This is a genomic window from Inhella proteolytica, from assembly GCF_016093275.1.
GTDB lineage: Bacteria > Pseudomonadota > Gammaproteobacteria > Burkholderiales > Burkholderiaceae_C > Inhella > Inhella proteolytica.
On record NZ_JAEDAK010000007.1, the window covers coordinates 1 to 108,883 of the forward strand.

General features: G+C 69.4%; 110 protein-coding genes, 2 tRNA genes and 1 pseudogene. 63 read left to right on the forward strand and 50 right to left on the reverse strand.

All coding sequences use genetic code 11. From position 1 onward, the window contains the following. Positions 1-189 precede the first annotated feature (189 nt). The 5 genes from I7X39_RS11245 to I7X39_RS11265 all read right to left on the reverse strand — a co-directional run bounded on the left by I7X39_RS11245 (position 190) and on the right by I7X39_RS11265 (position 5,646). A complete protein-coding gene (locus tag I7X39_RS11245) occupies positions 190-3,363 on the reverse strand; it encodes a ligand-binding sensor domain-containing diguanylate cyclase (RefSeq protein ID WP_198111255.1) in 3,174 nt (1,057 codons plus the stop codon). Positions 3,364-3,449: 86 nt separating this feature from the next. Next, positions 3,450-4,019, reverse strand: coding sequence for a hypothetical protein (locus I7X39_RS11250; RefSeq protein WP_198111256.1), 570 nt, complete (start codon positions 4,017-4,019; stop codon positions 3,450-3,452). A 60-nt stretch (positions 4,020-4,079) separates the two neighbouring features. Next, entirely contained in the window at positions 4,080-4,460 is a 381-nt protein-coding gene (locus tag I7X39_RS11255; RefSeq protein ID WP_198111257.1) for an NIPSNAP family protein, read from the reverse strand. Then, on the reverse strand, positions 4,457-4,966 hold the full coding sequence (locus I7X39_RS11260; RefSeq protein ID WP_198111258.1) for a DUF1579 domain-containing protein: 510 nt from the start codon (positions 4,964-4,966) through the stop codon (positions 4,457-4,459). Before I7X39_RS11260 ends, I7X39_RS11255 begins: the two co-directional genes overlap by 4 nt. A gap of 38 nt (positions 4,967-5,004) precedes the next feature. Next, on the reverse strand, positions 5,005-5,646 hold the full coding sequence (locus I7X39_RS11265) for an FMN-binding negative transcriptional regulator (protein ID WP_198111259.1): 642 nt from the start codon (positions 5,644-5,646) through the stop codon (positions 5,005-5,007). 105 nt (positions 5,647-5,751) lie between these two features. Between I7X39_RS11265 and I7X39_RS11270 the strand changes: the two genes are divergently transcribed. Continuing rightward, a complete protein-coding gene (locus I7X39_RS11270; RefSeq protein WP_198111260.1) occupies positions 5,752-6,672 on the forward strand; it encodes a LysR family transcriptional regulator in 921 nt (306 codons plus the stop codon). Here the strand turns inward: I7X39_RS11270 and I7X39_RS11275 are convergent. After that, complete coding sequence (locus I7X39_RS11275; protein ID WP_198111261.1) at positions 6,660-7,592, reverse strand: LysR family transcriptional regulator; 933 nt, start codon at positions 7,590-7,592, stop codon at positions 6,660-6,662. The genes I7X39_RS11270 and I7X39_RS11275 overlap by 13 nt on opposite strands. A 119-nt stretch (positions 7,593-7,711) precedes the next feature. On the opposite strand from I7X39_RS11275, the gene I7X39_RS11280 reads away from it, so the two are divergent. The 3 genes from I7X39_RS11280 (at position 7,712) to I7X39_RS11290 (ending at position 10,829) form a co-directional block, all read left to right on the forward strand. Continuing rightward, positions 7,712-8,338 carry an FMN-dependent NADH-azoreductase gene (locus tag I7X39_RS11280; RefSeq protein ID WP_198111262.1) on the forward strand — a complete coding sequence of 209 codons (627 nt, stop codon included), beginning with the start codon at positions 7,712-7,714 and terminating at the stop codon, positions 8,336-8,338. Positions 8,339-8,348: 10 nt separating this feature from the next. Further along, the gene (locus I7X39_RS11285; RefSeq protein WP_198111263.1) at positions 8,349-9,209 is read left to right on the forward strand and encodes a pirin family protein; all 861 of its coding nucleotides are present in this window, start codon (positions 8,349-8,351) and stop codon (positions 9,207-9,209) included. A gap of 114 nt (positions 9,210-9,323) precedes the next feature. Further along, entirely contained in the window at positions 9,324-10,829 is a 1,506-nt protein-coding gene (locus tag I7X39_RS11290) for a hypothetical protein (protein ID WP_198111264.1), read from the forward strand. A 7-nt stretch (positions 10,830-10,836) separates the two neighbouring features. Here I7X39_RS11290 and I7X39_RS11295 read toward each other — a convergent pair whose 3' ends face one another. The 3 genes from I7X39_RS11295 to I7X39_RS11305 form a co-directional block, all read right to left on the reverse strand. Next, positions 10,837-11,556, reverse strand: a complete 720-nt coding sequence (locus tag I7X39_RS11295; RefSeq protein ID WP_198111265.1) for a transporter substrate-binding domain-containing protein — start codon at positions 11,554-11,556, stop codon at positions 10,837-10,839. A gap of 77 nt (positions 11,557-11,633) precedes the next feature. Beyond that, positions 11,634-11,721: transfer RNA gene (locus I7X39_RS11300), tRNA-Ser, on the reverse strand. Between the two features lie 34 nt (positions 11,722-11,755). Then, positions 11,756-12,574 carry a symmetrical bis(5'-nucleosyl)-tetraphosphatase gene (locus I7X39_RS11305; RefSeq protein WP_198111266.1) on the reverse strand — a complete coding sequence of 273 codons (819 nt, stop codon included), beginning with the start codon at positions 12,572-12,574 and terminating at the stop codon, positions 11,756-11,758. Positions 12,575-12,692: 118 nt separating this feature from the next. On the opposite strand from I7X39_RS11305, the gene I7X39_RS11310 reads away from it, so the two are divergent. The 3 genes from I7X39_RS11310 (at position 12,693) to I7X39_RS11320 (ending at position 15,637) form a co-directional block, all read left to right on the forward strand. Beyond that, positions 12,693-13,979, forward strand: a complete 1,287-nt coding sequence (locus I7X39_RS11310; protein WP_198111267.1) for a hemolysin family protein — start codon at positions 12,693-12,695, stop codon at positions 13,977-13,979. Positions 13,980-14,034: 55 nt separating this feature from the next. Next, entirely contained in the window at positions 14,035-14,775 is a 741-nt protein-coding gene (locus tag I7X39_RS11315) for a SapC family protein (protein WP_198111268.1), read from the forward strand. A gap of 187 nt (positions 14,776-14,962) precedes the next feature. Further along, positions 14,963-15,637, forward strand: coding sequence for an N-acyl amino acid synthase FeeM domain-containing protein (locus I7X39_RS11320; RefSeq protein ID WP_198111269.1), 675 nt, complete (start codon positions 14,963-14,965; stop codon positions 15,635-15,637). Here I7X39_RS11320 and I7X39_RS11325 read toward each other — a convergent pair. Next, positions 15,583-16,371, reverse strand: a complete 789-nt coding sequence (locus tag I7X39_RS11325; RefSeq protein WP_198111270.1) for an IclR family transcriptional regulator — start codon at positions 16,369-16,371, stop codon at positions 15,583-15,585. The two genes, I7X39_RS11320 and I7X39_RS11325, sit on opposite strands and share 55 nt — an antisense overlap. A 77-nt stretch (positions 16,372-16,448) precedes the next feature. On the opposite strand from I7X39_RS11325, the gene hmgA reads away from it, so the two are divergent. Both hmgA and fahA read left to right on the forward strand, forming a co-directional pair. Further along, positions 16,449-17,747: a homogentisate 1,2-dioxygenase gene (gene hmgA / locus I7X39_RS11330; protein ID WP_198111271.1), complete on the forward strand. Its 1,299-nt coding sequence runs from the start codon at positions 16,449-16,451 to the stop codon at positions 17,745-17,747. Between the two features lie 123 nt (positions 17,748-17,870). Continuing rightward, positions 17,871-19,190 carry a fumarylacetoacetase gene (gene fahA, locus I7X39_RS11335; protein WP_198111272.1) on the forward strand — a complete coding sequence of 440 codons (1,320 nt, stop codon included), beginning with the start codon at positions 17,871-17,873 and terminating at the stop codon, positions 19,188-19,190. On the opposite strand, the gene I7X39_RS11340 is transcribed toward fahA, so the two are convergent. Further along, the gene (locus tag I7X39_RS11340) at positions 19,165-19,518 is read right to left on the reverse strand and encodes a VanZ family protein (RefSeq protein ID WP_198111273.1); all 354 of its coding nucleotides are present in this window, start codon (positions 19,516-19,518) and stop codon (positions 19,165-19,167) included. The genes fahA and I7X39_RS11340 overlap by 26 nt on opposite strands. Before the next feature lie 123 nt (positions 19,519-19,641). On the opposite strand from I7X39_RS11340, the gene I7X39_RS11345 reads away from it, so the two are divergent. Together I7X39_RS11345 and I7X39_RS11350 are read left to right on the forward strand one after the other, a co-directional pair. Beyond that, on the forward strand, positions 19,642-20,808 hold the full coding sequence (locus tag I7X39_RS11345; RefSeq protein ID WP_198111274.1) for an SGNH/GDSL hydrolase family protein: 1,167 nt from the start codon (positions 19,642-19,644) through the stop codon (positions 20,806-20,808). A gap of 23 nt (positions 20,809-20,831) precedes the next feature. Beyond that, positions 20,832-22,061 (forward strand): porin, encoded by a 1,230-nt coding sequence (locus I7X39_RS11350; RefSeq protein WP_198111275.1) that lies wholly within the window; start codon positions 20,832-20,834, stop codon positions 22,059-22,061. Positions 22,062-22,105: 44 nt separating this feature from the next. On the opposite strand, the gene I7X39_RS11355 is transcribed toward I7X39_RS11350, so the two are convergent. Continuing rightward, positions 22,106-22,732, reverse strand: coding sequence for a LysE/ArgO family amino acid transporter (locus I7X39_RS11355; RefSeq protein WP_232351901.1), 627 nt, complete (start codon positions 22,730-22,732; stop codon positions 22,106-22,108). 74 nt (positions 22,733-22,806) lie between these two features. Here I7X39_RS11355 and I7X39_RS11360 point away from each other — a divergent pair, with 74 nt between their 5' ends. Beyond that, complete coding sequence (locus tag I7X39_RS11360; RefSeq protein WP_198111277.1) at positions 22,807-23,694, forward strand: LysR family transcriptional regulator ArgP; 888 nt, start codon at positions 22,807-22,809, stop codon at positions 23,692-23,694. On the opposite strand, the gene I7X39_RS11365 is transcribed toward I7X39_RS11360, so the two are convergent. Then, complete coding sequence (locus I7X39_RS11365) at positions 23,667-24,341, reverse strand: PEP-CTERM sorting domain-containing protein (protein WP_198111278.1); 675 nt, start codon at positions 24,339-24,341, stop codon at positions 23,667-23,669. The two genes, I7X39_RS11360 and I7X39_RS11365, sit on opposite strands and share 28 nt — an antisense overlap. A 49-nt stretch (positions 24,342-24,390) precedes the next feature. Continuing rightward, positions 24,391-26,826, reverse strand: a complete 2,436-nt coding sequence (locus tag I7X39_RS11370) for a collagenase (protein ID WP_198111279.1) — start codon at positions 26,824-26,826, stop codon at positions 24,391-24,393. A gap of 226 nt (positions 26,827-27,052) precedes the next feature. Here I7X39_RS11370 and ubiM point away from each other — a divergent pair, with 226 nt between their 5' ends. Further along, on the forward strand, positions 27,053-28,237 hold the full coding sequence (gene ubiM / locus I7X39_RS11375; protein ID WP_198111280.1) for a 5-demethoxyubiquinol-8 5-hydroxylase UbiM: 1,185 nt from the start codon (positions 27,053-27,055) through the stop codon (positions 28,235-28,237). Between the two features lie 8 nt (positions 28,238-28,245). Here the strand turns inward: ubiM and I7X39_RS11380 are convergent, their stop codons facing one another. After that, on the reverse strand, positions 28,246-30,123 hold the full coding sequence (locus I7X39_RS11380; RefSeq protein ID WP_198111281.1) for a potassium transporter Kup: 1,878 nt from the start codon (positions 30,121-30,123) through the stop codon (positions 28,246-28,248). A gap of 233 nt (positions 30,124-30,356) precedes the next feature. Here I7X39_RS11380 and I7X39_RS11385 point away from each other — a divergent pair, with 233 nt between their 5' ends. Then, positions 30,357-31,022 carry a hypothetical protein gene (locus I7X39_RS11385; protein WP_198111282.1) on the forward strand — a complete coding sequence of 222 codons (666 nt, stop codon included), beginning with the start codon at positions 30,357-30,359 and terminating at the stop codon, positions 31,020-31,022. A gap of 249 nt (positions 31,023-31,271) precedes the next feature. On the opposite strand, the gene I7X39_RS11390 is transcribed toward I7X39_RS11385, so the two are convergent. Beyond that, positions 31,272-32,180, reverse strand: a complete 909-nt coding sequence (locus I7X39_RS11390) for a peptidylprolyl isomerase (RefSeq protein ID WP_198111283.1) — start codon at positions 32,178-32,180, stop codon at positions 31,272-31,274. 127 nt (positions 32,181-32,307) lie between these two features. Between I7X39_RS11390 and I7X39_RS11395 the strand changes: the two genes are divergently transcribed. Then, positions 32,308-33,456 (forward strand): hypothetical protein, encoded by a 1,149-nt coding sequence (locus tag I7X39_RS11395; protein WP_198111284.1) that lies wholly within the window; start codon positions 32,308-32,310, stop codon positions 33,454-33,456. Here I7X39_RS11395 and I7X39_RS11400 read toward each other — a convergent pair. Together I7X39_RS11400 and I7X39_RS11405 are read right to left on the reverse strand one after the other, a co-directional pair. After that, a complete protein-coding gene (locus I7X39_RS11400) occupies positions 33,429-34,127 on the reverse strand; it encodes a winged helix-turn-helix domain-containing protein (protein WP_198111285.1) in 699 nt (232 codons plus the stop codon). The genes I7X39_RS11395 and I7X39_RS11400 overlap by 28 nt on opposite strands. Further along, positions 34,124-35,575 carry an ATP-binding protein gene (locus tag I7X39_RS11405; RefSeq protein ID WP_198111286.1) on the reverse strand — a complete coding sequence of 484 codons (1,452 nt, stop codon included), beginning with the start codon at positions 35,573-35,575 and terminating at the stop codon, positions 34,124-34,126. Before I7X39_RS11405 ends, I7X39_RS11400 begins: the two co-directional genes overlap by 4 nt. Positions 35,576-35,669: 94 nt before the next feature. Here I7X39_RS11405 and I7X39_RS11410 point away from each other — a divergent pair, with 94 nt between their 5' ends. Further along, positions 35,670-36,728: a proline racemase family protein gene (locus I7X39_RS11410; RefSeq protein ID WP_198111287.1), complete on the forward strand. Its 1,059-nt coding sequence runs from the start codon at positions 35,670-35,672 to the stop codon at positions 36,726-36,728. Then, positions 36,728-37,657: an ornithine cyclodeaminase family protein gene (locus I7X39_RS11415; protein ID WP_198111288.1), complete on the forward strand. Its 930-nt coding sequence runs from the start codon at positions 36,728-36,730 to the stop codon at positions 37,655-37,657. The genes I7X39_RS11410 and I7X39_RS11415 overlap by 1 nt, the downstream gene beginning before the upstream one ends. Here the strand turns inward: I7X39_RS11415 and I7X39_RS11420 are convergent. From I7X39_RS11420 to I7X39_RS11445, 6 genes are read right to left on the reverse strand one after another with little or no spacing between them, the layout of a single operon-like run. Further along, positions 37,632-38,459, reverse strand: coding sequence for an alpha/beta hydrolase (locus I7X39_RS11420; protein ID WP_198111289.1), 828 nt, complete (start codon positions 38,457-38,459; stop codon positions 37,632-37,634). The two genes, I7X39_RS11415 and I7X39_RS11420, sit on opposite strands and share 26 nt — an antisense overlap. Continuing rightward, on the reverse strand, positions 38,456-39,310 hold the full coding sequence (locus I7X39_RS11425; RefSeq protein ID WP_198111290.1) for a cupin domain-containing protein: 855 nt from the start codon (positions 39,308-39,310) through the stop codon (positions 38,456-38,458). The genes I7X39_RS11420 and I7X39_RS11425 overlap by 4 nt, the downstream gene beginning before the upstream one ends. After that, positions 39,307-40,008 carry a sigma-70 family RNA polymerase sigma factor gene (locus I7X39_RS11430; protein ID WP_198111291.1) on the reverse strand — a complete coding sequence of 234 codons (702 nt, stop codon included), beginning with the start codon at positions 40,006-40,008 and terminating at the stop codon, positions 39,307-39,309. The genes I7X39_RS11425 and I7X39_RS11430 overlap by 4 nt, the downstream gene beginning before the upstream one ends. Positions 40,009-40,026: 18 nt before the next feature. Further along, on the reverse strand, positions 40,027-40,437 hold the full coding sequence (locus I7X39_RS11435; protein ID WP_198111292.1) for a group I truncated hemoglobin: 411 nt from the start codon (positions 40,435-40,437) through the stop codon (positions 40,027-40,029). Between the two features lie 5 nt (positions 40,438-40,442). After that, positions 40,443-41,345 (reverse strand): DUF3034 family protein, encoded by a 903-nt coding sequence (locus I7X39_RS11440; protein ID WP_198111293.1) that lies wholly within the window; start codon positions 41,343-41,345, stop codon positions 40,443-40,445. A 59-nt stretch (positions 41,346-41,404) separates the two neighbouring features. After that, the gene (locus I7X39_RS11445) at positions 41,405-42,124 is read right to left on the reverse strand and encodes a Crp/Fnr family transcriptional regulator (RefSeq protein WP_198111294.1); all 720 of its coding nucleotides are present in this window, start codon (positions 42,122-42,124) and stop codon (positions 41,405-41,407) included. Positions 42,125-42,298: 174 nt separating this feature from the next. Here I7X39_RS11445 and I7X39_RS11450 point away from each other — a divergent pair, with 174 nt between their 5' ends. From I7X39_RS11450 to I7X39_RS11490, 9 genes are all read left to right on the forward strand, one after another. Then, positions 42,299-44,245 (forward strand): AMP-dependent synthetase/ligase, encoded by a 1,947-nt coding sequence (locus I7X39_RS11450; protein ID WP_198111295.1) that lies wholly within the window; start codon positions 42,299-42,301, stop codon positions 44,243-44,245. Continuing rightward, entirely contained in the window at positions 44,242-45,018 is a 777-nt protein-coding gene (locus I7X39_RS11455) for an ABC transporter ATP-binding protein (RefSeq protein ID WP_198111296.1), read from the forward strand. The genes I7X39_RS11450 and I7X39_RS11455 overlap by 4 nt, the downstream gene beginning before the upstream one ends. A gap of 79 nt (positions 45,019-45,097) precedes the next feature. Beyond that, a complete protein-coding gene (locus I7X39_RS11460; RefSeq protein ID WP_198111297.1) occupies positions 45,098-46,027 on the forward strand; it encodes a branched-chain amino acid ABC transporter permease in 930 nt (309 codons plus the stop codon). 2 nt (positions 46,028-46,029) lie between these two features. Then, positions 46,030-47,106, forward strand: a complete 1,077-nt coding sequence (locus I7X39_RS11465) for a branched-chain amino acid ABC transporter permease (protein ID WP_198111298.1) — start codon at positions 46,030-46,032, stop codon at positions 47,104-47,106. 10 nt (positions 47,107-47,116) lie between these two features. Beyond that, on the forward strand, positions 47,117-48,427 hold the full coding sequence (locus I7X39_RS11470) for an ABC transporter substrate-binding protein (protein ID WP_198111299.1): 1,311 nt from the start codon (positions 47,117-47,119) through the stop codon (positions 48,425-48,427). Between the two features lie 648 nt (positions 48,428-49,075). Beyond that, the gene (locus tag I7X39_RS11475) at positions 49,076-49,882 is read left to right on the forward strand and encodes an ABC transporter ATP-binding protein (RefSeq protein WP_198111300.1); all 807 of its coding nucleotides are present in this window, start codon (positions 49,076-49,078) and stop codon (positions 49,880-49,882) included. A gap of 204 nt (positions 49,883-50,086) precedes the next feature. Then, entirely contained in the window at positions 50,087-50,386 is a 300-nt protein-coding gene (locus I7X39_RS11480) for a hypothetical protein (protein WP_198111301.1), read from the forward strand. Further along, positions 50,376-51,602: a phenylacetate--CoA ligase family protein gene (locus I7X39_RS11485; RefSeq protein WP_198111302.1), complete on the forward strand. Its 1,227-nt coding sequence runs from the start codon at positions 50,376-50,378 to the stop codon at positions 51,600-51,602. The genes I7X39_RS11480 and I7X39_RS11485 overlap by 11 nt, the downstream gene beginning before the upstream one ends. Positions 51,603-51,657: 55 nt before the next feature. Continuing rightward, positions 51,658-52,476, forward strand: a complete 819-nt coding sequence (locus tag I7X39_RS11490) for a substrate-binding periplasmic protein (protein WP_198111303.1) — start codon at positions 51,658-51,660, stop codon at positions 52,474-52,476. Positions 52,477-52,483: 7 nt separating this feature from the next. Here I7X39_RS11490 and dtd read toward each other — a convergent pair whose 3' ends face one another. Continuing rightward, positions 52,484-52,921, reverse strand: coding sequence for a D-aminoacyl-tRNA deacylase (gene dtd, locus I7X39_RS11495; RefSeq protein WP_198111304.1), 438 nt, complete (start codon positions 52,919-52,921; stop codon positions 52,484-52,486). Continuing rightward, positions 52,918-53,808, reverse strand: a complete 891-nt coding sequence (locus I7X39_RS11500; RefSeq protein WP_198111305.1) for a cation diffusion facilitator family transporter — start codon at positions 53,806-53,808, stop codon at positions 52,918-52,920. Before I7X39_RS11500 ends, dtd begins: the two co-directional genes overlap by 4 nt. Before the next feature lie 67 nt (positions 53,809-53,875). On the opposite strand from I7X39_RS11500, the gene I7X39_RS11505 reads away from it, so the two are divergent. The 12 genes and pseudogenes from I7X39_RS11505 (at position 53,876) to tatC (ending at position 60,588) form a co-directional block, all read left to right on the forward strand. Beyond that, positions 53,876-54,694 carry a transporter substrate-binding domain-containing protein gene (locus tag I7X39_RS11505; RefSeq protein ID WP_198111306.1) on the forward strand — a complete coding sequence of 273 codons (819 nt, stop codon included), beginning with the start codon at positions 53,876-53,878 and terminating at the stop codon, positions 54,692-54,694. A 39-nt stretch (positions 54,695-54,733) separates the two neighbouring features. Then, positions 54,734-55,642 (forward strand): acetylglutamate kinase, encoded by a 909-nt coding sequence (gene argB / locus I7X39_RS11510; RefSeq protein WP_198111307.1) that lies wholly within the window; start codon positions 54,734-54,736, stop codon positions 55,640-55,642. Between the two features lie 7 nt (positions 55,643-55,649). Further along, positions 55,650-56,255 carry a nucleoid occlusion factor SlmA gene (gene slmA / locus I7X39_RS11515; protein WP_310739911.1) on the forward strand — a complete coding sequence of 202 codons (606 nt, stop codon included), beginning with the start codon at positions 55,650-55,652 and terminating at the stop codon, positions 56,253-56,255. A gap of 1 nt (position 56,256) precedes the next feature. Next, a complete protein-coding gene (locus tag I7X39_RS11520; RefSeq protein WP_198111308.1) occupies positions 56,257-57,120 on the forward strand; it encodes an ATP-binding protein in 864 nt (287 codons plus the stop codon). Then, a pseudogene (locus tag I7X39_RS23245) lies at positions 57,113-57,427 on the forward strand (NUDIX domain-containing protein); the annotation flags it as partial. The gene I7X39_RS11520 and the pseudogene I7X39_RS23245, both read left to right, overlap by 8 nt. Positions 57,428-57,520: 93 nt before the next feature. Next, entirely contained in the window at positions 57,521-57,937 is a 417-nt protein-coding gene (hisI, locus tag I7X39_RS11525; protein WP_310739915.1) for a phosphoribosyl-AMP cyclohydrolase, read from the forward strand. Continuing rightward, the gene (locus tag I7X39_RS11530; RefSeq protein ID WP_198111309.1) at positions 57,934-58,260 is read left to right on the forward strand and encodes a phosphoribosyl-ATP diphosphatase; all 327 of its coding nucleotides are present in this window, start codon (positions 57,934-57,936) and stop codon (positions 58,258-58,260) included. Before hisI ends, I7X39_RS11530 begins: the two co-directional genes overlap by 4 nt. A 3-nt stretch (positions 58,261-58,263) precedes the next feature. Next, complete coding sequence (locus tag I7X39_RS11535) at positions 58,264-58,626, forward strand: DUF4870 family protein (RefSeq protein WP_198111310.1); 363 nt, start codon at positions 58,264-58,266, stop codon at positions 58,624-58,626. A gap of 10 nt (positions 58,627-58,636) precedes the next feature. Next, positions 58,637-58,984: a histidine triad nucleotide-binding protein gene (locus I7X39_RS11540; protein ID WP_198111311.1), complete on the forward strand. Its 348-nt coding sequence runs from the start codon at positions 58,637-58,639 to the stop codon at positions 58,982-58,984. A 108-nt stretch (positions 58,985-59,092) separates the two neighbouring features. Next, a complete protein-coding gene (gene tatA, locus I7X39_RS11545) occupies positions 59,093-59,329 on the forward strand; it encodes a Sec-independent protein translocase subunit TatA (RefSeq protein ID WP_198111312.1) in 237 nt (78 codons plus the stop codon). Between the two features lie 33 nt (positions 59,330-59,362). Continuing rightward, positions 59,363-59,800 carry a Sec-independent protein translocase protein TatB gene (tatB, locus tag I7X39_RS11550; RefSeq protein WP_198111313.1) on the forward strand — a complete coding sequence of 146 codons (438 nt, stop codon included), beginning with the start codon at positions 59,363-59,365 and terminating at the stop codon, positions 59,798-59,800. Then, positions 59,797-60,588: a twin-arginine translocase subunit TatC gene (tatC, locus tag I7X39_RS11555; RefSeq protein ID WP_198111314.1), complete on the forward strand. Its 792-nt coding sequence runs from the start codon at positions 59,797-59,799 to the stop codon at positions 60,586-60,588. The genes tatB and tatC overlap by 4 nt, the downstream gene beginning before the upstream one ends. On the opposite strand, the gene I7X39_RS11560 is transcribed toward tatC, so the two are convergent. Beyond that, positions 60,567-61,625 carry a S1C family serine protease gene (locus I7X39_RS11560; RefSeq protein WP_198111464.1) on the reverse strand — a complete coding sequence of 353 codons (1,059 nt, stop codon included), beginning with the start codon at positions 61,623-61,625 and terminating at the stop codon, positions 60,567-60,569. The two genes, tatC and I7X39_RS11560, sit on opposite strands and share 22 nt — an antisense overlap. 14 nt (positions 61,626-61,639) lie before the next feature. On the opposite strand from I7X39_RS11560, the gene I7X39_RS11565 reads away from it, so the two are divergent. Beyond that, positions 61,640-62,389 carry a Nif3-like dinuclear metal center hexameric protein gene (locus tag I7X39_RS11565; protein ID WP_198111315.1) on the forward strand — a complete coding sequence of 250 codons (750 nt, stop codon included), beginning with the start codon at positions 61,640-61,642 and terminating at the stop codon, positions 62,387-62,389. Continuing rightward, a complete protein-coding gene (gene pdxA, locus I7X39_RS11570; RefSeq protein ID WP_198111316.1) occupies positions 62,386-63,408 on the forward strand; it encodes a 4-hydroxythreonine-4-phosphate dehydrogenase PdxA in 1,023 nt (340 codons plus the stop codon). Before I7X39_RS11565 ends, pdxA begins: the two co-directional genes overlap by 4 nt. Here pdxA and I7X39_RS11575 read toward each other — a convergent pair. Both I7X39_RS11575 and mscL read right to left on the reverse strand, forming a co-directional pair. Next, positions 63,360-65,609: a DUF1631 family protein gene (locus I7X39_RS11575; RefSeq protein WP_198111317.1), complete on the reverse strand. Its 2,250-nt coding sequence runs from the start codon at positions 65,607-65,609 to the stop codon at positions 63,360-63,362. The two genes, pdxA and I7X39_RS11575, sit on opposite strands and share 49 nt — an antisense overlap. A gap of 69 nt (positions 65,610-65,678) precedes the next feature. Beyond that, positions 65,679-66,098, reverse strand: a complete 420-nt coding sequence (gene mscL, locus I7X39_RS11580) for a large conductance mechanosensitive channel protein MscL (protein WP_198111318.1) — start codon at positions 66,096-66,098, stop codon at positions 65,679-65,681. Positions 66,099-66,338: 240 nt separating this feature from the next. On the opposite strand from mscL, the gene petA reads away from it, so the two are divergent. The 6 genes from petA to I7X39_RS11610 all read left to right on the forward strand — a co-directional run bounded on the left by petA (position 66,339) and on the right by I7X39_RS11610 (position 70,486). Next, complete coding sequence (gene petA, locus I7X39_RS11585; RefSeq protein WP_198111319.1) at positions 66,339-66,929, forward strand: ubiquinol-cytochrome c reductase iron-sulfur subunit; 591 nt, start codon at positions 66,339-66,341, stop codon at positions 66,927-66,929. Between the two features lie 9 nt (positions 66,930-66,938). Further along, positions 66,939-68,399 carry a cytochrome b gene (locus I7X39_RS11590; RefSeq protein WP_198111320.1) on the forward strand — a complete coding sequence of 487 codons (1,461 nt, stop codon included), beginning with the start codon at positions 66,939-66,941 and terminating at the stop codon, positions 68,397-68,399. A gap of 20 nt (positions 68,400-68,419) precedes the next feature. After that, the gene (locus I7X39_RS11595; protein WP_198111321.1) at positions 68,420-69,178 is read left to right on the forward strand and encodes a cytochrome c1; all 759 of its coding nucleotides are present in this window, start codon (positions 68,420-68,422) and stop codon (positions 69,176-69,178) included. A gap of 96 nt (positions 69,179-69,274) precedes the next feature. Next, positions 69,275-69,892 carry a glutathione S-transferase N-terminal domain-containing protein gene (locus I7X39_RS11600; protein ID WP_127684191.1) on the forward strand — a complete coding sequence of 206 codons (618 nt, stop codon included), beginning with the start codon at positions 69,275-69,277 and terminating at the stop codon, positions 69,890-69,892. A gap of 10 nt (positions 69,893-69,902) precedes the next feature. Then, positions 69,903-70,382, forward strand: coding sequence for a ClpXP protease specificity-enhancing factor (locus tag I7X39_RS11605; RefSeq protein WP_198111322.1), 480 nt, complete (start codon positions 69,903-69,905; stop codon positions 70,380-70,382). 28 nt (positions 70,383-70,410) lie between these two features. Next, positions 70,411-70,486 (forward strand) — tRNA-Thr (locus I7X39_RS11610). Between the two features lie 2 nt (positions 70,487-70,488). Here I7X39_RS11610 and I7X39_RS11615 read toward each other — a convergent pair. After that, positions 70,489-70,809: a hypothetical protein gene (locus I7X39_RS11615; protein WP_198111323.1), complete on the reverse strand. Its 321-nt coding sequence runs from the start codon at positions 70,807-70,809 to the stop codon at positions 70,489-70,491. 138 nt (positions 70,810-70,947) lie between these two features. Between I7X39_RS11615 and secA the strand changes: the two genes are divergently transcribed. Both secA and argJ read left to right on the forward strand, forming a co-directional pair. Then, positions 70,948-73,686 (forward strand): preprotein translocase subunit SecA, encoded by a 2,739-nt coding sequence (gene secA / locus I7X39_RS11620; protein ID WP_198111324.1) that lies wholly within the window; start codon positions 70,948-70,950, stop codon positions 73,684-73,686. A gap of 166 nt (positions 73,687-73,852) precedes the next feature. Then, a complete protein-coding gene (gene argJ / locus I7X39_RS11625) occupies positions 73,853-75,079 on the forward strand; it encodes a bifunctional glutamate N-acetyltransferase/amino-acid acetyltransferase ArgJ (RefSeq protein WP_198111325.1) in 1,227 nt (408 codons plus the stop codon). On the opposite strand, the gene I7X39_RS11630 is transcribed toward argJ, so the two are convergent. Next, positions 75,076-76,329, reverse strand: coding sequence for a hypothetical protein (locus I7X39_RS11630; RefSeq protein WP_198111326.1), 1,254 nt, complete (start codon positions 76,327-76,329; stop codon positions 75,076-75,078). The genes argJ and I7X39_RS11630 overlap by 4 nt on opposite strands. A 52-nt stretch (positions 76,330-76,381) precedes the next feature. Here I7X39_RS11630 and I7X39_RS11635 point away from each other — a divergent pair, with 52 nt between their 5' ends. Further along, the gene (locus I7X39_RS11635) at positions 76,382-77,584 is read left to right on the forward strand and encodes a class I SAM-dependent methyltransferase (RefSeq protein WP_198111327.1); all 1,203 of its coding nucleotides are present in this window, start codon (positions 76,382-76,384) and stop codon (positions 77,582-77,584) included. 275 nt (positions 77,585-77,859) lie between these two features. Here I7X39_RS11635 and I7X39_RS11640 read toward each other — a convergent pair whose 3' ends face one another. The 4 genes from I7X39_RS11640 to I7X39_RS11655 all read right to left on the reverse strand — a co-directional run bounded on the left by I7X39_RS11640 (position 77,860) and on the right by I7X39_RS11655 (position 82,312). Beyond that, positions 77,860-78,303: a hypothetical protein gene (locus I7X39_RS11640; RefSeq protein ID WP_198111328.1), complete on the reverse strand. Its 444-nt coding sequence runs from the start codon at positions 78,301-78,303 to the stop codon at positions 77,860-77,862. Continuing rightward, positions 78,296-79,381, reverse strand: coding sequence for a hypothetical protein (locus I7X39_RS11645; protein WP_198111329.1), 1,086 nt, complete (start codon positions 79,379-79,381; stop codon positions 78,296-78,298). Before I7X39_RS11645 ends, I7X39_RS11640 begins: the two co-directional genes overlap by 8 nt. Positions 79,382-79,556: 175 nt before the next feature. After that, positions 79,557-81,920, reverse strand: a complete 2,364-nt coding sequence (locus I7X39_RS11650) for a TonB-dependent receptor (protein WP_198111330.1) — start codon at positions 81,918-81,920, stop codon at positions 79,557-79,559. Positions 81,921-81,973: 53 nt separating this feature from the next. Beyond that, positions 81,974-82,312 (reverse strand): hypothetical protein, encoded by a 339-nt coding sequence (locus tag I7X39_RS11655; RefSeq protein WP_198111331.1) that lies wholly within the window; start codon positions 82,310-82,312, stop codon positions 81,974-81,976. A 197-nt stretch (positions 82,313-82,509) separates the two neighbouring features. Between I7X39_RS11655 and coxB the strand changes: the two genes are divergently transcribed. From coxB to I7X39_RS11680, 6 genes are read left to right on the forward strand one after another with little or no spacing between them, the layout of a single operon-like run. Then, on the forward strand, positions 82,510-83,694 hold the full coding sequence (coxB, locus tag I7X39_RS11660; RefSeq protein WP_198111332.1) for a cytochrome c oxidase subunit II: 1,185 nt from the start codon (positions 82,510-82,512) through the stop codon (positions 83,692-83,694). 17 nt (positions 83,695-83,711) lie between these two features. After that, complete coding sequence (gene ctaD, locus I7X39_RS11665) at positions 83,712-85,337, forward strand: cytochrome c oxidase subunit I (RefSeq protein ID WP_198111333.1); 1,626 nt, start codon at positions 83,712-83,714, stop codon at positions 85,335-85,337. Then, positions 85,337-85,441, forward strand: a complete 105-nt coding sequence (locus tag I7X39_RS23250) for a cytochrome oxidase small assembly protein (protein WP_232351902.1) — start codon at positions 85,337-85,339, stop codon at positions 85,439-85,441. Before ctaD ends, I7X39_RS23250 begins: the two co-directional genes overlap by 1 nt. Positions 85,442-85,446: 5 nt before the next feature. Continuing rightward, positions 85,447-86,001: a cytochrome c oxidase assembly protein gene (locus I7X39_RS11670; RefSeq protein ID WP_198111334.1), complete on the forward strand. Its 555-nt coding sequence runs from the start codon at positions 85,447-85,449 to the stop codon at positions 85,999-86,001. 3 nt (positions 86,002-86,004) lie between these two features. Continuing rightward, positions 86,005-86,241, forward strand: a complete 237-nt coding sequence (locus I7X39_RS11675; protein ID WP_198111335.1) for a DUF2970 domain-containing protein — start codon at positions 86,005-86,007, stop codon at positions 86,239-86,241. A 47-nt stretch (positions 86,242-86,288) separates the two neighbouring features. Beyond that, positions 86,289-87,167: a cytochrome c oxidase subunit 3 gene (locus I7X39_RS11680; protein ID WP_198111336.1), complete on the forward strand. Its 879-nt coding sequence runs from the start codon at positions 86,289-86,291 to the stop codon at positions 87,165-87,167. A gap of 63 nt (positions 87,168-87,230) precedes the next feature. Here I7X39_RS11680 and I7X39_RS11685 read toward each other — a convergent pair whose 3' ends face one another. Next, positions 87,231-87,446: a DUF2909 domain-containing protein gene (locus tag I7X39_RS11685; RefSeq protein ID WP_198111337.1), complete on the reverse strand. Its 216-nt coding sequence runs from the start codon at positions 87,444-87,446 to the stop codon at positions 87,231-87,233. Between the two features lie 16 nt (positions 87,447-87,462). Between I7X39_RS11685 and I7X39_RS11690 the strand changes: the two genes are divergently transcribed. Genes I7X39_RS11690 through I7X39_RS11710 form a run of 5 tightly spaced genes read left to right on the forward strand, consistent with a single transcriptional unit; the run spans position 87,463 to position 91,440 of the window. Next, positions 87,463-88,170 carry an SURF1 family protein gene (locus tag I7X39_RS11690; protein ID WP_198111338.1) on the forward strand — a complete coding sequence of 236 codons (708 nt, stop codon included), beginning with the start codon at positions 87,463-87,465 and terminating at the stop codon, positions 88,168-88,170. Then, the gene (locus I7X39_RS11695) at positions 88,127-88,825 is read left to right on the forward strand and encodes a redox-active disulfide-containing membrane protein (protein ID WP_198111339.1); all 699 of its coding nucleotides are present in this window, start codon (positions 88,127-88,129) and stop codon (positions 88,823-88,825) included. Before I7X39_RS11690 ends, I7X39_RS11695 begins: the two co-directional genes overlap by 44 nt. Continuing rightward, positions 88,822-89,943 (forward strand): COX15/CtaA family protein, encoded by a 1,122-nt coding sequence (locus I7X39_RS11700; protein ID WP_198111340.1) that lies wholly within the window; start codon positions 88,822-88,824, stop codon positions 89,941-89,943. The genes I7X39_RS11695 and I7X39_RS11700 overlap by 4 nt, the downstream gene beginning before the upstream one ends. Next, positions 89,940-90,854, forward strand: coding sequence for a heme o synthase (cyoE, locus tag I7X39_RS11705; protein ID WP_198111341.1), 915 nt, complete (start codon positions 89,940-89,942; stop codon positions 90,852-90,854). The genes I7X39_RS11700 and cyoE overlap by 4 nt, the downstream gene beginning before the upstream one ends. Continuing rightward, complete coding sequence (locus I7X39_RS11710; protein ID WP_198111342.1) at positions 90,832-91,440, forward strand: SCO family protein; 609 nt, start codon at positions 90,832-90,834, stop codon at positions 91,438-91,440. Before cyoE ends, I7X39_RS11710 begins: the two co-directional genes overlap by 23 nt. Positions 91,441-91,489: 49 nt before the next feature. Here the strand turns inward: I7X39_RS11710 and rpoH are convergent, their stop codons facing one another. Both rpoH and I7X39_RS11720 read right to left on the reverse strand, forming a co-directional pair. Then, positions 91,490-92,410, reverse strand: coding sequence for an RNA polymerase sigma factor RpoH (rpoH, locus tag I7X39_RS11715; protein WP_198111343.1), 921 nt, complete (start codon positions 92,408-92,410; stop codon positions 91,490-91,492). A gap of 109 nt (positions 92,411-92,519) precedes the next feature. After that, the gene (locus I7X39_RS11720) at positions 92,520-93,014 is read right to left on the reverse strand and encodes a chemotaxis protein CheW (RefSeq protein WP_198111344.1); all 495 of its coding nucleotides are present in this window, start codon (positions 93,012-93,014) and stop codon (positions 92,520-92,522) included. A gap of 536 nt (positions 93,015-93,550) precedes the next feature. Here I7X39_RS11720 and I7X39_RS11725 point away from each other — a divergent pair. The 3 genes from I7X39_RS11725 to I7X39_RS11735 all read left to right on the forward strand — a co-directional run bounded on the left by I7X39_RS11725 (position 93,551) and on the right by I7X39_RS11735 (position 98,602). Further along, the gene (locus tag I7X39_RS11725) at positions 93,551-96,418 is read left to right on the forward strand and encodes a ribonucleoside-diphosphate reductase subunit alpha (protein WP_198111345.1); all 2,868 of its coding nucleotides are present in this window, start codon (positions 93,551-93,553) and stop codon (positions 96,416-96,418) included. Between the two features lie 271 nt (positions 96,419-96,689). Then, positions 96,690-97,850 carry a ribonucleotide-diphosphate reductase subunit beta gene (locus tag I7X39_RS11730; protein ID WP_198111346.1) on the forward strand — a complete coding sequence of 387 codons (1,161 nt, stop codon included), beginning with the start codon at positions 96,690-96,692 and terminating at the stop codon, positions 97,848-97,850. A 203-nt stretch (positions 97,851-98,053) separates the two neighbouring features. Beyond that, positions 98,054-98,602, forward strand: coding sequence for a histone (locus I7X39_RS11735; RefSeq protein WP_198111465.1), 549 nt, complete (start codon positions 98,054-98,056; stop codon positions 98,600-98,602). Between the two features lie 56 nt (positions 98,603-98,658). On the opposite strand, the gene I7X39_RS11740 is transcribed toward I7X39_RS11735, so the two are convergent. The 12 genes from I7X39_RS11740 to I7X39_RS11795 form a co-directional block, all read right to left on the reverse strand. Further along, a complete protein-coding gene (locus tag I7X39_RS11740) occupies positions 98,659-99,690 on the reverse strand; it encodes a DUF3426 domain-containing protein (RefSeq protein WP_198111347.1) in 1,032 nt (343 codons plus the stop codon). Then, positions 99,687-100,580, reverse strand: coding sequence for a 50S ribosomal protein L11 methyltransferase (gene prmA / locus I7X39_RS11745; RefSeq protein WP_198111348.1), 894 nt, complete (start codon positions 100,578-100,580; stop codon positions 99,687-99,689). Before prmA ends, I7X39_RS11740 begins: the two co-directional genes overlap by 4 nt. After that, on the reverse strand, positions 100,577-101,926 hold the full coding sequence (gene accC, locus I7X39_RS11750; RefSeq protein ID WP_198111349.1) for an acetyl-CoA carboxylase biotin carboxylase subunit: 1,350 nt from the start codon (positions 101,924-101,926) through the stop codon (positions 100,577-100,579). Before accC ends, prmA begins: the two co-directional genes overlap by 4 nt. 12 nt (positions 101,927-101,938) lie before the next feature. Next, positions 101,939-102,409, reverse strand: coding sequence for an acetyl-CoA carboxylase biotin carboxyl carrier protein (gene accB, locus I7X39_RS11755; RefSeq protein ID WP_198111350.1), 471 nt, complete (start codon positions 102,407-102,409; stop codon positions 101,939-101,941). Positions 102,410-102,438: 29 nt separating this feature from the next. Then, positions 102,439-102,879, reverse strand: a complete 441-nt coding sequence (gene aroQ / locus I7X39_RS11760) for a type II 3-dehydroquinate dehydratase (protein ID WP_198111351.1) — start codon at positions 102,877-102,879, stop codon at positions 102,439-102,441. Positions 102,880-102,974: 95 nt separating this feature from the next. Beyond that, on the reverse strand, positions 102,975-103,466 hold the full coding sequence (locus tag I7X39_RS11765; RefSeq protein ID WP_198111352.1) for a TlpA family protein disulfide reductase: 492 nt from the start codon (positions 103,464-103,466) through the stop codon (positions 102,975-102,977). Next, entirely contained in the window at positions 103,463-104,062 is a 600-nt protein-coding gene (locus I7X39_RS11770; protein WP_198111353.1) for a hypothetical protein, read from the reverse strand. Before I7X39_RS11770 ends, I7X39_RS11765 begins: the two co-directional genes overlap by 4 nt. Next, positions 104,059-104,370 (reverse strand): nuclear transport factor 2 family protein, encoded by a 312-nt coding sequence (locus I7X39_RS11775; RefSeq protein ID WP_198111354.1) that lies wholly within the window; start codon positions 104,368-104,370, stop codon positions 104,059-104,061. The genes I7X39_RS11770 and I7X39_RS11775 overlap by 4 nt, the downstream gene beginning before the upstream one ends. Beyond that, positions 104,367-105,095: a monofunctional biosynthetic peptidoglycan transglycosylase gene (mtgA, locus tag I7X39_RS11780; RefSeq protein WP_232351903.1), complete on the reverse strand. Its 729-nt coding sequence runs from the start codon at positions 105,093-105,095 to the stop codon at positions 104,367-104,369. The genes I7X39_RS11775 and mtgA overlap by 4 nt, the downstream gene beginning before the upstream one ends. After that, complete coding sequence (gene aroE, locus I7X39_RS11785; protein ID WP_198111355.1) at positions 105,089-105,928, reverse strand: shikimate dehydrogenase; 840 nt, start codon at positions 105,926-105,928, stop codon at positions 105,089-105,091. The genes mtgA and aroE overlap by 7 nt, the downstream gene beginning before the upstream one ends. After that, entirely contained in the window at positions 105,925-106,803 is an 879-nt protein-coding gene (locus I7X39_RS11790; RefSeq protein WP_198111356.1) for an energy transducer TonB family protein, read from the reverse strand. The genes aroE and I7X39_RS11790 overlap by 4 nt, the downstream gene beginning before the upstream one ends. Further along, positions 106,800-108,821: a ribonuclease catalytic domain-containing protein gene (locus I7X39_RS11795; protein WP_198111357.1), complete on the reverse strand. Its 2,022-nt coding sequence runs from the start codon at positions 108,819-108,821 to the stop codon at positions 106,800-106,802. Before I7X39_RS11795 ends, I7X39_RS11790 begins: the two co-directional genes overlap by 4 nt. Positions 108,822-108,883: the final 62 nt, after the last annotated feature.

Here is a 108,883-nt window from a genome sequence, read left to right on the forward strand (position 1 = left end):
CCATCGAGATGGGCGCGGATGCGGTGGACATCGGCAAGACCATCCACCCGCACCCCACGCTGGGCGAGAGCATCGGCATGGCGGCCGAGGTGGCGCACGGCAGTTGCACGGACGTACCGCCGGCGCGGCGCTGAGCTCCTGCTAGCAGCCAGCAAGAGCCCGTCCGCAAGGACGGGCTTTTGTTTTTCCTCAGCCGGCCGTCGCGCTCTCTGCCGGCGGGCTGCCCCGTACCACCCGCGCCTCGCACTCCAACTCCCCGCTGAGCGACTGCGCGATGGCAAACGGCGTGCCGCGCCCCTGCACCACGCCGACCCAGCGGTTGCGGCCCTCGCGCTTGGCGGCGTAGAGGGCGGCGTCGGCCACCGCGAGCACGGCGGACCAGGGGGCTTCGCGCGGGGCGCTCGGGTCCAGCGGGTAGCAGGCGAAGCCGATCGAGCAGGTCACGTTCAGCGGCTCGCCGTTGGGGATGACAAAGGGCTCATCGGCCATCACGTGGCAGGCCTGCTCGGCCAGGTCGGCCAGGCTTTCGCGCGAGGTGCCGCGCACCACTACCAGAAATTCCTCACCGCCCCAGCGCACGAGGTAGTCGGAAGTGCTGAACACCTTCATCAGGCGCGGGCGAATCTGCGCCAGCACGGCGTCGCCGGCGGCGTGGCCGCGTTCGTCGTTGATGCGCTTGAAGTGGTCGATGTCCAGCATCAGGAAGGACAGATCGGCCGCCGCCGGCGGGGTGCGGCCCTGCAGCAGGGCCTGTTCGGCGATGCGGCGCGCCAGGCGCTGGTCGTCGTCCAGGCGCTGCAGTACGAAGCGGCGGTTGTGCAGGCCGGTGAGCGCATCGGTCAGGGCGGATTGCTCCAGCGCCTTGGAGCGCGCCTCCAGCGCGTGGGTGGCGATCGCCACCTGCTCCTGCAATTCCTTCTGGCGCAGGCGCAGCCGGCGCGTGCGCCACTGCGCCACGCCCCAGCCCAGGCCCAGCAGGCTCAGCACGATGAAGCCACGGCCCCACCAGGCCTGCCACCAGGCCGGCTTCACCTGCACTTCCACGCGCAGCAGCTTGGGGCTCCATTCACCGTGGCGGTTGCTGCCCTGCACCTCCAGGATGTAGCGGCCGGGCGCCAGGCCGCCATAGCTGGCCTGACGCTGGCGCGAACGGGATTCGACCCAGTCCGCATCCACGCCCTGCAGGCGGTGGCGGTAGCGGTTGCGCGCAGGGTCGCTCAGGTCCATGGCGGCGAACTCCAGGCTGAAGCTGCGCTCCTCAGGGCTGAGCTCCAGGCGGGGCTGCAGGCGCGCCAGCGGCACCTCGCGCGAGCCGATGCGCAGGCTGGTGGCCACCACCGGCGGCGCGAAACGCGTGAACTGGAAGGCCAGCGGTTGCACCACCAAGATGCCGCGGCTGCCGCCGAACAGCATGCGCCCGTCGGCCGCCTGGGTGTAGGCACGGAACCAGGCCGAGCCGATGTCGACCCCGTCGGCCACGCCCAGTTGGCGCGCCTGCTGCTGCATGGGGTCGTAGATGCCGCGGTGGGTCCACAGCATGCCGCGGGCGTCCTGCAGCAGGTTGGCGCCGAAGGCCTCGCTGCCCATGCCGGGTTGTTCGCCCAGGTAGCGCAGCGTGGCGGTGCGGCCGTCCCAGGCGCGCAGACGGTGCAGGCCGGCGGTGGTGTCCACCCACAGCTCACCGGAGCGGCCGATCAGCAGGCCCACCACGTTCTGGCTGGCCAGCCCGGCGCCGGCGGCGTAGTCGATCGGCCCGAGCCCCTTGCCGCCCACCGCGATGGGGAAGAGCCCCGCCTCGGCGCCCACCCAGAGCTTGCCGTCAGGCGCCTGCACGATGGCATTGACGCCGCCGAGCAGGGGGCGGCCGTCATGGTGCGTCACGCGTTCAAAGCGCCCGCCAGTGGCGGCGCGACGGAACAGACCGTCCTGCGTGCCAGCCCAGACGTTGCCCTCGCGGTCCACCATCAGGCGGCGCAGCCGGCCGCGGCCAAGCTCGTGCGCGTGAGCCTGCACCCGGGTGTGGGTGAATTCGAAAACCTTGGATTCCACGCCCACCCAGATGCGGCCGTCGCCTCCCTGCGCCAGCGCAGTGACGCGGCCGGGCGCCAGGCCCTGCTGGCCGCCGGCGATGCCGCCCACGGTGCGCAGCGCCGCGTCCAGGATGGCAATGCCGCGGTCGTTCGTGCCGGCCCAGAAGCTGCCATCGCGCAAGGCCAGTAGGCTGCGTACATCGGGTTCGGCCAGGGGGCTGGCGGGCTCCTCGTCGGCGCGGCGCACCCACAGCGCCTGATCGAGGTTGTTGACGCGTTGCAGCCCGGTGCCGTAGCCGGCCACCCAGAGCAGGCCGGCCGGGTCGTTCAGGATGGCGCGGATGTCGGCACCCGCCAGGCCCCAGGGCTTGCTGGCGCGTGGGCGCAGGGCGCGCAGCAGGCGGCCGCTGGCCAGCTCGCGCAGCTCGACGCCCGCCGCCCGGCCCACCCAGACCTCCTGCGCTCGTACGGCGGTGAGCGTCTGCACCGCGCCGAGATTGCCGGGGCGCTCATCCAGCTGGCGGCTGCGGCCCTGCGCCAGATCCACACGCCAAAGTTCCCCCTCCTGGGTGCCCAGCCACAGGCTGCCGTCTGCCAGGGGGGCGATGGCATGCACCACCTGGCCGGGCAGGCGCAGCTCGGTGCCATCGTGCAGGGTCAGCGGACTCAGGCGCGTGGCGCCGGGCGCCAGGCGCACCAGGCCGTTCCAGGTGCCGACCCAGACCGTGCCGTCGGTGCCGATGGCCAGCTTCTGCACGCGCGGATCGGGCAGGCCTTCGGCCGCGCCGTAGCGGCGGAACTGCGTGCTGCCGGGCTCCAGCACCTGCAGGCCGCCGCCGTTGCTGCCCACCCAGATGCGGCCCTGTGCGTCTTCGGCCAGGGTGCGCACCACGCCCCCCAGGCTGCCGGGGTCCTTGGGGTCATGGCGGAACACCTGCCATTGCTCGGTGCGCGGGTCGTAGCCGCCGAGCAGACGGCCGTCGGTGCCCACCCAGATGCGGCCGTCGCGTGCGGCCATGAGGGTGCGCACGAAGGTGGTGCCCGTGCCGCTGCGGCCCAGGCCGGCCATGGAGACGGGCACGAAGAGGTGGCCGTCAAAGCGCAGCAGGCCCACGCTGGTGCCCACCCAGACCATGCCGCTCGGGTCCAGCGCCATGGCGGAGACCACGCCGTCCGGGATCGCACCGGCGTCGCTCAGGCTCTCGAAATGGGGTTCGGCCAGGGGCTCCGGCAGGGCGGACGGCAGGCCTGGAGAAGCAGGTGCGGCGGATGGCGTGGCGGTGGCCAGGCCCAGGCCGAGAACCAGACACAAACCCCAGGCGAGTCGACGCAACGGATGCTCCTTCAAACCCGCCATTGTCCGTGGCCCGCCCCGCTGGGCCGCCACTGCCCAGCCCCGGGCTTGCCCGGGGCGCCGCCTCAGCGCGCCAGGAAGCTGGCGCAATCCGCCACGCCGAAGCGGTCGACCTGCAGGCGCAGTTGCTGGCCCAGCGCCAGCCGCTGCCAATCGGCCACCGACAGGCGGCAGGTCCACTCGCGGCCGTCTTCGGCGCGCAGCAGCAGCTCTTGCTCGGCAAGGCGGCGGCCGGCCCGCTCGCCCTCCGGGCTGCCGGGGTTCTGCAGTTCCAGGGCCGGCCAGAAGGGGGGCACTGGGGCCTCGCCGTCGGCCACGGCGAAGCGGCGGCGGCGCCACTCGGGGGCGCGGAAGCGGCAGTACTCCGCCAGGCCCCGCTGGCCGCTTGGGTCTTCGCGCATCTGACGCTCCACCCCTTGCGCCTCGGCCGGCAGGCGGTCGCACCAGTCGGATTGCATCTCCAGCACGCGCCGCTCGATCTCGACCAGGCGCCGCCAGGGCTTGGCGACGACCGTGACGTCGGCCCGGTGCGGGCCGGAAAACACCCAGCCCAGCAGGGGCAGGGCCAGCAGGCCCAGGCCGAAGTAGAGCCAGCGCCAGTGCCGCTGGAAGGTGAGCGAGGGTTGGGGTTTCAAGGCGGCGGCGGTGGCGCTGCGGTCAGCGCGGGTGTCGCGACCAGGGGCGGGCTTCGGGGTTCAAGCCGGCATTGTCGGGGCCGGGCCGGCGGCCGCAGGCGAGGTGTCGCGCAGGGCTTCGATGGCCCGCTCCGGCAGTGCCACGACGGTGTTGGCGTCGCTGACGATGCGCGACACGATGGCCTCGCGCGGCCCCTGGCGCCAGGCCGGCGTGGCGTAGAAGGCCGCCTGCGACTGCTCCAGATGGGCCAGCGAATTGAAGGCGCGCATCAGAAAGTAGGCGTCCGGCTCGTGCAGCGAGGGGCCGAAGCGCACCACGTCCATGCCCCAGGCGCGCAGCAGCGGCACGCTGTGCTCGGCCACCAGGCGGTGGAACTCGGCGCCGCTGCCGGGCTGCAGCTTGTAGCTGCGGATTTCCAGCACGCGGTTCTCGGCGCTCATGCGGCCGGATCCACGCGGCTGAACTCCATCACCCAATTGGTTTCCCAACTGGCGCCGCCGTCGGCTGAGAAGGCCTGCTCCCAGCGCGGGTGCTCGGGGTCCGCGCTCAGCCACAGGAAGCGCACCACGATCGGGCGACCGTCCAGCGTGTCCTGCGCCAGAAAGGTGCCGACGCCCTTTTGAAACCGTCCCACCACCGGGACGTCCAGCGCGCCCGGCATGCGGGCGTCCAGCCACCAGATCGACCAGGTGCCCGCCTTCGGGTCATAGGCGCGCAAGGTGACGGCGCGGTAGGCGCCATCCGGCAGTTCCAGCAGGTTGTCGTCCACATTGCCGAAGCCGCCCAGGGTCTTGTGCATCGTGCTGCGGCCTTCGAACGCCTCCCAGTTCGTGCTGCCGACCAGACGCCCCTTCAGGCGCCGGTGCTGCACGCGCCAGTGGCCGACGAAGAAGTCGAAGTCGGCCGGGGCGTCGGGTAGACGGGGGAGATGGTCGAGGGTGGGCATGAGGGCGTCCTTGCAAAGAAAAAGAGGGTGTGGAGGCTTCAGGCGCTGGCGGCGCGCTGGGCCTGCAACTGCTCGTGGCGGCGCATCGCGGCGGCCAGTTCGTGGCGGCCGTAGCGGGCCAGGCCGGCGTAGGTGTCGGCCAGCACGTCGGCCGGGTCGCCCTGGCCGAGCTTGAACTGGGCCTCAGTGGCGACGATGCGGGCGCGAAAAGGCACGATGTACTGCGCCAGCTGCGCAAAGCGCGGCCCCATCTCCTGGCTGCACCAGGGGGTGGGGTAGGGCGCCTCGGCGTGGGCGATCAGGGTTTCGAGCGCGGCGGCCGCGGCCTCGGGGCGGTCGTCCAACTCGATGTCCACCGTGAAGTGCACGGCCTCGTAGTTCCAGGTCGGGGCGTAGCGGCGGTCCCTGAACCAGCTGGTGGCGATATAGCCCTGCGCGCCGCTGAAGGCCACCAGGCCGCGCGGCTGCTGGCGGATCAGGTCGAGCTGCGGGTTCTTGCGCGAGAAATGGCCCACCAGCACGCCCTCGCCTTGAGCGTCGCGCTGCAGCACCAGGGGCAGCGGCGTGGCCTGCGGGCTGCCGTCGGCAGCGGCGGTAATCACCAGGGCCAGCGGGTATTCGGCGACCAGGCGGTCGATCTCGCTGGGCCGGGCGGGCTGGAAGGCGGCGACGGGGTTCATGGCGGTGCGGTGCTGCAAGGAAGGTCGCCAGTGTCGAAATTCCGCAGGCCTCGTGCACTTGCAAAATTGCAATGAATTTCGACACTCGTGCAAGAAAGGCCTGCCATGGACGCCCCGCCGCGAATCCGTTCCGCCACGCCCGATTGGGACGCGCTGCGCCTGGTGCTGCATGTGGAGCGCGCCGGCGGCCTGGCCGGCGCGGCCGAGAGCCTGGGCCTGAACGCCGCCACGGTGTTCCGGCGCCTGGCGGCGCTGGAGCAGGAACTGGGGCTGACCCTGTTCGAGCGCCGCCGCAGCGGCTACCAGTGCACGCCGGCCGGGGCCGATCTGGTGGCGGTGGCACGCGGCCTGGAGCGCGAGGTGGCGCGCCTGACCGACCGCCTGCTGACGCGCGACTCCTGGCCCGGTGGCGTGCTGCGCCTGACCACGGGCGACACCCTGATGCACGCCCTGCTGCCGCCGCTCTTGGCCCAGTACCAGGCGCTGGAAGGGGTGCAGGTGCATGTCAGCACCGATCCGCGCCGCTTCGACCTGCTCAAGGGCGAGGCCGACGTGGCCTTGCGCACCGGCGGCCCACCGCCGGAGCAGTTGGTGGGCCGGCGCCTGGCGCGGGTGGACGCCACGGTGTACCGCAGCGTGCGCCTGGGCGGCGTGCAGGCCGGCCAGTGGGAGGCCTGGCCCTGGGTGGGGGTGGACGAGCACCTGGCCCATCTGGATTCCGCCACCTGGCTGCGCCAGCAGGGCCTGGAGGGGCGGGTGGCGGTGCGCACCAACAGCCTGATGAACGTCTACAGCCTGGTCTGCGCTGGCGTCGGCCTGGGGGCCTTGCCCTGCTACCTGGGCGACAGCCACCCCGAGCTGCGCCGCGTGTTCGAGCCGCCGCGCGAGTGGCGCAGCGAGCTCTGGCTGCTGACGCGGCCCGAGCTGCGCAAGGTGCCGCGGGTGCGCAGCCTGTTCGACCGCCTGTACGAGGGCACGCGCGCCAGCGTGGACCTGCTGGAGGGGCGCCGGCCTCAGTCGGCCTGAGCGCGCGCCGCGCTGCAACTGGCCAGCGTCTCGGCCATGGCCTCGATGAAGACGCGCGTGCGCAGCGGCATCAGGCGCCGCTCGGGAAACACGGCCCAGCAGGCCGTGGGGGGCAGGCACCAGTCCGGCAGTACACGGCGCAGCCGGCCGGCTTCTACGTCGGCGCGAGCGTAGTGGAGGCCCACGGCCGTCACCCCCAGGCCGGCACAGGCCATGCGCATCAAGGCGTCGGGGGCGTTGATCAGGGTGCGCCGCAGCGGCAGGCCCTGCCAGGTCTCGGCGCCTGGCCCTTCGCCGCGGGTCAGCGTCCAGGGCCAGGGTTCGCCGTTGCGGCCCAGGATCATCAGCCCCTGCAACTGCAGCAGGCCCTCGGGGCGCTGTGGCTCGCCCTGCTGGGCCAGGTAGTCGGGCGCGGCGTAGAGCCCGTTCTCGATCAAGGCCAGGCGGCGCGCGCCGAGCTGCGAGTCGGCCGGCAGGCTGCCCATGCGCACCGCCAGGTCATAGCCCTCGGCGATCAGGTCGACGCGGCGCGGCGACAGGTCGAGCTCCAGCTGCACCTCGGGGTAGGCCTGCACGAAGGCGTTCAGCATGCCGCCCAGGGCCTGGGTGGCGAAATCCCCCGGCATCGAGACGCGCAGCCGCCCACTGGGCCGCTGCTGGCGGTGCAGGGCCAGGGCCAGGGCTGCGTCCACCTCGCTGCTCAGGGCGCGCGCGTGTTCCAGCACGCCTTGGCCGAACTCGGTCAGCGTGAGCCGGCGCGTGGTGCGCTGCAGCAGCTTCTCGCCCAGCCGCCGCTCCAGCGCAGTCAGGCGGCGCGAGACGGTGGACTTCGGGCACTGCAGGCGCTCCGCCGCGCGGCTCAGGCTGCCGGACTCCACCACGCGGGCAAACACCAGCAGGTCGTCGGCATCGGTGTTCATGGCTTCATTGTTCTATTGATGGAACGATGTTGTGCAGTTTGCCGGCTTTTTCCGCAGATTGGTTCTCCATAGAGTTCAGTCATGGCCAACAAGGCCTGCCAACCCAACGGAGCCCGACCATGAACATCCTGCAAATCAACTCCAGCGCCCGCCCCGTGCAGAACGGCGAGGGCTCCTTCTCGACCCGCCTGGCCGCCGAGCTGGTGCAGCGCCTGCGGGTCGCCGAGCCCGACAGCACGCTGCAGGTGCGCGACCTGGTGCAACACCCCCACCCGGCGCTGGACGAGGAAGCCCTGCAGGCCCTGTTCACCCCGGCCGAGCAACGCAGCCCGGCGCAGGCCGAGCGGGCCGCGCTGGATCAGGCGCTGATCGAGCAGGTGCAGGCAGCCGATGTGCTGGTGCTGGGCGTGCCGATGATCAATTTCGGCATCCCTGCCCAGCTGAAGCACTGGATCGACGCCATCGCCAAGGCCGGCGTCACCTTCCGCTACACCGCGCAGGGCCCAGTGGGCCTGCTGCAGGGCAAGAAGGTCTATGTGGTGACGGCACGCGGCGGCATCCACCGCGACCAGCCGGCCGACACCATGGTTCCCTATCTGCGCACGATGCTGGCCTTCCTGGGCATCACCGATGTGGAATTCATTTACGCCGAAGGCCTGAACATGGGCCCCGAGGCGCAAGCCAACGGCCTGGCCCAGGCCCGTGCGCAAATCGAACAACTGACCCAACCCGCTTTGACCCAATAAGGAGCGCCCCATGAGCACGCCGACCCTGCAACGACCGCGCGCGGTCGAGACCCTGATCGCCGGCCAGCCGACCCAGGACGGTGCCGGCGTCAAGCTCACCCGCGTGCTGACCCAGAACCTGCAGCGCCGCCTCGACCCCTTCCTGATGCTCGACGCCTTCGGTTCGGACCGGGCCGACGACTACATCGCCGGCTTTCCCGACCACCCGCACCGCGGCTTCGAGACCGTCACCTACATGCTCGAGGGGCGCATGCGGCACCGCGACTCGGTCGGCCACGAGGGCCTGCTGCAGAGCGGCGGCGTGCAGTGGATGACGGCCGGCCGTGGCGTCATCCACTCCGAACTGCCCGAGCAGGAGGAAGGGCGCATGGAAGGCTTCCAGCTCTGGCTCAACCTGCCGGCGCGCGACAAGATGCGCGCCCCCTGGTACCGCGACATCCCCGCCGCCGAGATCCCCGAGCTGCAGCTGGAAGGCGTGCGCGTGCGCGTCATCGCCGGCCACAGCCAGGGCGTGGCCGGCGCCGTGCAGCGCGAGCACACCGAGCCGCTCTACCTGGACATCGAGCTGGCCCCGGGCGCGCGCTTCGAGCAGGCCCTGCCCGAGAGCCACAACGCCTTCACCTACGTCTACCGCGGCAGCCTGCGCTTCGACACCGGCTGCAGCGTGCCGGCGCAGCGCATGGCCATCCTGGCCAACACGCCGGGCAGCGACGGTGTGCGCCTGCAGGCCGGCGAACAGGGCGCGCGCCTGCTGCTCATTGCCGGACGGCCGCTGGGCGAACCGATTGCGCAGTACGGCCCCTTCGTGATGAACACCCAGGCCGAGCTGCTGCAGGCGGTGCAGGACTTCCAGGCGGGCCGGTTGGCCTGAAGGACTGGCGTACCCCGGCAGGCTGTCACGCCGCCGGTCGGGTTCTGCATCGGCCGCCCTAGGGGCTTGCGCTAGGCTCATCGGCTTCCGACTCAGGCGCGCCAGCACACCTTCATGGGCATCGAATTTCCTCGTCAGGCGGACGGCTCGCGCAGCAGCACGGCCGCCGGCGCGCGCATCGTGGCGGCGGCCCTGCGTGCGCTCGATCAGGGCCGCGCCGCCCAGGCGGCCGAGGCCGAAACGCGTTGGCGCCGCCGCTACCCCGCCTACTTCCGCCAGCTGATCGAGGCTGCCGTGCCGCAGCCCGAGGCCGCCCTGGCCAGTGCGCGCGCTGGCTTGCAGGCGGCCTGGCAGACCCTGGTCTGGGACGATTCCCAAGGCCAGTCGCGCCCGCTGGCTCAGGCCCTGGAGCAGCCCGAAGGCTGGCCGCTGGGCACCATGACCCTCAAGGGCGCGGGCGCCAGTTCCGTGCAACCCTGGACCGTGCCCTACAAGGGCCAGCAGCTGCACGGCGATGCACTCCTGCGCCAGCTGCTCGATTGGGTCGAGAACGGCATCATCGAAGCCAGCGCCGCCAAGGCCCTGGGACGCTGCGTGCGCCACCCCGAGTGGTTCGACCTGTCGGACCGCCATATCGCCCTGCTGGGGGCTGCCAGCGAGGCCGGCCCGTTGCGCTGGCTCTGCCGCTGGCGCGCCAATCTGTATGCGGTGGATGTGGACCGCCCCGAAGTCTGGGCCCGCGTGGCGGACCGCGTGCTGGTTGGCAACGCCCAGCTGCACCTGCCGATCCGCAGCAGCAGCACGGCGCGCGCCGACTGGACCGCCCAAGCTGGGGTCGACCTGCTGCAGGATGCGCCGCGCGTTGCCGCCTGGCTGCGCAGCTTCGACCGCCCGCTCGACCTGGCCTGTCTGGCCTACCAAGACGGCGAGCGGCATCTGCGCGTCAGCCTGGCGATGGACATGGTGGCCTCGGCCCTGCTGCGCGCGCAACCCGCCAGCAGCCTGGCCTATCTGGCCACGCCCACGGATGTGTTCGCCATTCCCGAGCTGACGGCCCAGGCCTCGCAGCGCATGTACGCCGCACGGCCCTTGCTGACGCGCAGCCTGCAAAAGCCCCTGCACCTGGCGGCGGGCGAGCGCTTCTTCCAGCCCAATGTGGAGTGCCTGCTGCAGGGGCCGCAGGGGCGCCGCTACGGCCTGGTGGACAGCTTGGTGCTGGAGCAGGGGCCCAACTACGCGCTGGCCAAGCGCTTGCAGCAGTGGCGCGCGCTGTGGGCGCGCTCACTCGGCCACCGCGTCAGCCTGAACATCGCGCCCTCGACGGTGACCGCCTCCGTCATCAAGAACCCCGCCCTGGCCGCCGGCTTTGCCGGCGCCTCCAGCTTTGGCATCGAGGTCTTCGAGCCCGAGACCACCAACGCCTTGATGGCCGCGCTCTGGGTGCACGACCTGCGCACCGACCGCGGCGCGGCCGATCCGCGCGTGGAGCTGGCCCACCCCTTCGAGCTGTTCATGGACCAGGCCTGCCACGGCGGGCTGTGGTGCACGCCCTACCGGCCGCGCTCGGCGCTGCCCTTCGCCGTCGCGTGGGGTTGGCTGCGGCGCGCGGGGCGCAGCTGAAGCGGGTTCAGCCCCGGCCGGCCAATTCCGGCAGGCGCTGACGGATGGCCTGGTTGACCCGCTCCAGCACGGCGGGGTCGACCTGGCGTGAGCACATCAGGTAGCGCAGCAGGCCGGCAGGCATATCCGGAAACTCGAAGCGCACCAGGTTCAGGCTGTTGAACTCGGGGTCATTGCGCAGCCAGCCCAGGTCTTCCTGGTCGATCAGCATGTAGTCGGCCCGCTGCGCCGCGATCATCCGGGCCAACTGCCCCGGGTTCAGGCGGGCTCGCACCGCCGGCTTGCGCGTCTGGGCCAGGGCCTGGTCCAGCTCCGCGCCATAGGAGACACCGTCCAGCAAGCCCGGCGTCAACTGCGGGTCGGCAAACAGGGCGCTGAGCTTCGCATGGCGCTGGATGGCCTTGGCCGCCTGCGCATGGGCCAGCACCACGTGGGGCTTGTCCTGGTGGATGGGCAAGGAAAAGCGCGCGAACTTCTCCCGCTCAGGGAGCTTGTACCAACTGGGCGAGCAGATCGGCGCCTGGTTGCCTTCGATGTCCTGCAGGATGCGCTTGACCGGCACCTCCAGGAACTCGGCCTCCACCTTGGCCTGCTCCAAGAGCTCGATGGTGCGCAGCAAGAGGAAGCCCGCCGGCCGGCCCCGTTCGGTGTAGCTGTAGGGCGGCTTGTCGCGGTACTCGATCTGGACGGTCTGCGCCTGCGCCAGCGAGGACGCCAGCAACAGCATCAGGGCCAGGGTTCGGCGGGCTGGCCGGGCGAGGTCAGGGCGCAACTTGGGGACCGTTCAACGAGAGGTAGTCCACGTGGCGGAGGCTGTGAGATTCGAACTCACGGGCCCTTGCGAGCCGGCAGTTTTCAAGACTGCTGGGTTAAACCACTCCCCCAAGCCTCCGCGCGAAGGGCGCGCATTGTCACTCAGCCGGCGCTCAGCCCGGCTTTTGCGCCTGCTCGCAGCGCACCTGCACGATCTCGCGGCGGCCGCCGTCGATGCGGGCGGCACTCAGGCAGCCGCCCCAGACGCAGCCGGTGTCCAGCGCCAGCAGGTCCGGCTGGTTGATCAGGCCCAGCGTGCTCCAGTGGCCGAAGGCGATCGGCGTGCCGCGGCTGGCGCGCTGGGGGTGCTCGAACCAGGGCAGCAGGCCGGGCGGGGCGGCATCGGCGCCCTCCTTGGTCTCGAAGTCCATGCGGCCGCCCAGGTCCACGAAGCGCAACCGGGTGCAGGCGTTGATGATGGTGCGCAGGCGCTCGGGCCCCTGGAGTTCGTCGCGCCACAGATCGGGCTGGTTGCCGTACATCTGCGGCCAGAACGCGGACAGGGCCTGCGGGTCGCGCAGCAGCGCCTCGACTTCGGCCGACAGGGCCAGCGCCTGCTCGGCCGACCAGCCGGGCAGCAGGCCGGCGTGCACCAGCAGCCAGCCCGGCGCCTGGGCCACCAGGGGGCGCGCGCGCAACCAGTCCAGCAGCAGCTCGCGGTCGGGGGCCTGCAGCAGGGCATCGAGCTGCTCGCTCTTCTTGGCCTTGCGCACGCCGGCCGCCACCGCCAGCAGGTGCAGGTCGTGGTTGCCCAGCACGGCCTGGGCGCCCAGGGCGACGACGCGCCGCAGCGTGGCGAGCGACTGGGGCCCGCGGCTGACCAGGTCGCCCAGCAGCCAGAGCCGGTCGCGCGAGGGCGAGAAATCCACCGCGGCCAGCAGCCGCCCGAGGGCGTCGTCACAGCCCTGCAAATCACCGATGAGCCAATCCATGGCCGCGCATTGTGGGGGCGGGGGAACCCTGGTTCGGCCCGCCCACCCGAGGCTGAGAGAATGCGCCCCGCGCCGCCTGCCGGCGCTTTTTTCTGGCGCCGCCGCGGCGCCGCACTGAATGGATACCGCGCTACTTCTTTTCCTGATCCTGCTGAACGGCTGGTTTGCCATGTCGGAGATGGCCCTGACGGCCAGCCGCAAGGCCCGCCTGCAGGTGATGGTGGAGGCCGGGGAGCACGGCGCCAGCGCCGCGCTGGCCCTGCACGACAACCCGACCAAGTTCCTCTCCACCATCCAGATCGGCATCACCTCGATCGGGGTGCTGAACGGCATCGTCGGTGAGGCGGCCTTTTCCGGCCCGCTCTCGGAATGGCTGGAGCGTGGCTTCCCCTTCTTCACCGAGAAGAGCGCCAACCTGACCGCGACCGGCCTGGTGGTGCTCATCATCACCTTCCTGACCATCGTGTTCGGCGAGCTGGTGCCCAAGCGTCTGGGGCAGCTCTATCCGGAGCTGATCGCCCGCCTGGTGGCCAAGCCGATGGAGGCGATTTCCACGCTGACCCGGCCCTTCGTGCGCCTGCTGACCTTTTGCACCGAGGCCACGCTGCGCCTGCTGGGGCTGAAGGACCAGGGCCAGCGCAGCGTCACGGAAGAAGAGATTGCCGCCAGCCTGGAGGAGGGCCTGGACGCCGGCGTGATCGAGGAGAGCGAGCACCAGATGGTGCGCAACGTCTTCCGCCTCGACGAGCGCCAGATCGGCTCCATGATGATTCCGCGCGCCGAAATTGCCTGGCTAGATGCCGATGCGACACCCGAACAGGTGTTGGCGGTGCTGCAGGCGCATGGCTACAGCCGCTACCCGGTGTGCCGGGGCGATTTGTCCGATGTGCTGGGTGTCGTCACCGCCCAGGGCCTGCTGGCGCGTGCGCTGGCGGGCCTGCCCCTGAATCTGGCCGACACGCTGGATCCGCCGGTGTTCGTGCCCGAAACCCTGTCGGGTATGGAACTGCTGGAGCATTTCCGCGCCAGCGATGCCCCGCTCGTGTTCGTCGTCGACGAATACGGCGAGGTGCAGGGCGTGATCGGCCTGCGCGACCTGCTGGAAGCGATTGCCGGCGAGTTCAATGCGCCCAGCGACGGCGAGGCCTGGGCGGTGCAGCGCGCCGACGGCAGCTGGCTCATCGATGGCTTGATTCCCGTGCCGGAACTGAAAGACCGGCTCGGACTGAAGGAACTGCCCGAGGAAGACCGCGGGCGATACAACACCCTGGCCGGCATGATCATGCTGCTGCTGGGGCACCTGCCGCGCACGGCCGACGCGGTGGAGTGGGAGGACTGGCGCTTCGAGGTCGTCGACCTCGACGGCAAGCGGGTGGACAAGGTCTTGGCCACCCGACTCGCCTGAGCCTCCAGCACGGCGCCACGGCGCCGACATTCGGCCCTTATCTGAGAGAAATCCCATGCAACTCCCCCCGATGTACCGCAGCCTGGTCGCTCTGGACCGTGCCCAGCACCGCAACCTGCGCGTGCGCCAGGATCTGATCAACCTGAACCCGGCCAAGAGCCTGAACTCGATGTTCCTGAACGTCATCGAGTTCGCCGATGCCTGCCAGAACTTCCCCATCGTGTTCGTGCGCGCCGGTCAGGGCCAGGATGGCAAGCCCGCGCCGCTGATGCCGCTGGCCGTGCTGGGCCTGCAGAACGGCGAAAACCTGTTCATCAAGGAAGACGGCACCTGGGACGCCGAGTACGCCCCCGCCTACCTGCGCCGCTACCCCTTCGCCATGGCCCGCCTGGACAACGGCGAGCAGATGGTGGTGTGCATGGACGACCAGTGGGAAGGCTTCTCGCAGACCGAGGGGCAGCCGATGTTCGACGACAAGGGCGAGCCGACCGAGTTCACCCAGTCGGTGCTGAAGTTCCTGGAGAGCTACGAGACTGAGGTCGAGCGCACCCGCTTGGTGTGCGAGGCGCTGGACGAAGCCGGCATCCTCGAGCCGATGCGTTTCGAGGCCTCGATGGAAGGCGGCCAGAAAATCGAAGTCGATGGTTTCCTGGCCATCAACGACGAGAAATTCGCCAAGCTGGAAGACGCCAAGGTGCTGGATTTCCACCGCCGTGGTCTGCTGCAGGTGGTCGAATATCACCGCATCTCGATGCGCAATATGCGCCGCCTGGCAGCGAAACGCCTGCAGAAGTAATTGCTCGTAGCAGAAACGGCCCTGCGTGCAGGGCCGTTGTTGCGAATAGGCCTTGCATCAGGGGATTCCCGGGCTTATTCCGTCAATAAATTCACGCTTGCCGGCTACATTGCGGTTCCCTCTGTCTTCCGAGGGATTGGCGAGCGAGGCAGTAATGAGCGATTCCAGCAGAGAAGAAGCAGGCCCCTTGGGGGCGCTGGAGGCTTGGCTGGCTCCCGCCGCGCCCCCCCTTGAACGATTTGCGGCCGAACGCGTGCAGGGCAGCGCGGGTTGGCTGGCCAACCAGGCCCTGGTGGGCCGGCGCTATGGTCAGCGCGGCTTGCGCGTCACCCCCCTGGAGATGGCGGCCGATGGCCTGGCCAGTCTGCGGGTGCGCGAGGGCGAACAGGTGGTGGGCACCCTGACGGTGCGTATGGACGGCCCGGCGGGCTTGGCGGCCGATGCGGTGTTCCCGGAAGAGCTGCGCGCGCTGCGCGAGCAGCAGCGCTTGTGCGAGTTCACGCGGCTGGCCGTCGATGGCGGCACCGAGTCCAAGCCCGTGCTGGCGCGCCTTTTCCATATGGCCTATCTGTACGCGCACCGGATCGAAAAGGCCGAATTGATCGTCTTTGAGGTCCATCCGCGTCATTCCCCCTTCTACCGGCGCATGCTGGGCTCCCGCCTGCTGGCCGGCGAGCGCCTCGATCCGGCCGTCAACGCCCCCGCGGTGCTGATGTGCAAGCCGCTCGACGAGATGCGGCGCGACATCGAAACCATGGGAGGCCGGGCGGACCTGGCCGCGCAGGCGCGCAGCCTGTATCCGCTTTTCTACGGCCCGGCCGAGGAAACCGCGCTGCTGCGCGAGATGCGCCTGGGCGTGTAACCCAACTGGGCCGAGCAGGCCTGCGCGGTGCGCAGCAACTGCTCCAGGGCGACGCCCTGTGGCCGCCCGGGAGCTTCCAGCCACTGCTGACGAGGCGCCAACGCCACCAGCGCCAGTTCGACCCGACCCGCGGCGTTGTGCACCGGCACGGCCACGGCCGCCACGCCGGGCGCCAGGGCCTCGTCGCTCAGGGCCCAACCCTGTTGCTGCACGGTTTCCAGGATCAACCGGCCGGCGCTGGCCTGGCCGCGCCAATGCCGGCCCACCTCGTCCCAGGCTCGAGCGGCCGCCAGCACGCGGCCGCTGGCGCTGTCCGCCACGCTGAGCACGCTGCCGTGGCGCAGGTGGATGTGCACGGGGGCGGGTGGGTGCGCCACGCGCAGCACCGTCGGGCCCTGGTTGCCCCAGACGGCCAGGCCCACCGTCATGCCGAGCTGCTGGGCCAGGGGCTCCAGCTGTTCGCTGGTCAGGCGCACCGGGTCGTGCTGCTGCAGGCTGATGAGGCCAAGCTCGCGCGCGGTGGGCCCCAGCGCATAGGGGCCGCCTTCGACCGGCTGCTCGATCAGCCCGAGCCGGCAGAAGCTCACCAGATAGGCATGGGCCTTGGCGGGCGGCATGCCCGCGGCCTGCGCCAGATCCTTCAGCGCCAGGCTGCCGCCGGCATCCATCAGCGCGCGCAGCAGGGTGCCGCCGACCTCGATGCTCTGGATGCCACGGGCGCGCGAAGGATTCATGCGCAGATTCTAGATAGACGAATGAATTTGGAATGGCAGAATTCCGGCCCGCCGCCTACCACTCCCTCTGGACTGCCATGAGTTCTCTGTCCTACCTTGCCGGTTTCGGCAACCAGCATGTCAGCGAGGCCCTGCCCGGCGCGCTGCCGGCCGGCCAGAACAGCCCGCAGCGCTGCCCCTACGGCCTGTACGCCGAACTGCTCTCAGGCACCGCCTTTACGGCGCCGCGCGCGGTGAACTTGCGCACCTGGATGTACCGCCGCCAGCCCTCAGTGGTGGCGGGGCGCTACGAGGCCTACACGCAGCCGCTGTGGCTGAGTGGCGCCGCCAACGTGAAAGCCAGCCCACCGCAACCGCTGCGCTGGGGCCCGCTGCCCTGGGCCCAACCCGGGCTGGACTTCGTGGACGGCATGCGCAGCTACGCCGTCAATGGCGATCCGGACGCCGGCGTGGGCATCGCCGTGCACTTGTATGTGGCCGACCGCGCAATGGGCCGCCGTGCGATGGTGAATGCCGACGGCGAGATGCTGATCGTGCCGCAGCAGGGCGTGCTGCAGATCCGCACCGAGTTCGGCTGCCTCGCGGTGGAGCCCGGCGAGATCGCCGTGGTGCCGCGCGGCGTGGCCTTCAAGGTGGATGTGGACGGCCCGGTGCGCGGCTATGTCTGCGAAAACCATGGCGCCGCTTTCCGCCTGCCCGAACTTGGGCCCATTGGCTCCAACGGCCTGGCCAACCCGCGCGATTTCCTGGTGCCCGTGGCCGCCTTCGAGGATGCCGCCGGCCCCTACGAGATCGTCAAGAAGCAGGACAACCACTTCTGGTGCAGCGAGCAGGCGCACAGCCCCTTCAATGTGGTGGCCTGGCACGGCAACCTCTACGCCTACAAGTACGACACGCGCCTCTTCAACACCATCAACACCGTCAGCTTCGACCACTGCGATCCCAGCATCTTCACGGTGCTGACCTCGCCCTCGGACACCCCGGGCTGGGCCAATGCGGACTTCGTGATCTTCCCGCCGCGCTGGATGGTGGCCGAGAACACCTTCCGCCCGCCCTGGTACCACCGCAACGTCATGAGCGAGTTCATGGGTCTGGTCTACGGCCAGTACGACGCCAAGCCCGAAGGCTTCAAGCCCGGCGGCGCCAGCCTGCACAACGCCTATGTGCCGCACGGTCCGGACACCGACGCCTTTGCCGGGGCCTCGGCCGCGGACCTGAAGCCGCACAAGCTCGATCACACCCTGGCCTTCATGTTCGAGACCCGGCTGCGCCTGCGCCCCACGCCCTTTGCGCTGGGCGGCGGCGCCATGCTCGAATCGAACTACGACCAATGCTGGGCCGGCCTGGCCGACCACTTCAATCCGAGCACCAGGTAGCCCCCCCGAAGCGCTGACGCGCCTCCCCCCAGGGGGCGGCACCTGTGGCCCGGCAGAGCCGGTTCCACGGTGCCACTTGATTGAGACCTGCCCAGAGTGAGCCCGCACCGACCGGAGAGCTGCATGCAATCCCTTGACTTCACCCACGACCCCGCCGCCCAGAGCTGGGTGGCCAGCGCCAACGCGGTCGACACCGACTTCCCGCTGCAGAACCTGCCCTATGCGCGTGCGCGCCGTGCCGGCACGCAGCAGGATTGGCGCATCGTCGTCGCCATCGGCGACCAGGCGCTCGACCTGGCCGCGGCCGCCAGCGCCGGGCGCTGGAGCAGTGCCGTGCAGGTGCTGCTGGACCCGCTGGCGCGCGGCGACCTGAATGCCCTGATGGCCCAGCCCGTGGCCGCGCGCCGCGCGCTGCGCCAGGCCCTCTTCGACGCCCTGCGCGAAGGCAGCCCGCAGCAGGCGCGCCTGCAGGGCGCGCTGGTGGCGCAATCCGCGCTGGAGTTCAGCCTGCCCGCGCGCATCGGCGACTACACCGACTTCTATGCCGGCATCCACCACGCCGTCACCGTCGGCAAGCTGTTCCGCCCGGACAACCCGCTGCTGCCCAACTACAAATGGGTGCCGATCGGCTACCACGGCCGTGCGTCCAGCATCGTGGTGAGTGGCACGCCGCTGCGCCGCCCCTGGGGCCAGCGCAAGGGCCCGAACGACGAGGTGCCGCAGTACGCCCCCAGCCAGCGCCTGGACCATGAGCTGGAACTGGGCCTGTGGGTGGCGCAGGGCAATGAACTGGGCGAGCCGATCCCGATCGAGCGCGCCGAGGAGCATCTGTTCGGCCTGAGCCTGTTCAACGACTGGTCGGCGCGCGACATCCAGCCCTGGGAGTACCAGCCGCTCGGTCCCTTCCTGGCCAAGAACTTCGGCAGCACGGTCGCGCCCTGGGTGGTCACGTGGGAAGCGCTGGCCCCGTTCCGCTGCCCGATGGAGCGTCCGGCCGACGATCCGCGTCCGCTGCCCTATCTGCAGCACAACGCCAATGAAGTGGCGGGGGGCGTGGACCTGCAGCTGGAGGTCTGGATTCACACCGCCGCACAGCGCGCCGCCGGCCGCGGCCCCACGCGCCTGGCCTGCAGCAACATGCGCCATATGTACTGGACGGCCGCCCAGCTGCTGACCCACCACGCCAGCAATGGCTGCAATCTGCAGCCCGGCGATCTGCTCGGCACCGGCACCATTTCCGGCCCGCTGCCCGAGCAGGCCGGCTCCCTGCTGGAACTGACCCAGGGCGGCCGTCAGCCGATCGACCTGGGTGAAGGCGAGACCCGCACCTTTCTGCAGGACGGCGACGAACTCAGCCTGCGCGCCTACGCCGAGCGCCCGGGTGCGCGCCGCATCGGCCTGGGGGCCTGCAGCGGCCTCATCCTGCCCGCGCTCGCCCGCTGAGCTTGTTCAGCAACGCGGAAAGACCCAGCCCCAGGCCGATCCCGATGGCGTCGGCCAGCCAATCGGCCGCCTCGCCCTGGCGCGGCGGCAGCTGGGTCTGCAGCAGCTCGATCAGCAGGCCGTAGGCCAGCCAGGCCGCCGCGTGGCGCCAGCGCGCGGCCCGGGGCCAGCCTTGCCTACTGACGAAGCTCAGCGCGGCAAAGGCGAAGGCGTGGTTGGCCTTGTCCCAGCCGGTGCTGGCCAGGTCGGGCGGGGCGGGGCTCAGGGCCAGCCAGCTCACCAGCAGGGTGAGCAGGGCGCACAGCAGGCGCCAGGTGAACAGGGGCATGGCTGGGGATTGTCCTAGGGGCGAAGACGCCACAGCCGGGCCGGGCGGGGTCCGCACGGAAGGCATGCTTCACCCATTCGATGGAGACCGGCCGGCGCCGGTCCTGGCACCCTGGAGACCTGCATGAAGTTCAAGCTCGGCCTGTGTGCCGTAGCCCTGGCGGCCCTGGCCGCCTGCGGCGGCGGAGAAAACAGCCCACCGCCCCCCAGCACCACCACCACCACCCGTCTGATCGCCTTCGGCGACAGCCTGACGGACGGCGGCGCCTACTCGCGTGGCAATTCGCTGATCCTGCAAAGCCAGGCCGGCGTGCCCAAGGCGGCGGCCGATCTGGTGGGCAAGTTCACCAACAGCCCGGGTGAAATTTGGGTGGAGGTGCTGGCACGGCGCCTGGGCACCACCATCGCGCCCGAGCGCTTCGAGGTCGGCTCGGCCAGCCCCGTGGCCGCCAGCAACGGTGCCAACAGCGCCGCCAATGCCACCAACTACGCCCAGGGCGGCGCCCGTGTGGCCAAGGTGCCTGGCGTGGGTTGCAACCCCAATGCGGCCGGCGCCTGCACCGCGCAAGCCGCCGTGCCGCTGGTGACGCAGATCGATCGCGCGCTGGCCAAGGGCAACTTCAACCCCACCGACCTGGTCGTGATCTGGGGTGGCGCCAACGACGTGTTCTTCAACGCCACGCTGGCTGGCAATGACATTGCCGCCGCCAGCGTGGCCGCCGGGCGCGCGCTCACCACGGCCGAGACCCAGCTCATCGTTGCCAAGTACGTCATCGAGATGGAGCAGGCCGGCCTGGCGGCGATCGCCCAGGTCAAGCGTGTCAAGGCCGCGGGTGCCCAGCGCGTGGTCCTGATGACCATCCCGAATGCCGCTCAGACCCCCTTCGGCGTGGCCGGTGGTGCCTCCACCCAGGCCCTGCTGACGGCCCTGAGCGGCGCGTACAACGCGCAGATCAAGAAGGAAGTCGAGCTGATGGATCCGGGCGTGCTGCTGTTCGATGCCGGCGCGCTCGCTTCCAACTGGTACGGCAATCCGGCCGCCAATGGCTTCGTCAACGTGCAGGCACCGGTTTGCAACGTGCCGGCGGCGCTGGGCAGCAGCAGCTCGTTCTGCTTTGTCACCGCGGCCCCGGCCGGTTCGGCCGGCAACCCCTTCCTGCGCGTGCTGCCGGCCGGCGTGACGCCGGCCAACTCCATGTTTGCCGATGGCGTGCACCCCTCCGTGGCCGCGCATGAGAAGTTCGGCGTCGCCATGCACGAGGCCCTGAAGGCCAAGGGCTGGGTCCAATGATCGCGAAGGCAGGAGTTCCCACCATGAAGCACATCGCACTCAGCCTTCTGGCCCTGGCGGCCGGCGCCGTGCAGGCGCAGAGTTCGGTCCAGCTCTACGGCATCCTGGACGTCGGCGTCACCAGCATCGAAGGCTATGGCAGCGGCAAGCGCACCTTCGTCTCCAGCGGCACCCAGCTGGGTTCGCGTCTGGGCCTGAAGGGCACCGAAGAAATCGCGCCGGGCTGGAAGGCGATGTTCCAGATCGAACATCAGCTCTACGCGGACACCGGCTCGCAGAACCAGCAGACGCCCATCAGCGGCACGGCCCTGCCGGCGCGCGTGCTGGTCGACATCCCCAACACCATCCGCGATCAGCTGGTGCCGCAGCTGGGTGCCTCGCTGCAGGCCTCGCTGAACAACCGCTTCTGGCACCGCCAGGCCTGGGTGGCGGCCGTCACGCCGGCCGGCGCGGTGTCGCTGGGTCGCCAGTACAGCCCGGTGTTTGCCACCTTCGGCCGTTTTGACCCGCACCAGGCAGGCAATGTGGGCAACGCCTTCGCCACGCTCACCGTGCCCACCGGCCTGGAAGTGCGCATTGACAACTCGATCCAGTACGTGGCCGAGATGGGCGGTTTCCGCCTCAACGCCATGTACTCGCCGGACGAGAAAGAAGTAGGCAACGGCCGCTTCTGGGGCATCAGCACCGGTTACGAGATCGGCGGCTTCGACTTCGGCATCGCGCACCAGCGCCGCAAGACCTCCGAAGGCCTGGATTCGCTCGAGAACACCATGATCGGCGCCAGCTACGAAACCGGTCCCTTCAAGCTCTGGGGTCAGTGGATCCGTGCCAAGGACCTGCACCCGGTGCTGGGCGCCCAGCTGCGCGCCACGCTGAATGCCAGCACGGCCATCCCGGCCTCGCTGAAGCCGGCCTTCCTGGCCTATGGCTCGCAGATCGCCACCGCGCTCGGTTTCGATGGTTCGCTCAGCTATGTGGGCGTGCACTACAAGATCAACCCGACGCACAAGCTGGTGGCCAGCTACGGCGTGTACAACGACAAGCGCGCCATCAATGCCGATGCCGCGATTGCCGGCCTGGCGCTGGAGCACATCAAGAGCAAGCGCACCTCGATCTGGCTGTCGGGCAGCTACGTGGACAACAAGGAAGTGCAGCAGATCCTGCCCTACTCGCAGGGCCTGCTGTACGGCTTCACCGACAAGCCGGGCCGCGACGCCAGCGCCCTGTCGGTCAACATGGTGCACCGCTTCTAAGCGCGCCGCCCCCTTGCTCCCAGCCCGGCCTCGGCCGGGCTTTTTTACGCCTGTCGAATCAGGCCCAGCCCCAGGCTGAGTAGCAGCAGGCCCATGGCCGTGTCCAGCGCGCGCCAGGTGGCTGGGCGCGCCAGCCAGGGGGCCAGGCGCAGGGCGGCAAAGCCCAGGGCGCCGAACCAGAGCAGGCTGGCGAGCGCCGCCCCGCCCACGAAGGCCGGCTGCAGCGCGGGCGGCTGTTGCGCGCCCACGCCGCCGAGCAGCAGCACGGTATCCAGGTAGACATGCGGGTTCAGCAAGGTGAAGGCAGCGGCCTGCGCCAGCGCGGCGCGGCGGCTGCCGGCGCCCTGCTGCGCGGCCTGCAGGCTGGCACCGGCGCGCGCCGCGCGGTGGAGCGCGCGCAGGCCGTAGGCGCACAGAAAGAGCGCACCGCCCCAGGCCAGGCCGGTGCTGAGCCAGGGCAGGCGCGCGCCCATCCAGGCCGCGCCAAACACGCCCAGGGCCACCAGCAGGGCATCGGCCGTGGCGCAAAAGGCCAGCACGGGCAGCAGGTGCTCGCGCCGCAGGCCCTGGCGCAGCACGAAGGCGTTCTGCGCGCCGATGGCGACGATCAGGCTCAGGCCGAGGCCGAAACCCTGGGCGACCGTCAGCAGATGGGGTAGTTGGTTTTGCATGGCCACCATGCTCGCTCTGGGGCATGCTGCAATCCAGCCAAAGTTTCTAAAGCTGCTGAAGCCAAACTGAAGCCATGCAACTCGACTACGCCCAGCTCGCCGCCCTGGTGGCAGTGGTGCGCGAAGGCAGCTTCGACGCCGCCGCGCGCGCCCTGCACCTGACGCCCTCGGCGCTGAGCCAGCGCATCAAGGCGCTGGAGCACCGCCTGGGCGGCCCGCTGCTGCTGCGTGCGCGGCCCTGCCGCATCACGCCGCTGGGCGAGCCGCTCTTGCGCCACGCGCAGCAGGTGGAGCTGCTGGAGCAAGGCCTGCTGCAAGGCTTGCTGCCCGGTACGCGTGGCGAGACCCCGAGCCTGGCGGTGGCAGTGAATGCCGATTCGCTCAGCACCTGGTTCATGCCGGCGGCCGCCGCCTTTACCCAGGCCAGCGGGGCGCTGCTGGATTTGCGCGTGGACGACGAGGGCCATACCGCCGAGGCCCTGCAGCGCGGCGAGGTGCTGGCGGCGGTGACGACCCGGCTCAGCCCGCTGCAGGGCTGCCGCAGCCTCAGCCTGGGGCGGCTGCGCTACCGCGCCTGCGCCAGCCCAGCCTTCGTGGCGCGCCACTTCCCGCAGGGGTTGAGTGCGCGCAGCCTGGCGGTGGCGCCAGCGCTGCGCTTCAACGCCAAGGACGAACTGCAATACCGCTGGCTGCGCCGCCTGCTGCGGCGCGAGCTGCGCCCGCCGGCGCATGCCATTCCCAGCAGCCAGGGCTTCGTGCAGGCCTGCGAGGCCGGCCTGGGCTGGGCCCTGCAGCCCGAGCCCCTGGTGCAGGAGGCCCTGGCTGCGGGGCGCTTGCTGGACCTGGCGCCGCAGCTGCCGCAGGACGTGCCGCTGGTGTGGCAATGCTCGCGCCTGGAGCTGCCGCTGCTGCAGCAGCTCACGGCGGCGGTGCGTCAGGCCGCGGGCGTCTTGCGGCGCTGAAGGGCCAGCGCCAGCAGGCCCAGGCCCAGCAGGGCCAGTGGTGTGGGCTCGGGCACGTTCTGGCCGGGGCCGTCCTGGCCGTCGCTGAGCCAGAGGCCGCCGAGGGCCGGGCTGACATAGCTCAGGTGGCCGAGCGCGCCATGGTCCAGCACGCTCAAGCTCACGCTCTGCAACGCGGCCGTGCTGTGCAGGCCCACGAACAGCGGCTCGAAGGAGAGCTCCAGCACGCGCTGGAAGCTCGCACCCAGCACGTCGGTCAGGTTCAGCTGCACCAGCACGTGCTCGCGGCTTTCGCCGAACAGGTCGAGCGCGCTGACCCAGCCGGCCAGGCCGGTGACGCCGGCGCTGAAGCTATTCAGCTCCAGGCGGTCCAGCACGGCCTCGGTGCTGAGCGTGAGGCCGCCCTGGCCGTCGGCAAAGCCGTAGAGCGCGTGCTGGGTGCTGTCCACCTGGTAGCCGTGGCGGCCGGCCTGGCGTTGCAGCGGGCCATTGAGCACGGTGTCGGCGGGCAGGTCGGCCAGGTTGTCGTGGCCGGCGTGGGCGTACTGGGCCTTCCAGGCGGGGGCGTCGAGCAGGGTCAGGTCGGCGCGGGCAGAACCAGCCAGGGCCAGGCCCAGGCCGAGCAGGGAGATGAGACGAAGTTTCATGGGAGAGAGCTCCTGAGGGCGCGCCGCCGCGGCGGCGCGCGAGAGGGGTTTACTGGCCGAAGGGCAGGGCGCTGTACATGCCGCGCAGGCTGGCGCCGGCAAAGCCGGCGCGCGGCACCACGGTGACGTAGATCCAGCCCTGGCCGTTGGTGGGCACGTTCAGTTGCAGGGCGCCGCCGGCCTGGACTTCACCGCGCACCTGGTGATCCTGGGCGGTGGCCCAGCCCCCGGCCTTGGCGTAGACGTCGGCGCCGCCGCCGGCCACATCGGCCAGGCGGAACAGCACCTGGTTCCAGCCGGTGCCGCGCAGGTAGTAGTAACGCGCGCCGCTGTTGCCGGGCACCGCGCGGGCGCAGCCGTTGCCCAGCTCGGACTCGGTGGCCGCACGGCAGGGGCCCACGGCATTCGCGTCCACCAGGGGCAGGGTGCCCGGGCGCTGCGAGAGGCAGCCGCTGGACTGCAGCTGGCCGCCGCCCACGCACTCGTTCAGCCAGCGCGAGAAGTCGGCGTCCAGCTGCGTGCCCAGCCCCAGGATCTGCTGGCTGTAGCCGGCGTAGTCGGCCACGCGCGTCTTGGGCAGGAAGGCGTCCACCAGCTGCGGCTGGCGCTCCACCATGTAGCGGGCGGCCAGGTAGCCCCAGTTGTAGACGCGCGCGCTGCCGCTGTCGTAGCTGTTGCGCATGACTTCGCTGAGCGCCAGCGGGGCCGTCTGGGCGCGCGAGGTGGCGTCGGCATTGAAGCGGCGCAGATGGGCGAAGGAGACGTACTCGGCCAGGCCCTCGATCCACCACACCGACGAGGCGCGGTTCACGCCGTTGCTGAGCGGGTAGTCGTTGAAGCCGCCGCCCATGTTGAAGCGGCCGTCCAGGTAGTGCACGAACTCGTGGTTGAGGTTCCAGATCTCGAAACCGCTCAGCCACTCGGCGCGGTGGGCGATGAAGCGCGCCTGGTTGCCCGCCACCCAGGGGCTGCCTTCCAGGTAGATGCCGCCGTTGTCGGTGTTGTTGCCGAAGATGTGGCCCGAGAAGCGTTTGTATTGCTCCGAGCTGTCGAACACCACCAGCTCCAGGCTCTGGTTGTTGTCGTTCGGCACCGGGCGGCCCAGGGTGTTGAAGACGGCATGGAACTCGCCGGCCTGCTGGATCACCGATTCGCAGCTGGCCTGCAGCTGGGCCGGCGTCATGGCCTGGGCACGGATCACGTAGTGCGCATTGCAGGCGTGGCGGATCGGCAGCTTCTGCTGTTCCAGGGTCTGCGCGGCATTGCAGGTGCCGTACGAGGCGCAGTAGGGCGCGTCATAGGCGTCCACCATGTCGGCGGCGCGCAGCCAGATGTCGATGGCCTGGTCGTTGCTGGGCTGGAACTGGCCCATCTGCGCCACGCCCATCAGGCGCACGCCGTCCTTCAGCGCCGGGTGGCGCAGGAAGCGCAGCAGCTCGCCTACCGCATTGCGCAGGTGGTAGTCGTTGTCGGTGCCCAGCAGGCTGCGGTTGCGGCTCAGGAAGCCGTCGAGCGCGCGGGCGTAGCGCAGGTCGTTGCGCACCAGGGTGATGTAGGCGGTCTGTCCGTCGCCATAGAACAGGGTGTTCATGGCGGCCAGCAGGGCGTCGTTGTGCCAGTAGCCGGCCTGGGCGTGCTGCGGCTGGAACTGCTCGATCCAGCGCGCCGCGGCGGGTGCCAGCGCGGCGGCAAAGCCGGCCGGCACGGTCTTGAAGACCTCGGCCACCACATAGGCATTGGTCTCGTTGCTGTCGTAGAAGGCGGGCGCGGCGGCCAGCTGCTTCATCGCGCCCAGGGCCGCGTTCATCACGCTGCGCGAGGCGGCCGGCACGCCGGTGCTGCTGTTGCCGGTCTCGCTCAGGTACCACCAGTAGCCGGCCGTGCGCAGGTAGGAGAGCAGGTTCTTGACCTGGTCGCTGTCGGTGCCGGTGTAGTTCAGCGCGCGCAGGCGCAGGGTGTTGGCCACCGTCACCATGTTCTCGTTGCTGAACACGGTGCGGTGGTCGGCGGCGCTGCCGGTGTAGAGCTGGTACATGCAGCCGCTCAGCGCGGCCTGGTCGATGAAGGCGATCAGGTTCGCGCCGCTGCGGCCGCGGAAGTCGGCGGCCTGGCAGCTCTGGGCGGCCTGGGCCGATGCGCCATCCGCCAAGGCGCGGGCGGACAGGGCCGACTGCTGGCGCTTGCGCAGCTTGCTTTCGGCCGGCAGGGGCTGCGGCAGTTCGCCAATGCGCTCGCGGCTGGGCAGCAGGTCTTCGGCGCGGCGCAGCGGCAGCTGCGAGGGGTGCAGGCCCTGGCGCGCCACGTGCTCGCCCTGGCGCACCTGGCCCGGCTGGCTGGGGGCCTGCACCTGCAGGCTTTCGGCCTGGGCGCGGCGCAGGGTGGTGGGGTCTTCGGGGCGGGGCAGGCTGGCCAGCGCGGGCTGGCTCAGCAGGCCGGCGCAGAGCAGGGCCGCCGGCAGCCGCCAGGCGGAGGGGTGAGAAGGCATCGGGAACTCCGGGTTGGGGTGGCCAGAACGGCCACGGGAAACGCAAGCAGCCCGGTACTGCGCAAGCCGGGAAAGCGCGGTCGGCAGTCTGCGCAGCGGCCGCTTGTCTGTCTTGCGCTGCCCCGGCGCGCCAGCGCCCGAAATCAGCACAGGGGGTGATGCCGGTCAAGGCCGCTGCACGGCCATCGCCCTAGGCTGGCGGCCCCCTTGTCTTGCTGCCTGCACCATGTCCGAGCCCGCCGCCCCTGCTGCCGACCTCCTCATCGTGGGCGCCGGGCCGGCCGGCCTGGCCCTGGCCTGCGCACTGCACGACCAAGGCTGGCGCCCGCGCGTGCTCGAACAGCAGCCCGAGGCCGCGCTGGCCCAGCCGGCCGGCGACGGCCGCGAGATTGCGCTGACGCACCGCGCACGCCGCATCCTCGAAGGCCTGGGCCTGTGGCAGCGGGTGTGCGAGCAGGGCGAACCCGTGCCCCTGCGCGCCGCCAGCGTGCGCAGCGCCGGCAGCCCGCGCGTGCTGCCCTTCGCTTCGCCGGCCCACGAGGCGCTGGGTTGGCTGGTGCCCAACCAGCGCCTGCGCGCCGCGGCCTGGGCCGGTGCCCGCGCGCGCGGCATCGCCATCGAAACCGGCGTGGCCGTGCAGGGCCTGCAGCGCGATGAACAGGCCGCCACCCTGCAGCTGGCCGATGGACGCCAGCTGCGCGCCCCGCTGGTGGTGGCGGCCGACAGCCGCTTTTCCAGCCTGCGCCGCCTCGCCGGCATCCCGGCGCGCAGCCTGGATTTCGGCCGCTCCGCCCTGCTGTGCCCACTCACGCACGAGGCCGAGCACCAGGGCGTGGCGCAGGAATGCTTTCTGGCCGGCCACACCCTGGCCCTGCTGCCCATGGCCGGGCGCCAGAGCTCGGCCGTGTGGACGGTGCGCAGCGACGCCGTGCCCGCGCTGCTGAGCCTGAGCGAAGTCGAATTCGCCGCGCGCGTGGAGCAGGCCTGCGAGGGGCGCTTGGGGCCGATGCAGGTGGCCGGCGCGCGCCAGGTCTACCCGCTGGTGGCGGTGTACGCCGAGCGCTTTGCCGCGCACCGCTTCGCGCTGGCGGGCGACGCGGCGGTGGGCATGCACCCCGTCACCGCGCATGGCTACAACTTCGGTCTGTACGGCATCGAGACCCTGGCGCAGGAGCTGGGCGCGCTGCGCCGCGCCGGCGGCCGCGACCCCGGCGACGCCGTCGCCCTGCAGCGCTACGCCCGCACGCACCAGCGCGCCACCCGCTTCATCTTCGAAGGCACGAATGCCATCGTGCGCCTGTTCACCGACGAGCGCCCGCCCGCCATGCTGCTGCGCCGCGCCGTGCTCGATCTGGCCACGGCGCTGCCGCCGCTGCGCTGGGCCATCACGCGGCAGCTCACCGGCGGCTGAGCGGCCGCCTAGATCTGCACGCGCGTGCCCAGCTCCACCACGCCGTTGTCCGGCAATCTGAAGTGGCGCGCAATCGAGCCGGCGTTGTGGCTCATCAACCCGAACAGGCGCTCGCGCCAGCGCGCCATGCCGCTGCCGGGGGTCGAGACCACCGTCTCGCGGCTCAGGAAGTAGCTGCACTCGAAGGCCGGCAGGCCCAGCGCCTCGAGCGCCTGCGGCACATCCGGCGTTTCCATGAAGCCGTAGTGCAGGGTGATGCGCTCGAAGCGCTCGCTCAAGGGCTGGCGCTGCGCGCGCTCCGCCGCGGCCACCCAGGGGCGGGCCTCGGTCACCACCGTCAGGATCAGGTTGCGCGCGTGCAGCACCTGGTTGTGCTTGAGGTTGTGCAGCAGGGCCTGGGGCACGCGGCTCGGGTCCGCTACCGGGTAGACGGCGGTGCGCGCGGTCTGCGGCAGCTCGCTGCTCTCCAGCTGCGCCAGGAAGGGCTCCAGCTCCAGCCCTTCGGCGTGGATGCTCTCCATCACCAGCGCGCGCCCGCGCGCCCAGGTGCTCATCAGCACGAACAGGCCCAGGCCGAAGGCCAGCGGCGCCCAGCCGCCGTCGAAGAACTTGATTGCGCAGCCGGCCACCAGGGCCAGGTCCACCGTCACGAAGAAGGCCGTGGCGGCCAGGGCCAGCGGGCGCGGCATCTGCCAGGCGCGGCTGATGACCACATAAGTCAGCAGCGTGGTGATCAGCATCGTCAGCGTGACGGCGATGCCGTACGCCGAGGCCAGCGCCGACGAACTGCGCGCCAGGACCACCGCCGCCAGCACGCCCAGCAGCAGCGCGCTGTTCACGGCCGGCAGGTAGATCTGCCCCGAGGCCGCCGCCGAGGTGTGGCGCACCTGCATGCGCGGCAGAAAGCCCAGCGCGATGGCCTGCTTGGTGAGCGAGAACGCCCCCGAGATCACCGCCTGCGAGGCAATGATGGCGGCAAAGGTGGCCAGCACCAGGGCCGGCAGCAGCCAGGCGGCGCTGAAGAGCTTGAAGAAGGGGTTGGCCAGCGCGGCCGGGTCGCCCATCAGCAGCGCGCCCTGGCCCATGTAGTTCAGCGCCAGCGCCGGCAGCACTAGGCCCATCCAGGCCAGGCGGATCGGGCGGCGCCCGAAGTGGCCCATGTCGGCGTACAGCGCCTCGGCGCCGGTCAGCGTCAGCACGATGGCGCCCAGCGCCGCCAGCACGCCGAAACCGCGCTCACTCAGGAAGGCCAGGCCATGCAGCGGGTTCAGCGCCTGCAGGATGGCCGGCTGCTGGGCGATCTGCACCACGCCGCTGCCGGCCAGCAGCAGGAACCACAGCACGATCACCGGCCCGAAGAAGCGCCCCACCGCCGCCGTGCCATGGCGCTGCACCAGGAAGAGCCCGGTGAGGATGGCCAGCGCCGCCGGCACCACATAGGATTTCAGCGCCGGCGTCAGCACCTCCAGCCCCTCCATCGCCCCCAGCACCGAAATGGCCGGCGTGATGACGCTGTCGCCATAGAACAGCGTGGCCCCGGCCACGCCCAGCAGCAGCAGCGCCGCGCGCAGCCGCGGCTGCCCCGCCACCGCCTGGCTGGCCAAGGCAGTCAGCGCCAGCACGCCGCCCTCGCCGCGGTTGTCCGCGCGCAGGATCAGGATCACGTACTTCAGCGTCACCACCAGCATCAGCGCCCAGAACATCGCCGACACGGCCCCGATCAGGTTCGCCTGCGTCAGCGCCACGCCGGTGTGCGGCGAGAACACCTCCTTGACGGTGTAGAGCGGGCTGGTGCCGATGTCGCCATAGACGACGCCGAGTGCCGCCAGCGTCAAGCCGGCCAGGCCTTGGGCCGGGGTGGGATGGGAGGAATCCGAGGAAGACATGCGAACGCTTCGTGATGCGGGGTGCGAAGCGTCGCGGTGGGGGTGTCAGGAACGCATAAGGCTTGGGGGCAGCTTGCCAGCGCAACACACGATTGCCGGCGCTCTCAGAAGTCGGCGTTCCACCGACTGCTTGCCGCGAATCGAGCAGCTGTTCAGGTGGCTCCGCGGTCATAGGCGTACCTCTGCCTTGCCAAAATGGAGTCCTCGGTCTGAGGAAAGCAAAGGCTCTTTTGATGCTTCGACGAACGCTTGTGTGCCTTCCTGCGGCTGCTGCACTCCTTGCGGGTTGCAGCAGCCAGCGCCTCCAGCAGGGTGAAGCATTCGCTGCCTATCTCAGCTTCCTCTTTCGCGGTCTGCCAGCCCTCAAGGCACTGTCTGCCTGGGATCAACCGCCGTATTTCGAGGCCGTGGAAGCCGGTACTGGGCGCACCACGACTGGGAAGTACACGGAGCGGTTGGTGGTGAGTTCCCAGACCAGTGTGGAGTTCCGCCGCGAATGGAAAGACGCCGACGCGGCTCGCCAAGTTTTTCCGGATATGCACCCTTCCGCTGCAAAGAGCCTGATGCAGCGCAGCGAGGCAGCCCGCAGTCTCTACTTGCCGACGTCACGTTTGCCGCCCAAGTTGATTGTTGATCTGGTATCCCCACAGCTGATCCAAGACGCGTTGGGCCCGGGGGCGGACTTGAATGAACGCTGGAATCGCTTCTACGAGCGCTACCCGGAGTCTCGCGGCATTGCCCACTTTTCGGCGGCCGGTATCAGCGTCGACGGGCAACAGGCGGTCTTCACCTATGAGTTGGGCTGTGGGCCTACTTGTGGATGTGGCTACGCCGTTTTGATGCGCCGAGTGAAAGGGGCGTGGTGGGTGGAGGACCATCGAATGATGTGGATTAGCTGACCTCCAATCTCGGTGACTTGTGGCGCCAGGGAGGCGGTCGCTGTCAGGTTGAGCGAGGCCCGAACGGGATCGGCAGCTCCGCTTGAAGACGCTTGGTCGTCAGTCCTCCCCGTTGCTGTGCCCTTCAGAGCCGGTGGGCGCCTCCGCAGCTGCTGGCAGCTCACACTTTGGAGGAGCTGCGTGCCGCGCAGCGTGGCCGTGCTTATCGCTGCCCCATCGATGCGGGCGCCATCGATCACTCCCCGCGGCTCACCGCCCCCGCTCCCGCACCGGCACGCTCACGCTGCACAAATCCACATGCCCATGGCTGTGCACGAACCAGCCTTCGCGCCAGCGCCGTGCCTGCAGCAGGGCGGTCCAGCTCGGGGAGTCGGTGCGCAGCACCTCCACGCGCGGCCGCTCGGCTTCGGGCAGATCCGCTGCCAGACGCACCCGGGTGATCGGGGTGCGCTGTTCGGGCTTTTCGTAGAAGCCCAGCGCCGCGCCACCGCGTGGCAGGGACGAGAGCAGCTCGATGCCCTGCAGCACCCGGCCCACCAGGGGCACGTTCAGGTCCAGCCCGCGGGCCGGCGCGATCATGGCGTAGAGCTCGGCGCCGTTGCTGGAATCCACCGCCATGTCGCGCCCCGCGCCCACCATGCCGTAGCAGTGCGAGAGCCAGGCCTGGTTGCGCTTGGGATCCGCGGCCATCGGAAAGCCGTCCACGAATCCCTGCACCGGCGCCCAGCCATCGCGGTCCGGCAGGGCCTGGAGGGGCAGGCCCTTGAAGGGCACGGCGAACTCGATGCCGGGCTTGGACAGGCCGGGCGGCAGCGGCTTGGCGCCGCTCGGGTTCTTCTCGGCCTCGGGGTCGCCCCATTGGGCGACGTAGTTGTCCTGCACGCGCAGCACGGCCAGGCCGTCCCAGTAGGCGGCGCGGGCCAGGGTGCGGATGTTGGCGACATGGCGCGGCGCGAAGCGCGGCGCCAGCTCGATCAGCACGCGGCCCTGGGGCAGCTCCATCACCAGCAGGTTCTCGGGCGCGGGCTCGCGCCAGTCGGCCGCGGGGGCGGCGGCAATGACCTCGGCGCTGCTGCGCCAGGGCTTGGGCGGCGGGCCGGCCAGGGCAGGGGCGCTGGCCAGGGCCAGCAGCGGGAGCAGGGCAAGGGCGCGAGGCATGGGCGGCTTCCAGTGGCGAGGGGCGGCGCAGCATAGGGCGGCCAGCAATGAAGCCGATACAAAACCCGCCTAGGCTGCGCGGCCCGGCTGCCGCCCTCCATCCGCTTCATTCCTCTGCCTGAAGTCCATGCGCCTCTCTCTCGCACTTCTTGTCCTCGCCCTGGCCGCCTGTGCCGGCGGCCCGCCGCGCGCGCAGCCTGATGCAGCGCGCGTTGAAGCCTTTCGGGCCCAGGGTTGGGCAGCGGGTGCGGCCCTGCAGCCCGAGCCCGAGCAGCTGCTGCTGTGGGGCCAGGGTGATGCGGCCTTGCCCTACCGCCTGGCCCTGCCGGCGGCGCCGGGCCCACGGCCGCTGATCGTCTACCTGCCCGGGCTGGGCGAAGGCCCCGAGGCCGGCCAGCGCTGGCGCGAGGCCTGGGTGCGGGCGGGCTATGCGGTGCTGAGCGTGCAGGCCCTTGCCGAGGACGGCGAGGCCTGGCGCTCGCCGCTGGCGCGCCAGGGTGAGTTCGCGGCCCTGGCCGCGCACCACCAGGGCCTGCGCGGCGCGCGGCTGCAGCGCCTGGGCGCCTTCCTGGCGGCCTTGCCCACGGCCCTGCCGGCCCCATGGGCCGCGCGCCTGGACCTGCGGCGTGCCGGCCTGGCGGGTTACGACCTGGGGGCCGACGCCGCCCTGCATCTGGCCGCCCAGGCCGGCAGCGGCTGGGCGTGGCAGGGCTTGTTGCTGATCAGCGCGCCGGCCGAGGGGCCAAGCCCGGCGGCGGGCCTGCCGCTGCTGGGCATCAGCGGGCCGGGCGATGGCGACGCGCTGCGCGGCCTGGATGATGGCCGCGCGGCCGGGCGCGAGGCCCTGTTCCACCGGGCACCGCTGCTGTGGCTGCGCCAGCTCAGCCATCTGCAGTTCAGCGGCAGCGCCGAGGCGGAACGCGCGCAGTCGGAGGGGCGGGCGCAGGGCGGGGGCGGGGAGCATGGCGGGGCGGCCGGCGGGCGTGGGCGCCGCGGCGGTGGCGGCGGCATGCCGGCCAAGGGCGGCCGCACGGGTGGCGACGGGCGCGATGGACCGATGGCCCCTGTGCCCCCCGGCCTGAACGCCCACCAGCTGACCCTGCTGAGCCAGGAGCGCGTGGCCGTGCAGACGGTGAGCACCGCCTTCTGGGACGCGACGCTGCGCGGCGACACGGCGGCGCGCCAGTGGCTGCGCGAACAGGCGCCGGCCTGGCTCGCTCCGGTCGGGGAGCTGCGCGGCGGGCCGGCTCAGGACTCCGCTTCGACCAGCCGGTAGCCCACGCCGGGCTCGGTGAGCAGGCGCTGCGGGCGCGCGGGCTCGGCCTCCAGCTTGGCGCGCAGCTGGCCCATGTAGAGGCGCAGGTACTGCGTCTGCTCGGTGCACTCGGGCCCCCACACATCGGCCAGCAGCTGGCGGTGCGTGACGACCTGGCCGGCGCTGCGCACCAGGCGCGCCAGCAGCTTGAACTCGGTGGGGGTGAGGTGGCAGTCGGCGCCGTGCAGGCGCACGCGGTGGGCGGCGAGGTCCACGTCGAGGCCGCTATGCTGGTAGCGCGTCTGCGCCGGCTGCACGGCATGGCCGCGGTGGCGTAGCGCCACGCGGATGCGCGCCAGCAGCTCGCCGATGGCGAAGGGCTTGACGAGGTAGTCGTCGGCGCCGGCGTCCAGCAGTTCGATCTTGCCGCTCTCCTGCCCGCGGGCCGAGATCACCAGCAGCGGCAGCTTGCCGCGCCAGGCCTTGAGCAGCTCGCTGCCCTCGCCATCGGGCAGGCCCAGGTCCAGCAGGGCCAGTTCGAAGGGCTCGTGCAGGCGCTCGGCCGTCTGCCACAGGGCCAGCGCGTCGGCGCAGCTGGCGGCGGCCAGCACCTGGTAGCCCTCCACGCGCAGGGCCTCGGCCAGCAGGGCGCGCAGCGCGGTGTCGTCTTCCACCAGCAGCAGCTTCTTCATGGCGCGGCCTGCTCGGGCAGGGGCAGCGCCAGCTCGAAGCTGCTGCCGCCATGGCCGCGGGCGCGGTAGTGCAGCTCGCCGCCATGGGCGCGGGCGATGGCGCGGCACAGGGCCAGGCCCACGCCGGTGCCGCGGCCCTGCGCTTGTTCGCCGCGCTGGTAGGGCTCGAAGATGCGCTCGCGCTGGCCCAGCGGCACGCCGGGGCCGCGGTCGCGCACGGCCAGCTGCAGCTGCTTGCCGCGCTGGCGCGCGTGCAGCTCCACCGTGCCGCCGCCGCCATGGCGCAAGGCGTTGTCGAGCAGGTTGTCGAGCAGCTGCACCAGCAGCACGGCGTCGCAGCGCAGCAGCGGCAGGTCGGGCGCCAGGTGCAGCTTGATGCGGCGCTGCGGGTCGCGTTCGCGCAGGCGCTGCAGCACGCTGCCCACCAGCTCCTCCACCGATTCCCAGTCCAGGTTGAGCGCCAGGCCGGGCTGGCCCAGGCGGGCGAGCTGCAGGGCGTTGTCGGTCAGGCGGGCGAGTTGCTCGGCCTCGCTGACGATGCGCTCGGCCAGGCGCTGGCGTTGCAGGCCGTCGAGGCGCTCGGCCTGGTCGCGCAGGCTGGTGGCGGCGCCCAGGATGGTGGCCAGGGGCGTGCGGTGGTCGTGCGCGATGGCGGCCAGCAGGGTGTTGCGCAGGCGCTGGCTGGCAGCCTCTTCCTGCGCGGCCTGGGCGCTGGCCAGGGCCTGGGCGCGTTCCAGCGCCAGGCCGAGCTGGTCGCACAGGGCCTGGGCCTGCAGGCGGTCGGCTTCATCGAACTGCACCGGGCGTTCGCCCAGCGGCAAATGGGCGGCGCCATGGCAGGCCTGGCGGCCGCGCAGCGGCAGGTACCAGGCGTCTTCGTCCTCGTGGTGGCCGCAGCCCGGGCCGAAGGCCTGGGCCTGGGCCATGCACAGCGCAAGACCAGTGGCGGCGCCGGGCGTGGGCTGGCCGAGCAGCTCGCCGTCCGCCAGGCGCAGGCTCACCGGCCCACGCGCCAGCGCCTGCAGCTGCGGCAGCAGGGCGGCGGGGCCGGCGCCGTCGCGCAGGTGCTCGGCGAAGGCGCGCAGCTCCTCGCTGCGGCGCGCATGGGCCTGGGCGGTGTCGGCCAGGCGGCGCTGGCGCGCCATCAGCCCCGCCACCAGGGCGCTGGCGCCCAGCAGGGTCAGGAGCAGCAGCAGGTCTTGCGGGCGCTCCACGCGCAGGCTGCCCTGCGGGGGCACGAAACGCCAGTTGAAGGCCGCCACCGCCAGCACTGCCACGGGCAGGGCCAGGCGCGGCGGCCACCACAGCCCGGCCAGCAGCGCGCCCATCACCATCAGCAGGGCCAGATGGGCCAGTTCCAGCTGCGGCGCCAGCACCAGCAGCAGGGTCCAGCACAGAGCCCAGGTGGCGGCACCAGCCAGCAGGGGGCGCAGAGAGGGGAAGCGCATGGCGGCACCCTAGCAGGCCGGGCATCAGGATGGCATCAGGGCTGCATATTGGGATATTGGATCCAATGTATGTGGCCGCGGGCATACTCGCGCCATGAAGCCCATCCCCGCACTGGACCTGGAAGCCGCGCTGCGCTGGCAGCCCCCCGCAGGCTGGACCTGCATCGAGGCCCTGGACGCCCACACCGCCGGTGAGCCGCTGCGCATCATCCTGGCCGGCTGGCCGGACCTGGGCGGTGGCACGGTGCTGGCGCGCCGCCGCCGCGCCCGGGCCGAGCTGGAGCCGCTGCGCCGCGCCCTGATGTGGGAGCCGCGCGGCCATGCCGACATGTACGGCTGCGTGCTGATGCCGCCGGAGCGGCCGGATTCGCACATCGCCGTGCTCTTCACGCACAACGAGGGTTACAGCAGCATGTGCGGCCACGGCATCGTGGCGGTGGTGACGGCGGCCTTCCAGTGCGGCCTGCTGCCGCCCGCGCTGGCCCAGGTGCGCATCGACAGCCCGGCCGGGCTGATCGAGGCCGAGCCGGTGTGGAACGCCGATGGCAGCCGCGTGCAGGCGGTGCGCTTTCGCGGCGTGCCTTCGTGGGTGCTGTGCCTCGACGACACAGTGGACGTGCCAGGCCTGGGCCGGGTGCGCTTCGACATCGCCTACGGCGGCGCCTTCTATGCCTATGTGGAGGCCGGCCCGCTGGGCCTGGCGCTGCGGCCCGAGCGGGCCGGCGAGTTGATCGACGCGGGCCGGCGCATCAAGCAGGCGGTGGCGGCGGCGCGGCGCTTCGAGCACCCCGAGCACGAAGACCTGGGCTTTCTGTACGGCACGATCTTCACCGGCCCGGCCGAGGCGGCGGACGCGCACAGCCGGCAGGTCTGCATCTTTGCCGACGGCGAACTGGACCGCAGCCCCACGGGCACCGGCGTGTGCGGCCGCGCCGCGCTGCTGCACGCGCGCGGCGAGCTGGCGCCGGGGCAGGCGGTGGCCATTGAATCCATCCTTGGCACCCGCTTCGGCGTGCAGGCCGGCACCGAAATGCCGCACCATGGCCGGCCCGCGCTGCGGCCGCTGGTGGAAGGCTCGGCCTTCCTGACTGGCCGGCACCGCTTCTTCATCGACCCCGCCGACCCCCTGGGCGCCGGCTTTCTGCTGCGCTGATGCACCTCATCGACCGCCACGCCCTGGAGCAGGCCCTGAGCCTGGACGACGCCCTGGCCAGCCAGCGCGAAGCCTTTCTGGCCGACCGGCGCGGCGAGTACGAACAGCCGCCGCGCAGCCGCTTTGATTGGCCGAGCCTGGGCCAGCGCACCCTGGTGATGCCGGCGCTGCGCCGCGGCCAGCCCTGGCTGACATTGAAGATCGTGCAGGTCAGCGATGCCGGCGCGGTGACGGGCCAGCTCTGGGTGCTGGACACGCGCACGCAGCAGCCGCTGGCCTTGCTGGATGCCGAGCCCATCACCCTGCTGCGCACGGCCGCGGCCTCGGTGCTTTCGGCCCAGCTGTGGGCGCCAGCGGGCGCGCAGACCCTGGCCGTGCTGGGTGCCGGCGCGCAGGCTCTGGCCCATGTGCGGGCGCTGGCCGCTGCCGGCCTGGTGGCGCGGGTCCGCGTCTGGGCGCGCCGAGCCGAGCAGGCCGAGGCGGCGGCCGCGCAGTTGCGCGCCGAACTGGAGCTGGCGGTGGAGGCCGCCCCCAGCCCGGCGGCGGCGCTGGCGGGTGCCGGCCTGGTGTGCACCTGCACGCCGGCGCTTCAGCCCCTGTTCGAGGCCGGCGCGCTCGCGCCCGAGGTGCATGTGATGGCCATCGGCGCCTTCCGGCCCGAGATGTGCGAACTGCCGCCCGCCCTGTTCGCGCAGGCCGGCGTGCTGGTGGACCGCCTGGCTACCGCGCGCACGGAAGCCGGCGACCTGCTGCAGGCGCAGGCCCAGGGCCTGCTGGATTTCGAGCGTCAGGTGCGGGAGCTGGGCACGCTGCTGCTGCAGAGCGCGCCGGCGCGGCCGGCGCGCACGGTGTTCAAGTCCGTCGGCCTGGCGCTGCAGGACCACGCGCTGGCCTGCCTGGCGCTCAGCCGCCTGGGGCTGCTGCCTTGACGAGGCTCTGCACGAAGGCACGCGCCAGCGGCCGGAATTCCACGTAGCGCGGCACATGGCAATTGCCCGGCAGCAGCTCCAGCCGGGCCGGGCCGCGGAAGGCCTTTTGCAGGGCGCGGGCATGGGCCACGGGGGTGACGGGGTCCTGCTCGCAATGCAGCTGCAGCACCGGCACGGCCACCTGGGCGGCGGCGCGGTCGGCGCGGTGCGGGTCGCGCATCAGCCAGTCCACCGGCAGCCAGGGGTAGAGGCCGCGGGCGATGGCCAGTGCCGAGTCGAAGCCCGAATCGAGCAGCAGGCCGGCCACCGGCTGCTCGGCGGCCAGCATCACGGCCTGGGCGCTGCCGAGCGATTCACCGAACAACACGATGCGCGCGGGCGCGATGCCGCGGCGCTTGAGCTCGGCGTAGCCGGCGCGGGCGTCCTCGCGCCAGCCGGCCTCGCTGGGTTCGCCGCTGCTGCCGCCGTAGCCGCGCCAGCTCAGGGCCAGCACGCCGAAGCCGTCTTCATGCAGCGCGGCCAGGCGCGGGCTGCGCGCGTCCAGATTGGCGCCATTGCCGTGCAGGTAGAGCAGCACGGCGGCCTGCTCGTTCGGCGGTGCCAGCCACCAGGCCTGCAGGCGCTCGCCGTCGGCGGTTTGCAGGCGCAGGGTCTCGGCGGCGGCCGGGGCCTCGCGCAGGGGGTTGGCGTCGGGGTGGAAGAGCAGGCGGCGCTGACCCGTCCACACGCCCATGCACAGCACCAGGTAGACCAGGGCCGCGGCGGCCAGCAGCACGGCCAGGCTGCGCAGCAGGGTTTTCATCCCAGTGCCGGCCAGCCCTGGGTTTGGCGGTGCTCGTTGTCCACCGCCGCGGGGTCGATGGCGCCGTGGAAGAACAGCAGGCAGGGGGCGTCGGCAAACAGATCGCCATGCAGGCTGCCGGCCGGGGCGAACTGGAAGCCGCCCTCGGGCAGCAGCAGGTCGTCCATGAACAGCTCGCCCTCGACCATCAGGCATTCCTCGTCCAGGCCATGCGGATGGCCGGGCACGCGGCCGCCGGCGGCAAAGCGCGCCAGCAGCGAGATGGCGGCGCCTTCGCCATGCAGCGGGCAGATCTCCACCCCGGGGCGCAGCGGCTGCCAGGTTTGCGGCGTGTGCAACTGGGGCGCGGCGGGTGCCTGGAAGGGGCCGGCGGCGCCGTGCTCACGCCAATACAGGCGCAGCGGGCCCGTGGCGCTGGCGCGCAGGGGCGTGCCGGGGGGCAGCAGGGCGTGGCCGCAGGCGTGCAGGGCCTGGCCGTCCTCCAGCTCCAGGCGGCCGGCCAGCACCAGCAGTTCCAGCGCGCCGCTGCCGCGGCCATTCAGGCGGGCACCGGGGGCCAGTTCCAGCAACCAGCTGCCGCCATGCAGGGGGTGGGCCTGCACGCCTTCGGCCCAGGCCTCGGCTTGGCCCTGCTGCAGCGGGCGGCGGCGGGTGAGCATGGGGGCATTGGCGGCGCGCTGGCCGCGCACGCGTTCCAGCAGGCGCGCGCCCAGGGCGGCGGGCACGGGGCTGCTTTCGCGCAGCGCGGCACCCAGGGCACCCGCGGGCCCGGGCTCGGCGGCGCGGGCATGCGGCAGGGGCAGGGCCTGGCCGAGCGCGTCGAGAACGTCAGGGGCGTGGGCGGGCTTCATGGTGCGTCCCCCAGCAGGGGCTTGAGCGCGCCGAGGGCGCGCCGGATATGGGACTTGACGGTGCCGAGCGGCAGCCCGGTCTGGGCGGCGATTTCGTCGTGCGTCAGGCCGCGGAAAAAGGCCAGCGCGAGCAGCTGGCGCGGCAACGCGGCGAGCTGCTGCAGTGCGGCGTGCAGGGCGGCGTGGTGGCGGCTGGCTTCGAGCAGGCTGCCGGCGTCTTGCTCGGCGTCCTCGGGCGGTTCGAAGCCGTCTTCCTGCAGGGCGTCGAGCGAGACGGTCTCCTCGCGCTCCTGGCGGCGGGCGCGGTAGGCGTCGAGCGCGCGGCTGCGCGCCAGCGTCAGCACCCAGGCTTCGGCGCAGCCGCGCGTCGGGTCGAAGCGGGCGGCCTGGCGCCAGACCTGCCAGAAGCAGTCTTCCACCGCCTCTTCGGCGGCGGCGGCATCGCGCAGGATGCGCAGGGCCAGCGCGTGCACGCGGCCGGCCAGGGCCTCGTAGAGCTGGGTGAAAGCGGCCTCGCCGGCGGCGTCCTGCTCGGCCACGGCCAGCAGCAGGGTCTGCAGGCGCAGCGAGGCGGCGTCGCGCACGTGCGCGGCGCTGGCTTCTATTGGCGGTTGCAGGGCGGCGAACTCGTCCATTGAAAAGGCGCCCAGGAGCGCGGGCCAGAAGGGCCGCGCTGCGCTGTGTAGGCCGGTGAGCATGGCGGTCTCGCGATTCTCTCAGCGCCCCAGCATCTCGCGATGCAGGGGAGCGAGCTTGGCGAGCATGCGGTTCTGGTCCGCAAAGGCGATGCCGCGCGCCTGCATGGCGGCCTGCAGCACCTCCACCAGGGCGTTGAAGTCGGCCTTCTGCAGCTCCATGCCTTCGTGGGCGCTGGCCATGTCGGGGCCCTCGTACTTGCAGGGGCCGCCGGCCAGCTCGCACAGCTGCTCGGTGAGCTGGCTGGCCAGGTGCTGCGGGTCGGTCATCTTGAAGCGCCGGCCGATGCGCTCGTGCTGGGGCAGGCGGGCCACGAAGTCGTCCATGACAGCGCGGATGCCGGGCTTCTCGCCCCAGGCGCGGTAAAGGGTGTCATCGGCCCGGGCGGTGGTGCTGAGGGCGAGCAGCAGGGAGATCAGGAGCAGGCGCATGGCGGTCAGAAGCTGAGCTGGACGGACAGGTAGGCGCCGCGCTGGCGGCGCGGCTGCAGGGCCGGGGCGATGCGGCCCAGATCCACTGCGGCGGCGGTGAAGCTGAGGTGTTTGTTGGGCGCGAAGGCGAGGAAGGCGTCAAACCAGTCGTCCTCGGCCAGCGCGCCGGTGCCCAGCACGCTGCGGTTCAGCGCGTTCGGCTTGGCGCGCGCCTCCACGCCCAGCGCCAGCTGCGGGGCCAGCAGCAGCGCCACGGAAAGTTCCGGCTGCAGGCGCCAGCGGCGGTCTTGTGCGCCACCAAAACCCAGCAGGCCGTTCTGGTTGGCCCGCGTGGCGCGCAGCGTCAGGTTGGTGAGCAGGCTGTGCTGCAGCCAGAGCTTGGTGGCGGCGGCGTAGAGCTCGGTGTCGCTGCGGCGCGCGCCCAGCGGGCCGAAGAGCGTGGGGGCGAAGGCGCCCGCCTGGCTGCGGCGGTGCAAGGCGCCCAGGGCGATCTGGGGCATCCAGCGGTCGGCGTCCAGCACGGCGTCGCCCGCCACGCGCCACTTGGCGCCCAGGATGTCCTGCTCCAGCTGCAGCCCGCCCAGGCCCAGCGGGGCGAGGTTCTGGCGCGTGTCGAAGCGCTGGCGCGCGATGGAGAACTCCAGGCGTTCATCCCAGGCGACGGCCGCGCCGGCCACGCGCAGGCCGTAGTCGCTGGTGCGGGCGGCGGTGACGAAGGCGCTGCCGCCCCATTCGCCGGGGCCGGCGTAGCTGCCGGTCAGGGCCCAGGGTGTGAGGCCGCCGCCGGCGGCGCCGTCGATGCTGGATACGCCGCCGGTGAGCAGCAGCTTGCTGCCGGCCGCCTGGGCGGGCAGGCCAAGAGCGGCCAGGCACAGGCCGGCCAACAGAGGAAAGGGGTGCAGGTTCATGGTGAGCAGGAGGTGTTGCCAGCTGTTACGCCGGGCCTGCCCATTTGGATGCAGGCAATTCAGCTTTTGCCGCGAAATTCGCGCAGGGCTTCCAGATCCAGCACCCGCACGCCGCCGTATTCCACGCGGATGGCGTTGGCCTCCTGCAGGTGCTGCAGCGCCAGGTTGACCCGCTGGCGCGAGAGCCCCACCAGATAGGCCAGCTCCTGCTGGGTGATGCGCAGCAGACTGCCCACGCCGGGGTAGAGCTGGGGGTGGAACAGGGCGGCCAGGTTGCGTGCCACGCGCAGGTCGGGGTCGGTGCTGCGGTCGGTCTCGCGCGCGGCGATGAACTGGCCCAGGCGTTCGTTCAGCTGGTCCAGCACATAGCGGTTGAAGGCGATGGAGCGGCCCAGCAGGGCTTCGAACTGCTCAAGGGGCAGGCCCGCCACCACCGAGCGGCGCAGCGCCTGGATGTTGTAGCGGTAGGCCTCGCGCTTGAGCAGCGTGCCCTCGCCGAACCAGCCCCCCGGCGGCAGGCCGGCGAAGGTGATGGGCGGCATGCCGGTGGCTTCGTCGTTGCTCATCTTCAACAGGCCGTCCAGCACCCCGAACCAATAGGTGGCGGCCTTGCCCACGCGGCACAGGCGCTCGCCCGGCTCGGCCACCGCCACGTGCAGCTGGGGCGCGATCTCGGCCTGCTCTTCGGGCTTCAGCAGCGGCCACCAGGGAATGGCCGCCAGCTCCTCCGGCAAGGGAGGGCGGGCACGTTGACGCAGGGTGGGGGAGGCGGCGTCCATCCGGCCCATTGAACGCTGCGACACGTTCCGTTGCATCGGGGCGTTCCCGCCCCATTTCCTGGGGGTGGGGCGTGGGGGTAAGTCCTGCCCCGATCAAACCCGCGCTTTGTCGTCAATGCGACACCTGAACGTCAAAGCGGGCTCCCAGAATCGCGCACCGTTTTGGAGCTGGGCTTGGGCGCTGATTCCACCTTCCCGCATCTGCTGTTGGCGCATGCCGCCGCGCGCCCGCATGCGCCGGCCCTGCGCGAGAAGCAGCTGGGCATCTGGCAGACCCTGAGCTGGGCCGAGCTGCGTGACCTGGTGGGCGCCCTGGCCCTGGGCCTGGAGGCCGCCGGCCTGCGGCCAGGCCAGCACCTGCTGGTGCTGGGCGAGAACCGCCCGCGCCTGTACGCGGCCATGCTGGCGGCCCAGGTGCTGGGCGCCGTGCCGGTGCCGCTGTACCAGGATGCGGTGGCGGCCGAATACCGCTTCCCCGTCGAACTGGCCGAGGTGCGCCACGCGGTGGTGGAAGACCAGGAGCAGCTGGACAAGCTGCTGGAGTTGCGCTCCGAACTGGGGAACGGGCTCCTGGCACAGATCTGGGTGGACGATCCGCGGGGCCTGCGCCATTACCGCGACGAGGGCTTCGAGCTGCTGGACGCCCTGCTGGCGCGCGGCCAGGCCCTGTTCCAGGCCAACCCCCTGTGCCTGAGCGGCCGGGTGAACGAGCGCCGGCCCGAGGAAACGGCCGCGCTGTTCTTCACCAGCGGCACCACCGGCGTGCCCAAGGGCGTGGTGCACACCCACGCCAGCCTGCTGGACCGTGCGCGCGCCGGTCAGGCCTTCGACCGCCTGACCGAGCGCGAGGAGGTGCTGGCCTATCTGCCGCCGGCCTGGATCGGCCAGAACATCTTTTCCTTCGCGCAGTGGCTGCAATGCGGCTACGTCGTCAACTGCCCGGAGTCGCCCGCCACGGTGGCGATCGACCTGAAGGAGATCGGCCCGAGCTACTACTTCGCCCCGCCGCGCGTGTTCGAGGCCCTGCTCACCAGCGTCAGCATCCGCATGGAAGACGCCAGCGCCCCCAAGCGCTGGCTGTACGCGCGCTGCATGGACTGGGCGCGTGCCATCGGCCCGCGCCGCATGGCGGGCGAGCGGCTGGGCCTGGGCGAGCGCCTGCGCTACGGCCTGGGCGAGCTGCTGGTCTACGGGCCGCTGCGCAATGCCCTGGGCCTGAGCCGCGTGCGCGTGGCCTACACGGCCGGCGAGGCCATCGGCCCCGACCTGTTCAGCTTCTTCCGCGCCATCGGCGTGAACCTCAAGCAGCTCTACGGTTCGACCGAAACGGCGGTGTTCGTCTGCCTGCAGCCCGACCACGAGGTCCAGCCCGACACCGTGGGCGTGCCCATCGAGGGCGTGGAGATCCAGGTGGCCGAGGGCGGCGAGGTCTGGGTGCGTTCGCGCGGCCTGCTGCAGGGCTACTACCGCAACCCCGAGGCCACGGCAGAGGTGCTGACGGCCGAGGGCTGGTACCGCACGGGGGATGCCGGCTTCATCGGCGCCGACGGGCATCTGAAGATCATCGACCGCGCCAAGGACGTCGGGCGCTTGGCCAGCGGGGCGATGTTTGCGCCCAAGTACATCGAGAACAAGCTCAAGTTCTTCCCGCAGATCAAGGAGGCGGTGGCCTTTGGCGACGCCCGCGAGCAGGTCTGCGTGCTGCTGAACATCGACTTCGAGGCCGTGGGCAACTGGGCCGAGCGGCGTGGCCTGGCCTACGCCGGCTATGTGGACCTGGCGGGCAAGCCCGAGGTGCTGGAGCTGATGCGCGGCTGCGTCGAGCAGGTCAACGCCGACCTGGCACGGGACGAGCGCCTGGCCGGCTGCCAGGTGGCGCGCTTCCTGGTGCTGCACAAGGAGCTGGACGCCGACGACGGCGAGCTGACGCGCACGCGCAAGGTGCGGCGCGGCTTCATCGGCGAGAAATACGCCGTGCTGGTGGATGCGCTGTATGGGGGCTTGAACGAGCAGTTCATCCGCACCCAGGTGCGCTTTGAGGATGGTCGGGAGGGGGAGGTTTCCGCCACCTTGAAGATCGTGGACGCGAAGCGCTTCCCGGTGCTGGGGGCGGCGGCATGAGTGCGCAACCGGTCATCCTCGATGTCAAGGACATCTCCCTCTCCTTCGGCGGCGTCAAGGCGCTCACGAACATCAGCTTCGACGTCCGCCAGGGCGAGGTGCGCGGCATCATTGGTCCGAACGGTGCGGGCAAGAGCTCGATGCTGAATTGCATCAACGGCGTGTACCGCCCGCAGCAGGGCGAGATCACGCTCGGCGGCCGGCACTTCCATGCGATGAACCCGCGCCAGGTGGCCGAGATGGGCATCGCTCGCACCTTCCAGAACCTGGCCCTGTTCAAGGGCATGAGCGTGCTGGACAACATCATGACCGGCCGCAACCTGCGCATGAAGACCGGCCTGCTGGCCCAGGCCTTCCACTGGGGCCCCGCGCGGCGTGAAGAGATCGCGCAGCGCGAGAAGGTCGAGCAGATCATCGACTTCCTCGAAATCCAGGCCTGGCGCAAGACCCCCGTGGGCCGCCTGCCCTACGGCCTGCAAAAGCGCGTGGACCTGGGGCGCGCCCTGGCCATGGAGCCGCAGCTGCTGCTGCTGGACGAGCCGATGGCCGGCATGAACCTGGAGGAGAAGCAGGACATGTGCCGCTTCATCCTGGACGTGAACGACGAGTTCGGCACCACCATCGTGCTGATCGAGCACGACATGGGGGTGGTGATGGACCTCTGCGACCGCGTGGTGGTGCTGGACTACGGCAAGAAGATCGGCGACGGCACGCCGGCCGAGGTGCGCAGCAACCCCGATGTCATCGCGGCCTATCTGGGGACGGCGCACTGATGTGTAGCCCCCACGTCACTGCGTTCCTGCCCCCCGAGGGGGCCCAGGCCTCCCTTGGGGCGGCCCTGCGGGAGTCCTGATGGCCTTCTTCCTCGAAGCCCTCTTTGGCGGCCTGATGGCCGGCATGCTCTACGCGCTGATCGCGCTGGGCTTTGTGCTGATCTTCAAGGCCAGCGGCGTCTTCAATTTCGCGCAGGGCGCGATGGTGCTGTTTGCCGCGTTGGCCATGGCCCGGCTGTCCGAGTGGATCCCGGGCTGGACCGGGCTCACTGGCAAGCTGGCCGTCAACCTGCTCGCCTTTGCCGGCGCCTTCGCGCTGATGGTGGTGGTGGCCTGGGCGGTGGAGCGCTTGGTGCTGGCCAAGCTGGTCAATCAGGAGCCGATTGCGCTCTTGATGGCGACCCTGGGCATCGCCTACTTCCTCGACGGCTTTGGCCAGACCCTGTTCGGCTCGGACATCTACAAGATCGACGTGGGCATGCCCAAGGATCCGATCTTCCTGCTCGAGGGCCTGTTCGAGGGTGGGGTGCTGATCAGTCAGGAGGATCTGATCGCCGCCGGTATCGCGGCGGCGCTGGTGCTGCTGCTGGCCCTGTTCTTCCAGATCACCGCCACCGGCCGCGCGCTGCGCGCGGTGGCCGATGACCACCAGGCCGCGCAATCCATCGGCATTCCGCTGGAACGCATCTGGGTCATCGTCTGGAGCGTGGCCGGCTTCGTGGCCCTGGTGGCCGGCATCGTCTGGGGCAGCAAGCTGGGCGTGCAGTTCTCGCTCTCGCTGGTGGCACTCAAGGCGCTGCCGGTGGTGATCCTGGGCGGGCTGACCTCGGTGCCCGGGGCCATCGTCGGCGGGCTCTTGATCGGGGTGGGCGAGAAGCTGTCCGAGATCTATATCGGGCCGCACCTGGGGGGCGGCATCGAGATCTGGTTTGCCTACGTGCTGGCCTTGCTGTTCCTGCTGGTGCGGCCGCAAGGTCTGTTTGGCGAGAAGATCATCGATCGGGTCTGACCATGTTCTACCGAGAGAACGGCCAGTTCAAAACCTCCTACGCGGCGGATCAGCAGATCCTGCCGATCCGCCAGGACCGCTGGTTCCTGGCCCTGCTGCTGGGCTTCGCGCTCATCGGCGTGCCCCTGCTGGCCGATGAGTACCTGCTGCGCGCCATCCTGATCCCTTTCCTGATCCTCAGCCTGGCCGCCCTGGGCCTGAACGTGCTGGTCGGCTACTGCGGGCAGATCAGCCTGGGCTCGGGCGCCTTCATGGCCGTGGGGGCCTACGCGGCCTACAACTTCTTCGCGCGCGTGCCCGAGTTGCCGCTGCTGGCCTCACTGCTGCTGGGTGGCCTGTGCGCTACCGCCGTGGGCCTGCTGTTCGGCCTGCCCAGCCTGCGCATCAAGGGCCTGTACCTGGCCGTGGCCACCCTGGCGGCGCAGTTCTTTGCTGACTGGGCTTTCTTGCGCATCAAGTGGTTCACGCTGGATTCGGCCTCGGGCTCGGTGAGTGTGGGGGCGCTCACGGTGTTCGGGCTGCCGCTGGCCACGCCGCAGCAGCGCTACCTCTTTTGCCTGGTGCTGGTGACGCTGTTCGCGCTGGCGCTGAAGAACCTGGTGCGCGGGCACATCGGCCGCAGCTGGATGGCGATGCGTGACATGGACGTGGCCGCCGCCGTCATCGGCATCCGCCCCATGCACGCCAAGCTCTCGGCTTTCGCGGTCAGCAGCTTCGTCATCGGTGTGGCCGGCGCGCTCTGGGGCTTCGTGCACCTGGGCGCCTGGGAGCCGGCGGCCTTCAGCATCGACCGTAGCTTCCAACTGCTCTTCATGGTCATCATCGGCGGCCTGGGCTCCATCCTGGGTGGATTCCTGGGGGCGGCCTTCATCGTGGTGCTGCCGATTGCGCTGAACCAGCTGCTGCCTTGGGTGGGGCAGCTGGCCGGGCGCAGCGTGGATACCGCGCTGATCAGCCATGTGGAGAGCATGGTGTTCGGCGCGCTGATCGTGTTCTTCCTGATCAAGGAGCCCCATGGCCTGGCGCGGCTGTGGGCGACCGCAAAAGAAAAATTGCGCCTCTGGCCCTTCCCGCACTAGGAGACCCGTGATGAAGATGCTTGCCCTTGTTGCCGCGCTGTCGGCCGCCCTGCTCGCTCCGCCTGCCTTGGCCCAGGCCAAGGAGCAGTTCTTCCCGGTGCTGGTCTACCGCACCGGCGCCTATGGGCCCAACGGCGGCCCCTGGGCCAACGGCTACCTGGACTACCTGAAGCTCACCAACGCCAACGGCGGCATCAACGGGGTCAAGATCACCTACGAGGAATGCGAGTTCGGCTACGCCACCGACCGCGGTGTGGAGTGCTACGAGCGCCTCAAGGGCAAGGGCGCCACGGTGTTCCAGCCGCTCAGCACGGGCGTCACCTTCGCGCTGACGGAAAAGGCCCCGGTGGACAAGATCCCGCTCATCACCGCCGGCTATGGGCGCAGCGAAAGCCAGGACGGCGGCGTGTTCACCTGGAACTTCCCGCTCATCGGCAGCTATTGGATGGCGGCTGATGTGCTGGTGCAGCACATTGCCAAGCAGGCCGGCGGCTTCGACAAGCTCAAGGGCAAGAAGTTCGTGCTGGTTTATCACGACAGTCCCTACGGCAAGGAGCCCATCCCCATGCTGACCGAGCGCAGCAAGATGCATGGCTTCGACCTGAACCTGATCCCGGTGGCGCACCCCGGCGTGGAGCAGAAGAGTGCTTGGCTGCAGATCCGCCAGCAGCGGCCGGATTACGTGCTGCTCTGGGGCTGGGGCGTGATGAACACCGCGGCGCTGAAGGAAGCGCAGGCCACCGGCTTTCCGCGCGACAAGATGTACGGCGTGTGGTGGGCCGGCGCCGAGCCGGACGTGAAGGACGTGGGCGAGGGCGCCAAGGGCTACCACGCGCTGACCATGCAGCACGGCGTGCACCCGGACGCCAAGGTGGTCAAGGACATCCTGGCCAAGGTGCATGACAAGGGCCAGGGCACCGGCCCCAAGGACGAGGTGGGCCAGGTGCTCTACATGCGCGGCCTGATCTCTGCCATGCTGGCCGTGGAAGGCGTGAAGCGCGCGCAGGAGCGCTTTGGCAAGGGCAAGGTGATGACGGGCGAGCTGACGCGCTGGGGCCTGGAGAACCTGGCCCTGGACCAGAAGAAGCTCGACGCGCTGGGCTTTGCCGGCGTGATGCGGCCGGTCTCCACCAGCTGCCAGGACCACATGGGCTCGGCCTGGGCGCGGGTGCATACCTGGGATGGCAAGAAGTGGGTGTTCTCGTCGGACTGGCTGCAGGCGGATGAGGCGATCTTGAAGCCGATGGTGAAGCAGGCTGCCGACAAGTACGCGGCGGAGAAGAAGCTCACTCGTCGGACGCCGGCTGAGTGTCAGAGTTGATTTAGTGGGTGTTGCTGTGTTTGCGTTGCAGCCCGCAGGGGGCTTCACCCCCGCGACAGCTCGCTTGCAAGCGGGCTGTCCTTCGGCAGGGGTCGCAAGGCCCGCAGGGGCCTTGCTCGCTCCTGCCTCAGCCCCGTCCCGCATTTCTTTGCTGCGCCAAAGAAACGCGGGGCATCGAGCGGCGCCAACCCACACAGTCGCCCTAGGGGCGAACTGTGATGGCGGTGCTTGGGCTCACACTGACACGAGCCCTCCTCTGACTCCGACGGTCAGGACGACGAAGGCGCCCGGAGTACCGGTCGTCCCTGGCACCCAGGACCATGGTCTCCGAGCGACGAAGATCAGACCCCCAACCAGCACCAGCCCAAGCCAAATCACTCGTTGGGGACCTGTTCATCGCAGAGAGCCCGCGATGGTTTGCGGTGGTCTAGTCGGCCGGTACTCCGGCCGGCTTAGCGGGCAGGTTTTCGCAGTCCCAGGAGGGCTGTGGGAGCCATGTGAGCCAGCCGTGCAATCGCGGCCGGCCCGAGGCCGGCTGCGTGCATTGGCGCCTTTCTTTGCCCCGCGTTTCTTTGGCGCAGCAAAGAAATGCGGGTCGGGGTTCGGGGGTGAAGCCCCCGAGGGCTCCCACCAAGGAGCGCAAACACCATGACAACGACGCTCCTCGACGTCAACGGCATCGAAGTCATCTACAACCACGTCATCCTGGTTCTCAAAGGCGTGTCCTTGCAGGTGCCGGAAGGCCGCATCGTGGCCTTGCTCGGGGGCAACGGCGCCGGCAAGACGACGACCCTGCGCGCCGTTTCCAACCTGCTGCAGGGCGAGCGCGGTGCGGTGACCAAGGGCCGCATCGAGCTGCGCGGCGAGCGCATCGACAACCTCAGCCCCGCGGCCCTGGTGCAGCGCGGCGTCGTGCAGGTGATGGAAGGCCGGCACTGCTTCGCCCACCTGACGATCGAAGAGAACCTGCTGACGGGGGCGTTCTCGCGCAAGGACGGCAAGGCCGCGCTGCGCGAGTCGTTGGAGAAGGTCTATCACTACTTCCCGCGCCTGAAAACCCGCCGCAGCAGCCAGGCCGCCTACACCTCGGGCGGCGAGCAGCAGATGTGCGCCATCGGCCGCGCGCTGATGGCCCAGCCGCGCCTGGTGCTGCTCGATGAACCCAGCATGGGCCTGGCGCCGCAGATCGTCGAGGAGGTGTTCGGCATCGTGAAGACGCTGAACCAGCAGGAGGGCGTGAGCTTTTTGGTGGCCGAGCAGAACACCACCGTGGCCCTGCGCGTGGCCGACCACGGCTACATCCTGGAAAGTGGCCGCGTGGTGCTGGACGGCAGCGCCGCCGAGCTGGCCGAGAACCAGGACGTCAAAGAGTTCTACCTGGGCATGGGCAGCGGCGAGCGGCGCAGCTTCCGCGACAGCAAGTCCTACAAACGAAGAAAGCGTTGGCTGGCATGAGGGCCCACCCCCGAAGCGCTTCGCGCCCTACGGGCCAGCCAAGCCCAGAGGTCTTGGCCTTCGGCAGGCACAGCCAGCCCTCAGGGCTGGCAGCGTCCGGCCTCAGCCCCCTCAAGGGGGCGTCGCCAGTGGCCCGGCAAAGCCGGTTCCACGGCGCCCGCTTGATGAGTTGTGCCCAGCGTCTGCAACCCAATGGAGGACCTTGTGAGCGATGAACCCTGGGGCTTTGCCCCACCGCCCTTCAAGGCGGCCGAAGCCTTGGTGCAACTGCAGCGCGCGCTGCGCGACCAGGGCCTGAAGGAGCGTGAGCGGGGCTTCGAGCAGGCTGGCAAGCGCGTGCTGGAGTACGAGCTGGGCGAGGGGCAGATCGCCATCCGCCTGGCGCAGCGTCTGCAAACGAATACGCCGAACTGGGACCGCTTCGCGCTCAAGAGCGCGGCGGACCAGCGCAAGCTGCTGGACGAAGTGAAGAAGCGCCTGGCGCGCTGGCGCGATGAAGACTGAACCCGGCGCCGGCTTCTTTGACCGGCTGGAGCAGCGCCCGCCCGCCGAGCGCGAGCAGGCGCAGTTCGCTCAAGCGCGCGCGCTGCTTGCCCGCCTGCAGGTCCACACGGCCTATGGGCAGGAGCAGCTTGCCGGCTTCGATGCTGCCGCCCTGCAGGGCCGTGCCGACCTGGCCCGCCTGCCCGTGCTGCGCAAGGCCGACATCGCCGCTCGCCAGGCCGCGCTGCGCCCTTTCGGCGGCCTGACCCTGCCGGATGCCGCGCCGCGCAAGGTCTTCCAGTCCCCCGGCCCGATCTACGAGCCCGAGGGCCACGGCCCCGACCCGTGGCGCCTGGCACGCGCGCTGTTCGCGGCCGGTTTTCGCGCCGGTGATGTGGTGCACAACAGCTTCAGCTACCACCTCACACCGGCTGGCTCGATGTTGGAGGGCGGCGCCCTGGCGCTGGGCTGCAGCGTGCTGCCGGCCGGCGTGGGCCAGACCGAGCTGCAGCTGCAGGCCGCGCGGGAGCTCGGCTGCAACGCCTACACCGGCACGCCAAGCTTTCTGCGCATCCTGCTGGAACGCGCCGGCGACGCGCCGCTGGGCTTGCGCAAGGCCCTGGTGAGCGGCGAGGCCTTTCCGCCCGGCCTGCAGGACTGGGTGGCGGCGCGCGGCGTGCAGGCCTACCAGTGCTACGCCACGGCGGACTGTGGGCTGATTGCCTATGAGACCCCGGCGCGCAGCGGCCTGGTGGTGGATGAGGGCGTGATCGTCGAGATCGTGCGCCCGGGTTCGGGCGAGCCCGTGGCCGAGGGTGAGGTGGGCGAGGTCGTCGTCACCCGGCTGGATGCGGCCTACCCCTTGATCCGCTACGCCACCGGCGACCTGTCGGCCTTCCTGCCCGGCCCCAGCCCCTGCGGGCGCAGCAACCGGCGCCTGCGCGGCTGGCTGGGCCGGGCCGACCAGAGCGCCAAGGTGCGCGGCTTGTTCGTGCATGCCGGACAGGTGCAGCAACTGCGCGAGCGCTTTCCCGAGCTGACTGGACGCATGCGCTGGGTCATCGAAGGGCAGGACGCGCAGGACCGTTTCACCGTGCTGCTGGAAGCCGCCGAACCCGCCGACGGCTGGGCCGAGCGCCTGCTGCAGGCCGTGCGCGACATCACCAAGCTGCGTGCCGAATTGCGCTGCGTGCGCGAATTGCCCAACGACGGTCGGCTCATCGACGACCGGCGCTGAGTAGCATCGGCTGCATGGCGGCAGCAGCGTATGGGTGGATGCGCAGGAGAGCGGCATGGCGGGCCTGAACCCGCTGCGCCTGGCGTGCCGCGTCTGGACGCTTGGGCTGACCCTGTGGGCGACCCAGGCGCCGGCTGCCGAGGGGCCGCTGCGCCTGTGCATGGCCGAATCTGCGGCGCTGCCGGCCCGCGTGTGGCAGGAAGCGGGGCTGGGCGAGCCCGCGCAGCGCCAGCTGGACGTCTTCACCGCCGCGCTACTGGCACGCCAGGCCGAGCGGCCCGTGCAGGCCCTGGTGCTGCCCTGGCGGCGCTGCCTGCTGGAGGTTCAGAATGGCCGGGTGGATGGCGTGCTGGGCCTGAGCTACACGCCCGAGCGGGCCGAATGGGCCGTGTTTCCGCTGCGCCAGGGCCGGCCGGACGACGCCTTGCGCCTGCGCCGCGACGCCTACCACTGGTACGTCAACACCACCCAACCGCCGCGCTGGGATGGCGCGCGCCTGCAGAGCGACAAGCCTCTGCGCCTGGGCACCGTGGCGGGCTATTCGGTGGTGGCCCTGCTGCACCAGCAGGGCTACGAGCTGGACACCCAGACCGCCAACAGCGCCGCCACCTTGCGCATGCTGGCCCTGGGCCGGCTGGATGCCGCGGCGCTGCTGCCTGGGGAAGTGGAACCCTGGCTGGCACGCGAGCCGACCTGGTCCCGCCACATCCAGCGCCTGGATCCGCCACTCGAACAGCGCAGCTACTTCCTGGCCTTCAGCCAGGCCTATGCCCAACGCGAGCCCGAGCAGCTCGCGCGCATCTGGCAGGCCCTGGCGGTGGTGCGGGATTCAGCCCTGCAGCGCCGCGCGGAAGCGGACGCGGTGGGCGGCTGAGCGCGCCTCAGAACTGCATCGGGATGGTGACCGGCCCGTCGTTCACCAGATGCACCTGCATGTCCGCCGCAAACACGCCGCTGGCCACCTGGGGGTGCAGGGCGCGGGCTTGGCGCAGCAGGTCCTCGTAGAGCTCGCGGGCCTGCGCCGGCGGCGCCGCACTGGAAAAGCTCGGGCGGTTGCCGCCGCTGCAGTCGGCCGCCAGCGTGAACTGCGAGACCAGCAGCAGGCCGCCCTGCACATCCACCAGGCTGCGGTTCATCTTGCCTTCGGCATCCGAAAAGATGCGCAGCTTCAGCAACTTGGACAGAAAGCGCGCGCCCGTCTCAGGGGTGTCGGCGGGTTCGGCGCACACCAGCGCCAGCAGGCCCGGGCCGATGGCACCGACCACCACACCGTCCACCTCCACGCGTGCCTCGCGCACCCGTTGCACAACCACCTTCACAGCGCATCCTTCTTGTCGTCAAAGTGCGCCTCCACATCGGAAGGCAGCAGCTGGATGGTGGCGCGCAGGCCCGGCACGGCGGCCATCAGCGCCTGCTCCACCGAGCCGCGCAGCGCGGCGGCGCGGCCCAGGGTCCAGCCCGCCGGCATGTGCATGTGCAGGTCGGCGTAGCGCCGGCTGCCGGCGCGGCGGGTGTGCAGATGGTCGAAGCGGATCGTGGGATGCGCAAACTCGGCCAGGGTGCCGTGGATGCGTTCCACCCATTCGGGCTCGAGCGCGCGGTCCATCAGCCCGTCCACGGCCGCGCGCATCAGCTTGAAGCCTTCACGCCCGATGTGCAGGGCCATCAGCAGGGCGGCGGCGGCGTCCAGCCACAGCCAGCCCGTCAGGTGCACCAGCAGCAGGCCCGCCACCACACCGGCCGAGGTCCAGACATCGGTGATCAGGTGCCGCGCATCGGCTTCCAGCGCAATCGAGTGGTGTTCGCGCGCCGCGCGCAGCATGCCCCAGGCCAGCGCGCCGTTCAGCGCCGAGCTCAGCACCGAGAGCAGCAGGCCCAGGCTCAGGTCCTCCAGCGGCTGCGGCTGCAGCAGGCGCTGCACCGCGGCCGCGCCCATGGCCAGCGCGGCGCCCAGGATCAGCAGGCCCTCGAAGCCCCCGCTGAAGTACTCGGCCTTGTGGTGGCCATAGGGGTGTTCTTCGTCCGGCGGCTGCGCGGCCAGGATCACCATGGCCAGCGCGAACAGCGCGCCGGCCAGGTTGACCAGGGACTCCAGTGCGTCCGAGAGCAGGCTGATCGAGCCGGTGGTCCACCAGGCGGCGGTCTTGAGGGCCATGGTGGCCAAAGCCACCGCCACGGAAAGCTTGAGGTAAGAGCGCGGCTGCATGCTGGCATTGTGGGCGGAGGGCTGATGCACCCGCTTCCTAGAATCCCCCGCAGCTCCCCCTTCCTTGATGCCGGTTCAACCTTCCTCCTTTCGCGCACCGCGCCGCTGGGCCCTGGCCCTGCTGCTGGGGGTTGCGGCTGGCCTGGTGCCGGCCGCGCCGCTGCGCGTCTGCATGACCGACGTGCCGCACGCCCCCTGGCGCCTGCCGGACGCCGACGGCCGCGTGCGGGAGGCCGGGCTGGACTTCCGGCTGCTGCGCGAATTCGAACGCCTGGGTGGTTGGCAGGTGGAAGTGCAGCTGCGCCCCGGCAAGCGCTGCCTGCTCGATCTGCAGCATGGCCTCAGCGACGCCACGGTGGGTCTGAGCCACAACAGCGAGCGTGCCGACCTGTTCGTCTACCCGCTGCGCCAGGGCCAGCCCGATGCGCGCCTGGCGCTGCGCTTCGACAGCTACTCGCTCTACCGCCTGCCGCGCACCGAGCTGCATTGGGACGGCGTGCAACTGGTGCTGCCCAAGGGTGGTGCCATCCTTTCCCAGCCTGGGCATACCTCCTCGCTGTTCCTGCGCGAGCGAGGCGTGGCCGTGGACGAGCGCCTGCGCAGCGCCGAGGCGCTGCTGCGTGCCGTGCTGGCGGGTGAAGCGGCGCTGGCCGCGCTGCACACCACCGAGGCCGAGTCCCTGCGCGCCCAGCACCCCGAACTGGCCGGCCTGGTGCAGGTGCAACCCCGCTTGATTCAGAAACCCTACTTTGTGGTTTTTTCGAAGGCCTTCGCGCAACGCCACCCCAGCCAGCTGGGGGCGCTGTGGCAGCAGTTCCAGCGCGCTGCCCAGTTCCCGGACTACCAGCGCGCCGCGCAGGAAGGGGCCGTGCAGGGGGCTCCCTAGAATCGCCCGACCCCTTTCGAGCGAGCGCGCGAGCCCCCCATGAGCAGTTCCGTCCAAGCCCCCGACGTCACCCACATCGCCCCGCGCGAGAAGGCCGAGATCCTCAGCCAGGCGCTGCCCTATATCCAGCGCTTCCATGGCAAGACCGTCGTCATCAAGTACGGCGGCAATGCCATGACCGATCCGGAGCTGCAGCAGGATTTCGCCGAGGACGTGGTGCTGCTCAAGCTCGTGGGCCTGAACCCGGTGGTGGTGCACGGCGGCGGCCCGCAGATCGAGAACGCGCTCAACAAGCTCGGCAAGAAGGGCCACTTCATCCAGGGCATGCGCGTCACCGACGACGAGACCATGGAGGTCGTCGAGTGGGTGCTGGCCGGACAGGTGCAGCAGGACATCGTCGGCCTGATCAACAAGGCCGGTGGCAAGGCCGTGGGTCTGACCGGCCGCGACGGCGGGATGATCCGCGCCAAGAAGCTCAAGATGGTCGACCAGAAGGACCCGACCATCGAGCACGACGTCGGCCTGGTGGGCGACATCGAGTCCATCGACCCCAGCGTCGTCAAGGCCCTGCAGGACGATGCCTTCATCCCCGTCATCTCGCCCCTGGGCTTCGGCAAGGACAACGAGAGCTACAACATCAACGCCGACGTGGTGGCCGGCAAGCTGGCCGAGGTGCTGAAGGCCGAGAAGCTGGTGCTGCTGACCAACACGCCGGGCGTGCTGGACAAGGCCGGCAATCTGTTGACCGATCTGACGGCGCGCGAGATCGACGCGCTGTTCGAGGACGGCACGCTCTCCGGCGGCATGCTGCCCAAGATCGCCTCGGCCCTGGATGCCGCGCGTTCGGGCGTGCATGCGGTGCACATCATTGATGGCCGCGTGCCGCATGCCTTGTTGCTGGAGGTGCTGAGCGATCAGGCCTACGGCACCATGATCCGCAGCCACTGAGCCGATCGTGCACTTGGTCCAGCCCGAGCCCGCCAAGCCGGCGCGGCTCAAGCCCGGCGAGCGGCGCGCGCAGATCCTGCGCGTGCTCGCTGCCATGCTGGAAGACCCGCGCGGCGAGCGCGTGACCACGGCGGCGCTGGCCGCGCGCCTGCAGCTGTCCGAAGCCGCGCTGTACCGCCACTTCGCCAGCAAGGCGCAGATGCTGGAGGCGCTGATCCAGCAGGCCGAGGAACAGCTGCTGGCCCAGGCCGAGCAGATCGCCGGCCTGGCCCAGCCTGCCGAGGAGCGTGCGCAACGCCTGATGCTGGCCCTGCTGCGCTTCGGCGAAGCCCAGCCCGGCCTGGCCCGCGTGCTGGTGGGCGACGCCCTGGTGGGCGAGCACGAGCGCCTGGCCCAGCGTGTGGAGCAGCTGTTCCAGCGCCTGGAGGCCACGCAGCGCCACTGGCTGCGCGAGGGCGACCTGGACAGCGCCCAACCCGGCGCCGATGCCCAGGGCCGCGCCGCGGTACTGATGGGCTTCGCCCAGGGCCGCCTGCTGCGCTTTGTGCGCTCCGGTTTCAAGCGCGCCCCGACCGAAAATTTGGAGCAATGGCGCCGCTGGCTGCCTGGATGAGATGGATGTGATCAGCCCTGCCGACTTGCTGGAGCGCTGCGTGCAGCTGCTCGAGCGCATCGATGCCCGCCAGGCCGGCGGCCTGCTCGAACCCGATTGGGGCGCGGCGCGTGCCTGGCGCCTGCGCCGCCTGGGCACCGCCCTGCAGCTGCAGCCCATCCAACAGCTCGCGCCCTTGCGCTTTGCCGATTTGTTGGAGATCGAGCCGCAGAAGGCGCGCTTCCAGCGCAATCTGGCCCAGTTCGCCGCCGGTCGCCCGGCCAACCATGTGCTGCTCTCGGGTGCACGCGGCTGTAGCAAGAGTTCGCTCGTCAAGGCCGCGCTGAACGAATGGCCGGAGCTGCGCCTGATTGAGGTGGACAAGGACGATCTGCACGAACTTCCGCTGCTGACCGAAGCCCTGGCGCGCCGCCCCGAACACTTCCTGGTGTTCTGCGACGACCTCAGCTTCGAGGCCGGGGAGGGCGGCTACAAGGCCCTGAAGTCCGTGCTGGACGGCACCGTGGCCGCGGGTTCCGAGCGCCTGCTGGTGGTGGCCACCAGCAACCGCCGCCACCTGATGCCCGAGCAGATGAAGGACAACCTCGAAGCCCGCGGTCGGGGGCCCGATGGCGAGATCCACCCCGGCGAGGCGGTGGAGGAAAAGGTCTCGCTGTCCGAGCGCTTCGGCCTGTGGATCAGCTTCTACCCCTTCAGCCAGGACGAGTACCTGGCCATTTGCGCCCAATGGTTGCAGGGCTTCGGCTTGGCGATGAACGACGAACTGCGTGCCCAAGCCCTGGTCTGGGCGCTGGAACGCGGCTCGCGCAGTGGCCGTGTGGCCTACCAATTCGCCCGCGATGCCGCGGGCCGCTCGAATGTCTGATGTGAAACAACCGACCGATGTGGCGGTGGGCGTGCTGCTGCGCGCTGCCGACCAGGAATTCCTGCTGACCTCGCGCCCGCCCGGCAAGGTCTACCCCGGCCACTGGGAGTTCCCGGGTGGCAAGTTCGAGCCCGGCGAGGACGCCCACCAGGCTCTGGCGCGTGAACTGCATGAGGAGCTCGGCATCACCATCGGCACCAGCGAGCCCTGGCGCATCGAGACGATCAGCTACCCGCACGCCACCGTGCGCCTGCACTTCCTGAAGGTGCGCGAATGGCGGGGCGAGCTGCACATGCGCGAAGGCCAACGCATGGCCTGGCAGCGCCTGCCCACGAGCGTGTGGCCGGTGCTGCCCGGCACCGTGCCGGTGCTGGACTGGCTGGCCGCCGAGCAGGGGCACGTGGGCGCTACTTATTCGAAGGAGCCGTCCACCGCCCCAGCCTGGCTGGACCAGGTGCGCTGGGACGAGCGCGGCCTGGTGCCGGTGATCGCCCAGGAGCAGGGCAGCAACGACGTGCTGATGGTGGCCTGGATGAACCGCGAAGCCCTGCTGCAGACCTGGGCACGCGGCCAGGCCGTCTACTGGAGCCGCAGCCGCAACAAGCTCTGGCACAAGGGCGAGGAGTCGGGCCATGTGCAGACCGTGCACGACATCCGCCTGGACTGCGACCAGGACGTCATCCTGCTCAAAGTGAAGCAGGAGCACGGCATCGCCTGCCACACCGGCCGCCATTCCTGCTTCTATCTCCAGCTCGATGGCGAAGGCTGGCAGGCCGTCGAGCCGGTGCTCTGCGACCCCGAGAGGATCTACCGATGAACGATCAGGTGCTGGCCCGCGTGGCCGACACGATTGCCGAACGCCGTGCCGCGGCCGACCCCGGCAGCAGCTACGTGGCCAAGCTGGCCGCCAAGGGCTTGGACGCGATGCTGAAGAAGGTGGGCGAAGAGGCCACCGAGTTCGTCATGGCCGCCAAGGATGGTGATGCCCAGAAGCTCACCTACGAAGCCGCCGACCTCTGGTTCCACAGCCTGCTGGCCCTGGCCGAACTGGGCGTGCGCCCCGAGGCTGTGCTGGCCGAACTGGCGCGCCGCGAGGGCCTCTCAGGCCTGGCCGAGTTTGCTTCCCGCCCCAAGGAGTGAGCGATGAACCCGCAGGAACAAGGCCTCTACAACGTCAGCCTGGTCAGCTATGTGCTGCACGCCATCGTCGCCATCGGTGCGGTGCTGCCGGGTTTCCAGCCCGGCGTGGCGCTGCTGCTGATCGCCATCGTCATCGACCTGGTCAAGCGCGGCGACGCCCAGGGCAGTTGGCTGGAGTCGCATTTCCGCTGGCGCCTGCGTTCGGTGCTGTTCGCCGGCCTGGCCTATCTGCTGACGAGCTGGCTGTGGTTCCTGCTGATCGTGCCCGGCTGGATCGCCTGGTTCTGCATCTCGCTCTGGTTCCTCTACCGCATCGTCACCGGCTGGAGCGCGCTGCAAGGCCGGCGCCCCATGGCCACTTCCTGAAAGATTCCCCATGAGCCACGACCCGAACTGCATCTTCTGCAAGATCGTTGCCGGCCAGATTCCCTCCAAGAAGGCGTTCGAGGACGAGGATCTGATCGTCTTCCACGACATCCAGCCCTGGGCGCCGGTGCATGTGCTGATCGTGCCCAAGTTGCACATCGTCAGCCACGCCGATCTCGGCCCCGAGCACCAGAGCCTGGCGGGCAAGATGATGGTGCTGGCCCCGAAGCTGATGCGTGACTTGGGCGTGAGCGGGGGCTTCCGTACCCTGATCAATACCGGGCGTGATGGTGGGCAGGAGGTGATGCACCTGCACATGCACGTCATGGGCGGGCCGCGTCCTTGGGCCAAAGGCTGATTTGCGGCCGGTTTCAGCACTGCCGCCAGCGGTGACAAACCTGTCCCCCGTCAAATCCACGCCATACACCGCGACCTAGAATCGCACTCTCTATCTCTGGAGCATGTAATGGGTGGTTTGAGCATTTGGCACTGGCTGATCGTGCTGTTGGTGGTCGTGCTGGTGTTTGGTACCAAGAAGCTCAAGAACGTGGGCTCCGATCTCGGTGCAGCCGTCAAGGGTTTCAAGGACGGCATGAAGGACGGCAGTGCGCCTGCTCCGAACGATCCGCAGCAGCGGGTCGGCCAAGCGAATGACGCCAACACGGTGGACGTGCAGGCGACCGAGAAGAAGACCCATTCCTGAGCGGTTCGCCGCTCCTAGCACGCAAAGGCGCCCATGCTGGACCTGGGTCTGGACAAGCTCGCCATGATCGGCGTGGTGGCGCTCATCGTCATCGGGCCGGAACGCTTGCCCAAGGTGGCGCGTACGGCGGGCCACCTGCTGGGCAAGGCGCGCCGCTATGTGGCGGACGTCAAGGCCGAGGTGAACCGTTCGATGGAGCTCGATGAGCTCAACAAGATGAAGTCGCAATTCCAGGAGGCTGCAGCAGAAGTCAGCGGCAGCCTGAACGAAGTGCAGACGACCTTCAACGAAACCTGGGCCAGCGGCGAATCTGCCGAACCCAACTGGAGCCCGGCACCCTACAAGCCGCCGCGCAAGAACTGGCGCATCCGGCGCTCCAACACGCCGGTCTGGTTCAAGCAGCGCAACGGGGTGCGGCGCCATGTTCAATCCGGCGCCGCGCGCGTGGCCCGCCACCGCCCCCGTCGATGAGCTCCAAACCGCAAGACCCTGACGACGAACTGGCCGGTACCGAGCAGCCCTTCGTCGAACACCTGATTGAGCTGCGCGACCGCCTGGTGCGCGCGCTGCTGGCCATCGGCCTGGGTTTTGGCCTGCTCTGCCTGTGGCCGGGCCCGGCCGGTCTGTACGACCTGCTGGCCGAGCCGATGACGCGCAGCCTGCCCACGGGCACCAAGCTGCTCGCCACGGGCGTGTTCTCCGGCTTCATGGTGCCGCTGAAGATCACGCTCATGGGCGGCTTCCTGATCGCCTTGCCCTTCGTGCTCTACCAGCTCTGGGCCTTTGTGGCGCCTGGCCTGTACTCGCATGAAAAGCGCTTCGTGCTGCCCCTGGTGGTCAGCAGCACGCTGCTCTTCTTCGTCGGCGTGGCGTTCTGTTACTTCATCGTGCTGCCGGCGCTGAGCAAGTTCCTGGTGGCGGTGGCGCCCACGGCGATCCAGGTGGCGCCGGACATCGAACAGTATTTCGGCACCGTGCTCACGCTCTTCCTGGTGTTCGGCATTGCGTTCGAGGTGCCGGTGGCCGTGGTGGTGCTCGCGGCCCTGGGCATCGTGTCGGTGGAAAAACTCAAGGAGTGGCGCGGCTACTTTGCCGTCGTGTCCATCGTGGTGGCGGCCATCGTCACGCCGCCGGACGTGATCTCGCAGCTGTCGCTCTTCATTCCGATGTGCGTGCTGTATGAGATCGGCATCTGGACCGCGGTGCTGCTGCGCCGCAACAAGGGCGGCGACGAGACTCAGTCCTCGACGTCCGGCTGATCCGGCTGGTCCGCGCGCGGCCGCACGCCCACCTGAACCTGCACGTCGAGCGCCTTGCTGCCGCGCAGCAGGCTGAGGCGGGCCGGCTTGTCCGGGGCGAGCGCGGCCACACGCTCCAGCAGCTGCTCCGGGCTGTGCACCGCCTGACCGGCGACGGCCTTGAGCACATCGCCGGCCTGCACGCCCGCCCGCGCCGCCGGCGCGCCAGCCACCACGGCGCTGACGAGCACCCCTTCCGAACTGCCCAGCTTCAGCGCCTGCACGAGCTCGGGTGTCAGCGAGCGCGTCTGCACGCCGATCCAGCCGCGGATGACGCGGCCGTCGCGCTGCAGGGCCTGCAGTACCTCGCGCGCCAGCTCGGCTGGGATGGCGAAGCCCACCCCCAGGCTGCCACCGCTGCGCGAGTAGATCGCGCTCGGAATGCCGACCAAGCGACCCTCGCGGTCCACCAGCGCGCCGCCGGAGTTGCCGGGGTTGATGGCCGCATCGGTCTGGATGAAGTTCTCGAACACATTGATGCCGAGCTGGCGGCGCTGCAGCGCGCTGACGATGCCAGCCGTCACGGTCTGGCCGACGCCAAAGGGGTTGCCGATGGCCAGCACCGGGTCACCCACGCGAAGGGCCTTGGAGTCGCCCCAGCGCGCCACCGGCAGGCCGGGCAGCTGGATGCGCAGCAGGGCCAGATCGGTCTCGGGGTCGCTGCCCACGCGCGTGGCCTCCACGCGGCGGCCGTCCTGTAGTTCCACCTCGATGCGGCGCGCGCCCTGCACCACATGGTGATTGGTCAGCACCAGGCCCTGGCCATCGACGATCACCCCGGAACCCATGCCCGCGCCGGGCTCGCCGCGCTGCTGCTCCACATCGATGGCCACCACGGCCGGGGCGGCCCGCCGTGCGGCCAGGCTCAGCTCGCCGGCACTCGTGGCAGGTGCCGGTGCCGCGCGTTCGAACCATTGCGGCTTCAGCGTCAGCAACACGAAGCCGGCGGCCAGAAGCACCGTACAGGCCTGGGCGAAAATCAACCACAGCCGCTTCAGCAAGGATCCCCCTCATGGTCGAACGCACGGAACTCGAGCGTTACCTCAGCGACGCCCTGTGCGTGAGCCAGTTTAAGGACTACGGACCGAATGGCCTGCAGGTGGAAGGCCGGCCGCAGGTGCAGCGCCTGATGGGGGGCGTGACGGCCAGCCGGGCGCTGATCGAGCAGGCGCTGGAGTGGCGCGCGGATGCGCTGCTGGTGCACCACGGCCTGTTTTGGCGGGGTCAGGACGGCCGCCTGACCGGCTGGCTGCGCCAGCGCGTGGGGCTGCTGCTCGGGGCGGACCTGAACCTGCTGGCCTATCACCTGCCGCTGGATGCTCACCCCGAATGGGGCAACAACGCCGCCCTTGGGGCGCGCCTGGGCTGGGTGGCGGACCAACGCCTGGGCGAGCAGCAGCTGGTGTTTGCGGGTGCGCTGCCGCAGGCTCTGTCGGCCCAAGGCCTGCAGCAGCAGTTGCAGGCGGCGCTGCAGCGCCCGGTGACCCTGCTGCCTGGCGACGGCCGCCCGTTGCGCCGCGTGGCCTGGTGCACCGGCGGTGCACAAGGCTATTTCGAAGCGGCGATTGCAGCGGGCGTGGATGCCTTCGTCACCGGTGAAATGAGCGAGCCCCAGCTGCACCTGGCACGTGAGACCGGCGTGGCCTTCTATGCCTGTGGTCACCATGCCAGCGAGCGCTACGGCGTGCAAGCCCTGGGGGCGCATCTGGCGCAACGCTTTGCGCTCGACTGGCAGTTCTGCGATCTGGACAACCCGGCATGAAGCCCATCCTTCTGACCCAGGGCGATGGGGCCGGCATCGGCCCGGAGCTGATCGTCAAGGCCTGGGCGCAGCGTCCGCCCGGGCCGGCCACGGTGGTGGGTTCGGCGGCGGTGCTGCGCCGCGCGTTGGCCCAGTGTGGTTTGCAGCGGCCCCTGGCCGTGCTGGACACGCCCGACGAGCCGGCACCACCCGGTGCGCTGGCGGTCTGGGAGCCGCCCGGCCTGCCGGATTCCCTGCTGGTGGGTGAGCAAGGGCAGGTGCGCGCCGATTGCGGTCGGGCCGCGGCGCGCTGCATCGAGACCGCCGTGGCGGCCATCCAAGCGGGGCAGGGCAGCGGACTGGTGACCGCCCCCATCCACAAGGAGGCCTTGCACGCCGCGGGGGTGAACTACCCCGGCCACACCGAGATGCTGCAGGCCCTGGCGGGCGTGCCTGCGGTGCGCATGATGCTGGTGAACGAAGAGCTCCGCGTCGTCCTGGTGACCGTGCATGTGGCGCTGCGCGAGGCCGTGAACCTCGTCACCCGTGCCTCGGTGCGCGACACGGTGCGGATGCTGGACGCCGCCCTGCGCGGCCCCTTCGACCTGGCGGCGCCGCGCATCGCGGTGGCGGGGCTGAACCCGCACGCGGGCGAGGGTGGACTGTTTGGCGACGAGGAACTGCGCGAGATCGCGCCGGCCGTGGCCGACTGCCGCGCCGTGGGAATCAATGCGCAAGGCCCTTTCGCACCGGACACCGTCTTCATGCGCGCGCGCACCGGCGAGTTTGACGCCGTGGTGGCGATGACGCACGACCAGGGCCTGATCCCTATCAAGTACCTGGGCCTGGACGAGGGCGTGAACCTGACCCTGGGTCTGCCCTTTGTGCGCACCAGCCCGGACCACGGCACCGCCTTCGACATCGCGGGCCGCGGCCTGGCCGACCCGCGCAGCCTGCTGGCGGCGTGGCGGCTGGCCGCACGCCTGTCGGATCAGCGGGTGGCGCCCGCCTTCGCAGCCGGCAGCAAGGCCGCGAGCTGATTGCGCGCGCGTGCGGTGGCGCGCTCCAGCAGGAAGGCGTTTTCCACCGTGCGCAGACGCTCGGTCTCGCAGAGCCGGCGCAGCATGCGCGCGGTCATCGTCACCGTCTTCGGGAACTGCTCGCCCTCGGTGAAGATGAAGAAGCTGCGCTGCGCGCTGATGTGGGTCAGCTTGACCTTCTTCCAGTCCGTGCCAGTGTGGATGCGGTAGGCGCAGCCCAGTTGCAAGTGGTCGAACAGGGCGGTGCCTGAGGTCGGCTCGGGTGCTTCGGCCTCAGGCAGGCCATCGATGCTGATGTCAACCGCCTGCAAGGGCGCCTCGGGCTCGGCGCCCAGGTCGATGTCGACCTGCCCGTTCCAGGCCACCTGGGCCTCGGCCACCAGGCCGACCTGGCTGGCCTCTTCGGGGGCGAAGACTTGTTCGAGATCGATGTCCAGCGCCGCCGTGGCGCGCAGGGCCTCCGCTTCGCCCGGCACCGCCAGACCGAAGGCCGCCTCGATGCGCTTGACCAGCAGGTTGTGGTCCAGCGGGGAGAGGCTCGGGGTCTTGAGCGACTCGGCATGCACGGGCAGCAGGTCGGCGAACAGCTGCTTGCGGATCGCCTCCGGGCTGCCCACCGTGTCCAGGCCAAGGTTGACGCCACGCACCAGCAGCGGCAGCTGGGCCAGGAAGTCCTTGCGCGCGGGCGAGCCGCCCTTGGGTAGCACCGAGACCGCCAGATCACGGCCCTGGCGGCGCGCCATCAGTTCCTGCGCTTCGCCCTTCGTGGAGGCCTCGACGATCACCGGCCCCCAATCGCGCGCCAGGAAGCGGCGCAGGAACTCGGGCAGCGGCAGATCGCCCAGCGCCTTCTCCAGCTGCTTCTGGTACTGCAGGCGCTGGCGCGCCAATGCTTCTTTGCGCTCCAGCAGCGCGGCGGTGTCCTGGCCTTGCGCCTGCAGGGTCTGCTGGGCCTGACCAGCGATGAAGGCGTCGAGTTGGTCGAGCTGGTTCTCGTAGGTCTTGATGCGCTCGAAGTCGCCGCCGGCGATCTCCTCGACCAGCTCGGAGACGCGCTTCAGGAAGCCCAGGCCGGGGTCGCGGCTGAAGTCCTCAAACGAGCAGGCCAATGAGGCCAGGCGGTTGACGAAGCGGCGCACCGGGTGGTTGCGCTTGGCAAAGAAGCTGGTGTCGCCCAGTGCGGCGCGCAGCACCGGCAGCTGTAGGCGTCCGAGCAGGCGCGCCATCTGGGGCGGCACCTTGGGGTCGGCCAGGATGGCGTCGAAGAGGCTCGCCACCACGTCGATCACCATGTGGTCGAGCGGTGTGTGAGTGGCCTGACGCAGCTCGTCACGGTGCTGGTGAATCAGATTGCCCGGCATGGCCGCCGTGGCGCTCGGATCGGCCAGCGCTGCCATGCTGACCGCCGGCGTGGCGACATGCAGGCGCCGCAGCAGGTCCATCACCATGGGTTCCACATGGCCCAGTCCGCCCTGGGCGCCGATGGGCGCCGGCGCGACAGGCTGACCGCCTGGGGCAGCGCCTTGGGCATCCGGACCTGCAGCCGGGCTGCCGGGCGGCCGTACGGCGGACTCGCTGGTGAGCGCACGCAAGTCCTGCGCCTTCAGCCCGCGCTGGCGGAACTGCACAGCCAGATCGGCGTAGCAAAGCTTCATCTGAAGCGACAGGCTGCGCGTGATTTCTTCGCTCAGGGTCTGGCGCAAATTGGCCTGGTCGGTGAGTTCGTCCACCGCATACATCAGTGCCCGGGCGACGATCTCGGGGCGCACCGGGTTGCGGTCCGGGCCCGCCTCGTCGTCGTTCAGCAGCGCACCGACGAAGGATTCGACGTCGCGCAACTCCCATTCGCAGCCATGGCCCAGCGCCTTGCCGATGCGGTCCGCCGCCACCAGGGCATCTACCGCGGAGTCATCCATCAGCGATAGCTCCCCCCAGGCGGAGGGGCGGTTGCGCACGGGCTCGCCGACCGTGCGGGCCTGCTCCCACTGCTGCTTCAGGCTGTGCTCGAAATTGCCGATGCACTGCGTGTGCTGCTGCCGCAGCAGGGCCTGCGTGAGCAGAAGCTCGTCGCGCCGCGAGGTCTTGAGGGCCGAGCCTGCCAGCTGCCCAGTGACTTCCTGCGTGCGCTCGAGCGCCTGCTCGAAAGCCTGGCTGAGGCGCTGCAGGGAGAGCTGGAGGTGGGGAGAGAGTGGGGTGGACATGGGTTGGAGCCGCGCGAGAAAGCGAGAGGGCGCCCAGGGGCGCCCATCATGCCGGAAGAGCGGGTTGTTTCAGCGCTTGAGGCTGTCGCGGATCTCGCGCAGCAGCACGATGTCTTCGGGCGTCGGGGCGGGTTCGGCCGGGGCTGCCGCGGGCGCCTCGCGCTTGATGCGATTGATCTGCTTGACCATCAGGAAGATCACGAAGGCCAAGATGATGAAATTCAGGGCCACCGTGATGAAGCTGCCATAGGCCAACACGGCACCGGCCTTCTTGGCCTCGGCCAGCGTGGCGGCCGTCTGGCCGGCCAGCGGGATGAAGTAGTTGCTGAAGTCCAGGCCGCCGAAGATCTTTGACACCACCGGCATGATGACGTCGCCCACCAGCGAGTCGACGATCTTGCCGAAGGCGCCGCCGATGATGACGCCGACCGCTAGGTCGATCACATTGCCCTTGACGGCGAATTCCTTGAACTCGGAGAAAAAGCTCATGGCCTGGACCTCTTGGATGGGGAGGGGCGCATTGTGAGCATGACGGCGGGGCGGCTTGTGGCGACTTTCCCGAGGGCGCCCCCAGGAAGGCCTTGACCCTGCCGCTAGAATCCGCGCCGCTTTGCGAGCGTGCTTGCCCCTTTTGCAGCATGCTCAGTGCGCCTGCCCCCTCGCCCGAGGGGCTCCGGACCCTCCGGAGCGGCGTGCCCGAAGAATCAGAAAACCCGCCAGAGGATGCTCATGAGCGATGTGGATAACAGCAAGCGCACGTGGATGATCGCCACGGGATGCGCGGGCGCAGTGGGCGGGGTGGCGGTGGCCGTCCCGTTTGTGAAGACCTTCAGCCCCTCCGAGCGCGCGCTGGCCGCCGGGGCCGCCGTCGAGGTGGACATCGGTGCCTTGAAGCCGGGCGAGAAGCTCACGGTGGAATGGCGCGGCAAGCCGGTCTGGATCGTGCGCCGCACGCCCGAACAGCTCGAGGCCCTGAAGAAGACCACGCCCCAGGTGGCCGACCCGGATTCCAAGCGCACCGCCTACCCGACGCCGGACTACGCCAAGAACGAGTACCGCTCGATCAAGCCCGAGTACTTCGTGGCCGTGGGCATCTGCTCGCACCTGGGTTGCTCGCCGTCCGACAAGTTCCAGACCGGCGCCCAGCCCTCGCTGCCCGATGACTGGAACGGCGGCTTCCTCTGCCCCTGCCACGGCTCGACCTTCGACATGGCCGGCCGCGTGTTCAAGAACAAGCCGGCGCCGGACAACCTGGAAGTGCCCCCGCACATGTACCTGTCCGACACCAAGCTGCTGATCGGCGAAGACAAGAAGGCATAAGGACCCAACATGGCCGAATTCAAGGAAGCGCCCGCGGGCGCCTCGGTGGGCGTGAAGACCATGACCTGGCTGGAGAACCGGTTCCCGACCGCGTTCGATGCCTACAAGGTCCACATGTCGGAGTACTACGCGCCGAAGAACTTCAACTGGTGGTACATCTTCGGTTCCCTGGCCCTCTTGGTGCTGGTGATCCAGATCGTCACCGGCATCTTCCTGGTGATGCACTACAAGCCCGACGCGAACCTGGCCTTCGCCTCGGTCGAGTACATCATGCGCGACGTGCCCTGGGGCTGGCTGGTGCGTTACATGCACAGCACGGGCGCCTCGGCCTTCTTCGTCGTCGTCTACCTGCACATGTATCGCGGCCTGATCTACGGCAGCTACCGCAAGCCACGCGAGCTGGTCTGGATCTTCGGTTGCGCGATCTTCCTGTGCCTGATGGCCGAGGCCTTCATGGGCTATCTGCTGCCCTGGGGCCAGATGAGCTACTGGGGTGCCCAGGTGATCGTCAACCTGTTCTCGGCCATTCCCTTCGTGGGGCCGGACCTGGCGCTGATGATCCGCGGTGACTTCGTCGTGTCCGACGCCACCCTGAACCGTTTCTTCAGCTTCCACGTGATCGCCGTGCCGCTGGTCCTGCTGGGCCTGGTGGTGGCGCATTTGCTGGCACTGCATGACGTGGGCTCGAACAACCCGGACGGCGTGGAAATCAAGAAGCACAAGGACGCGAACGGTCGTCCGCTGGATGGCGTGCCCTTCCACCCCTACTACACGGTGCACGACATCTACGCCGTGTCGCTGTTCCTGATGGTGTTTTGCGCGATCGTGTTCTTCTCGCCGGAGCTGGGTGGCTACTTCCTGGAGTTCAACAACTTCATCCCGGCCGATCCGCTGAAGACGCCGGCGCACATCGCCCCGGTCTGGTACTTCACGCCCTTCTACTCGATGCTGCGTGCCACCACCTCGGCCTTCATGCCCTTCATGTGGCTGTTCTTCGTGCTCGTGGGCCTGATCTCGGTGCGTCGCTCCAGCCTGCCGGCCTGGTTCAAGAGCGGCTACTGGGGCCTGATGGCGGTGCTGTTCTTCCTGTTCGGCGTGCCGGCGGTGCTGGGCGGCTGGATGGGCATGGAAATTACCAACCCGCTGCTGGCCGGCTTCGACGCCAAGTTCTGGGGCGTGGTGGTGATGGGCGGCACCGTGGTGATCCTCTTCTTCCTGCCCTGGTTCGACCAGTCGCCGGTGAAGTCGATCCGCTACCGCCCGGACTGGAACAAGTGGCTCTATGCCGTATTCGTGGTGGTCTTCCTGATCCTGGGCTATCTGGGTGTGCAGCCGCCGAGCACGGCCGGCACCATCGTGTCGCAGATCGGCACGCTGTTCTACATGGGCTTCTTCCTGCTGATGCCCTGGTGGAGCGTCAAGGGCGAGTTCAAGACTCCGCCCGACCGCGTGACCTTCCACGCCCACTGATCGCCCGGAGACGAACAACCATGAAGAAAATCCTCGCCTCCCTGATGACTGCCCTGAGCCTGAGCGCCTTCGCTTCGGGCGGCGGCGTGGCCTGGGATCGCTTCCCGACGGAGAAGATGAGCGACATGGCGGCGCTGCAAAACGGTGCCAAGCTGTTCGCCAACTACTGCCTGAACTGCCACAGCGCGGCCTACCACCGCTTCAACCGGCTGCAAGAGATTGGCCTGACGAAGGAGCAGATCAAGGACAACCTGATGTTCACTACCGACAAGGTGGGCGAGCAGATGAAGTCCGCGATCGATCCCAAGGAAGCCAAGGCCTGGTTTGGTGCCACGCCGCCGGATCTGACCCTGGTCGCCCGTTCGCGGGCCGATGGCGCCAAGGGCACCGGGGCCGACTACCTCTACACCCTGTGGCGCAGCTACTACCGCGACGACACCAAGGCCACGGGCTGGGACAACCTGGTTTTCCCCTCAATCGGCATGCCCCATGTGCTTTGGGAACTGCAGGGCGAGCGCAAGCCGGTGTTCGAGGAGCGTGAAGAGCATGGCCACAAGGTCCATGTCTTCACCGGCCGTTGGGATGTGGTGAAGCCCGGTCAGATGAGCGCGCAGCAGTACGACAGCGCGGTCGGCGATCTGGTGGCCTATCTGAACTGGATGGCCGAGCCGCAGCAGAAGCAGCGCTTCAGCCTCGGCGTGGGCGTGCTGGTGTTCCTGGGCATCTTTGCCCTGTTCGCCTGGCGCCTGAATGCGGTCTATTGGAAGGATGTGAAGTAAGCCCCTGCGCCTACTTCCCGGCGCAGTGCGGGGCCTCGGTGAGTCCGGCCGCGCACTGCGTCTTTGTTTTTTGATCTGACTTCGGAGTCCAGCACCATGATGGTCCTCTACTCGGGCACGACCTGCCCTTACTCGCACCGCTGCCGCTTCGTCCTGTTCGAGAAGGGCATGGACTTCGAGATCCGCGATGTGGACCTGTTCGCCAAGCCCGAAGACATCGCGCTGATGAACCCGTACAACGACGTGCCCATCCTGGTGGAGCGTGATCTGATCCTGTACGAGAGCAACATCATCAACGAGTACATCGACGAGCGCTTCCCGCACCCGCAGCTGATGCCCGGTGACCCGCTGGCCCGCGCCCGCGTGCGTCTGTTCCTGCTGAACTTCGAAAAGGAACTGTTCGCCTACGTGAACATCCTGGAGAACCGCAGCGGCGGCCCCAAGCCCACCGACAAGCAGCTCGAGAAGGCACGCAGCCAGATCCGCGACCGCCTGACGCAGCTGGCGCCGATCTTCCTGAAGAACAAGTTCATGCTGGGCGACGACTTCTCGATGCTCGACGTCGCCATCGCTCCGCTGCTGTGGCGCCTGGACTACTACGGCATCGACATGAGCAAGAACGCCGCGCCGCTGTTGAAGTACGCCGAGCGCATCTTCTCGCGCCCGGCCTACATCGAGGCGCTGACGCCGTCCGAGAAGGTGATGCGCCGCTGATCGGCCGACGATGCAAGCGACGCCCGACGATCTGCCCTCGACCCGGCCCTATCTGATCCGCGCGCTGCACGAGTGGTGCTGCGACAACGGCTTCACGCCCTACCTGGCCGTGCAGCTGGGTGCTGGCGTGCGCGTGCCCATGGAGTTCGTGCGCGACGGGCAGATCACACTGAACGTCGGTCTGGAGGCCACGCAAGGCCTGCAAATCGGCAATGAGTGGATCGAGTTCAAGGCCCGCTTCGGCGGCGTGGCGCGCGAGGTGCAGGTGCCCGTGGGTCAGGTGCTGGCGATCTACGCCCGCGAAAACGGCCAGGGCATGGCCTTTCCGGCGCCAGAGGCCTCCGCGGAGGCCGCCCAGGAACCCGAAGCACCGGCGCTGCGTCTGGCGCCTCAGCCTGGCAAAGGCGCCGACAAGAGCGCCGAGAAATGCGGTGACAATCCGCCGCCCGAGGATCCGGGGCCGCGCCCGACCCTGAAACGGGTCAAGTAAGCGCACCAGGCCTGCCGCGCAGGCCTCAGCCGGCTTAGCTCAGTTGGTAGAGCACCCGCCTTGTAAGCGGAAGGTCGTCCGTTCGATTCGGACAGCCGGCACCACATCACGCCATCACGCGGATGCGCAAGTTCTCCTCAGGCCCGTAGCGCTCCTTGAGCAGCATCTCCAGATGGGGCTTGAGCTGGCGCAGCTTGGCGGCCGCCGCGGCATTGCGCACCAGCAGGCTCCAGCCTTCGGCATCCAACGGGCCGGGCAGCAGGGCGCCATGCAGGCTGCGCGGCACGGCGGCCTTTACGCATTCCAGCCGAGCTCGCGAGCCGGCCATCAACTCCCCCAAGTGCACGAGCTGGTTGCTGGCGCGCAAGGCCTGACCGACCGTCAACGGGGCCGGAACGCTGGGCTTGACTCGGCGCGGCTGGACCATGGGCTCAGTGTAGGGGCCGCTGCTAACATCGCGCGCTTTGCCCGAGCCCCGTGCCGGGTTTGCCGCCCTTGTGAAGCGGCGTTCCGCCCCAAACTGGCGCGGCTTGCCGAACCGGCACCCCTAGAACAGCGATCACCCATGTTGCCCAAGCTCCTCACCTCCATCTTTGGTAGCCGCAATGAGCGCCTGCTGCGTCAGTACCGCAAGACGGTGCAGGCCATCAACGCGCTGGAGCCCCAGATCGAGGCCTTGAGCGACGAGGCGCTGCGTGCCAAGACCGCCGAGTTCAAGCAGCGTGTGGCTGGTGGGGAAAGCCTGGACAACCTGCTGCCCGAAGCCTTTGCCGTGTGCCGCGAGGGCAGCAAGCGCGTGCTGAAGATGCGCCACTTCGACGTGCAGCTGATCGGCGGCATGGTGCTGCATGCCGGCAAGATCGCCGAGATGCGCACCGGTGAAGGCAAGACCCTGATGGCCACGCTGCCGGTCTACCTGAATGCGCTGACCGGCAAGGGCGTGCATGTGGTGACGGTGAACGACTACCTCGCCCGCCGCGACGCCGAATGGATGGGCAAGCTGTACAACTTCCTGGGCTTGACGGTCGGCATCAACCAGAGCCATGTGCCGCGCGAGACCAAGCAGGAGGCCTACAACGCCGACATCACCTACGGCACGAACAACGAATACGGCTTCGACTACCTGCGCGACAACATGGTGCAGATGACCGAGGACCGCGTGCAGCGTGGCCTGGCCTATGCCATCGTGGACGAGGTGGACTCGATCCTGATCGACGAGGCGCGTACGCCGCTGATCATCTCGGGTCAGGCCGACGACCACACCGATGTCTACCTGCGCATCAACGCCATCGCGCCGCAGCTGAAGAAGCAGATCGGCGAGGCCGACCCGCGCACCGGCGAAGGCGTCATCGAGCCGGGCGACTTCACGGTGGACGAGAAGTCGCACCAGATCTTCCTGACCGAGGCCGGCCACGAGAGCGCCGAGCGCCTGCTGAACCAGGCCGGGCTGTTGCCCGAGGGCGCGAGCCTCTACGACCCCAGCAACATCTCGCTGGTGCACCACCTGTACGCATCCTTGCGCGCCCACCATGTGTTCCAGCGCGACACGCATTACGTGGTGCAAAACGGCGAAGTCATCATCGTGGACGAGTTCACCGGCCGCCTCATGACCGGCCGGCGCTGGAGCGACGGCCTTCACCAGGCCGTCGAGGCCAAGGAAGGCGTGGCCATCCAGGCCGAGAACCAGACCCTGGCCTCGATCACCTTCCAGAACTACTTCCGCATGTACGGCAAGCTGTCGGGCATGACGGGCACGGCCGACACCGAGGCCTACGAATTCCAAGAGATCTACGGCCTGGAAACGGTGGTCATCCCGCCCAACAAGCCGACCATCCGCAAGGACGAGCTTGACCTGGTCTACAAGACCACGAAGGAAAAGTACGAGGCGGTCGTCAAAGACATCCGCGCGGCGCACGAGCGCGGCCAGCCGGTGCTGGTGGGCACGACCTCGATCGAGAACTCCGAGATCGTCTCCACGCTGCTGGAAAAGGCCAAGCTGCCGCACAACGTGCTGAATGCCAAGCAGCACCAGCGCGAGGCCGAGATCATTGCCCAGGCCGGTCGTCCGGGTCAGATCACCATCGCCACCAACATGGCCGGCCGCGGTACCGACATCGTGCTGGGCGGCAACGTCGAGAAGCAGGTGCAGATCCTCGAGGCCGACGAGTCGATCCCCGCCGCCGAGAAGGAAGCGCGCATCCGCAAGCTGCACGACGAATGGCAGGGCCTGCACGAGCAGGTCAAGGCGGCGGGCGGCTTGCGCGTGGTCTCGACCGAGCGCCATGAGAGCCGCCGCATCGACAACCAGCTGCGTGGCCGTTCGGGTCGCCAGGGCGACCCGGGTGCCTCGCGCTTCTACCTCTCGCTGGACGATCCGCTGATGCGCATCTTTGCTGGCGAGCGCGTCAAGGCCATCATGGAGCGTCTGAAGATGCCCGATGGCGAGGCCATCGAGGCCGGCATCGTCAGCCGTTCGCTGGAGAGCGCGCAGCGCAAGGTCGAGGCGCGCAACTTCGACATCCGCAAGCAGCTGCTGGAGTACGACGACGTCGCCAATGACCAGCGCAAGGTCATCTACCAGCAGCGCAACGACATCCTCGAAGCCGCCGACCTGATGCCGCAGATTACGCATCTGCGCGAGGGGGCCATCACCGACGTGGTGCGTGCCCATGTGCCGGCCGAAAGCCTGGAAGAGCAATGGGATCTGCCCGGCCTGCAGCGCGTGCTGAAGGACGAGTGGCAACTCGACCTGGACCTGCTGGGCATGACCCAGGCCTCGGACTCAATCACCGACGAGGACATCCTCGCCAAGGTCATCCAGACCGCGCACCAGGCCTTCAATGCCAAGGTCGAGGCCATCGGCGCCGATCAGTTCATGCCCTTCGTGCGCATGGTGCTGCTGCAGAGCATCGACCATCGCTGGCGCGAGCACCTCGCGGCGCTGGATTACCTGCGCCAGGGCATCCATCTGCGCGGCTATGCGCAAAAGAACCCCAAGCAGGAATACAAGCGCGAGGCCTTCGAGCTGTTCGCCCAGCTGCTGGATGCCGTGAAGCTGGAAGTGACGCGAGTGCTGATGAACGTGCGCATCCAGACCGAGGCCGAGGCCCAGGCCGCTGCGGAGGCGGCGGCCCGTGCGGCCGCCGCCGAAGCGCCGCGCAACATGACCTATACGCATCCGAACGAAGATGGTTCGGTGTCGCAGGAGGCCGAACCCAACCAATTCGCCGGCGTCGGTCGCAACGATCCCTGCCCCTGCGGCAGCGGGCAGAAGTTCAAGTTCTGCCACGGAAAGCTGGCTTGACCCCCCCCGAAGCGGCCCAAGGGGCCGCCTCCCCCCAGGGGGCGACACCAGCGGCCCGGCCAAGCCGATTCCGCGGTGTCACATGATCCCCGCTGACTTCGTTTGACTTGGCCGCCCTTGGGCGGCCTTGTCGTTTCTAGAATCCGCGGCCCCTTAGGAGTCCACCATGCCCGTCGATCTGCAAGCCCCCAATCCTGCCGACCTCTTGCCCGTGCCGGGGGTGCGCATCGGCTCCACCATGGCTGGCATCCGCAAGCCGGGGCGGCGGGATCTGTCGGTGTGGTTGCTGGACGAGGGCGCGGCCGTGGGCGGCGTGTTCACGCAGAACCGCTACTGCGCCGCTCCCGTGCAGCTGTGCCGCGAGCACCTGCAGCGCCCGGGCATCCGCGCCTTCCTGATCAACACCGGCAATGCCAATGCCGGCACCGGTGCCGATGGCCTGGCGCGTGCCAAGCGCAGCTGTGTGGCGCTGGCGGCCAAGCTCGGCATCCAGGCCGAGCAGGTGCTGCCGTTCTCCACCGGCGTGATCATGGAAACCCTGCCGGTCGAGCGCATCGAGGCCGGGCTGGACGCCGCAATTGCCGCCGCCGCCCCCGCGCAGTGGTTCGAGGCCGCCCAGGCCATCATGACCACGGACACCTTGCCCAAGGCGGCCTCGCGCCGGATCGAGATCGAGGGCCGCCCGGTGACCCTGTCCGGCATCGCCAAGGGCGCCGGCATGATCCGCCCCAATATGGCGACCATGCTGGGCTTCATCGCCACCGATGCCTGCGTGGACCCTGGTCTGTTGAACGCGCTGGCGCGCGAGGCGGCCGATGCGAGCTTCAACCGCATCACGGTGGATGGCGACACCAGCACCAACGACAGCTTCGTCGTGGTGGCCACGCAGAAGGCCGGCCATGCGCCCATCACGGACCTGAACAGCCCCGCCGGCCAGGCGCTGCGCGACGCGCTGAACGACTTGGCCGTGCAGCTGGCCCAGGCCATCGTGCGCGACGGCGAGGGCGCCACCAAGTTCATCCGCGTGCAGATCGACGGCGGCCGTGACGAGGCCGAGTGCCGGCTGGCGGCTTATGCGGTGGCCCACTCACCGCTCGTGAAGACGGCCTTCTTTGCCAGCGACCCCAACCTCGGCCGCATCCTCGCCGCGGTGGGCTACGCCGGCATTGCCGATCTGGACCAGAACCGCATCGAGATGCACCTGGGCGACGTGCATGTGGTGACCCAGGGCGGCCGCCACCCCGCCTACGTGGAAGCCGAGGCCGCCAAGGTCATGGCCGCCAGCGACATCCTGGTGCGTGTGCACCTGGGCCGCGGCACGGCCAGCAGCACAGTTTGGACCTGCGACTTCAGCGAAGACTACGTCCGCATCAACGCGGACTATCGGTCCTAAAAGTCCACCGCGCGGGTCTTCCAGCCGCGCGCCACCATGGTGGCGTTGACGATCTGGGCTTCCTCGCGCGTGCCGAAGGGCCAGACTGCGGCGCGCCAGCCTTGCGGGGTTTCAAACACCTCGGCCTGCAGCAGCGCGGCGTCGCTGACGATCGTCCGCACATGGGTGCGCATGCGCTCCAGCTGGGCTTCGGCCTCGGCCTTGTTGGCAAAGCCAGGGCTCACCAGGGCCACTTGCGGGCCGGCCGCGGCGTTCTGCAGGCGCAGCTGCTCGGGCGTGGCGGCGCCGCGGTAGGGTGCACTGGCGCCGGCAGGCGGGCTGGCTGGGCTGCTGGCGGGTGTGGCGCTCACGGGAGCGCCCGGCGCGTTGGCCTTGCCCTGCAGCACCTCGCGCGGGCTGCGGCGCACGGGCCCCAGGCGCGGCCGGATGTCGGGAATGCCGGAGGCGGCCTCCGAGGCCGGCTCCGACGCCGCTTCCGGAGCGACGGCCGAGGCGGGCATCGACGCAGCGTCGACCGGCGCTGCCGCGCTGGCCGATGCCGCACTGGCCGGGGCCGAGGCGGGCACGGGGGCCGAAGCCGCCGCTGAGGCGGCGCTGGCGGCGGGCGCAGGGGTGGGTACCTGGGCGGGTGCCTGGGCCGTGCCGGCGGGCCAGAGCAGCCAGGCCAGCGCCAGGGCCGCAAAGGCCGCCAAGGCTCCCGCAATCGCCAGGCGCGGGCGCTCCCAGTGGCGGGTGCTGCCCAGCACGGCCAGGCGACCCTGGTGCTCGCCCACCAGCACGCGCAGGCGTTCGCCCTGGTGGTCGACGGCGGCGGCCACCAGCCAGCGCTCGGTGGGCCAGGCGCCGGGGCAGGCCTCGGCCAGCGCGCTGTCCACCTCCACGCGGCGCTGCGGCCATTCCGAGCCATCGTCGAGCGGCTGGTGCCAGGCATGCAGGGCGGCAAAGGCGGCCACGCGGCGCGGTTTCAAGCCTTCGATGAAGGTTTCGCTGAACACCGGCCAGGGGCCGCTGCCGCGCGCCTGACGGCGCGTCCAGCTCGGCAGCTGCCAGCGCGGCCGCGGCTCCACCAGGGTGGGCGCCTCGCTGGCCGCGGCATCGAGCGAGGGCTCCTGCGCCTGCGCGGCCTTCATGAAGGGCAGCGCCACCCAGCCCACGCTGTGCACCGCTTCCGCGCCGATGCGCGCCGCCAGCGGGTGACGGTTGTGCCAGGCGCAGACGGCGGCCTGGATGTCCTCAAGCGGCAAGGGCATGGTGGGCGGCAGGTGGGGAAGGGGGGATGCTACGGCGCGGACAATTCAGCCCATGAGTGAACAGGATCTGGCGCTGTTGCGCTTCTGGCAGTTGTGTGCACCCGCCCTGCACGAGGACGCGGGCTTGGAGCTGCAGCTGAGTGCCCCCACGGCCCAGGCGGGCGACTTGCAGCGCCTGCTGCTGCGCCCGGTGCAGCTGAAGCAGGGCCGAGCGCTGCAGCTGGTGTTCCGCCATGCCACCAAGGACATCACCCGCAACCTCAGCCCCGACGAGGCGCTGGCGGTGCTGCAGGCGCATCTGGGCCCGCTGCTGCGGGCGGCGCGCCTGCAGGGCGCGGGGGGGCATTGGCAGCTGGACTTCAACCGAAAGGGCCGCGCGCGCCTGGTGCAGCACTCCAAGGGGGCGGCGCCGGCTGCGGCCGCGGCCGGCCACAACCGCGAGAAGACGCGCTGGCTGCACCTGGAAGAACCGGTCTGGCAGGCCCTGTGCCTGGCGCAGATCGGTCGCGGCGGCGAGGTCGAACTGGTGCCTGCGATGGCGCGCAAGTGGCGGCAGATCAACCACTTCGTCGAGATCTTCGATGCCGGTCTGCGCGCCGCCGGCCTCAACCCAGGCCAGCCCGTGCGCGTGGCCGACTTCGGCTGCGGCAAGGCCTACCTGACTTTCGCGGTTCACGAGCATCTGCGGCGTGGCGGCTGGCTGCCGCAGGTGCGCGGCGTCGAGCTGCGCCAGGAGCTGGTCGATCAGACCGAGACCATCGCGCGCCGCCTGGGGCTGGAAGGATTGAGCTTCAGCCAGGGCGATGTGGGCCATGAGCAGGTGCAGCCCCTGGACGTGATGATCGCCCTGCACGCCTGCGACACCGCCACCGACCACGCGCTGCACCACGGCCTGCGCGCCGGCGCGCGTCTGATCCTCAGCGCGCCCTGCTGCCACAAGCAGCTGCGCGGCCAGCTGCAGCCGCCGGGTGTGCTGCGCCCGCTCTTCAAGCACGGTGTGCACCTGGGCCAGGAGGCCGAAATGCTCACCGACGGCCTGCGCGCGCTGCTGCTGGAAAGCCAGGGCTACGACACCCAGGTGTTCGAGTTCATCGCCCTGGAGCACACGCAGAAGAACAAGATGATCCAGGCCGTGCGCCGGGCGCAGCCCAGCGCGGAGCGCCAGCAGCAGGCCACCGAGCAGGCGCGGGCGCTGAAGGACTTCTGGGGCGTGCGCGAGCAGGCGCTGGAGCGTTTGCTGGTGGGCCAGACCTAGGCAAAACGCTGGCCTGCCCCGGGGATGCGGCCCCGGGGCAAGCGCAGCGGCCACCATGGACTCGCCCTTTGACGCCGAGGCGTGGGGCTGCGAGACCGGCAGTGGCGCAATCGACGATTGCGGCGTCGATGGACAGACGCAGGCCGGCCCGCGGCGCAGCGCCAGGGCTTGCCGCGGCCCTGCAGAAACCTGCTGGGGGCTGCGCGTCGTCATGGGGCGGCAGTTTCGCGATCGGGCTCGGGCCCCAAGCGCGGAGAACCGCCGCCATGCCGGCGCTACTTACTGGCTGGCTTTCCGCGTGCTTTTTCCAGCGCCTGCAGCTGCGCGTTACTGGGCTGGCCCAGGGCGAACAGCGGCGCCTGGCCCGGGCGCAGCAGCGCCAGATAGGGCGTGATGCCCTTCCACTGCGGGTTCACGGCATGGCGCAGGGCCAGTTCATGGCCCTCGAAGCGCCAGCGGCGTTCGGCCGGCAGCGGGTGGGTCTCCTCGCCGTCGTCCGTCAGCACCAGCCACAACGGCATGCCGGCGTGCTGGCGGCGCAGGCCGGCCACCACGGCGGGGCAGTTGCCGCAGTAGGTGGCGCTGAACACCAGCCAGGTGGGGGCCTGCACCTGCTGCTGCAGTTGCTGGAAGGTCTGCGGGCCGAAGGCTTCTTCGGCGGCGCTGCAGGGCAGGGTGGGCAGCGCCAGGGCCAGCGCCAAGAAGAGTGCCTTACGCATGGATTTCGAGGGCGCGCACGCCCTGGGTGTCGCGCCACACGGCCCACAGCTGTTCGCCGTGGCGCAGCAGGCGCGGGTGGTCATTGGGGTGGGAGCTCTGGGCCAGTTCCAGGGCCTGCCAGCGGCGGCCGTCGTCGCCTGAGAGCAGGGCCTGCAGCCGGGTCTGGCGGCCATCGAACTGGCGCCAGACCAAGGACACCCGCTCGCCGGCGCTGACCAAGTCTGCATGTTCGGCCTCGGGCAGGGCGCGCGGGCTGCCATTTGAGTGGTCGGTAGGCCGGCCCTGCGCGTCCAGCCGGCCCAGGCGCACCGCGGGCTCGCCGGCGCGCTGGCCGTACCAGCAGGCATGCCAGCCGCCATCGGCCGCGGCGGCCAGGCCGGGGCCATGGTGCGGGCAGGCGTCAATCGCCCAGCGGTCCAGGCTGGCGCGCACAGGGGCGCTGCCGTCCAGCCAGGCAAAGGCGTGGTCGCGCTCGTTGGGCTCGAACACATGGCGCCACAGTGCGGCCAGTCGACCATCGGCCGCGGGGCTCAAGGCGATGCGGCAGCACTCGCAGGCATGGTCGGCCAGCTTGATGTCGGGCCCGAAGCTGGCACCGCCGTCCGTGCTGACATTGCGGTACACGGCTGCGCCGCGGTAGGGCCGGCCTGCCGCTTGGGCGGCCTCCAGATCGCGCTTGTCGATCCAGGCCAGATGCAGACTCCCCTGGCCATCAAAGGCCATGGCCTGAAAGCGGTGTGTGATCGGCTGGCGGTCCTGATGCACGGTGATCGCGGGCGCGAAGTGGGCGCCGCCGTCCAGCGAACGCAGCAGGCGCACGTCACCCGTATAGGGCTTGAGGCCGGCGCGTACGTAGCTCAGCAGCACCAGCCCGTCGGCACCGAAGAGCAGGCGCGGCGTGGCCTCACCATCGGCGGCCACGCGGTCCTCGCCCACGTCCAGGCCTTGGCCTTCCTCCAAAGGGCCGGCGCCTTGGCGCAGGCGCAGCTGGCCGGCGCGGTCCAGCCCGGCCAGCCAGAGCTTGCCTGCGGGGTCAAAGGCAGCGGCGGTGGCCAGCTTCGGGGGTGGGGCGGCCAAGGGCTGGGTACCTGCGGCGCAGGCGGCGAGGCCAAAAGCAAGGGTTTGACGTCGGGTCAGCATGCAAGCTCTTTCATTGGGTGAACCTTGATCAAGCGGCCAGCGCGGAACCGGCTTTGCCGGGCCGCTGCTGGCGCCCCTGGGGGGAGGCGCCGCAGGCGCTTCGGGGGGAGGGTCACAGGCTCCAGCGCAGTTCGGCCAGCAGGGTGCGGCCGGGGTAGGGGTGGCTCTGATAGGCGCGCTGGTCCAGCGCGTTGTTCAAGCCCAGGGCGAGTTCGATGCCGTGGTCCAGCTGCCAGCCGCCGCGCAGGTCCACCAAGGTGTGGGCCGAGATGCCGCCATAGACATCGCTGTTGAAGTCGGTGTTGCTGCTGGTGCCATAGCTGCGGCTGCTGTGGCGCAGGCCCAGCGAGGCAAAGGGCTGGGTCGGCATGGCACGCCAGCGGTAGCTGGCCAGCAGATTGGCCCGCACCTTGGGGATGCGCGGCCACTGCTTACCCACCTGCGCGGGGTCGCGCCGGTTGGCGCGCACCACGGCGTCGGCCAGGGTCAAGTTCGCGTCCAGGCTCAGGCCCTTGATCCCCAGGTTCTGCGTCTGCCACACCAGCTCCAGCGCCTGCGTGCGCACGCGGTCCACGTTCGACACCCGAGTGACCGCCGGGAACACCGTGGCGTCGCTCTGGCGCAGGATGGCGTCGCGCACTTGATCGTGTACCAGCGCAATGCGCAACTTGTGGCCGGCCTCGGGCTGCCATTCGGCGCTGAGCTCCACGACGTCGCCACGCTCGGCGCGCAGTTCGGGGTCGCTGAGGGTCTGGCTGGTGGCGCTGAAGCTGGCGTTGTAGAGCTCTTCCACATTCGGGAAGCGCAGGCCGCGCCCGGCGCTGAGCTTGAGCAGCCAGTCGTCCGAAACCGTCCAGGCCAAGCTGGCCTTGGGCGATTCACCCCGCAAGCGGCGCTCGGCGTAGGCCAGGCTGCGCAAGACCTGGCCATCGGCCTGCTGCTCGCAGCGAATGCCGGCCTCGGCACGGCAGCTCGCGGCGCGCAGCAGCTGCTCGCCGTCGAAGGCGCGGAAGCGCTCGCTGCGCCAGCCCAGGGTCAGGGTCCAGTCGGGGGCGATCGCCCAGGCATCCTGGGCGTAGAGCGAGGCGACCTCGCTGCGGCCGCGGTAGGCCTGGCTCAGCGTCGTGCCTTCGATGCGCCAGTCGCTGCTGGCGTAGGTCGGACTGTCAAGCCGGTAACGGTTGTGGTGCGCCCCCAGGGCCACGCGGTGGGCCGTGCCGCGCCACAGGGCCTGCAGTTCCAGCGTGCCCCAACCGGTGCCGTCGCGCCGGGTCACGCTGCCGGCGCCGCCTTCGCTGAAGGCGCGTGGGTCGGGCAGGGTGGCCTGGTGGGCGCGGTCGCGGTCAATTTCATAGCCCGAGGCCACCAGCGACGCATTCCAGCCGGCCGCCGGCTGGGTCTTCAGCGACAGGCCCCATTGCTGGTGCTGCTCCTCGCGGGTGCTGGGCGCGAAGGCCGTGCCGGGGATGACGAAGCCGCGCTCGGGGTTCGTGGCATCGCGCACCGCGCCGACCCAAACCGTCTGCCCCTGCGCGTCGCGCAGGAAGCTGCGGTTGTGGGCGTCGCTCTGCTGCTTCCAGCCGGCCCACATCAGGCTGGCACGCCAACGGCTGCCCAGCGGCGCGCCAAGCTTGAGCTTGGCGGTGGACTGCTCGGTGTGGTCGTAGGCGCCGGCGCTGGCGCCGAACACCGCGCGCGGTTGGCCGTTGGGGTCACGGTCGTACTGGATGCCTTGCACGGCCACCGCCTGGGCGGCCGGCTTGCTCCAGCCGTTCGGGCCGGCCAGCAGGTTGAAGTACTGCATGGGCTGCGAGTCCGCCACCTGGTGGTTCAGGCTCAGGCTGGCCCACAGGCCGGACTGCCAGCGCTGCGCCAGGTAGGCGCTGGCCTGCTGGCTGCCCAGGCGGTCGCGCTGGCCATAGAGCGTGAAGCCCTGCTCGTGACGGCTCAGGCGCGCGGCGGCCTCGAAGCGCAGCGGTTCGCGCTCCGTCACCAGGGCCGTGGCGCCGATGGAATTGCCCGGCAGCAGGGCCGAGAAGGGCCCCTGCAGCAGGTCCACGCGGGCAATGGCCTCGGGCGTCAGCATGTTCCAGCGCGGGGCATCGAAGCGGCCGAGGAAGTTGGAGATCAGATAGCCGTCCACATAGGCCAGCGCACGCGAGGGCTGCAGGGTGCCGAAGCTGCGCCCGCCGAGCAAGGCATTGCGGTCACCCACATAGCGCTTGCGCACGGTCAGCCCTGGCAGCTGGGCCAGGGCATCTTCCGGGTTGATGAGGTTTTGCAGGCGCAGCTCCTCGGCGCTTCGGCCGCTGAGATTGCCAGGCACGTCAGTGGGCAGTTGCGCGCGTAACGCGCGGCCGAGCAGCACCACGGTTTCGAGTTGAGCATCGCTGGCCACGCCTTGGGCGAAGGCGGCGGCGTGGGCGGCCAGGGCCGCGCCGAGTGCGAGCAGTCGCACCCTGAAATGGGAGTTCATGGAGATTCAGGCAGCAGTGAAGGGCGCCGGCCCCTGCAGGGCGGCGAGCGGCTTCAAGCGGCCTGAGGAGGGGCGCGGGCCGGCGGCCGCAGCCTGGGCTGCGCCTGGCTGGGAGTGACCGCCGCCCGCGCGACCAGCACCGGGCGCAAGCCGGGTGGTGGCAGCAGCAGGACGGGGCTGGGCGGGGCGCCAAGCGCTTGAGCGAGCGCGCCGCAGGAGGCGCAATGCTCGAACCAGCCGGCCATTGCGCGCGGGCTTTCGCCATCGGGGCTGCGGCACACGCCCACCAGCGGATCCACTGGCCCCAGCGACAGGCTGATCGCAGGCGCCAGCAGGCCCATCCAGAGGATGAGAACCAGCAGGTAGCGAGGCAGGCGGCGGATGGGCTTCATGAGGGCGCGCCGATTCTAGGAACCTGGGGTGAACCCGCACTTGTTCTGTATCAAGGCGTCAAAGTGCGATTTGAGCCTGCGCATAGAATGCGCCGCCTTTTTGGCCGCACCCTTGCTGGGGTGACGGCCTTGCGTCCGTGGCCCCCAAAGCAAGCCGCCTCGGCGCGACCCGCAGCAACCGGAGTCGAAACGCAGACATGAACAACGCACACAAAATCCTGCAGGGCCTCGGGCGCTTGGCGCAAGCCGGCCTGGCCCTGACGACCCTGGTGGGGGCGCATGCCGCCCTGGCCGTGAACGACCTGCCCGGCGGCCCGGCGGTCAACCAGATCAATCTGCATCCGCCGGTGACCAAGATCGCCGCCGATCAGATGTGGCTCCACAACATGATGCTGTGGATCTGCACCGGCATCTTTGTGGCGGTGTTCGGGGTGATGTTCTATTCGATCTTCAAGCACCGCAAATCCCGCGGTGCCAAGCCGGCCAACTTCCATGAGTCGGTGGCGGTCGAGATTGCCTGGACCATCGTGCCCTTCATCATCGTCATCGCGATGGCCCTGCCGGCCACCAAGGTGGTGGTGGCCATGAAGGACACCACCAATGCCGACATCACCATCAAGGCCACCGGCTACCAGTGGAAGTGGGGCTACGACTACCTGAACGGTGAGGGCAAGGGCATCGGCTTCCTCTCCACCCTGGATTCGGCCCAGCGCGAGCAGAGCGACAGCGGCAAGCCCGAGCAGGTGGACAACTACCTGCTGAAGGTGGACGAGCCGCTGGTGGTGCCGGTGGACAAGAAGATCCGCATCATCACCACCGCCAACGACGTGATCCACGCCTGGATGGTGCCGGCCTTCGGCGTCAAGCAGGATGCCATCCCCGGCTTCGTGCGCGACACCTGGTTCCGCGCCGAGAAGGAAGGCGACTACTACGGTCAGTGCGCCGAGTTGTGCGGCAAGGAACACGCCTACATGCCGATCCACGTGAAGGTGCTGTCGGCTGCCGACTACACCGCCTGGGTGGACAAGAAGCTCAAGGAAGCCGCGGCCAAGGCCGACGATCCGAGCAAGGAATGGAAGCTGGACGAGCTGATCGCCCGTGGCGAGAAGGTCTATGCCGCCAATTGCGCCGCCTGCCACCGTGCGGACGGCAAGGGCGCCGGCCCGATCAAGCCGCTCGACGGTTCGGCCGTGGTGCAGGACGCCGACAAGTCCAAGCAGATGACCATCCTGCTGAACGGCGCCGCCAATGGGGCGATGCCGGCCTGGAAGCAGCTCAGCGATACCGAGCTGGCCGCCGTCATCACCTACACCAAGAACAACTGGTCCAACAAGACGGGTCAGATCGTGCAGCCGGCCGAGATGGCCGCTGCCCGCAAGTGATCTGAGAAGGAACCACCATGAGCGCAGTGCTTGATCACCACGGCCACGGCCACGATCACCACGATGACCACCACCACGCCCCCACGGGCTGGCGCCGCTGGGTCTTCGCCACCAACCACAAGGACATCGGCACCCTGTACCTGCTGTTCGCTTTCACCATGCTGATGGTGGGCGGCGTGCTGGCACTGCTGATCCGTGCCGAGCTCTATCAGCCCGGCCTGCAGTTCTTCAACCCCGAACGCTTCAACCAGTTCACGACCATGCACGGTCTGATCATGGTGTTCGGCGCCATCATGCCGGCCTTCGTGGGCTTCGCGAACTGGATGATTCCGCTGCAGATCGGCGCCAGTGACATGGCCTTCGCGCGGATGAACAACTTCAGCTTCTGGCTGATGATCCCCGCGGCCATCATGCTCGTGGCTTCGTTCTTCATGCCCGGCGGCGCTCCCGCCGCTGGCTGGACGCTGTACGCGCCGCTGACCCTGCAGATGGGCCCCTCGATGGATGCCGGCATCTTCGCGATGCACATCCTCGGCGCCTCGTCCATCATGGGTTCGATCAACATCATCGTCACCATCCTGAACATGCGCGCTCCGGGCATGACGCTGATGAAGATGCCGATGTTCGCCTGGACCTGGCTGATCACCGCCTACCTGCTGATCGCCGTGATGCCCGTGCTGGCCGGCGCCATCACGATGACGCTGACCGACCGCCACTTCGGCACCACCTTCTTCAACCCCGCCGGTGGTGGCGACCCGGTGATGTACCAGCACATCTTCTGGTTCTTCGGTCACCCCGAGGTCTACATCATGATCTTGCCGGCCTTCGGCATCGTCAGCCAGATCGTGCCGGCCTTCGCCCGTAAGCGCCTGTTCGGCTACGCCTCGATGGTCTACGCGACCGCCTCGATCGCGATCTTGAGCTTCATCGTCTGGGCCCACCACATGTTCGCCACCGGCATGCCGGTGACGGGCCAGCTGTTCTTCATGTACGCGACCATGCTGATCGCGGTGCCCACGGGCGTGAAGATCTTCAACTGGCTGGCCACGATGTGGCGCGGCTCGATGACCTTCGAGACCCCGATGCTGTGGGCCGTGGGCTTCATCTTCGTGTTCACGATGGGCGGCTTCACCGGCCTGATCTGTGCCATGGCGCCGATCGACATCCAGATCCAGGACACCTACTACGTGGTAGCCCACTTCCACTACGTGCTGGTGGCCGGCTCGCTGTTCGCGCTGTTCGCCGGCGTGTACTACTGGGGCCCGAAGTGGAGCGGCGTGATGTATTCGGAGTTCCTCGGCAAGGTCCACTTCTGGGGCTCGCTGATCTTCTTCAACATCACCTTCTTCCCGATGCACTTCCTGGGCCTGGCGGGCATGCCGCGTCGCTACGCCGACTACCCGCTGCAGTTCGCGGACTTCAACGCGATTGCCTCCGTGGGCGCGTTCGGATTCGGTCTGATGCAGGTGTTCTTCTTCCTGGCCATCTGCGTGCCGATGCTGCGTGGCAAGGGCCAGCCAGCCCCGCAAAAGCCCTGGGAAGCGGCCGAAGGCCTGGAATGGGAAGTGCCCTCGCCGGCGCCTTTCCACACCTTCGAGACCCCGCCCAAGCTGGACGCCACCGCCACCAAGGTGATCGGCTGATGAGCCCTGAGCAGCAGAAGGCCAACCGTCGCCTCGGTCTGATCCTGTTCAGCGTGGCGCTGGCCTTTGGCGTGGGTTTCATGGTCAAGATGATCTATTTCTGATCGCCATGAAGTCCTGGGTCGCCAAGGTTCGCCACGCCAACCGCCAGCTGCTGTTCAAGCTGGCGGTGGTCAGCCTGCTGATGTTCGGCTTCGGCTATGCGCTGGTGCCCATGTACCGCGCCATCTGCGAGGCTTTGGGCATCAATGTGCTGTCGCTGGCCGAGCGCAAGGAGCAGGCCAAGAACACCCAGGTGGACACGAGCCGCACCATCCTGGTGGAGTTCGATGCCAATGCGCGCGGCCCGTGGGACTTCAAGCCGGCGATCAGCCAGATGAAGGTCCACCCGGGCGAGATGGCGACGGTGATGTACACCTTCCGCAATCGCCAGGAGCGCGCCATGGCGGCCCAGGCGATTCCCAGCTACGCCCCCAAGCAGGCCGGTGCGCACTTCAACAAGTTGGAGTGCTTCTGCTTCAACGAGTACACCTTGCAGGCCGGTGAAAGCAAGGAATGGCCGGTCGTCTTCGTGGTGGATCCCAAGCTGCCGAAGGACGTCCACACGATCACCTTGTCCTACACCTTCTTTGAGGTGCCGGGCAAGAAGCTGGCGGGGCTCTGAGGCGTGAATCCAGGCGAAGAGTTGAAACAGGTCGCAGCACGGCCGCTGTCCTTCGGGCAGACGATCCGCGCCGTGGCCTGGAGTTTTTTCGGTGTGCGCAAGGGCTCCGAGCATGAGGCCGACATGGCCAAGCTCAACCCGGTGCACGTCATCATTGCCGGTGTGATCGGCGCAGCGCTGTTCGTGCTGCTGCTGGTCCTGCTGGTGCGATGGGTGATCAGTTCCGGCGTGGCCGGCTGAGCACCCGCAGCAAGAGTCAGAGAAGAACCGTTCGAGGAGAACCTTAGATGGCAGCAGCAACCCCCGGGGCCGCGCCCCATTACTTCGTGCCCGGTCCGTCGCGCCACCCGGTGATGGCGGCGATCGGCCTGTTCTTCGTGATCCTGGGCGCGGGCCAGTGGGTCAACGACCACGCCTGGGGCGCGTACTCCCTGGTCTTCGGCCTGCTGTGGTGGGCCTTCGTGCTCAAGCAGTGGTTTGGCGACGCCATCCGTGAGAGCGAGGGCGGCCTCTACGGCGACCGCATCGACCTCAGCTTCCGTTGGAGCATGGGCTGGTTCATCTTCTCGGAGGTGATGTTCTTCGCCGCATTCTTCGGCGCGCTCTATTGGGCCCGGGTGCATTCGGTGCCGATGCTGGGCAATGCCGAGCACGCGCTGCTGTGGCCGGACTTCAAGGCGCTGTGGCCCAGCACCGGGGGCGGCACCGCCTCCCCGGCCGGCACCATCGACGCCTTCTCGACCATCGGTCCCTGGCCGCTGCCGACCGTCAACACCGCGCTGCTGCTGACCTCGGGTGTGACGCTGACGATCGCGCATCACGCGCTCATCGCCGGCGACCGTGCCAAAACCATCAAGTTCATGTGGGTGACGGTGCTGCTGGGCATCACCTTCCTGTTCGTGCAGGGCTATGAGTACGCACACGCCTATCGCGACCTGAACCTGAAGCTGAGCTCGGGCATCTTCGGCTCGACCTTCTTCATGCTCACAGGCTTCCACGGCTTCCACGTCTTCGTGGGCATGCTGATGCTGCTGTTCATCACCCTGCGCCTGCAAAAGGGCCACTTCACGCCGCAGCGTCACTTCGGCTTCGAAGGCGCGGCCTGGTACTGGCACTTCGTGGACGTGGTCTGGCTGGGCCTGTACGTCGTCGTCTACTGGATGTAATTCAGAGCCTGACAAGCAAAAGGCGCCGCGATTGCGGCGCCTTTTTTCATGTTCTGGGGGGGTCTATCGCCCCAGCGGACGGGGTTGGATCCAGCCCATCTTCCAGGCCAACAGGATGAACAGAAACAGCGCGATCGACAGGCCGACCCGCACCGCAAGGGCGCGCGCCATGTGCTTGGAAGCGTCGTGCTTGGCCTGGGGCCGCTTGAGCATGAAGATGCCGGCGGCCGCGAGCGCGCCGAGGATGCCGATGAAGGCGATCAGAAAGAGCCAGTTCATGGAGGCACTGTAGGACATGCGGGCAGAGCGATGGCTGCTGGGCGTACTGGCCCTGGTGGGGGCTGGTCTCACCGGCTCATTGGGCCTGTGGCAGCTGGACCGGGCCCAGCAGAAGTTGGCGTTGCAGGCCGAACAGCAGGCCGCAGAGCGCCTGCCAGTGCTGGGCAATGCGGAGCTGCCGGTGCGTGTCGAGGCGGCCGGCGTGCGCCGCCTGGCGCGCCTGCGCGGGCACTGGTTGCCCGAGCAACAGCTCTGGCTGGACAACCGCCCGCATGAGCGACGCAACGGCACCCTGCTGCTGACGCCGCTGCAACTGGAAGGGCGGCCGGAGCTCATCTGGGTGCAGCGCGGCTGGCAGGAGCGCACGCCGGGCCTGCACCAGGTGCCCCCCTGGCCCGCCACACCCGGCGGTGAGGTGGAGGTGCTGGGGCAGTTGCGGCCGCAGGCCTCGCAGGTGAAAGCCTTTGGGGCGGAGTCAACCGGCCCGCTCCGGCAAAATCTCGACCTTTCCGCCAGCACAGCCCAGCTCGGACGTCCCGTCCTGCCCTGGGTCCTCTGGCAGACCGGCCCGGACTGCGCACCCCTGCGCTGCGACTGGCCGGCCCCGGACAGCGGGGTTCACAAGCATTGGGGCTATGCCGCGCAATGGTTTGCGCTGGCGGCGCTCATCCTGGGTTTGTATGTCTGGTTCCAATTTCTCAAACCAGCCCGCGCCGGTCAATGACCCGGCGCAGCTGACGGTGCATGGGCTCGGTGCGGTCGAGGCGCTGACGCAGGCGGAGCGCACGCGGCGTGGCCGCTGGATGATGGGCTGGGTGGTGTTCCTGTGCGCACTGCCGGTGATCGCCAGCTACTTCACCTTCTACGTCGTGCAGCCGCGCGGCAAGGCCTATGGCGAACTGATCACGCCGACGCGCGACCTGCCCGCCGATCTGGCGCCGCGCACGCTGGCCGGCCAAGCGGTGGCGGTGGAAGCTCTGCGCGGGCAGTGGCTGCTGATCGTCGTGGATGGTGGCTCCTGCGTGGGCGATTGCGAGAAGCGCCTCTTCATGCAGCGCCAGCTGCGCGAGATGCTGGGCAAGGAGCGCGACAAGCTCGACAAGCTCTGGCTCATCAGCGACGAGGCGCCGGTTTCCGAAACCCTGCGCCAGGCGCTCGAGACGACGCCGGCGATGCAGTTGCTGCGCGTCGATGGCGCCGCGCTGGCGCGCTGGCTCAGCCCCGCCGAGGGCCAGGCCCTGACGGCGCATCTCTACCTGGTCGACCCACTGGGGCGGTGGATGTGGCGCAGCCCGGCCCAGCCCGACCCCTCGCGCGTCAAGAAGGACCTGGGCCTGCTGATGAAGGCCAATTCCGGCTGGGATCGGCCCGGGCGATGACGACCGGTGTCGACTGGTCGCCCATCCTGCAGCTGCTGCTGCTGGGCCTGGCCCTGGGCTGTCTGCCGCTGCTCGTTTGGGTGGCGCGCTCGCGCGGGCGCACCGCGCCGCAGCGCCTGCGTGCCTTGCTGCTGCTGACCCTGTTCCTGAGCTTCGACCTGGTGGTATTCGGGGCGTTCACGCGCCTGTCTGATTCCGGTCTCGGCTGCCCCGACTGGCCGGGCTGCTATGGCGAACTCAGCCCCTTGGGCGCGCGCGCCGAGATCGCGGCCGAGCAGGCCGAGCGCCCGCATGGCCCGGTGACGCATGGCAAGGCCTGGGTCGAGATGGTGCATCGCTACTGGGCCAGCGCCGTGGGATTCCTGATCGTGGTGAGCGTGCTGCTGGCATGGCGTTGGCGCCGTGAGCTGGGCGCGCGCGCCTGGCAGCTGGCGCTGCTGACGCTCGGCTGGGTGCTCTTGCAGGGGGCTTTCGGCGCGCTGACGGTGACGATGAAGCTGTTCCCGGCCATCGTTACCTTGCATCTACTGGGCGGCCTGGGCCTGCTGGTGTGCCTGCTGCTGCAGGTGGAGCGCTTGCGCCCGCAACCCCTGGCGCTGCCCCCGGCCGTGCGGGCCGGGCTGGGCCTGGCCCTGCTGGCGCTGCTGCTGCAGATCATGTTAGGCGGCTGGGTCAGCACCAATTACGCGGTGCTGGTGTGCCGCGACTTTCCGACCTGCCAGCAAAGCTGGTGGCCCGAGATGGACTTCGCGGCCGGCTTCACGCTCTGGCGCGCGCTGGGCCAGACCGGCGATGGCGCCTGGCTGGGCCTGCCGGCGCTGACGGCGATCCACATGGCACATCGTCTGGGCGCCTTGCTGCTCAGCGCCGTGCTGCTCGTGCTGGTGCGGGCGCTGTGGAGCCGGGCACCGGGGCATGCGCGGGCGCTGCTGGCCCTGCTGGCGTTGCAACTGCTCTCCGGGGTGTCGAACGTCGTGCTGGGCTGGCCGCTGCTGGCTGCGCTGACGCACACCGCGGGCGCGGCCGGCTTGACGCTGATGCTGGTGAGCCTGGCCTGCCGGGCGCAAGCGGCCCCGCAGGCACGGCCGCAGGCGGCGGGAATCGAGGTGTGTGCATGAATGCTTCTACGAGCAGCCCCGTGGTGGGCCTGTCGGTCTGGCGCCAGTACAGCGCGCTGACCAAGCCCCGGGTGGTGCAGCTGATCGTGTTCTGCGCCCTGATCGGCATGGCCCTGGCGGTGCCCGGCCTGCCCAGCCGTGGTGAGCTGGGCGTGATGCTGGCCGCCTGCCTGGGCATCTGGCTGGTGGCGGCCGCTGCGGCGGCCTTCAACTGCCTGATCGAGCAACGCATCGACGCCCGCATGAAGCGCACCGCCTGGCGACCGACGGCACGCGGCGAACTCAGCCCGCGCCAGGCGCTGGTGTTCTCGGCCCTGTTGTGCAGCGCTGGTGCGGCGGTGCTGGCGGTCTGGGTCAACTGGCTGACGCTCTGGCTGACGCTGGCCACCTTTGTCGGCTATGCGGTGGTGTACACCGTCTGGCTCAAGCCCACGACGCCGCAGAACATCGTCATCGGGGGGGCTTCCGGCGCCATGCCGCCGGTGCTCGGCTGGGCTGCGCTGCGGGGTGAGGTTGGGGCCGAGGCCTGGCTGATGTGCCTGATCATCTTTCTGTGGACGCCGCCGCACTTCTGGGCCCTGGCCCTGTATCGCGTGGAGGACTACGCCCGCGCCGGCCTGCCCATGCTGCCGGTGACGCATGGCAATGCCTACACGCGCCTGCAGGTGCTGCTCTATACCTGGATCCTGCTCGCAGCCACCTTGTTGCCGTACCTGATCGGCATGAGTGGCTGGCTCTACTTGGTGGCGGCGCTGCTGCTGGGGCTGCGCTTCTGCTGGTTCGGCTGGCAGCTGTGGCGCCAGTACTCGGATGACCTGGCCCGCCGCACCTTCTGGTTCTCGATCTGGTACCTGACCCTGCTGTTTGCTGCCCTGATGGTGGATCACTATGTCGCACCCTGGCTCTATTGATCGCCGCAGCCTGCTGGGCCTGCTCGGGCTTTCGGCTCTGGCGGGCTGCCAGCCCAACTCGGCGCCCAGCTTCAAGGGGGTGGATCTGACCGGTGTCAGCTACGCCCAGAAGCTGGAGCTGCCAGACGCGGACGGGCGACCGCGCAGCCTGGCCGACTTCAAGGGCAAGGCCGTGGTGCTGTTCTTCGGCTACACGCAGTGCCCGGACGTCTGCCCGGCCACTTTGGGCGAGCTGCGCCTCGTCAAGGAGGCCATGGGAAAGCAGGGCGAACAGGTCGTGGGTCTGTTCGTCACCGTGGACCCCGAACGCGACACGCCGGAGTTGCTGCGCGAGTACATCGCCAACTTCGGCCCCGGCATGGTGGCCCTGCGTGGCAGCCCGGAACAGACGCAGGCCGTGGCCAAGGAGTTCAAGGTGTTCTACGCCAAGGTGCCGAGTAAAACCGGACCCGGCTACACCATGGACCACACGGCGGCGAGCTTCCTGTTCGACACCACCGGCAAGGTGCGGGTCTATCACCGCTATGGCGCCGGCCCGGAGGCGCTGCGCCATGACCTGACCCAGCTGCTGGCCGTCAAGCCCTGAGCGGGCTGCCGCACCAAGAAGCAGGGGCCCCGCGGGGCCCCTGTTGTCTTCAGGCGCTCAGCGCCAACCGCATCTTCTTGAGTGCAGCCGCCTCGATCTGACGGATGCGCTCGGCGCTGACACCGTACTCGGCTGCCAGCTCATGCAGGGTCTTGCCGCCGCTGCTGTCGTCGTTTACCTCCAGCCAGCGGGCCTCGACGATGCGGCGGCTGCGCGGGTCGAGCTGCTCCAGGGCCTGGATCAGGCCCTGGCCGGCCATTTCGTCGCGGTTGCGCCGCTCGAGTGCGCGGCTGGGCTCGTGTTGATCGTCGGCCAGATAGGCGATCGGGGCGGGCGGGGCGCCGTCCTCGTCATCCACCGGGCTATCCAGCGCCACGTCACCGCCGGCGAGACGGGTTTCCATCTCGATCACTTCTTCGGGCTTGACGTTCAGGCTACGCGCCACCGATTCGATCTCGGCCACGCTCAGCGCCTGACGCTGGGGATCCTCAGCATCGGCCTTGAGGCTGTGCTTGAGCGAGCGCAGATTGAAGAACAGCTTGCGCTGTGCCTTCGTCGTGGCCACCTTCACCAGGCGCCAGTTGCGCACGATGTATTCGTGGATTTCGGCCTTGATCCAGTGGATGGCGTACGAAACCAGACGCACGCCTTGCTCAGGGTCGAAGCGGCGCACGGCCTTCATCAGGCCCACATTGCCTTCCTGGATCAGGTCACCTTGCGGCAGGCCGTAGCCCAGGTACTGGCGCGAAATCGCGACCACCAGACGCAGATGCGACATCACCAGCCGTCCCGCGGCATCCAGATCGCCCTTTTCGCGCAGCAGGCGGGCGTCCTGGGCCTCTTCCTCTGCGCTCAGCATGGGCAGGGCCTGGACGGCACGGATGTAGGCGTCCAGGTTGCCCAGCGAAGGCACCAAGGCCCAGGGGTCGCGTACGGCCAGGGCGGTGGGGGCGGTCAAGGCAGCGGTCATTGCGGAGTTCCTCCAAACCAGAGCCACTTTGGGCTCCGACCTGAAAATATTAGCACTCTCGGATGGTGAGTGCTAATCGTCTGGTGGAAAGAACTGCCGACTCCGACGCCTACTCGGTCAGGCCAAATTCAGGGCTGGCCACCATGCCCTCGATATCCAGCAGGATCAGCAGGCGTTCGCCGACCTTGCCCAGACCGGTGACGAAGCGCGAATCGATCGAGGCGGAGATTTCCGGTGCCGGCCGAATCTGGTCGGCGGGCAGTTCGAGCACATCGGACACCGAATCCACCACCATGCCCAGCACGCGATTGCCGATGTTGAGCACGATGACCACCGTGAAGGCGCTGTACTGCGCTTCGCAGTCCAGCCGAATGCGCAAATCCATGATGGGGACGATGACACCGCGCAGATTGACCACGCCCTTGACGAAGCTGGGCGCGTGGGCGATGCGGGTGGGCGCTTCGTAGGAGCGGATCTCCTGCACCTTCAAGATGTCGATGCCGTATTCCTCGCCTCCGATTCGGAAGGTGAGGAATTGCTTGCTGGGCTTGCTGCCGCCCGTGGTTTCGCCGACGGAGGACAGCACCAGTTCGGTGGAGCTCATGGTTGCAAGGGCTTCCAGTTGGGGGTGAGGGGCATTGTGCCAAGCCGGCCCAAGGGGCCGCTTGGCGCTCACCCTATCTCGTTCCAGCTTGTGCAGCACGCCACGCCCAGCCAATGGCCATGCGGTCTGGCGGGCGGAAAGGGCTCGCCGGGCGCATGCGCAAAGGACTTTAGTTGCCGCTTGCGCTGACGGCGCGGGGACGCGCCTTGGTGGCCTGCCAAGAAGGCCGATTGAGGCAGGGGGCGGAGCGCGTTTGTGTCAGGCTGTCAAGCGGGCAACACGCTAGGGATAGTGGTTGAGTGCGCGGTGACCGCTAGATATAGTGGCTGTGGTATCGTGACGACCTTCACAAAGCGCAGTCCCTGCCCATCGTTTCAACGCCTTTCTCGGCGTCCGGAACGGGCGGCGGCGAGCCGGAATCGCAGGCCGTCGAAAGCGCGTCCCTTGAATCACACCGCAAGGCCCCGCGAGGGGTCCTTGCCCCGCCTTTGCCCATCGCCGGCAAAGCCCGTTTGACCGTTGTAAGAGGTTCATTCATGCAAAGCAGCGTCCTGTCCGCCGTCCCCGCTGGGGAACGTCCCGTCAGCGCGAGCGCCCACGCGCTTCCGTCGGCTTACCAGGCTTACCAGATCATCCGCCGCAACGGCGCGGTGGTCTCCTTCGAGCCGAGCAAGATCGCCGTGGCGTTGATGAAGGCCTTCCTCGCGGTGCATGGCGCGCAAGGCGCGGCCTCCGCCAGCGTGCGCGAGACGGTGGATGGTCTGACCGAGGCCTGCGTGCGCGCCCTGCTGCGTTCGCGCCCGGGCGGTGGCACCTTCCATATTGAAGACGTTCAGGACCACGTGGAGTTGGCCCTGATGCGCGGCGGCCACCACGAAGTGGCGCGCGCTTATGTGCTGTACCGCGAGCGCCGCTCCGCCGAGCGCGCGGCCAAGGGCGAGGCCCCGGTGGCCGCACCGCCGGCGGAAGCGCTGTTTGTGCTGGACGGCGGCGTGCGCAAGCCGCTGGATCTGGGCGCGCTGCACGCCCTGATCGAGTCGGCCTGCGCCGACCTGGGTGCTGAAGTGAAGGCCGGACCGATCCTGGCCGAGACCCAGCGCAATCTGTACGACGGCGTGCCGCTGGACGAGGTCTACAAGGCCGCCATCCTGTCGGCCCGGACCTTGATCGAGAAGGAGCCCGGCTACACCCGCGCCACCGCCCGCATCCTGCTGCACACCATCCGCAAAGAAATCCTGGGCGAGGAAGTGACCCAGGCCGGCATGCAGCAGCGCTATGCCGAGTACTTCCCCAAGTACATCAAGAAGGGCGTCGAGGCCGAGTTGCTGGACCCGCGCCTGCAGCAGTACGACCTGGCCAAGCTGGGTGCGGCGCTGAAGGCCGAGCGCGACCTGAACTTCGACTACCTGGGCCTGCAGACCCTGTACGACCGCTACTTCCTGCACATCCGCAAGACCCGCATCGAGATGCCGCAGGCCTTCTTCATGCGTGTGGCCATGGGCCTGGCGCTGAACGAGATCGACCGCGAGGCACGCGCCATCGAGTTCTACGAGGTGCTGTCGAGCTTTGACTTCATGAGCAGCACGCCCACGCTGTTCAACAGCGGAACCCTGCGTTCGCAGCTGTCCAGCTGCTACCTGACGACCGTCGCCGACGACCTCGACGGTATCTACGAGGCCATCAAGGAAAACGCGCTGCTGAGCAAGTACGCCGGCGGTCTGGGCAATGACTGGACCCCGGTGCGCGCGCTGGGCAGCCATATCAAGGGCACGAACGGCGAGAGCCAGGGCGTGGTGCCCTTCCTGAAGGTGGTGAACGACACGGCGGTGGCCGTCAACCAGGGCGGCAAGCGCAAGGGCGCCGTCTGCGCCTACCTGGAGACCTGGCACCTCGACATCGAGGAGTTCCTGGAGCTGCGCAAGAACACCGGCGACGACCGCCGCCGCACCCACGACATGAACACGGCGAACTGGATTCCCGACCTGTTCATGAAGCGCGTCATCGAGGGCGGCGACTGGAGCCTGTTCTCGCCCAGCACCACGCCGGACCTGCACGACCGCATCGGCGCCGATTTCGAGAAGGCCTATGTGGCCTACGAAGAGAAGGCGGCCCGCGGCGAGATCAAGCCTTACAAGAAGATCGGCGCGCGCGAGCTTTGGCGCAAGATGCTGACGATGCTGTTCGAGACCGGGCATCCCTGGATCACCTTCAAAGACGCCTGCAATGTGCGTTCGCCCCAGCAGCATGTCGGTGTCGTGCACTCCAGCAATCTGTGCACCGAGATCACGCTGAACACCAATGACAGCGAGATTGCCGTCTGCAACCTGGGCTCGATCAACCTCGCCCAGCACCTGAAGGATGGCCAGGTCGATCACGCCAAGCTGAAAAAGACCGTGTCGACGGCCATGCGCATGCTCGACAACGTCATCGACATCAACTACTACGCGGTCAAGAAGGCGCGCGACTCCAATCTGCGTCACCGCCCGGTGGGCCTGGGCCTGATGGGCTTCCAGGACGCGCTGTATCAGCTGCGGGTGCCCTATGCCAGCCAGCAGGCAGTCGACTTCGCCGACCGCTCCATGGAAGCGATCTGCTACTACGCCTACTGGGCCAGCTCGGAGCTGGCCGAGGAGCGCGGCCGCTATTCCACCTACCGCGGCTCGCTGTGGGATCGCGGCATCCTGCCGCTGGACAGCCTGGACCTGCTGGCCGAGCAGCGCGGCGGCTTCGTCGAGGTGGACCGCAGCAGCACGCTGGACTGGGAGGCCCTGCGCACCCGCATCGGTCAGCACGGCATGCGCAATAGCAATTGCGTGGCGATCGCCCCGACCGCCACCATCTCCAACATCATTGGCGTAGACGCCTCGATCGAGCCGAGCTTCGGCAACATCTCGGTGAAGTCCAATCTCTCGGGCGAGTTCACCGTCGTCAACGAGTACCTGGTGCGCGACCTCAAGAAGCTCGGCCTGTGGGACGAGGTCATGGTCATGGACCTGAAGCACTTCGATGGTTCGCTGCGTCGCATCGACCGGGTGCCCGAAGAGGTCAAGGCCCTGTATGCCACCGCCTTCGAGATCGAGCCGCAATGGCTGATCGAGGCCGGCGCACGCCGCCAGAAGTGGATCGACCAGGCGCAGAGCCTGAACATCTACATGGCCGGCGCCTCGGGGCGCAAGCTCGACGAGACCTACAAGCTGGCCTGGACGCGTGGCCTGAAGACCACCTACTACCTGCGCACCATCGGCGCCACGGCGGCCGAAAAGAGCACCGTCAGCCGGGGTCAGCTGAATGCCGTGTCGAGCAGCGTGCCACAGACGCCGATGGCCGCTGCCGAGCCCGAGCTGCCGGCGACCGATGCGAAGTTCTGCAGCATCGACAACCCCGACTGCGAGGCCTGCCAATAAGGCAGCTGCGAGGCCCGATCTTGGGCCTGCGGTGCTCGCCGTACGAGAGTGCGGAAGCGCGCCTCAGGCCCATCCTCGGACTCCTCGCCACGCCTTTTTGGCTAGCTTCGATCGCTGTTTGGATGGTTTGATTAAACGTTCAATCATTTGAACAAAAGTGCAATTCGATGCCATGGCGCAACGCATTTGCGCAATGACTTCGAAATCGATGCAAAAACCATTTGCCGACTCGCCGTCATCACTTTGATAATTTGCTAGAAGAGGAACGTCCATGTTGCATTGGGAAGACGACGTCAAACCCAGCCCCGCACTCGCCACGCACAGTGCCCTGCCTGCCGCAGCCAAGAGCCCGGCCAGCGTTCCCGTCACCCCTTCGCAAGTCCACTCGTCGAGCACTGCCGCGCAGAGCGGTTCGCGCCGCGTCAACGTCGCCGACAAGCGCATCATCAACGCGCAGACCGACGTCAACCAGCTGGTGCCCTTCAAGTACAAGTGGGCCTGGGAAAAGTACCTCGCCACCTGCGCCAACCACTGGATGCCGCAGGAAGTGAACATGAGCCGCGACATCGCGCTCTGGAAAGATCCGAACGGCCTGAGCGAAGACGAGCGCCGAATCATCAAGCGCAACCTCGGCTTCTTCGTCACGGCGGATTCGCTGGCGGCCAACAACATCGTGCTGGGCACCTACCGCCACATCACGGCGCCCGAGTGCCGCCAGTTCCTGCTGCGCCAGGCCTTCGAAGAGGCGATCCATACCCACGCCTACCAGTACATCGTTGAGAGCCTGGGCCTGGACGAGGGCGAGATCTTCAATGCCTACAACGAGGTGCCCTCGATCCGCGCCAAGGACGAGTTCCTGATCCCGTTCATCGACGCGATCATGGATCCGGCCTTCAAGACCGGCACGCCCGAGACCGACCAGACCCTGCTGAAGAGCCTGATCGTGTTCGCCTGCCTGATGGAGGGCCTGTTCTTCTACGTCGGCTTCACGCAGATCCTGGCGATGGGCCGCCAGAACAAGATGACCGGCGCGGCGGAGCAATACCAGTACATCCTGCGCGACGAGTCGATGCACTGCAATTTCGGCATCGACCTGATCAACGCGCTGAAGCTCGAGAACCCGCATCTGTGGACGGCCGAGTTCAAGGCCGAGATCAAGGCGTTGTTCCTGAAGGCCGTTGAGCTCGAGTACCGCTACGCCGAAGACACCATGCCGCGTGGCGTGTTGGGCCTGAATGCCTCCATGTTCAAGGGCTATCTGCGCTACATCGCCAACCGCCGTGCGGTGCAGATCGGCCTCGACCCCCTGTTCCCGAACGAAGAGAACCCCTTCCCCTGGATGAGCGAAATGATCGACTTGAAGAAGGAGCGCAACTTCTTCGAGACGCGCGTGATCGAGTACCAAAGCGGGGGCGCGCTCAGCTGGGATTGACCCGGCTGGCCCTCCTTGGTCGAACTGGATAAGAGCCACACAGCTTCAGCACTTGCGTTCACGGCCCCTAAAGAAGGGCCGGAACCGGGTGCCAACGAATTCACCCCCGGTGGCCTGAAGGCTGCTTGGGGTGAATGGCCGTACCTGCTGCGTCATGCGCGTTGCAGGGCGGTTTTTTCCTCCCCTTGATCAAGGAGATTCACATGGCAACTGCGAAGAAGGCCGCTCCGGCCAAGAAGGCCGCCCCGGCGAAGAAGGCCGCTGCTCCGGCGAAGAAGGCCGCCCCGGCGAAGAAGGCCGCTGCTCCGGCGAAGAAGGCCGCTCCGGCGAAGAAGGCCGCTGCTCCGGCGAAGAAGGCCGCCCCGGCGAAGAAGGCCGCTGCTCCGGCAAAGAAGGCCGCCCCGGCGAAGAAGGCCGCTCCGGCGAAGAAGGCCACCCCGGCGAAGAAGGCCGCCCCGGCGAAGAAGGCCGCCCCGGCGAAGAAGGCCGCCCCGGCGAAGAAGGCCGCCCCGGCGAAGAAGGCCGCCCCGGCGAAGAAGGCCGCCCCGGCGAAGAAGGCCGCTGCTCCGGCCAAGAAGGCCGCTCCGGCGAAGAAGGCCGCTGCTGCCAAGCCGGCTGCGAAGCCTGCAGCCAAGCCTGCGGCCAAGAAGGCCTCGGCCACCAAGTCGCCGCCCGTGAAGGCTGCGCCCACGGCCAAGACCACGCTGAGCCCGCAAGCCGCCTGGCCTTTCCCGACGGGCAACAAGCCCTGAACGAGTTCGGCCCGCCTCGGGTCGAATTTTCAAAGCCCGCCACTGGCGGGCTTTTTTTATGGGTGGAAGAGGCCGACCTCGTATCCGGCCAGCCGCCCATCCAGGCGGAAGGTGGCCTGCAGATCCAGGCTGGCGCCGGGCTCGATCCGCTGCATGTGCTGGCCCATTTCCGCCGGGCTGAGGCTGCGGCGCAGCAAGCGGCGTCCGTCGCCATCGGCCAATTGCAGGTCCACCCAGGGAAGCCGCAGCGCATGGCCGGCGCGGTTCTCGATGCGCATGCGCAGTTGGTAGGCCTGGCCCTGGGGGGTCGGTTGCAGGCTGGATGAAGCAACCACCAGACCATCCAGGCGGGTGAGCGTCACGGGTTCACAGTCTCCGCACGCGCGCTGCCACAGGGTTTCGAGCAGCGGCCACTGCGCCCGCAGGGCATCCCGTTCGATCCAGGCCCATTGCAGGGGCAGTGCCAGGACGAGCACGGCCACGGCCAGCCAACCCAGGGTGCGCAGGCCGGTGCGGGGGCGTGGCGACCGCTCCAAGGATGCGAACGGGGTCGGGGCCGCTTCGGCCGGGGAACCATCGGGCTCGGTGGCGCCGAGCAGGCGGCGCATGCGTTCGGCGGCCTGCCGAGCATCCGGTTCGGGGTCTAGTTCGGCACCCGGCTCCGCCGCCGAGACCTCGCTCGAGCCCAGTGCGGTTGGCGCAGGTTCGAGCGGCTCGTCCTCAAACCCCGGCTCGGTTCGGCCGAAGCGGTCTTGCGACCAGGCCGGCGCCGCATCTTCGTGCGGCAAGTCCGCGGCATCCGGCTCGACGTGCGGGGTCTCGGTGCTGGCGAAGGTGGATGCGAACCCGCTGGACTCGGGGGCGGGTTCGAATGGGTCCGGCTCGGGTGGGGCCGGGGCGGGAACTGGCGAGGGAACTGGAGCTGCGGGGCGGATGCTGGCACCGGTGTCCAGATCGAACAGATGGGCGCGGGCGTCGAACACGGCATCGCAGCGCCCACAGCGCACAAAGCCCTCGCTGACCCGGAGCTGGTCCTCCGCGACGCGGAACACCGTGGCGCAGGAGGGGCAGCGGGTCGCCCAGCTCATCGTGTCCCGGTCAGCAGCACCCAGCCGTCTTCGGCGTCCGTCACGCTCAGGGCCAACCAAGGTGCGTACACCGCGGCCAGTTCCTCGGCCTGCCGTTCCAGCAGCCCTGCCAGCACCAAGGAGGCGCCCGGCTTCAGATGCGCGCAGAGTAGTGGCGCTAGCAGCTTCAGCGGCGTGGCAAGGATGTTGGCCAGCACCAGATCGAACTCGCCCTGCGCCAGTTCGGGTTGGCCGACCTGCACCTTGACCCCGTTGGCCTCGGCGTTGTGGCCGGTGGAGGTGACGGCGGCGGGGTCGATGTCCACGCCGGTCAGGTCGGTGGCGCCGAGCAGGCCGGCCGCAATGGCCAGGATGCCCGAGCCGCAACCGTAATCGAGCACGCGACGGCCGCTCCACTCGCCCTGGCGGGCCAGCCAGCGCAGGCACATGCGGGTGGTGGGATGGGTGCCGGTGCCGAAGGCCAGCCCCGGGTCCAGGCGCATCACGGTGCGGGCCTGTGGCGGGGCCTCATGCCAGCTGGGCACGATCCAGAAGCTCTCGGTGATGGGCACCGGCGCGAACTGGGATTGCGTCAGGCGCACCCAGTCCTGGTCGTCCACAGGCACCAGGCCCTGGACATGCACCTCGGCCGCGAAGTCCTGCGCCAGCAGCGTGGTCAGGGCCTCGCTGGCCTCTTCCTGCGTGCCGAACAAGGTCTTGAGGATGCTGCGCTGCCAGCCCGCACGCGGGATCGGCATGCCGGGTTCGCCAAAGAGGGCCTGCTCGTCGGGGCTGTCGGCATCGGCATCTTCCACCGTGACCGACAGCGCATCGAGTTCCATCAGCGCATCGCTGACCCGTTCCACCTGTTCCTGCGGGCAGATCAGTGCGAGTTCGACGAGCTGGCTCATCGCTTGTGCTGGGCCATCCAGTGTTCAAGGTAGTGGATGCTGGTGCCGCCCTCGATGAACTTGGCGTCCACCATCAGCTCGCGGTGCAGCGGGATGTTGGTCTGGATGCCTTCCACCACCGTCTCGGCCAGCGCGGTGCGCATGCGCGCCAGCGCCTGCTCGCGGGTGTCGCCGTGCACGATGATCTTGCCGATCATCGAGTCGTAGTTCGGCGGCACGAAGTAGTTGGTGTAGGCATGGCTGTCCACCCGCACGCCGGGGCCGCCCGGGGCATGCCAGGCGGTGATGCGGCCGGGCGAGGGCACGAACTTGACCGGATCCTCGGCATTGATGCGGCACTCGATCGCATGGCCGCGCAGCTCGATCTGCCGCTGCGTGAAGGGCAGCTTCTCGCCGGCGGCGATCAGGATCTGCTGCTTGACGATGTCGATGCCGGTGACCATCTCGGTGACCGGGTGCTCCACTTGCACGCGCGTGTTCATCTCGATGAAGTAGAACTCGCCGTTTTCGTACAGGAACTCGAAGGTGCCGGCGCCGCGGTAGCCGATCTTCTTGCAGGCGGCGGCGCAGCGGTCGCCCACCTTCTCGATCAGGCGGCGCGGGATGCCGGGGGCCGGCGCTTCCTCGATGATCTTCTGGTGGCGGCGCTGCATCGAGCAGTCGCGCTCGCCCAGCCAGACGGCGTTCTTGTGCGTGTCGGCCAGGATTTGAATCTCCACATGGCGCGGGTTCTCCAGGAACTTCTCCATGTAGACGGCCGGATTGCCGAACGCGGCGCCAGCTTCGGCACGGGTGGTCTGCACGGCGTGGATCAGCGCGGCCTCGGTGTGCACCACGCGCATGCCGCGCCCGCCACCGCCGCCGGCGGCCTTGATGATGACCGGGTAGCCGACCTCGCGCGCGATGCGCACGATCTCCTTCGGGTCCTCGGGCAGGGCGCCTTCGCTGCCCGGCACGCAGGGCACGCCGGCCTTGATCATGGCCTGCTTGGCGCTGACCTTGTCGCCCATCGTGCGGATGGCCGCCGGCGTCGGGCCGATGAAGGTGAAGCCCGAGCTTTCGACGCGCTCGGCGAAGTCGGCGTTCTCGCTCAGGAAGCCGTAACCGGGGTGGATGGCCTCGGCGTCCGTCACCTCGGCGGTGGCGATGATGGCTGGCATGCTGAGGTAGCTCTGCGCCGAAGGCGCCGGGCCGATGCAGACGGCCTCGTCGGCCAGCTTCACATACTTGGCCTCGCGGTCGGCTTCCGAGTACACGACCACGGATTGAATGCCCAGCTCGCGGCACGCCCGCTGAATCCGAAGAGCAATCTCTCCTCGGTTCGCAATGAGAATCTTCTTGAACACGGTGAACCCGCTTTACTCAATGATGAACAGCGGCTGACCGAATTCGACGGGTTGACCGTTCTCGCAGCAGATCTTGGTGACCGTGCCGGTGGCGTCGGCCTCGATCTCGTTCATGATCTTCATGGCTTCGATGATGCAGATCGGCTCGCCGGCCTTGACCTGCTGGCCCACTTCCACGAAGGCCTTGGCGTTGGGGCTGGAGGCGCGGTAGAAGGTGCCGACCATCGGCGACTTGACGACATGGCCGCTCGGCGCGGCTTCGACCGGGGCGGCCGCCGGGGCCGCAGCCGCCGGGGCGGCGGCCATGGCGGGCGTCATCGCCTGCATGGGCATGGCCTGCATCGGCATGGCCTGCACCACCGGGGCGGCGGCGGGGGAACTCTTGACGATGCGCACCTTGCCATCGGCCTCGGTGATTTCCAGCTCCGAGACGTTGGACTCGGACACGAGGTCGATCAGGGTTTTGAGCTTGCGCAGATCCATGAGGTGTTCTCCGTTCGTGCCGGCGCGCCTCAGGCCGAGGCCAGGCGCGCCAGCGCGGCTTGCAGGGCGAGCGAATAGCCCTGCGCGCCAAGGCCGCAAATGACGCCCTCGGCCAGCTCACTGAAATAGCTGTGCTGGCGGAAGGCCTCGCGGCGGTGGATGTTGGAAAGATGAACTTCGATGAAGGGAATCGCCACGGCCGCCAGCGCGTCGCGGATGGCCACGCTGGTGTGGGTGTAGGCGGCCGGGTTGATCAGGATGAAGCGCGTGCCATCACGCGCCGCGGCCTGAATCCGGTCCACCAGCGCACCCTCGTGGTTGCTCTGGAAGCTGACCAGGGCCACACCGGCGGCCTGGGCCTGGGCGGCCAGGGCGGCGTCGATATCGGCCAAGGTTTGGCGCCCGTAGACCTCGGGTTCTCGCGTGCCGAGCAGGTTGAGGTTGGGTCCGTGCAGTACCAGAAGGCTCACTAGAGCGGCTTCCCTAACGATGAAAAGGGCGGACTTTACGCGTTTTCGTTACAGATCCGGCCAATTTCGTCAGAAAAGGGCGCAGACCGCCTGGGTTAACCCTTGCTCTGGGGCAGCTCCGCCAACTTCTCCAGATCGGCCGGGTGCGTGACACCCAGGCGCCGCCACACGATGCGCCCCTGCGGGTTCAACGCCACGCTGAAGGGCAGGGCGCCGGTCTTGTTGCCCAAGTGGCGCGCCAGTTCGCTGCCCGACAGCCCGGCCAGTCCGATCGCGAAGCCGACCGGGCGCTTGGCCAAGAACTCACGCACCGGCGTGGGGCCGTCAATGGCCAGGCCCAGCACCGTCCATTGGGTGTTCGTGCGCGCAAAGGCGTCGAGGTCGGGCAGTTCGCGGATGCACGGGGCGCACCAGGTGGCCCAGAAGTTGACGAACAGCCAGCGCCCTTTGAGCTCCTGCATCACCAGTTCGTCCCCGCCCGGGCGGGCGAAGCGGCTGGCCCAGAGCTTGTCTTCGGGGGCGGCCCCGGCAGGTAGGGCGGCTGCGAGGCCGCTGGGCAGACCCAGCAGGAGCTGGCGGCGTTTCATGGAGCCTCACTTTCGGCCAGGCGGCGGCGCAGGCCGGCGGCGTCACCGCGCCAGGTCTGGCCCCGCGCGTCGGGCAGCAGGGCGCCGCGGCGTTCGCGCGGGTCCAGCACGGCCAGATGCAGGGCCACGGGCTGGCTGAAACCGGGCGGCGGGCGCAGCCAGATGACGAGGTTTTGCAGATCCTGTCCGCGCGCATCGCGCCCCTGCGGTCCGGGTTCGGGGTTCTCGCCGAGGTTCAACAAGGCGATCTCGGGCGCCTTGGGGTCGTCGGCAAAGAGTTCCAGGTGCAGGTCGGAAAAGCGGTTGGCCGTGCCCCGCCAGGCGGCACCCACCAGCAGGGGCTCGAACTCGGCCAGGCGTTCCAGCCAGCGCAGCGCCAGTTCGCGCAGGGTGCGCAACTCGGCCGGCTGGGTGTCGGCCTGGAACAGGCTGAGGTGCTCGCGCAGTGCCTCTTCCACCAGCTCGTTGCCGGGCAGGGCGGTGCGCGGGGGCAGGCCCAGATCGCGCAGCGCGCGCTGCTTGGCTGGCCCCCAGGGCAGGCCCTCCTCGGCAATCAGGCGCGCGCTGGCCTGGGCAATTTCCAGTTCAAGACTCATGGGATGGGGGTGGCCTGGTGAAAGCGCAGCTGCCAACCGGCCGCGCCATGCTGCCAGATTGAGCTGCGCCAGGCCGGGCGGGGGCCCGTGCTGCACCAGCTTAAGAGCCAGCAATCGGGCGCCAGTTCGATGGTCTGTACGTCGCTGCGCAAGGGTGCTTCGCCCGCGCCGCTCAGTTCGGTCAGCACCTCGGCACGGCTCCAGCGCCGGCCGCTGCGGCCGAACTCGAAGAACTCGGGATGCAGCAGGCGCTCGAAGTCCTGACCCCGGGCGAGCCGGTCTTCCAGCGCCAACAGGGTGTCCCTCATGGCAGCTCCACCGCCGGCATGCGGGCCTGGATGGTGGCGGTGCGGCCGCTCAGGTAGGGCGAACCGGGGCGCTTCTCGAAGCGCTTGGGGGCTGGCAGCATCACCGCCAGGCGGGCGGCCTGGGCGCTGCCGAGCTGCTTGGCGGGGATGCGGAAGTAGTGGCGCGCGGCGGCCTCGGCACCGAACACGCCCTCGCCCCACTCCACATGGTTCAGGTAGATCTCCAGGATGCGGGATTTGCTGAGGAAGAGCTCCAGCTCCAGGGTGATCAGCGCCTCCTGGGCCTTGCGGGCCAGATTGCGCTCTCCGCTGAGGAACAGGTTCTTGGCCAGCTGCTGGCTGATGGTGGAGCCGCCCACGACCTTGGCTGGCTTGGCCTGGGCGCGCTTGGCGGCGCGCGCTTCGGCCTTTTCGTTGCGCTCCCAGGCCTTGTCCACGGCGTCCCAGTCGATGCCGCTGTGGTCCACAAAGCCGGCGTCTTCGGAAGCGATGACGGCGCGTGCCAGTTGGGGCGAGATGGCGGAAAGGTCCTGCCAGTCCTGGCGCCAGGGCAGCTGGCCCTGGGTGCGCAAGATGCGCAGGGCCTCGCTGCGCTGGAAAGTGGTGGAGCCTGGGTCCAGCACGTTCATCAGCAGGATGCGCCCGGCCAGATAGAGCTGCAGGGCCAACACGGCCAGGCCCAGCAGCAGCAGCCAGCGTCCCAATATCCCGATGGGCCTCAGCATGCCTGGGGCACCTCGGCGCGCAGGGCGGCGAACACGGGGGCGGTGTCCGGGCGCAGGCCCTGCCAGGCCTCGAAGGCCAGCGCGGCCTGCTCGACGAGCATGCCCAGGCCGTCACGCACCCGTGCCCCTTGCGCCTGCGCGGCCTGCAGGAAGCCGGCGGCGGCTGGGCCGTAGACCATGTCAAGCGCCCAGGCTTCGGGCGCGAACAGGCCCGGTGCCAGCTGCAGCTGGCCACCGCCCAGGGCGGTGCTGGTGCCGTTGATGACGCCCTCGAAAGCGTGCGCCGGCGCGGCACCCCAAGGCAGGCTGTGCAGGGTCACGCCCAGATCGGCGTGGCGCTCGATCAGGGCCTGCACCTTGTCCGCGCTGCGGTTGCTGAGGGTGATGGAGGCCGGCCCGGCAGCGATCAGCGGCGCCAGGCAGCCGGCTACGGCGCCGCCCGCGCCCAGGATCAGCAGGTGCCGGCCGGCCAGGGCGAAGCCGGCGCGCTCCAGCAGGTCGTTCACCAGGCCCTGGCCATCGGTGTTGTCGGCCCAGAGCAGGCCGGCGTCGTCCCAGCCCAGGGTGTTGGCGGCGCCGGCACGGCGCGCGCGCTCGCTGGCGCGCTGCGCCAGCGCGAGCGCCTCGGGCTTGAAGGGCAGGGTGATGTTGCAGCCGCGCAGGCCCTGGGCGTGCAGCCGGTGCAGGGTGGCGGCCAGGCCGTCGAGCGGGGCCTCGATGGCTTCGTAGCGCAGGGGCCGGCCTGTCTGGGTGGCAAAGGCGACGTGGATGCGCGGCGAGCGGCTGTGGGCGATCGGGTGCCCGAGCACCGCGTAGAAGGGCAGTTCGTTCATGGCGAGGCGGGCGCTTCGAGGGCGGTGTGCAGGCCCTTGTCGCGGTCAAAGCTGAAGCGGGCGCTGATGACGAGGATCTCCGCCTCCTGGCGCATCTCCTTGCTGAAGGCACCAAAGGGCCCGGCGGCGCGCACGATGGCCACGGCGCGCCGGTCCAGCAGGTTGTTGCCCGAAGGCTGCACGATCTCGGTACCGAGCAGGCGCCCTTCGGCATTGACGCTTAGGGTCATGGTCAGCTGGCCATAGAGACGGCGGCCCTGCTGGGTGGGGAAATCGGCCGTGCCGCGCGCCTCGATGCGACGGCGCAGCGCGTCGTAATAGCGCGCGTACACCACCTCCTGGGTGGCGGGGCTGACGAAGCGCTGCCGCGGCCCGCTGTTGTCCTGGTTGACGCGCCGCTCGATCTCCGCCATCAAGGCCAGCAGCTGGCGGCGCCGCTCGGCCAGCGCACGGCCCTCGGGGCTGGCGGCCTCTTCTTGCGGGTCGGGCGGGGGGAGCTTGGCCAGTTCGCGGCGTGCCTCCACCAGCAGCTGGCGCTGCTGCTGGCGCAGCTCCTGCACGCGTTTCTTCTGGCTGGGGTCGATGGCGTCGCCCAGCTCCATCTCGGTGGAGGGCGGCAAGGGCGACTGGGCGCGCTCGGGCGCCGGGGAATCGCCGCCACCGCTGAGGTTGGCTTGCGCCAGGGCCTGCGCCTTGGTGGGGGCGCGCTCGCCCTGGGTGTTGACGAGGATGACCTCCAGCCGTTCCTCGGCCCAGCTGCGCAGCGCGCTGCCGGGCGTGGCCAGCTGGACGAAGAGCAAGGCGATGTGCAGCAGCGCCGAAGCCGCCAGGGCGGCGTGCAAGGGCTGGGCCTGGGCGCGCTGCAGCAGCTTCATGCGCCGGCTGGGGCCTCGGTCTCGGCGTCCGCCAGGTCCACGGCGATGGCCAGCGGGGCGGCCGCGGCCTCGTCTTCGCCCTCGTCCGCCTCTTCAGCGGTGACAGGAGCGGTTTCCATGCGCTCCAGCAGATTGGCGTGCAGCTCCAGCGTCAGCAGGTCGATGCCCGTGACGCGCACCTTGACGGCGGCGCCACGCTCCAGGCTTTCGCAGCCCAGGGCCTTGAAGACCAGGGGCAGAGTATCGGCGCGCACCAGGCCATCGCGCAGCGTGGTGGCGGTCAGCTCGCTGATGCCGTTCTGCTGCAGGTAGCGCAGCGTCCAGTAGCGCTCGATCTGGCTCTGGAAGCCGTTGTAGGCGCTGTAGGCGGCGTCGAAGCTGGAGAGGATGGCGAACAGGTTCGCGTCCTTGGGCTTGAAGGGCGCCACCAGCGGTGCCGTCTGGCCGTGGCGCACCGCAGCAATCAGCTGCCACTGGTTGACCAGGTCCACATAGCGGCGCAGGGGCGATGTGCACCAGGCGTAGCAGGCCACGCCCATGCCGGCGTGCGGCAGGGGCTTGATGCCCATGCGCACCTTGATGCCCGGCGCCAGGCTGGCCTGGCTGCGGTAGAGGCCCGGCAGGCCGACCTCGGCCAGCCAGGCGCCCCAGCGGCTGTTGGCCAGGATCATGGCCTCGGCCACGATCAGGTCCAGCGCCGTGCCGCGCGCGCGCTGGCTGATGTGCACGGTCTCGTCGCCCCGCGGCGGTTCGCTGCGCTCGCCTTCCAGCTTGAAGCTGTAGTCCGGCCGGTTGAAGTTCTCCGGCTTGCCGCGCACCTGCTCGCGGCCGGCCTTCAGGTGCCGGGCCAGGCGGTGGGCAAAGGCGAGCTCGGCGGCGAACTCGTAGTCGGCCGGGGCCGCGCCGGTCAGGCTGGCCTCGGTGATCACGCCGTCCAGTTGGTCATGGCGCAGATTGCGCACGATGGGCACCGCTTCGATGCGGGTCTCGGTGCTCTTGAGCTCCAGCGTCGCCTCGTCGAACTGGCAGTACAGGCTGAGTGCCGGGCAGTCGCGCCCTTCGGTCAGCGTGTACACCTGCACCACGCTGTCGGGCAGCATGGTGATCTTCCAGCCCGGCATGTAGACGGTGGACAGGCGCGTGCGCGCCACCGCGTCGACGGCGGCATCGGGCTGGATGGCCAGGCCGGGCGCGGCGATGTGGATGCCGAAGGTGACCGTGCCGCTGCCCAAGCCCTGCACCGAGAGCGCGTCGTCGATCTCGGTGGTGCTGCTGTCGTCGATCGAGAACGCTGCCACGGCCGCACGCGGAAGCTCCCCTATGGCCGGGGCCTGCAGCTCGGGGAAGCCGGTGCCCTTAGGGAATTGCTCGAATAGGAAGCGCTGCCAGTGGAACTGGTAGGGGTTGCCGATGGCGCCGGCAGCGGTCAGCAGGTCCAGCGGGGCCTTCTTGGCCTGCAGCGCGGCCTGCACAAGGGCCTTGTATTCGGGGCCGTTCTTGTCCGGTTTGAAGAGCAGCTTGTAGATCTGCGCCGCAATCGCTTCGGGGCAGCGGCCGGCGGCGAGCTCGGTGGCCCAGCTCTCGATCTGGGCCTGCTGTTCCTTCTTGCGGGCGATGCCCAGCAGCGCGGCCTGCACCTGCTCCTGCGGCGCCTTCTTGAACTGCCCGCCCTTGCCGGCGCGGCGGAAATAGTGCGGGGCACCGCTCAGGGCCAGCCAGGCGGCGGCCTGTTCGGTGGCGCTGGCCTTGTCGGAGAAATAGTCGCGCGCCAGATCGGCAAAGCCGAACTCGCCCTCGGGCGCGAACTCCCAGGCGAGATCGAGGTCGATCTGCGCGCACAAATCGGCCGAGGCACGCAGCAGCTCGGCCGGATTGGGGGCCGAGAACTTCAGCAGGCTCTGCTGGGCCTTGAGCTTGACGCGCTTGCCGCTGTCCAGCTCGACCTGCAGCGATGCATCGGCCTCGGAAAGGATGCGGCCGGCCTGGGCCCTGCCGCTGTCATCGAACAACACAAACATGGGGCCGGATTGTCTCCGAAGGCCCTGGGGCGGCCGGGTGGGCCTCCGTAGGAATCCGCGCC

Coding starts and splice junctions, on each gene's coding strand:
- I7X39_RS11255 (WP_198111257.1), bottom strand. CDS start 4,460: ATGAGCGCCGAGAACCGCGTGCTGGAAATCCGCAGCTACAAGCTGCAG.
- I7X39_RS11260 (WP_198111258.1), bottom strand. CDS start 4,966: ATGCCCACCCTCGACCATCTCCCCCGTCTACCCGACGCCCCGGCCGAC.
- I7X39_RS11265 (WP_198111259.1), bottom strand. CDS start 5,646: ATGAACCCCGTCGCCGCCTTCCAGCCCGCCCGGCCCAGCGAGATCGAC.
- I7X39_RS11270 (WP_198111260.1), top strand. CDS start 5,752: ATGGACGCCCCGCCGCGAATCCGTTCCGCCACGCCCGATTGGGACGCG.
- I7X39_RS11275 (WP_198111261.1), bottom strand. CDS start 7,592: ATGAACACCGATGCCGACGACCTGCTGGTGTTTGCCCGCGTGGTGGAG.
- I7X39_RS11280 (WP_198111262.1), top strand. CDS start 7,712: ATGAACATCCTGCAAATCAACTCCAGCGCCCGCCCCGTGCAGAACGGC.
- I7X39_RS11285 (WP_198111263.1), top strand. CDS start 8,349: ATGAGCACGCCGACCCTGCAACGACCGCGCGCGGTCGAGACCCTGATC.
- I7X39_RS11290 (WP_198111264.1), top strand. CDS start 9,324: ATGGGCATCGAATTTCCTCGTCAGGCGGACGGCTCGCGCAGCAGCACG.
- I7X39_RS11295 (WP_198111265.1), bottom strand. CDS start 11,556: ATGCTGTTGCTGGCGTCCTCGCTGGCGCAGGCGCAGACCGTCCAGATC.
- I7X39_RS11305 (WP_198111266.1), bottom strand. CDS start 12,574: ATGGATTGGCTCATCGGTGATTTGCAGGGCTGTGACGACGCCCTCGGG.
- I7X39_RS11310 (WP_198111267.1), top strand. CDS start 12,693: ATGGATACCGCGCTACTTCTTTTCCTGATCCTGCTGAACGGCTGGTTT.
- I7X39_RS11315 (WP_198111268.1), top strand. CDS start 14,035: ATGCAACTCCCCCCGATGTACCGCAGCCTGGTCGCTCTGGACCGTGCC.
- I7X39_RS11325 (WP_198111270.1), bottom strand. CDS start 16,371: ATGAATCCTTCGCGCGCCCGTGGCATCCAGAGCATCGAGGTCGGCGGC.
- hmgA (WP_198111271.1), top strand. CDS start 16,449: ATGAGTTCTCTGTCCTACCTTGCCGGTTTCGGCAACCAGCATGTCAGC.
- fahA (WP_198111272.1), top strand. CDS start 17,871: ATGCAATCCCTTGACTTCACCCACGACCCCGCCGCCCAGAGCTGGGTG.
- I7X39_RS11340 (WP_198111273.1), bottom strand. CDS start 19,518: ATGCCCCTGTTCACCTGGCGCCTGCTGTGCGCCCTGCTCACCCTGCTG.
- I7X39_RS11345 (WP_198111274.1), top strand. CDS start 19,642: ATGAAGTTCAAGCTCGGCCTGTGTGCCGTAGCCCTGGCGGCCCTGGCC.
- I7X39_RS11350 (WP_198111275.1), top strand. CDS start 20,832: ATGAAGCACATCGCACTCAGCCTTCTGGCCCTGGCGGCCGGCGCCGTG.
- I7X39_RS11355 (WP_232351901.1), bottom strand. CDS start 22,732: ATGCAAAACCAACTACCCCATCTGCTGACGGTCGCCCAGGGTTTCGGC.
- I7X39_RS11360 (WP_198111277.1), top strand. CDS start 22,807: ATGCAACTCGACTACGCCCAGCTCGCCGCCCTGGTGGCAGTGGTGCGC.
- I7X39_RS11365 (WP_198111278.1), bottom strand. CDS start 24,341: ATGAAACTTCGTCTCATCTCCCTGCTCGGCCTGGGCCTGGCCCTGGCT.
- I7X39_RS11370 (WP_198111279.1), bottom strand. CDS start 26,826: ATGCCTTCTCACCCCTCCGCCTGGCGGCTGCCGGCGGCCCTGCTCTGC.
- ubiM (WP_198111280.1), top strand. CDS start 27,053: ATGTCCGAGCCCGCCGCCCCTGCTGCCGACCTCCTCATCGTGGGCGCC.
- I7X39_RS11380 (WP_198111281.1), bottom strand. CDS start 30,123: ATGTCTTCCTCGGATTCCTCCCATCCCACCCCGGCCCAAGGCCTGGCC.
- I7X39_RS11385 (WP_198111282.1), top strand. CDS start 30,357: ATGCTTCGACGAACGCTTGTGTGCCTTCCTGCGGCTGCTGCACTCCTT.
- I7X39_RS11390 (WP_198111283.1), bottom strand. CDS start 32,180: ATGCCTCGCGCCCTTGCCCTGCTCCCGCTGCTGGCCCTGGCCAGCGCC.
- I7X39_RS11395 (WP_198111284.1), top strand. CDS start 32,308: ATGCGCCTCTCTCTCGCACTTCTTGTCCTCGCCCTGGCCGCCTGTGCC.
- I7X39_RS11400 (WP_198111285.1), bottom strand. CDS start 34,127: ATGAAGAAGCTGCTGCTGGTGGAAGACGACACCGCGCTGCGCGCCCTG.
- I7X39_RS11405 (WP_198111286.1), bottom strand. CDS start 35,575: ATGCGCTTCCCCTCTCTGCGCCCCCTGCTGGCTGGTGCCGCCACCTGG.
- I7X39_RS11410 (WP_198111287.1), top strand. CDS start 35,670: ATGAAGCCCATCCCCGCACTGGACCTGGAAGCCGCGCTGCGCTGGCAG.
- I7X39_RS11415 (WP_198111288.1), top strand. CDS start 36,728: ATGCACCTCATCGACCGCCACGCCCTGGAGCAGGCCCTGAGCCTGGAC.
- I7X39_RS11420 (WP_198111289.1), bottom strand. CDS start 38,459: ATGAAAACCCTGCTGCGCAGCCTGGCCGTGCTGCTGGCCGCCGCGGCC.
- I7X39_RS11425 (WP_198111290.1), bottom strand. CDS start 39,310: ATGAAGCCCGCCCACGCCCCTGACGTTCTCGACGCGCTCGGCCAGGCC.
- I7X39_RS11430 (WP_198111291.1), bottom strand. CDS start 40,008: ATGCTCACCGGCCTACACAGCGCAGCGCGGCCCTTCTGGCCCGCGCTC.
- I7X39_RS11435 (WP_198111292.1), bottom strand. CDS start 40,437: ATGCGCCTGCTCCTGATCTCCCTGCTGCTCGCCCTCAGCACCACCGCC.
- I7X39_RS11440 (WP_198111293.1), bottom strand. CDS start 41,345: ATGAACCTGCACCCCTTTCCTCTGTTGGCCGGCCTGTGCCTGGCCGCT.
- I7X39_RS11445 (WP_198111294.1), bottom strand. CDS start 42,124: ATGGACGCCGCCTCCCCCACCCTGCGTCAACGTGCCCGCCCTCCCTTG.
- I7X39_RS11455 (WP_198111296.1), top strand. CDS start 44,242: ATGAGTGCGCAACCGGTCATCCTCGATGTCAAGGACATCTCCCTCTCC.
- I7X39_RS11460 (WP_198111297.1), top strand. CDS start 45,098: ATGGCCTTCTTCCTCGAAGCCCTCTTTGGCGGCCTGATGGCCGGCATG.
- I7X39_RS11465 (WP_198111298.1), top strand. CDS start 46,030: ATGTTCTACCGAGAGAACGGCCAGTTCAAAACCTCCTACGCGGCGGAT.
- I7X39_RS11470 (WP_198111299.1), top strand. CDS start 47,117: ATGAAGATGCTTGCCCTTGTTGCCGCGCTGTCGGCCGCCCTGCTCGCT.
- I7X39_RS11475 (WP_198111300.1), top strand. CDS start 49,076: ATGACAACGACGCTCCTCGACGTCAACGGCATCGAAGTCATCTACAAC.
- I7X39_RS11485 (WP_198111302.1), top strand. CDS start 50,376: ATGAAGACTGAACCCGGCGCCGGCTTCTTTGACCGGCTGGAGCAGCGC.
- I7X39_RS11490 (WP_198111303.1), top strand. CDS start 51,658: ATGGCGGGCCTGAACCCGCTGCGCCTGGCGTGCCGCGTCTGGACGCTT.
- I7X39_RS11500 (WP_198111305.1), bottom strand. CDS start 53,808: ATGCAGCCGCGCTCTTACCTCAAGCTTTCCGTGGCGGTGGCTTTGGCC.
- I7X39_RS11505 (WP_198111306.1), top strand. CDS start 53,876: ATGCCGGTTCAACCTTCCTCCTTTCGCGCACCGCGCCGCTGGGCCCTG.
- argB (WP_198111307.1), top strand. CDS start 54,734: ATGAGCAGTTCCGTCCAAGCCCCCGACGTCACCCACATCGCCCCGCGC.
- I7X39_RS11520 (WP_198111308.1), top strand. CDS start 56,257: ATGGATGTGATCAGCCCTGCCGACTTGCTGGAGCGCTGCGTGCAGCTG.
- I7X39_RS11530 (WP_198111309.1), top strand. CDS start 57,934: ATGAACGATCAGGTGCTGGCCCGCGTGGCCGACACGATTGCCGAACGC.
- I7X39_RS11535 (WP_198111310.1), top strand. CDS start 58,264: ATGAACCCGCAGGAACAAGGCCTCTACAACGTCAGCCTGGTCAGCTAT.
- I7X39_RS11540 (WP_198111311.1), top strand. CDS start 58,637: ATGAGCCACGACCCGAACTGCATCTTCTGCAAGATCGTTGCCGGCCAG.
- tatA (WP_198111312.1), top strand. CDS start 59,093: ATGGGTGGTTTGAGCATTTGGCACTGGCTGATCGTGCTGTTGGTGGTC.
- tatB (WP_198111313.1), top strand. CDS start 59,363: ATGCTGGACCTGGGTCTGGACAAGCTCGCCATGATCGGCGTGGTGGCG.
- tatC (WP_198111314.1), top strand. CDS start 59,797: ATGAGCTCCAAACCGCAAGACCCTGACGACGAACTGGCCGGTACCGAG.
- I7X39_RS11565 (WP_198111315.1), top strand. CDS start 61,640: ATGGTCGAACGCACGGAACTCGAGCGTTACCTCAGCGACGCCCTGTGC.
- pdxA (WP_198111316.1), top strand. CDS start 62,386: ATGAAGCCCATCCTTCTGACCCAGGGCGATGGGGCCGGCATCGGCCCG.
- I7X39_RS11575 (WP_198111317.1), bottom strand. CDS start 65,609: ATGTCCACCCCACTCTCTCCCCACCTCCAGCTCTCCCTGCAGCGCCTC.
- mscL (WP_198111318.1), bottom strand. CDS start 66,098: ATGAGCTTTTTCTCCGAGTTCAAGGAATTCGCCGTCAAGGGCAATGTG.
- petA (WP_198111319.1), top strand. CDS start 66,339: ATGAGCGATGTGGATAACAGCAAGCGCACGTGGATGATCGCCACGGGA.
- I7X39_RS11590 (WP_198111320.1), top strand. CDS start 66,939: ATGGCCGAATTCAAGGAAGCGCCCGCGGGCGCCTCGGTGGGCGTGAAG.
- I7X39_RS11595 (WP_198111321.1), top strand. CDS start 68,420: ATGAAGAAAATCCTCGCCTCCCTGATGACTGCCCTGAGCCTGAGCGCC.
- I7X39_RS11600 (WP_127684191.1), top strand. CDS start 69,275: ATGATGGTCCTCTACTCGGGCACGACCTGCCCTTACTCGCACCGCTGC.
- I7X39_RS11605 (WP_198111322.1), top strand. CDS start 69,903: ATGCAAGCGACGCCCGACGATCTGCCCTCGACCCGGCCCTATCTGATC.
- I7X39_RS11615 (WP_198111323.1), bottom strand. CDS start 70,809: ATGGTCCAGCCGCGCCGAGTCAAGCCCAGCGTTCCGGCCCCGTTGACG.
- secA (WP_198111324.1), top strand. CDS start 70,948: ATGTTGCCCAAGCTCCTCACCTCCATCTTTGGTAGCCGCAATGAGCGC.
- argJ (WP_198111325.1), top strand. CDS start 73,853: ATGCCCGTCGATCTGCAAGCCCCCAATCCTGCCGACCTCTTGCCCGTG.
- I7X39_RS11630 (WP_198111326.1), bottom strand. CDS start 76,329: ATGCCCTTGCCGCTTGAGGACATCCAGGCCGCCGTCTGCGCCTGGCAC.
- I7X39_RS11635 (WP_198111327.1), top strand. CDS start 76,382: ATGAGTGAACAGGATCTGGCGCTGTTGCGCTTCTGGCAGTTGTGTGCA.
- I7X39_RS11640 (WP_198111328.1), bottom strand. CDS start 78,303: ATGCGTAAGGCACTCTTCTTGGCGCTGGCCCTGGCGCTGCCCACCCTG.
- I7X39_RS11650 (WP_198111330.1), bottom strand. CDS start 81,920: ATGAACTCCCATTTCAGGGTGCGACTGCTCGCACTCGGCGCGGCCCTG.
- I7X39_RS11655 (WP_198111331.1), bottom strand. CDS start 82,312: ATGAAGCCCATCCGCCGCCTGCCTCGCTACCTGCTGGTTCTCATCCTC.
- coxB (WP_198111332.1), top strand. CDS start 82,510: ATGAACAACGCACACAAAATCCTGCAGGGCCTCGGGCGCTTGGCGCAA.
- ctaD (WP_198111333.1), top strand. CDS start 83,712: ATGAGCGCAGTGCTTGATCACCACGGCCACGGCCACGATCACCACGAT.
- I7X39_RS23250 (WP_232351902.1), top strand. CDS start 85,337: ATGAGCCCTGAGCAGCAGAAGGCCAACCGTCGCCTCGGTCTGATCCTG.
- I7X39_RS11670 (WP_198111334.1), top strand. CDS start 85,447: ATGAAGTCCTGGGTCGCCAAGGTTCGCCACGCCAACCGCCAGCTGCTG.
- I7X39_RS11680 (WP_198111336.1), top strand. CDS start 86,289: ATGGCAGCAGCAACCCCCGGGGCCGCGCCCCATTACTTCGTGCCCGGT.
- I7X39_RS11685 (WP_198111337.1), bottom strand. CDS start 87,446: ATGAACTGGCTCTTTCTGATCGCCTTCATCGGCATCCTCGGCGCGCTC.
- I7X39_RS11690 (WP_198111338.1), top strand. CDS start 87,463: ATGCGGGCAGAGCGATGGCTGCTGGGCGTACTGGCCCTGGTGGGGGCT.
- I7X39_RS11695 (WP_198111339.1), top strand. CDS start 88,127: ATGTCTGGTTCCAATTTCTCAAACCAGCCCGCGCCGGTCAATGACCCG.
- I7X39_RS11700 (WP_198111340.1), top strand. CDS start 88,822: ATGACGACCGGTGTCGACTGGTCGCCCATCCTGCAGCTGCTGCTGCTG.
- cyoE (WP_198111341.1), top strand. CDS start 89,940: ATGAATGCTTCTACGAGCAGCCCCGTGGTGGGCCTGTCGGTCTGGCGC.
- I7X39_RS11710 (WP_198111342.1), top strand. CDS start 90,832: ATGTCGCACCCTGGCTCTATTGATCGCCGCAGCCTGCTGGGCCTGCTC.
- rpoH (WP_198111343.1), bottom strand. CDS start 92,410: ATGACCGCTGCCTTGACCGCCCCCACCGCCCTGGCCGTACGCGACCCC.
- I7X39_RS11720 (WP_198111344.1), bottom strand. CDS start 93,014: ATGAGCTCCACCGAACTGGTGCTGTCCTCCGTCGGCGAAACCACGGGC.
- I7X39_RS11725 (WP_198111345.1), top strand. CDS start 93,551: ATGCAAAGCAGCGTCCTGTCCGCCGTCCCCGCTGGGGAACGTCCCGTC.
- I7X39_RS11730 (WP_198111346.1), top strand. CDS start 96,690: ATGTTGCATTGGGAAGACGACGTCAAACCCAGCCCCGCACTCGCCACG.
- I7X39_RS11735 (WP_198111465.1), top strand. CDS start 98,054: ATGGCAACTGCGAAGAAGGCCGCTCCGGCCAAGAAGGCCGCCCCGGCG.
- I7X39_RS11740 (WP_198111347.1), bottom strand. CDS start 99,690: ATGAGCTGGGCGACCCGCTGCCCCTCCTGCGCCACGGTGTTCCGCGTC.
- prmA (WP_198111348.1), bottom strand. CDS start 100,580: ATGAGCCAGCTCGTCGAACTCGCACTGATCTGCCCGCAGGAACAGGTG.
- accB (WP_198111350.1), bottom strand. CDS start 102,409: ATGGATCTGCGCAAGCTCAAAACCCTGATCGACCTCGTGTCCGAGTCC.
- I7X39_RS11765 (WP_198111352.1), bottom strand. CDS start 103,466: ATGAAACGCCGCCAGCTCCTGCTGGGTCTGCCCAGCGGCCTCGCAGCC.
- I7X39_RS11770 (WP_198111353.1), bottom strand. CDS start 104,062: ATGAGTCTTGAACTGGAAATTGCCCAGGCCAGCGCGCGCCTGATTGCC.
- I7X39_RS11775 (WP_198111354.1), bottom strand. CDS start 104,370: ATGAGGGACACCCTGTTGGCGCTGGAAGACCGGCTCGCCCGGGGTCAG.
- mtgA (WP_232351903.1), bottom strand. CDS start 105,095: ATGCTGAGGCCCATCGGGATATTGGGACGCTGGCTGCTGCTGCTGGGC.
- aroE (WP_198111355.1), bottom strand. CDS start 105,928: ATGAACGAACTGCCCTTCTACGCGGTGCTCGGGCACCCGATCGCCCAC.
- I7X39_RS11790 (WP_198111356.1), bottom strand. CDS start 106,803: ATGAAGCTGCTGCAGCGCGCCCAGGCCCAGCCCTTGCACGCCGCCCTG.
- I7X39_RS11795 (WP_198111357.1), bottom strand. CDS start 108,821: ATGTTTGTGTTGTTCGATGACAGCGGCAGGGCCCAGGCCGGCCGCATC.